This is a genomic window from Haloarcula sp. R1-2 (genome assembly GCF_011627385.1).
In the GTDB taxonomy this organism is placed as follows: Archaea; Halobacteriota; Halobacteria; order Halobacteriales; family Haloarculaceae; genus Haloarcula; species Haloarcula marismortui.
Genome location: NZ_JAANTG010000005.1, coordinates 57,672 through 173,014 on the forward strand (window position 1 = coordinate 57,672; position 115,343 = coordinate 173,014).

101 protein-coding genes, 1 tRNA gene and 11 pseudogenes (1 of these 113 only partly in view) are annotated in these 115,343 nt (G+C 55.7%); 53 read left to right on the top strand and 60 right to left on the bottom strand.

Annotated features, from left to right (window positions below; translation table 11 throughout):
- From G9C82_RS18140 to G9C82_RS18160, 5 genes are all read right to left on the bottom strand, one after another.
- Positions 1–322: the start of an ABC transporter ATP-binding protein gene (locus G9C82_RS18140; RefSeq protein ID WP_127014908.1), read on the bottom strand. 446 nt of this gene lie to the left of the window's left edge; only the first 322 of its 768 coding nucleotides appear in the window; the start codon lies at positions 320–322; its stop codon lies off the left edge, out of view.
- On the bottom strand, positions 319–1,143 hold the full coding sequence (locus G9C82_RS18145; RefSeq protein ID WP_127014909.1) for an ABC transporter permease: 825 nt from the start codon (positions 1,141–1,143) through the stop codon (positions 319–321). The genes G9C82_RS18140 and G9C82_RS18145 overlap by 4 nt, the downstream gene beginning before the upstream one ends.
- A gap of 1 nt (position 1,144) precedes the next feature.
- Entirely contained in the window at positions 1,145–2,191 is a 1,047-nt protein-coding gene (locus G9C82_RS18150) for an ABC transporter substrate-binding protein (RefSeq protein WP_127014910.1), read from the bottom strand.
- Positions 2,192–2,590: 399 nt separating this feature from the next.
- Complete coding sequence (locus G9C82_RS18155) at positions 2,591–2,890, bottom strand: hypothetical protein (RefSeq protein ID WP_127014911.1); 300 nt, start codon at positions 2,888–2,890, stop codon at positions 2,591–2,593.
- A gap of 430 nt (positions 2,891–3,320) precedes the next feature.
- The gene (locus tag G9C82_RS18160; protein ID WP_241693054.1) at positions 3,321–8,630 is read right to left on the bottom strand and encodes a S8 family serine peptidase; all 5,310 of its coding nucleotides are present in this window, start codon (positions 8,628–8,630) and stop codon (positions 3,321–3,323) included.
- A 927-nt stretch (positions 8,631–9,557) separates the two neighbouring features.
- Between G9C82_RS18160 and G9C82_RS18165 the strand changes: the two genes are divergently transcribed.
- On the top strand, positions 9,558–10,331 hold the full coding sequence (locus G9C82_RS18165; protein ID WP_164734787.1) for a CPBP family intramembrane glutamic endopeptidase: 774 nt from the start codon (positions 9,558–9,560) through the stop codon (positions 10,329–10,331).
- Between the two features lie 20 nt (positions 10,332–10,351).
- Here the strand turns inward: G9C82_RS18165 and G9C82_RS18170 are convergent, their stop codons facing one another.
- Together G9C82_RS18170 and G9C82_RS18175 are read right to left on the bottom strand one after the other, a co-directional pair.
- A complete protein-coding gene (locus tag G9C82_RS18170; protein ID WP_127014914.1) occupies positions 10,352–11,116 on the bottom strand; it encodes a hypothetical protein in 765 nt (254 codons plus the stop codon).
- Between the two features lie 208 nt (positions 11,117–11,324).
- Complete coding sequence (locus G9C82_RS18175; RefSeq protein ID WP_241244135.1) at positions 11,325–11,519, bottom strand: hypothetical protein; 195 nt, start codon at positions 11,517–11,519, stop codon at positions 11,325–11,327.
- Positions 11,520–12,103: 584 nt separating this feature from the next.
- On the opposite strand from G9C82_RS18175, the gene G9C82_RS18180 reads away from it, so the two are divergent.
- Positions 12,104–12,982: a hypothetical protein gene (locus G9C82_RS18180; RefSeq protein ID WP_127014916.1), complete on the top strand. Its 879-nt coding sequence runs from the start codon at positions 12,104–12,106 to the stop codon at positions 12,980–12,982.
- A gap of 1,334 nt (positions 12,983–14,316) precedes the next feature.
- Here G9C82_RS18180 and G9C82_RS18185 read toward each other — a convergent pair.
- Positions 14,317–14,613 (bottom strand): hypothetical protein, encoded by a 297-nt coding sequence (locus G9C82_RS18185; protein WP_127014918.1) that lies wholly within the window; start codon positions 14,611–14,613, stop codon positions 14,317–14,319.
- Between the two features lie 338 nt (positions 14,614–14,951).
- Between G9C82_RS18185 and G9C82_RS18190 the strand changes: the two genes are divergently transcribed.
- Both G9C82_RS18190 and G9C82_RS18195 read left to right on the top strand, forming a co-directional pair.
- Positions 14,952–15,596 (top strand): helix-turn-helix domain-containing protein, encoded by a 645-nt coding sequence (locus G9C82_RS18190; RefSeq protein WP_127014919.1) that lies wholly within the window; start codon positions 14,952–14,954, stop codon positions 15,594–15,596.
- A gap of 72 nt (positions 15,597–15,668) precedes the next feature.
- A complete protein-coding gene (locus tag G9C82_RS18195; RefSeq protein ID WP_127014920.1) occupies positions 15,669–16,628 on the top strand; it encodes a hypothetical protein in 960 nt (319 codons plus the stop codon).
- 172 nt (positions 16,629–16,800) lie between these two features.
- Here G9C82_RS18195 and G9C82_RS18200 read toward each other — a convergent pair whose 3' ends face one another.
- From G9C82_RS18200 to G9C82_RS18220, 5 genes are all read right to left on the bottom strand, one after another.
- A complete protein-coding gene (locus tag G9C82_RS18200) occupies positions 16,801–17,052 on the bottom strand; it encodes a hypothetical protein (RefSeq protein WP_127014921.1) in 252 nt (83 codons plus the stop codon).
- Positions 17,049–17,351 carry a hypothetical protein gene (locus tag G9C82_RS18205; protein ID WP_127014922.1) on the bottom strand — a complete coding sequence of 101 codons (303 nt, stop codon included), beginning with the start codon at positions 17,349–17,351 and terminating at the stop codon, positions 17,049–17,051. The genes G9C82_RS18200 and G9C82_RS18205 overlap by 4 nt, the downstream gene beginning before the upstream one ends.
- 45 nt (positions 17,352–17,396) lie before the next feature.
- On the bottom strand, positions 17,397–17,585 hold the full coding sequence (locus tag G9C82_RS18210) for a hypothetical protein (RefSeq protein WP_167072371.1): 189 nt from the start codon (positions 17,583–17,585) through the stop codon (positions 17,397–17,399).
- Between the two features lie 858 nt (positions 17,586–18,443).
- Positions 18,444–19,355 carry a hypothetical protein gene (locus tag G9C82_RS18215; protein ID WP_164734788.1) on the bottom strand — a complete coding sequence of 304 codons (912 nt, stop codon included), beginning with the start codon at positions 19,353–19,355 and terminating at the stop codon, positions 18,444–18,446.
- Between the two features lie 229 nt (positions 19,356–19,584).
- Positions 19,585–20,034, bottom strand: a complete 450-nt coding sequence (locus tag G9C82_RS18220; RefSeq protein WP_127014924.1) for a hypothetical protein — start codon at positions 20,032–20,034, stop codon at positions 19,585–19,587.
- Between the two features lie 481 nt (positions 20,035–20,515).
- On the opposite strand from G9C82_RS18220, the gene G9C82_RS18225 reads away from it, so the two are divergent.
- On the top strand, positions 20,516–20,740 hold the full coding sequence (locus tag G9C82_RS18225) for a hypothetical protein (RefSeq protein WP_127014925.1): 225 nt from the start codon (positions 20,516–20,518) through the stop codon (positions 20,738–20,740).
- Positions 20,741–20,914: 174 nt separating this feature from the next.
- On the opposite strand, the pseudogene G9C82_RS18230 reads toward G9C82_RS18225, so the two are convergent.
- Positions 20,915–21,425: pseudogene (locus G9C82_RS18230) on the bottom strand (radical SAM domain-containing protein).
- A 534-nt stretch (positions 21,426–21,959) separates the two neighbouring features.
- A tRNA-Lys gene (locus tag G9C82_RS18235) sits at positions 21,960–22,033 on the bottom strand.
- Between the two features lie 534 nt (positions 22,034–22,567).
- Between G9C82_RS18235 and G9C82_RS18245 the strand changes: the two genes are divergently transcribed.
- A complete protein-coding gene (locus G9C82_RS18245) occupies positions 22,568–24,127 on the top strand; it encodes an amidase (RefSeq protein WP_127014927.1) in 1,560 nt (519 codons plus the stop codon).
- Between the two features lie 284 nt (positions 24,128–24,411).
- Positions 24,412–24,618 (top strand): annotated as a pseudogene (locus G9C82_RS21100) (restriction endonuclease); the annotation flags it as partial.
- Between the two features lie 476 nt (positions 24,619–25,094).
- Here the strand turns inward: G9C82_RS21100 and G9C82_RS18255 are convergent.
- On the bottom strand, positions 25,095–25,346 hold the full coding sequence (locus tag G9C82_RS18255; RefSeq protein ID WP_127014928.1) for a hypothetical protein: 252 nt from the start codon (positions 25,344–25,346) through the stop codon (positions 25,095–25,097).
- Positions 25,343–25,606, bottom strand: a pseudogene (locus G9C82_RS20755) (hypothetical protein). Before G9C82_RS20755 ends, G9C82_RS18255 begins: the two are co-directional and overlap by 4 nt.
- 151 nt (positions 25,607–25,757) lie before the next feature.
- Here G9C82_RS20755 and G9C82_RS18265 point away from each other — a divergent pair.
- Positions 25,758–26,012: a hypothetical protein gene (locus G9C82_RS18265; RefSeq protein WP_241244137.1), complete on the top strand. Its 255-nt coding sequence runs from the start codon at positions 25,758–25,760 to the stop codon at positions 26,010–26,012.
- 741 nt (positions 26,013–26,753) lie between these two features.
- On the opposite strand, the gene G9C82_RS18270 is transcribed toward G9C82_RS18265, so the two are convergent.
- From G9C82_RS18270 to G9C82_RS21105, 3 genes are all read right to left on the bottom strand, one after another.
- Positions 26,754–27,005 (bottom strand): hypothetical protein, encoded by a 252-nt coding sequence (locus tag G9C82_RS18270; protein ID WP_127014930.1) that lies wholly within the window; start codon positions 27,003–27,005, stop codon positions 26,754–26,756.
- A complete protein-coding gene (locus G9C82_RS18275; protein ID WP_127014931.1) occupies positions 27,002–27,298 on the bottom strand; it encodes a hypothetical protein in 297 nt (98 codons plus the stop codon). Before G9C82_RS18275 ends, G9C82_RS18270 begins: the two co-directional genes overlap by 4 nt.
- A 353-nt stretch (positions 27,299–27,651) precedes the next feature.
- Positions 27,652–27,903, bottom strand: coding sequence for a MarR family transcriptional regulator (locus G9C82_RS21105; protein WP_394343589.1), 252 nt, complete (start codon positions 27,901–27,903; stop codon positions 27,652–27,654).
- Between the two features lie 207 nt (positions 27,904–28,110).
- Here G9C82_RS21105 and G9C82_RS18280 point away from each other — a divergent pair, with 207 nt between their 5' ends.
- From G9C82_RS18280 to G9C82_RS18300, 5 genes and pseudogenes are all read left to right on the top strand, one after another.
- A complete protein-coding gene (locus G9C82_RS18280; protein WP_127014932.1) occupies positions 28,111–28,788 on the top strand; it encodes a transcriptional regulator in 678 nt (225 codons plus the stop codon).
- Entirely contained in the window at positions 28,785–29,099 is a 315-nt protein-coding gene (locus tag G9C82_RS18285; protein WP_127014933.1) for a helix-turn-helix transcriptional regulator, read from the top strand. The genes G9C82_RS18280 and G9C82_RS18285 overlap by 4 nt, the downstream gene beginning before the upstream one ends.
- 1,168 nt (positions 29,100–30,267) lie before the next feature.
- Positions 30,268–30,554 (top strand): annotated as a pseudogene (locus G9C82_RS18290) (hypothetical protein).
- Complete coding sequence (locus G9C82_RS18295) at positions 30,554–30,766, top strand: hypothetical protein (RefSeq protein ID WP_127014934.1); 213 nt, start codon at positions 30,554–30,556, stop codon at positions 30,764–30,766. The pseudogene G9C82_RS18290 and the gene G9C82_RS18295 overlap by 1 nt, the downstream one beginning before the upstream one ends.
- Before the next feature lie 271 nt (positions 30,767–31,037).
- Complete coding sequence (locus G9C82_RS18300; RefSeq protein ID WP_011225016.1) at positions 31,038–31,907, top strand: hypothetical protein; 870 nt, start codon at positions 31,038–31,040, stop codon at positions 31,905–31,907.
- Between the two features lie 282 nt (positions 31,908–32,189).
- Here the strand turns inward: G9C82_RS18300 and G9C82_RS18305 are convergent, their stop codons facing one another.
- From G9C82_RS18305 to G9C82_RS18330, 6 genes are all read right to left on the bottom strand, one after another.
- Complete coding sequence (locus tag G9C82_RS18305) at positions 32,190–33,533, bottom strand: RICIN domain-containing protein (protein WP_241244138.1); 1,344 nt, start codon at positions 33,531–33,533, stop codon at positions 32,190–32,192.
- A 216-nt stretch (positions 33,534–33,749) separates the two neighbouring features.
- Positions 33,750–34,889, bottom strand: a complete 1,140-nt coding sequence (locus G9C82_RS18310) for an ABC transporter ATP-binding protein (RefSeq protein ID WP_011225018.1) — start codon at positions 34,887–34,889, stop codon at positions 33,750–33,752.
- 55 nt (positions 34,890–34,944) lie between these two features.
- Positions 34,945–35,859: a carbohydrate ABC transporter permease gene (locus G9C82_RS18315; RefSeq protein WP_011225019.1), complete on the bottom strand. Its 915-nt coding sequence runs from the start codon at positions 35,857–35,859 to the stop codon at positions 34,945–34,947.
- 1 nt (position 35,860) lies between these two features.
- Entirely contained in the window at positions 35,861–36,763 is a 903-nt protein-coding gene (locus G9C82_RS18320) for a carbohydrate ABC transporter permease (RefSeq protein WP_011225020.1), read from the bottom strand.
- 24 nt (positions 36,764–36,787) lie between these two features.
- The gene (locus tag G9C82_RS18325; protein WP_127014936.1) at positions 36,788–38,122 is read right to left on the bottom strand and encodes an extracellular solute-binding protein; all 1,335 of its coding nucleotides are present in this window, start codon (positions 38,120–38,122) and stop codon (positions 36,788–36,790) included.
- Positions 38,123–38,251: 129 nt separating this feature from the next.
- Complete coding sequence (locus G9C82_RS18330) at positions 38,252–39,049, bottom strand: inositol monophosphatase family protein (protein ID WP_050007811.1); 798 nt, start codon at positions 39,047–39,049, stop codon at positions 38,252–38,254.
- A 270-nt stretch (positions 39,050–39,319) separates the two neighbouring features.
- On the opposite strand from G9C82_RS18330, the gene G9C82_RS20960 reads away from it, so the two are divergent.
- Both G9C82_RS20960 and G9C82_RS18335 read left to right on the top strand, forming a co-directional pair.
- Entirely contained in the window at positions 39,320–39,451 is a 132-nt protein-coding gene (locus G9C82_RS20960; RefSeq protein WP_255359470.1) for a hypothetical protein, read from the top strand.
- A 1,628-nt stretch (positions 39,452–41,079) separates the two neighbouring features.
- Positions 41,080–42,228, top strand: a complete 1,149-nt coding sequence (locus G9C82_RS18335) for a Fic family protein (RefSeq protein ID WP_127015001.1) — start codon at positions 41,080–41,082, stop codon at positions 42,226–42,228.
- 136 nt (positions 42,229–42,364) lie between these two features.
- Here the strand turns inward: G9C82_RS18335 and G9C82_RS18340 are convergent, their stop codons facing one another.
- From G9C82_RS18340 to G9C82_RS18350, 3 genes are all read right to left on the bottom strand, one after another.
- A complete protein-coding gene (locus G9C82_RS18340; RefSeq protein ID WP_127014938.1) occupies positions 42,365–42,610 on the bottom strand; it encodes a hypothetical protein in 246 nt (81 codons plus the stop codon).
- A gap of 360 nt (positions 42,611–42,970) precedes the next feature.
- On the bottom strand, positions 42,971–43,771 hold the full coding sequence (locus tag G9C82_RS18345) for a hypothetical protein (RefSeq protein WP_241244140.1): 801 nt from the start codon (positions 43,769–43,771) through the stop codon (positions 42,971–42,973).
- A gap of 215 nt (positions 43,772–43,986) precedes the next feature.
- Positions 43,987–44,409 (bottom strand): halocyanin domain-containing protein, encoded by a 423-nt coding sequence (locus G9C82_RS18350; protein WP_240940568.1) that lies wholly within the window; start codon positions 44,407–44,409, stop codon positions 43,987–43,989.
- 439 nt (positions 44,410–44,848) lie between these two features.
- Between G9C82_RS18350 and G9C82_RS18355 the strand changes: the two genes are divergently transcribed.
- On the top strand, positions 44,849–46,762 hold the full coding sequence (locus G9C82_RS18355; protein WP_241244141.1) for a hypothetical protein: 1,914 nt from the start codon (positions 44,849–44,851) through the stop codon (positions 46,760–46,762).
- Here G9C82_RS18355 and G9C82_RS18360 read toward each other — a convergent pair.
- A complete protein-coding gene (locus G9C82_RS18360) occupies positions 46,756–48,276 on the bottom strand; it encodes an aldehyde dehydrogenase (protein WP_127014942.1) in 1,521 nt (506 codons plus the stop codon). The genes G9C82_RS18355 and G9C82_RS18360 overlap by 7 nt on opposite strands.
- Before the next feature lie 157 nt (positions 48,277–48,433).
- Positions 48,434–49,030, bottom strand: a complete 597-nt coding sequence (locus G9C82_RS18365; protein ID WP_004966832.1) for a hypothetical protein — start codon at positions 49,028–49,030, stop codon at positions 48,434–48,436.
- 312 nt (positions 49,031–49,342) lie between these two features.
- Here G9C82_RS18365 and G9C82_RS18370 point away from each other — a divergent pair, with 312 nt between their 5' ends.
- On the top strand, positions 49,343–50,875 hold the full coding sequence (locus tag G9C82_RS18370) for an aldehyde dehydrogenase (protein WP_127014943.1): 1,533 nt from the start codon (positions 49,343–49,345) through the stop codon (positions 50,873–50,875).
- 247 nt (positions 50,876–51,122) lie between these two features.
- Here the strand turns inward: G9C82_RS18370 and G9C82_RS18375 are convergent.
- The 6 genes and pseudogenes from G9C82_RS18375 to G9C82_RS18400 all read right to left on the bottom strand — a co-directional run.
- Positions 51,123–51,453 (bottom strand): annotated as a pseudogene (locus G9C82_RS18375) (ISH3 family transposase); the annotation flags it as partial.
- Between the two features lie 554 nt (positions 51,454–52,007).
- Positions 52,008–52,343, bottom strand: a complete 336-nt coding sequence (locus G9C82_RS18380; RefSeq protein WP_127014944.1) for a winged helix-turn-helix domain-containing protein — start codon at positions 52,341–52,343, stop codon at positions 52,008–52,010.
- Positions 52,343–52,993, bottom strand: coding sequence for a sensor domain-containing protein (locus G9C82_RS18385; protein ID WP_127014945.1), 651 nt, complete (start codon positions 52,991–52,993; stop codon positions 52,343–52,345). Before G9C82_RS18385 ends, G9C82_RS18380 begins: the two co-directional genes overlap by 1 nt.
- 86 nt (positions 52,994–53,079) lie before the next feature.
- Complete coding sequence (locus tag G9C82_RS18390; protein ID WP_004966836.1) at positions 53,080–53,358, bottom strand: hypothetical protein; 279 nt, start codon at positions 53,356–53,358, stop codon at positions 53,080–53,082.
- On the bottom strand, positions 53,355–53,657 hold the full coding sequence (locus G9C82_RS18395; RefSeq protein ID WP_347237909.1) for a hypothetical protein: 303 nt from the start codon (positions 53,655–53,657) through the stop codon (positions 53,355–53,357). Before G9C82_RS18395 ends, G9C82_RS18390 begins: the two co-directional genes overlap by 4 nt.
- 26 nt (positions 53,658–53,683) lie before the next feature.
- Entirely contained in the window at positions 53,684–54,034 is a 351-nt protein-coding gene (locus G9C82_RS18400) for an ArsR family transcriptional regulator (RefSeq protein WP_127014946.1), read from the bottom strand.
- 94 nt (positions 54,035–54,128) lie between these two features.
- Between G9C82_RS18400 and G9C82_RS18405 the strand changes: the two genes are divergently transcribed.
- From G9C82_RS18405 to G9C82_RS18415, 3 genes are all read left to right on the top strand, one after another.
- Positions 54,129–54,872, top strand: a complete 744-nt coding sequence (locus G9C82_RS18405; protein WP_127014947.1) for a sensor domain-containing protein — start codon at positions 54,129–54,131, stop codon at positions 54,870–54,872.
- A 748-nt stretch (positions 54,873–55,620) separates the two neighbouring features.
- On the top strand, positions 55,621–55,866 hold the full coding sequence (locus G9C82_RS18410; protein ID WP_004966840.1) for a UPF0175 family protein: 246 nt from the start codon (positions 55,621–55,623) through the stop codon (positions 55,864–55,866).
- Positions 55,856–56,347, top strand: coding sequence for a DUF3368 domain-containing protein (locus G9C82_RS18415; RefSeq protein ID WP_127014948.1), 492 nt, complete (start codon positions 55,856–55,858; stop codon positions 56,345–56,347). The genes G9C82_RS18410 and G9C82_RS18415 overlap by 11 nt, the downstream gene beginning before the upstream one ends.
- On the opposite strand, the gene G9C82_RS18420 is transcribed toward G9C82_RS18415, so the two are convergent.
- The 5 genes from G9C82_RS18420 to G9C82_RS18440 all read right to left on the bottom strand — a co-directional run bounded on the left by G9C82_RS18420 (position 56,348) and on the right by G9C82_RS18440 (position 60,320).
- Positions 56,348–57,367 (bottom strand): hypothetical protein, encoded by a 1,020-nt coding sequence (locus G9C82_RS18420; RefSeq protein WP_127014949.1) that lies wholly within the window; start codon positions 57,365–57,367, stop codon positions 56,348–56,350. It lies immediately after the preceding gene.
- 63 nt (positions 57,368–57,430) lie between these two features.
- Entirely contained in the window at positions 57,431–58,012 is a 582-nt protein-coding gene (locus tag G9C82_RS18425) for a hypothetical protein (protein ID WP_127014950.1), read from the bottom strand.
- Between the two features lie 266 nt (positions 58,013–58,278).
- Positions 58,279–58,773 carry a hypothetical protein gene (locus G9C82_RS18430; protein WP_127014951.1) on the bottom strand — a complete coding sequence of 165 codons (495 nt, stop codon included), beginning with the start codon at positions 58,771–58,773 and terminating at the stop codon, positions 58,279–58,281.
- An 11-nt stretch (positions 58,774–58,784) separates the two neighbouring features.
- Positions 58,785–58,988, bottom strand: a complete 204-nt coding sequence (locus tag G9C82_RS18435; protein WP_127014952.1) for a hypothetical protein — start codon at positions 58,986–58,988, stop codon at positions 58,785–58,787.
- A gap of 408 nt (positions 58,989–59,396) precedes the next feature.
- Positions 59,397–60,320 carry a glycosyltransferase family 2 protein gene (locus G9C82_RS18440; protein ID WP_127014953.1) on the bottom strand — a complete coding sequence of 308 codons (924 nt, stop codon included), beginning with the start codon at positions 60,318–60,320 and terminating at the stop codon, positions 59,397–59,399.
- Between the two features lie 42 nt (positions 60,321–60,362).
- On the opposite strand from G9C82_RS18440, the gene G9C82_RS18445 reads away from it, so the two are divergent.
- Positions 60,363–60,785, top strand: a complete 423-nt coding sequence (locus G9C82_RS18445) for a winged helix-turn-helix domain-containing protein (RefSeq protein ID WP_004966848.1) — start codon at positions 60,363–60,365, stop codon at positions 60,783–60,785.
- Position 60,786: 1 nt separating this feature from the next.
- Positions 60,787–61,098: a hypothetical protein gene (locus tag G9C82_RS18450; RefSeq protein WP_014030769.1), complete on the top strand. Its 312-nt coding sequence runs from the start codon at positions 60,787–60,789 to the stop codon at positions 61,096–61,098.
- Between the two features lie 124 nt (positions 61,099–61,222).
- Here the strand turns inward: G9C82_RS18450 and G9C82_RS18455 are convergent, their stop codons facing one another.
- Both G9C82_RS18455 and G9C82_RS18460 read right to left on the bottom strand, forming a co-directional pair.
- Positions 61,223–62,131, bottom strand: a complete 909-nt coding sequence (locus G9C82_RS18455) for a type II CAAX endopeptidase family protein (RefSeq protein ID WP_121304067.1) — start codon at positions 62,129–62,131, stop codon at positions 61,223–61,225.
- Between the two features lie 434 nt (positions 62,132–62,565).
- A pseudogene (locus G9C82_RS18460) lies at positions 62,566–62,658 on the bottom strand (IS1595 family transposase); the annotation flags it as partial.
- A 325-nt stretch (positions 62,659–62,983) separates the two neighbouring features.
- Here G9C82_RS18460 and G9C82_RS18465 point away from each other — a divergent pair.
- The 5 genes from G9C82_RS18465 to G9C82_RS18485 all read left to right on the top strand — a co-directional run bounded on the left by G9C82_RS18465 (position 62,984) and on the right by G9C82_RS18485 (position 69,381).
- Positions 62,984–63,724, top strand: a complete 741-nt coding sequence (locus G9C82_RS18465) for a hypothetical protein (protein ID WP_049939207.1) — start codon at positions 62,984–62,986, stop codon at positions 63,722–63,724.
- 44 nt (positions 63,725–63,768) lie between these two features.
- The gene (locus G9C82_RS18470; protein WP_127014954.1) at positions 63,769–65,562 is read left to right on the top strand and encodes a spermidine synthase; all 1,794 of its coding nucleotides are present in this window, start codon (positions 63,769–63,771) and stop codon (positions 65,560–65,562) included.
- On the top strand, positions 65,562–66,041 hold the full coding sequence (locus G9C82_RS18475; RefSeq protein ID WP_127014955.1) for a DUF2617 family protein: 480 nt from the start codon (positions 65,562–65,564) through the stop codon (positions 66,039–66,041). The genes G9C82_RS18470 and G9C82_RS18475 overlap by 1 nt, the downstream gene beginning before the upstream one ends.
- Before the next feature lie 15 nt (positions 66,042–66,056).
- The gene (locus G9C82_RS18480; RefSeq protein WP_127014956.1) at positions 66,057–66,998 is read left to right on the top strand and encodes a hypothetical protein; all 942 of its coding nucleotides are present in this window, start codon (positions 66,057–66,059) and stop codon (positions 66,996–66,998) included.
- Positions 66,999–67,074: 76 nt separating this feature from the next.
- The gene (locus tag G9C82_RS18485; protein WP_127014957.1) at positions 67,075–69,381 is read left to right on the top strand and encodes a pentapeptide repeat-containing protein; all 2,307 of its coding nucleotides are present in this window, start codon (positions 67,075–67,077) and stop codon (positions 69,379–69,381) included.
- Positions 69,382–69,645: 264 nt separating this feature from the next.
- Here G9C82_RS18485 and G9C82_RS18490 read toward each other — a convergent pair whose 3' ends face one another.
- Both G9C82_RS18490 and G9C82_RS18495 read right to left on the bottom strand, forming a co-directional pair.
- Positions 69,646–70,458: a hypothetical protein gene (locus G9C82_RS18490; protein ID WP_127014958.1), complete on the bottom strand. Its 813-nt coding sequence runs from the start codon at positions 70,456–70,458 to the stop codon at positions 69,646–69,648.
- 57 nt (positions 70,459–70,515) lie between these two features.
- Entirely contained in the window at positions 70,516–70,794 is a 279-nt protein-coding gene (locus tag G9C82_RS18495; RefSeq protein ID WP_127014959.1) for a hypothetical protein, read from the bottom strand.
- 1,008 nt (positions 70,795–71,802) lie between these two features.
- Between G9C82_RS18495 and G9C82_RS18500 the strand changes: the two genes are divergently transcribed.
- The 3 genes and pseudogenes from G9C82_RS18500 to G9C82_RS20760 form a co-directional block, all read left to right on the top strand.
- Positions 71,803–73,083 carry a Cdc6/Cdc18 family protein gene (locus G9C82_RS18500; RefSeq protein WP_127014960.1) on the top strand — a complete coding sequence of 427 codons (1,281 nt, stop codon included), beginning with the start codon at positions 71,803–71,805 and terminating at the stop codon, positions 73,081–73,083.
- 89 nt (positions 73,084–73,172) lie between these two features.
- Positions 73,173–73,349 carry a nitrate ABC transporter ATP-binding protein gene (locus G9C82_RS18505; RefSeq protein ID WP_127014961.1) on the top strand — a complete coding sequence of 59 codons (177 nt, stop codon included), beginning with the start codon at positions 73,173–73,175 and terminating at the stop codon, positions 73,347–73,349.
- A 222-nt stretch (positions 73,350–73,571) separates the two neighbouring features.
- Positions 73,572–73,871 (top strand): annotated as a pseudogene (locus G9C82_RS20760) (site-specific integrase); the annotation flags it as partial.
- A gap of 385 nt (positions 73,872–74,256) precedes the next feature.
- Here G9C82_RS20760 and G9C82_RS20765 read toward each other — a convergent pair.
- Positions 74,257–74,499: pseudogene (locus tag G9C82_RS20765) on the bottom strand (IS110 family transposase); the annotation flags it as partial.
- A gap of 674 nt (positions 74,500–75,173) precedes the next feature.
- Positions 75,174–75,968 (bottom strand): IclR family transcriptional regulator, encoded by a 795-nt coding sequence (locus G9C82_RS18520; protein ID WP_127014962.1) that lies wholly within the window; start codon positions 75,966–75,968, stop codon positions 75,174–75,176.
- A 391-nt stretch (positions 75,969–76,359) separates the two neighbouring features.
- Between G9C82_RS18520 and G9C82_RS18525 the strand changes: the two genes are divergently transcribed.
- The 14 genes and pseudogenes from G9C82_RS18525 (at position 76,360) to G9C82_RS18585 (ending at position 90,913) form a co-directional block, all read left to right on the top strand.
- Positions 76,360–78,078, top strand: coding sequence for an ABC transporter substrate-binding protein (locus tag G9C82_RS18525; RefSeq protein ID WP_174790043.1), 1,719 nt, complete (start codon positions 76,360–76,362; stop codon positions 78,076–78,078).
- A complete protein-coding gene (locus tag G9C82_RS18530) occupies positions 78,078–79,106 on the top strand; it encodes an ABC transporter permease (protein WP_127014963.1) in 1,029 nt (342 codons plus the stop codon). Before G9C82_RS18525 ends, G9C82_RS18530 begins: the two co-directional genes overlap by 1 nt.
- Complete coding sequence (locus G9C82_RS18535) at positions 79,103–80,014, top strand: ABC transporter permease (RefSeq protein ID WP_127014964.1); 912 nt, start codon at positions 79,103–79,105, stop codon at positions 80,012–80,014. The genes G9C82_RS18530 and G9C82_RS18535 overlap by 4 nt, the downstream gene beginning before the upstream one ends.
- The gene (locus tag G9C82_RS18540) at positions 80,011–81,117 is read left to right on the top strand and encodes an ABC transporter ATP-binding protein (protein ID WP_127014965.1); all 1,107 of its coding nucleotides are present in this window, start codon (positions 80,011–80,013) and stop codon (positions 81,115–81,117) included. The genes G9C82_RS18535 and G9C82_RS18540 overlap by 4 nt, the downstream gene beginning before the upstream one ends.
- On the top strand, positions 81,114–82,145 hold the full coding sequence (locus G9C82_RS18545; RefSeq protein WP_127014966.1) for an ABC transporter ATP-binding protein: 1,032 nt from the start codon (positions 81,114–81,116) through the stop codon (positions 82,143–82,145). Before G9C82_RS18540 ends, G9C82_RS18545 begins: the two co-directional genes overlap by 4 nt.
- Positions 82,135–83,544, top strand: coding sequence for a dihydroorotase family protein (locus G9C82_RS18550; RefSeq protein ID WP_127014967.1), 1,410 nt, complete (start codon positions 82,135–82,137; stop codon positions 83,542–83,544). Before G9C82_RS18545 ends, G9C82_RS18550 begins: the two co-directional genes overlap by 11 nt.
- Positions 83,517–84,827 carry a Zn-dependent hydrolase gene (locus tag G9C82_RS18555; protein WP_174790044.1) on the top strand — a complete coding sequence of 437 codons (1,311 nt, stop codon included), beginning with the start codon at positions 83,517–83,519 and terminating at the stop codon, positions 84,825–84,827. The genes G9C82_RS18550 and G9C82_RS18555 overlap by 28 nt, the downstream gene beginning before the upstream one ends.
- The gene (locus G9C82_RS18560) at positions 84,824–85,237 is read left to right on the top strand and encodes a DUF3830 family protein (RefSeq protein ID WP_127014968.1); all 414 of its coding nucleotides are present in this window, start codon (positions 84,824–84,826) and stop codon (positions 85,235–85,237) included. The genes G9C82_RS18555 and G9C82_RS18560 overlap by 4 nt, the downstream gene beginning before the upstream one ends.
- Positions 85,238–86,198: 961 nt before the next feature.
- The gene (locus tag G9C82_RS18565; RefSeq protein WP_127014969.1) at positions 86,199–87,068 is read left to right on the top strand and encodes a ParA family protein; all 870 of its coding nucleotides are present in this window, start codon (positions 86,199–86,201) and stop codon (positions 87,066–87,068) included.
- Positions 87,069–87,470, top strand: a complete 402-nt coding sequence (locus G9C82_RS18570; protein ID WP_127014970.1) for a hypothetical protein — start codon at positions 87,069–87,071, stop codon at positions 87,468–87,470.
- Between the two features lie 272 nt (positions 87,471–87,742).
- Positions 87,743–88,423, top strand: a complete 681-nt coding sequence (locus G9C82_RS18575; protein WP_127014971.1) for an IS6 family transposase — start codon at positions 87,743–87,745, stop codon at positions 88,421–88,423.
- A gap of 396 nt (positions 88,424–88,819) precedes the next feature.
- A pseudogene (locus tag G9C82_RS20770) lies at positions 88,820–89,124 on the top strand (IS5/IS1182 family transposase); the annotation flags it as partial.
- A gap of 2 nt (positions 89,125–89,126) precedes the next feature.
- Positions 89,127–89,684, top strand: a complete 558-nt coding sequence (locus G9C82_RS18580; protein ID WP_277601742.1) for an IucA/IucC family C-terminal-domain containing protein — start codon at positions 89,127–89,129, stop codon at positions 89,682–89,684.
- A gap of 38 nt (positions 89,685–89,722) precedes the next feature.
- Complete coding sequence (locus tag G9C82_RS18585) at positions 89,723–90,913, top strand: ABC transporter substrate-binding protein (protein ID WP_127014972.1); 1,191 nt, start codon at positions 89,723–89,725, stop codon at positions 90,911–90,913.
- Between the two features lie 20 nt (positions 90,914–90,933).
- Here G9C82_RS18585 and G9C82_RS18590 read toward each other — a convergent pair whose 3' ends face one another.
- Complete coding sequence (locus G9C82_RS18590; protein WP_241693055.1) at positions 90,934–91,833, bottom strand: NAD(P)/FAD-dependent oxidoreductase; 900 nt, start codon at positions 91,831–91,833, stop codon at positions 90,934–90,936.
- A 125-nt stretch (positions 91,834–91,958) separates the two neighbouring features.
- Here G9C82_RS18590 and G9C82_RS18595 point away from each other — a divergent pair, with 125 nt between their 5' ends.
- Both G9C82_RS18595 and G9C82_RS18600 read left to right on the top strand, forming a co-directional pair.
- Positions 91,959–92,639 (top strand): IS6 family transposase, encoded by a 681-nt coding sequence (locus G9C82_RS18595; protein WP_127014973.1) that lies wholly within the window; start codon positions 91,959–91,961, stop codon positions 92,637–92,639.
- Between the two features lie 99 nt (positions 92,640–92,738).
- A complete protein-coding gene (locus G9C82_RS18600) occupies positions 92,739–93,356 on the top strand; it encodes a hypothetical protein (protein WP_127014974.1) in 618 nt (205 codons plus the stop codon).
- Here the strand turns inward: G9C82_RS18600 and G9C82_RS18605 are convergent.
- Both G9C82_RS18605 and G9C82_RS18610 read right to left on the bottom strand, forming a co-directional pair.
- On the bottom strand, positions 93,331–98,922 hold the full coding sequence (locus G9C82_RS18605; RefSeq protein ID WP_127014975.1) for an Ig-like domain-containing protein: 5,592 nt from the start codon (positions 98,920–98,922) through the stop codon (positions 93,331–93,333). The two genes, G9C82_RS18600 and G9C82_RS18605, sit on opposite strands and share 26 nt — an antisense overlap.
- A gap of 203 nt (positions 98,923–99,125) precedes the next feature.
- A complete protein-coding gene (locus G9C82_RS18610; RefSeq protein WP_127014976.1) occupies positions 99,126–100,130 on the bottom strand; it encodes a Cdc6/Cdc18 family protein in 1,005 nt (334 codons plus the stop codon).
- Between the two features lie 318 nt (positions 100,131–100,448).
- Here G9C82_RS18610 and G9C82_RS18615 point away from each other — a divergent pair, with 318 nt between their 5' ends.
- On the top strand, positions 100,449–101,471 hold the full coding sequence (locus G9C82_RS18615) for a site-specific integrase (RefSeq protein WP_127014977.1): 1,023 nt from the start codon (positions 100,449–100,451) through the stop codon (positions 101,469–101,471).
- A gap of 84 nt (positions 101,472–101,555) precedes the next feature.
- On the opposite strand, the gene G9C82_RS18620 is transcribed toward G9C82_RS18615, so the two are convergent.
- Positions 101,556–102,380, bottom strand: coding sequence for a Dam family site-specific DNA-(adenine-N6)-methyltransferase (locus G9C82_RS18620; RefSeq protein WP_241244145.1), 825 nt, complete (start codon positions 102,378–102,380; stop codon positions 101,556–101,558).
- 1,022 nt (positions 102,381–103,402) lie between these two features.
- Here G9C82_RS18620 and G9C82_RS18625 point away from each other — a divergent pair.
- Positions 103,403–103,696, top strand: coding sequence for a hypothetical protein (locus G9C82_RS18625; protein WP_127014978.1), 294 nt, complete (start codon positions 103,403–103,405; stop codon positions 103,694–103,696).
- A gap of 327 nt (positions 103,697–104,023) precedes the next feature.
- On the opposite strand, the gene G9C82_RS18630 is transcribed toward G9C82_RS18625, so the two are convergent.
- The 3 genes from G9C82_RS18630 to xseA form a co-directional block, all read right to left on the bottom strand.
- Positions 104,024–104,302, bottom strand: coding sequence for a hypothetical protein (locus G9C82_RS18630; RefSeq protein ID WP_011225056.1), 279 nt, complete (start codon positions 104,300–104,302; stop codon positions 104,024–104,026).
- A 646-nt stretch (positions 104,303–104,948) separates the two neighbouring features.
- On the bottom strand, positions 104,949–105,125 hold the full coding sequence (gene xseB / locus G9C82_RS18635; protein WP_011225057.1) for an exodeoxyribonuclease VII small subunit: 177 nt from the start codon (positions 105,123–105,125) through the stop codon (positions 104,949–104,951).
- The gene (xseA, locus tag G9C82_RS18640) at positions 105,122–106,333 is read right to left on the bottom strand and encodes an exodeoxyribonuclease VII large subunit (RefSeq protein ID WP_004966502.1); all 1,212 of its coding nucleotides are present in this window, start codon (positions 106,331–106,333) and stop codon (positions 105,122–105,124) included. The genes xseB and xseA overlap by 4 nt, the downstream gene beginning before the upstream one ends.
- Positions 106,334–106,771: 438 nt before the next feature.
- Here xseA and G9C82_RS18645 point away from each other — a divergent pair, with 438 nt between their 5' ends.
- Positions 106,772–107,833, top strand: coding sequence for a hypothetical protein (locus tag G9C82_RS18645; RefSeq protein WP_127014979.1), 1,062 nt, complete (start codon positions 106,772–106,774; stop codon positions 107,831–107,833).
- A 259-nt stretch (positions 107,834–108,092) separates the two neighbouring features.
- Here the strand turns inward: G9C82_RS18645 and G9C82_RS18650 are convergent, their stop codons facing one another.
- From G9C82_RS18650 to G9C82_RS18665, 4 genes and pseudogenes are all read right to left on the bottom strand, one after another.
- Positions 108,093–108,536, bottom strand: a complete 444-nt coding sequence (locus G9C82_RS18650; RefSeq protein WP_127014980.1) for a universal stress protein — start codon at positions 108,534–108,536, stop codon at positions 108,093–108,095.
- 179 nt (positions 108,537–108,715) lie between these two features.
- Positions 108,716–109,111: pseudogene (locus tag G9C82_RS20775) on the bottom strand (MFS transporter); the annotation flags it as partial.
- 31 nt (positions 109,112–109,142) lie between these two features.
- Positions 109,143–110,759, bottom strand: coding sequence for an SLC13 family permease (locus G9C82_RS18660; protein ID WP_121304373.1), 1,617 nt, complete (start codon positions 110,757–110,759; stop codon positions 109,143–109,145).
- A 60-nt stretch (positions 110,760–110,819) separates the two neighbouring features.
- Positions 110,820–111,023, bottom strand: a complete 204-nt coding sequence (locus G9C82_RS18665; protein ID WP_011225062.1) for a hypothetical protein — start codon at positions 111,021–111,023, stop codon at positions 110,820–110,822.
- A 310-nt stretch (positions 111,024–111,333) separates the two neighbouring features.
- Between G9C82_RS18665 and G9C82_RS18670 the strand changes: the two genes are divergently transcribed.
- Together G9C82_RS18670 and G9C82_RS18675 are read left to right on the top strand one after the other, a co-directional pair.
- Positions 111,334–111,711, top strand: a complete 378-nt coding sequence (locus G9C82_RS18670; RefSeq protein WP_127015005.1) for a tautomerase — start codon at positions 111,334–111,336, stop codon at positions 111,709–111,711.
- Positions 111,712–111,885 carry a hypothetical protein gene (locus tag G9C82_RS18675; protein ID WP_164734789.1) on the top strand — a complete coding sequence of 58 codons (174 nt, stop codon included), beginning with the start codon at positions 111,712–111,714 and terminating at the stop codon, positions 111,883–111,885.
- Positions 111,886–111,906: 21 nt separating this feature from the next.
- Here G9C82_RS18675 and G9C82_RS18680 read toward each other — a convergent pair whose 3' ends face one another.
- Positions 111,907–112,095, bottom strand: a complete 189-nt coding sequence (locus G9C82_RS18680; RefSeq protein WP_241244147.1) for an SHOCT domain-containing protein — start codon at positions 112,093–112,095, stop codon at positions 111,907–111,909.
- Between the two features lie 95 nt (positions 112,096–112,190).
- On the opposite strand from G9C82_RS18680, the pseudogene G9C82_RS18685 reads away from it, so the two are divergent.
- A pseudogene (locus tag G9C82_RS18685) lies at positions 112,191–112,520 on the top strand (permease); the annotation flags it as partial.
- Positions 112,521–114,449: 1,929 nt separating this feature from the next.
- Positions 114,450–115,100: a metallophosphoesterase gene (locus G9C82_RS18690; RefSeq protein WP_004966513.1), complete on the top strand. Its 651-nt coding sequence runs from the start codon at positions 114,450–114,452 to the stop codon at positions 115,098–115,100.
- The last annotated feature ends 243 nt before the right edge of the window (positions 115,101–115,343 follow it).

A 115,343-nucleotide genomic window follows, 5' to 3' on the forward strand; every position in this document is an offset into this window, starting at 1 on the left:
CTACCAGTCCAAAGCCGATGTTCTCCTGGACGCTCAGCCACGGAAACAGGTGGTATGCCTGGAAAACCGTCCCCCGGCTCGGGTCAGGGCCTTCCACTGGGTCCCCCGCAACTGTGATGTCACCGCTTGTCGGTGATTCCAGCCCACTCACGAGTCTGAGTAGCGTCGTCTTTCCGCAGCCAGAGGGGCCAAGCACAGTGATAAACTCGCCGGGCGAGATGGTCAGAGATACGTCACGGAGCGCTATGGTGGTCCCGCTCTCGCCGTCGTACCGCTTGGAAACCCCAGAAACAGAGATTTCAGCGCCTGTATCGTCCCTCATGGTTGCCAGTCAAGGAGGTGGACGCGGACTCGCCTTACGGCCCAGTCGCTGAGTAGAAACACTGCGCTAATCGTCAACATATACGCGATGCTTCGCGCCATCGCAAGGTTGTTTGCGCTTGTGATAATCTCGTAGCCGACACCAGGCGCGCCGAACAGTTCGGCCGCAATTACCATCATCCAGCATTGACCGATGCTTGTACGGACACCAGTCAGAATCGCCGGTAATGCATCTGGGATGACCACCCGCCGCAGTAGCCGCCGGTCGCTGTCGATACCGAGTGTCGCAGCGACTTCCATCAGATCACGAGAAGCGTTTTCAACACCCTCGTAGGCGTTGTAGAACGTGATCCAGAACGCACCAATAAACACGATAAACGCCGCACCAGTGTGACCGAGACCAAGCCAGATGATGGCGAACACGATCCACGCCAGTGGCGGAATCGGGCGAAGCACCCGAACGACGGGAGTGAGGACGTCATCAATGAACTGACTCCAGCCCATACCGACGCCAAGCAGACCGCCAGCCACGACGCCGATAGTGACACCGGGAACGTAATGTAGCAGACTCTCGCCGAGGTGAATAAACAATTGACCACTCATCACTTCCGTCCACAGCGCCCCTATCACTTCGTCAGGTGTCGGCAACAGGTACGATGGTACTTCACGACCAACCAGCCACCAGACTCCAAGAAACCCGGCGGTTCCCGCAAAGCCACGCCATACCCGCGTGAGGTTCCACCGTCGGCCAAGTGCGCCCGTAGTTGTCGGCTCAGAATGGCTACGAGACGAACCCGTTACAGGGTCGAATTCAGTGGCCATCCTATTCGGCGATAGTGTCGTAGAGCGACTGTTCGAAGATTGTGTCGGTAGACACCCCACTATCTATCTGGCCAAGTTCTTCCATCTGCTTGACAAACAGCTGCGTACTCTCCGTGATACCTGCAGGGTCACTAATATAGTTCGATGCCTTCGAGTTGAGGGCTTTTCGGGCAATCTCTGTCGGGAGCTTGTCGCCCTTTGCCTTACTCACGGCCTCCGCCGCGACCGCTGGTTGTTTCTGGATAGTCTCGGTGGCGCGTGTGTGCTGGGCGACGACGGACTCCGCGAGGTCCGGGTTCTCGTTCCAGAGGCGGTCGTGCATAAACATGATGCCGCCTGGCTGACCGGACATGAACGAACCCGCCCAGGTGATACGCTCAAAGGGCGCGCCCCTCGCCTCGAGAGCCGTTGGAATGGGCTCCATGATGACAGTGCCATCAACGTTGCCAGAGAGCAGCGATCGCTTGACGGGGCTGCCACCAGCCATTGGTTCGACATCGACAAGATCTGGGGAAACGCCGAGTTCCTCCCGAAGCCAGTACTGGAGGAGAATAAACGCGACACTACCCTTTGGGAAGGTGCTAAACTTGAATTTTCGTCCTTTCTCCTCACGGAATTTTTGGAAAGCGTCGGCACCGTGTTCATCCCAGAGCGCAGCAAAGTCTTTGTGAGCGAATACGACAAACCCATTTTTGTGGTTAGCGGCTGTGACTTTTCCCGGGACACCCTTACTCTTCATTTTGATCGCAGGGGTAATGCCCATGAAGGCCAAGTCGACATCGCCGTCAGAGTACGCTGAAACAATGGTGAGGCCTTCGTTGGCGAAGTTTGTCGCTTCGATAGTAGGGGCTAGCTCCTCAAAATACCCTTCTTGATTCATAACGTGGTACTGGAGGAACGGGAACGGCGGCTTGAACGCAACGCTGAGCGTATCCATGGAGTTCCCGCCGAGTACTGAGGTACAACCGGAGAGGCCGGTAAGTGCACTTGCACCAACCGCCGAACCCGTCTTAGCCAAGAACTGGCGACGGCTCTTGAGGACAGTCATATCGGAACAATCCGAGCTTTTAGGTTGGCCTAAGTTAGGCATACCTAAAACAAGCAACGGGTAGTTAATATAATCTTTCGTTTCAACCGAACATAATTACCGAGACACAGGCGAACTACGTAGGACCTGAATGAACCGTCCCGGAATCAGATCAGCCGCTGTTCCGAGACAATAGCACAGCAAACCCCACAGCAATCACTGCCGCCACTAGCCCAAAGCCGGGGCCACTTCCGTCCGACGACTCAGGTACACTATCACCATCATCAGTCGATGCCGAAGTTGCCCCAGTTACCCCGGTTGTTGTCGAATTGCCTCTTGCAGGTGCTGTGGGCGTAGCCGTGGTTGCTGTTGTATCGTCAATCGTAGTCGTCGGGGTGGCTGTCACTGTAGTTTCAGTCGTCACATTTCGGTTTCCAACCTCCTGATCACTGTCACCGCTTCCATCGTTGTCTTCACTCCTGTCAGTATCTCCATCCCTGCCGTCGTCAGTGGGTGCAATACCACCACCACCGTTGTCCCCATCTTCACCAGTATCTCCATCCCCACCGCCGTCAGTGGGCGGGCTGTCATTACCATCGCCGTCGTCATCCTCACCGGTATCTCCATTCCCGCCGTCATTAGTGGGAGGACTATCACTACCACCGCTGCCGTTATTTCCACTGTCTCCCTCATCAGGAGGGCCTGGGTCAGTTGTTCCATTGTCAGAGCCAGCGCGCGCCGGCGCATTGAGGTCTATATTGGTTACGTTCCCGCTGGACCACTCTACGGTTTGATTGAGCTTCACATCGTTCACGTAGAACGTGACGGTCGCACCAGCATCGTCACGAGTGCCATTAATTACGAGCTTCTCCGCAGCCACACTGCTGCCGCCGAATGTTCCTGTAGACTCCGTGGTGAGATTACCCCGAAGCTCGCCATTGATCTTTGCCGTGATTTCAGTGCCTGCGGGAGCTGGCTCATCATCGATCGTCACGTTGCCGTAGTACGCAGCAGGCGTCGGTGGGGGGCTTGCACCTGCGGCCAGCGTCACGAACGCGGTACCACCGCTGCACACGACTAGTCCTATCGTGAACAGGGCTGCAACAAATCGAGTGTGTCGTATCATAGTTGTAAATTTAAGATGGGTGCGTTAGGACGCTGGCACAGTTGTTACTGAGCGTGGGGTTGAAACTTGGTCAGTTTTGTTTGCCTCAGCAGTATGAGTGTTGACCCCATCCCTTCGTATGCGCTCAACTGCATCGTCAGCCGCACTCGAAGTCAGATTTCGGTGGGATGGCGCTGTGTCAGCAACGATATTAGCTGCCGCCGCTTGGATGTTTGCCATAGACGCGGTACCATTTTGCGCTACCACCGCTACTGTCAACTTTCGGTAGATAGCTTGCGATAGCGTTGTTTGTAGCGTCGCATTGTCCATGGAGTCAGCGTTCGCTAACACGTTCGAGACTGATGCAGAGCCATTTAGACGCAGCGCCTCCCTACTGGTGCTATTAGACGCAGTGTTGTTTACCGGGTACAGCCCAACACCTTCGTACAGTTCTGTCGTCGACGGATTTGGACTAACATATGATGGAAGTGTGCTCTCATTCTCCACGAACACGAAGTAACCCTGATATGGACTTGCATCGGGCACAGTCCCACTTGAGCTGCTTTGGAATCGGTACGTCCCCTCAAAGCTGGTTGCTTGCCCCGGCTGGCTGTTCGGAGCCGACATCGGTGCAGTTGCCAGGTCTGGTTTAATTGTACCGGCGTCAAAAGCCAAGTCAATCCGATTGTACATCGGTGAACCGACGAAGTTCCAGCCTTCAACAAGGGCAGCCTGAGCCGGTGCATTCGGCGAGTTCGTTCCAACGTGGTGAGTGATCGTCATCCGGCCGTCACTCTCTGCGACCACTGCAAGACCCTGCAGCGGAGCAACCCGGTCATCTCCAGATAACATTTTCCAAGTCTGTGAGTTCGCGTCGAAGCCGTAGACTGCACCCTCAAATCCATCACCAAAGAGATCAGAAACGGTTTGCTCAGTCGGCCCCGGCACACTCACGCTGTATACCTCGCCTCCCGCCAGCGTGAGATCAATCCCAAAGCGCCGCGTCTCTGTCGTATTAACCGCTTCCGGTGGAGCCGTGAGGAACGGCTCGTAGACCACATCCCCGGTGACGAAGGACTCGTTGCCCGCTCGTTCTCCGTGGTAGTTCATTGTTGCTCGGAGTGTCGTGTTAAGTCCGGTTCCGAGCGAAGTGTTGGACTCTGAGAGATCGTTGTGATGGATTTCAACCGCTGGAACGTCTGCACGGTCAACCCAGACACCGTATTCTGCATCGATATCGTTACCAGCAATCTCACCTCCAGTGTTCGTTCCCTCGATGTAAACACCTTCAGAGAGGTTCCAGATGTCGTTATTCACTACCGTTGCATTTGTTACGAACGCCTCCAACTGGATGCCAACAGTGTTTGATGCCGACTCATCCATGTCGTGAATCTCGTTGTTACGGAATTGGACGTTGTCTGTCTCAAATGTCGTGAGACCAGCCCCGCTATCGGTGATTTCGTTGTGTTTGATGACCGTATCGCTGGAAGTGTAAACATCCACCCCGGAATCTTGTCCCGAGATAGTTGCGTTAGATACGTGTGCATTGTCTGCCTCACCGACAGTGATACCGATAGCGAGCAGACTTGCCCCGTTTGTGATGTTCACGTCACGGACAATCCCGTTATGCGCGGTCGATCCGGCACCACCGATAAGCACACCGTGGGCAGCACCGTTAACCGAGACATTTTGAATTGTTGCATTCATTCGCTCAACAGCGATACCATCAGGAGCAAACCCTTTGGCATTGACATCGAGTTGTTCGACAGTGACATTCGGCGCGTCAACGTGGACAACTGGATCGTAGAACCCAGCGATGTTCGCCTCAATAGTCGGTCGGGCCGCCGAATCGTGAGCCGTTAAGGTCATGCCAGGTGTCGTAATCTCAACCGGCTTCGTATACGTCCCTGGTGCAATTTCGACGGTTGTCCCCGGTGGGGCCAAGTCAATTGCTGCTTGAATCGTGTCCACATCTTCAGGGACAACGAGTGGCTTCTCATATGCCGCAGTCTGTCCGCTGAGTAGTTCGACAGTCTCGCTATGACCGTCAGCGGTAATGGAAAGTCCGACGCTGCCGACGATGTTCTTCGATGTATTAACTCTGATAGCTACTGTTTCAGTCTCGTTTGGTACGTTATGCCATTCGCCAAACGAGCGCTCGGTTCCATTGACATATAGTGAGAGGTCTGATTTTTCCAGCGTCGTTGATTCCGTTAGTGTGACATTCAAGCGGTCAAGATCATCGGCGGCGACCTCAACGCTGAATGAGCTACCTGGTGAGACGTGTGTTGGCTGTGTAGAAGCAAACCAAGCTGGTGGCTTGCTGTTGGCATACACGACAGCATTCCCCAGAATTTCGTTCGCATCATTGGTCAGGTGTGTATTCCGAACCGTAGACGTACGGCCAAGCGACGAGAGCAACACAGACTGTGTCGACTCATCGATAGCGATACCGGTGCCAGATGTGTCGCTACCATCACCTACCGTTGCAAGTGTCGTCCCCTGATAGCGGTCGAACCACGCGATATCGCCTCGAGATTGGTTATGAATCTGAACGCGCTCACCAGCAGTAGCCACGCCATCAAATAGTGGGTGGCCTGTCACCACTTCAAATACTGGCCGGTCATTCTGTGTCGACTGTCCAGTAACAACCGGATTCTGTGTCGCGTCCGAGAGCGCTGTGATTCCATTGCTTGCGGCACCCCACTGGTCAAGGTACACAACGCCGGTGTCAGGAGGATCAGTTGCCGTGGCAAACGCTTCGACATCGGTACCAGATCCGATCTGATTGACAACAAGGACATCGTAATTGTCTGCCTCTGCCATCGCCTCCTCGGGTGTGATAACAGATACGAAGTACTCGTCGGGGACGTTTGTGTCAACCGCTGCTTGAACTTGGTTAGCGTACTCCGAGCCAGTGCTGTCTACAACACCAACGTACACCGGATCAGGTACAACATTCGTTGGGCCGGTGGTCAGTGTCGTTGTGTCTCCAAGGCCGGAAAGCGTGTGCGAGAGTACGATCTGTCCGTCTGCGTTTGCTGCCGTCTCAACGCGAACTTGAACGGCCGTAGCGTCGGAATCGTTCAGCGCGATATCCTCGCCAAACGCGCGCTGCTGACCGTCAACGTATAGCGTCGCATTCTCAGTCGCGGTTCCGGTTCGCGTGATAGTAAGCGTCTCTGCGTGAGCCGTCTCATAGGAGACCGTCGCAACGTTACCGGATTTAATTTGACCGGTCTGGTTCGTTGTAACGCGTGCGTCTAGAGACGGCGATAACTCTACATTATCGGTTGCCATCATCCCACTGTCGACAGTGACCTCACTTGTCGCTGGCTCGTAGCCAAACTCAGAGGAAGTGATGTTGAACGTACCCGGGAGGGTCCGGACAAGGTAGCTCCCGTTAGTATCTGTCCGTGTCTCGGCACCGTTATCCAAGGTGACTGTGGCATCAGCAATTGGGGCTCCACTCGTGTCTGTGACAGTACCTGTGATGCCTTGCTCGGCGGCGACAGCAGTTGTCGCATCTAAAGCATCAACAATGCCGTGGCCATAGCGGATGTCCTTATCATCGGGCGCATTCGTTGGTTTTGTCGCGGATTTCCGTAGGGCTGTATCGATTTCCTCCGGTGAGAGATCGCCGCCAGAGGCGGACACCATGAGTGCAACGACGCCAGAGATGTGTGGCGTTGCCATTGAAGTTCCGGATTTCTCGCCGTACTCACCGCCAGGGAGCGTGCTATAGGTTCCGACACCTGGCGCCGCGATGTCTGGCGTGACAAAGCTTGCGGGCCAATCACCAGGCGCAGCGTCACCCCAATCACGCTGGGTCCGGACCACGTCACCTCCGGAGAACGGTGCGATGTCTCGATCTGGGCCCGAGGCCCCAACGGTAGTTGCATCGTAAATGTTTCCAGGAGACGGTGCCGTTTCGGGGCCATGATTGCCAGCTGCTACAACAACGGTAGTGCCAGCATCCTCAGCGTTCCGAATTGGCGGAATGAGTGTGCTGTAGAAGCCGTCAGCACCAAGACTCATACTGATGACATCGGCATCTTCCTCAACAGCCCACTGCATTCCAGCAATGATTTGTGCGAACGACCCCGTGCCCTCAGGGAGGACGAGTCCATGCATCATGGCCGCATCGGGCGCGACGCCGACGGCAGTGCCACTAGCGTCACCACCGCCAACGGTACCAGTAACGTGAGTTCCGTGGTCGCTGGTTGCATGCGGGGTTGAGTTTATTACGCGGTCACCGTTTGTGTCGAATTCGGCCCAGCCACCGGGATACGTGGCGTCATTTTGGTTCTCAGTACGAAGACTCAGGTCAGGATGATCGATGTCGGCGCCGGTGTCAAGTACAGCGACCTTCGCCCCAGCACCTCTTGTTCCGTGCTGGGCCCAGACCTCGGGGACATTGAGCTGGTCCAGCCCGTATGTCACGTCACCCGACGCTGAGCCCGCAGCGGTTGGCTGTTGTGCGGTGCTATTTGACTGTGCGTTTGTTGTGGAGAGTGCACGGACTTCGTAATTCTTGTGAACATCAGTGACGCCAGGTTGCCTGACAAGCGCGCTAGCGTTAGCTTTCGAGGTGTTGACCCGCATGAGCACCGCATTAGTGATCCAAAATCTATTGACGACTGTGACGCCGTCCGTCGATGCAGCGTAGTCGAGAACTGGCTGCTGGGTCTTGTTAGCGTGGGTGCGAAGTTCGTCGACAACTGCCTCTTTTGAGAGCGTGCCAGCTTCGGGGATTTCGAACTCCTCAACCCGAACGATTACCTCAGCGGTCGATGAGTTGTTGCTGGAGTTGCGTTCCCTGTTACGCTCGGTAACTCGACTGACTGTTGTCTCGTTTTCCGGTGATTCTGTTGTATTGTCCGAGGGCGGTGTTGTCTCGTTTTCTGGTGATTCTGTTGTATTGTCCGAGGGCGGCGTTGTCTCGTTTTCTGGTGGTTCTGTTGTATTATTTGAAGACGGTGTTGTCTCGTTTTCTGGTGGTTCTGTTGTATTGTCCGAGGGCGGTGTTGTCTCGTTTTCCGGTGATTCTGTTGTGTTATCTGAAGGCGGCGTTGTCTCGTTTTCCGGTGATTCCGTTGTGTTCTCCGAAGGAGAGGTCGTCCTATCGTCAGGTGGAGTGTTGGTCCTCTCTGCTGGCGGGGCAGAGGTATTGCCAGACTGTTCTGTCTCTGAAGAGTTGCTACCTGTAGAAAGAGTCTGTACAGTGGAAGTGGTCTGACTTGGCTCCTCGGATTCAGGAACCGCCAGTGCTGCAGCACCTGGGGCGGAAGCACTGGTGATCAGGAGGATCGTAAAAACAACAGCTATGATCTGACTATAAGTACGCTCCCCCATCATGTGTCGTTTCGAGTGTACTTAGCAGTGGGAGAGTGTACACAGGTATCAGAGGGCAGTATCTCTGTATCGTTTAGCCTTTTGAGTACTGTCGTACCCAGCAGAGTAACCGTTGAATATTGGGACATTAGCCCTTGATTCGCGCATTTATTTGCTTCCTGTTCGGTATGGAGGTTATTATTAGCTCTGCGCACACTTTTAGGCCAGCCTTAAAATATAAAAATGCAGCGAAGTTTTAGTCCAGCCTAAAATTATGATGTGAATACAAGTTTTTTGTGGTTTGGTGAATCGGCTGACTGCGTCGGCTTCAACCGTCAGAACTAGCTTTTCGCGCTGCTGGTGCTTACCGGCCTCGGACAGCCTCAATTCAGCCGGGGGTGCCGGGTATGGTCGGGTGTGCCACCCGGGCGATCACCGACAACGTGCGAGCAGGCAGTCGTTGAGCGAGGCTACGCGGTCACGGTTCGGGATCGGCGGCCGGCGGCACCCGTCGCAGCGACCGAACGGGTTCTGGCGTGGTGGGCGGACGCTCGGGAGAACGTACACGTGGGCACCGGCTCGTGCAGAGTGCGAGCGGCGGCGTAGGGTAGAGAATCTCAGTCAGTGATTTCGGCGGGGTGATTGAAAACGAGCGTATTGATTTCGCTCAGAGATTGAGCAGCGAAAAGCTGCTGCACACTATTCGTGAAGTTGACCTGAAAAATGGATCACCCCGGGTGTACACCCGTACACCGCCGTCAACATAAACAGATAGAATCGGGTGTATGGCCGTATAATGCCTGTAAACGGCCGACTGGCATTATACATCCTCTACTCATCGGATTGACCTGCGATGTCGACGACCCCATCACGACTCCGCTCCCAGTCCAGGCTACGCAGCACTGTCTCCGATCACTGTTGCAACCGGTTGACACTCAGCGGTGCCTCATGAGCGTCTTGACCGACTGGGGCGCTGATTGGAGCCCGCCGATCTCCACACGGCTCCGTGCCGGCGTGGCAGCCCTCGGAATTGCTGTCACTGCGTGGGTGACTGGTGTTGTTGGCATCGTGGTCGCCGGTACCGTGCTCCGCCTTGCTGGCGTCCTGACGGTCCCTGCCGTTTCGGCCCTCCGACTTCGCTCTATCCAGGTCGGCTTCGCAGTCTTCGCTGCTGCGTTTCTCGCCTGGCGTAGTGATATTGACCACTACTGCAAGCTTCGTCTTCCCACGCTGGAAGACGCCGCCTGGATCATCTTCATCCCACTTGTGTTCGCCGCACAGGGAGTCGTCCTCTCCCCAGTGCTGGCGGCTCTCGGGTTGCCACACCCTGACCCAGTGGCCGAAACTGGACATCTCGACCTTGCGGCCGAGCCGCTGCTCTGGCCAGCCGCATTCGTCGGAATGTTCGTCTTCGCCGCTCCGGCAGAGGAACTCGTTTACCGAGGCATCATCCAAGGAACGCTCCGCAAAGGCTTCGATTTGGCTGGAACTGTGGTTATCGGTGGACTCCTGTTTGGACTCATGCACGTCTTAGTTGGCCTAGTCACGCCGAATGTGGGTACGCTCGGGGCGCTACGCTGGGGAATGACCACCGCACTCCCTGGGATGGTGTGGGGCTATGCCTACGAACGGACCGAAAATCTGACCGTGACAGCGATTACTCACGCGATGACATGGACGGTCACTGTCCATGAGTTAGTCCTCAATCTGGTCCCACTCTAATCATAGACGCTACGGCAGGCTCAGAGCTCGTCCCAGATTGCCCTAAGTTTCGCGCCGGGCCGCCGGAGCGCCGTTGCGATGTTTCTGACGATAGCGGTCGGATCCTGACGGAACCGCCTAGTGGCTGGAATGATATCGTGTTTCAGCGCTTGTGCGCCCTTGATCAGGAAGACGCTCGCGGCCACTATGATGACGACCAGCCCGGAGAGGGCCATCGCAATGCCGACTTCCGCCCGAGTCGCTAGCAGATTCTGTTCGGTCACTGTGTCAGCAAACCAGCCCACCAGTAATGGAAGCGCAGCGACTGCAGCGGTCTTCAACAAGCTGTCGACGCGCTCGCCCCAGCGATTCCTCTGTTCAGCTTCGGCGGCCGCACGACCCTGCTGACGGTATGTTGCCGCCGAGACGAGCTCCACATTGTCGATACTCTCTCCCTCTAACTCTGACGACAACGCGCTCGCACGCTCGCTCGCACACTGGATGACTGCTTTGCGTTCGATACCGCGGAGTGCTCGTAGCCGCTCAGTAACGAGCCAAACGTCTGCAAGCGTGGCTATCATCTCCTCGTCGTCAAGATCATCGAAAGCGAGGTCGAACTGCCGGTCGGGGTAGTCAGCGAGAAGGTCAAAATCTGTCACACCGGCCCGTATTCGTTCGCGGATCTGCTGTTGGTCTCGCCGACGCTGGTGTTCGTCCTGCTCGGCAAACGCCGCACAGATCCGGGACCGCTGTGTCTTCGTCAGGAGCGAGGCGGGTTTGGCGACGGCGCTATCGTCATCGCTCACGGGTGGATTGGGGACGCCACATAGCTGTGTCACTGTTGGACTGGTATGCCGTCACGGGTGTGACCAGTCGTTCGGCCGGTGGGGCTGTCGGTGGGGTAGACACGACTAGCATCGTTGATTTGTGTCGTCTCGACAGGCAAAAACGACTGCGGGTCGCTCCGGACACGCCATCTTCTGATGAATAGTGTGTGTCGGATTCGCAATCCGATTAGTCACGCCATTCGTTAATGAATGTTGGGGCGATGACGCCAACGCCGATGAGCACGACGAAGTGAACCCATTGCTTATCAGTTACAGCTGTTGTGCCGTACACCGATACGAGGCCGAGTATGACGAAGACTGCTGTAATCTTGGTTTCTGTGCTGACCAAGCTCTTCGACTTTGTGGAGGGCTGTTCTGACACGTTCAATCGTTCAGCTGCATCGCACATATACTCTTTCTACAATTTCAGAGCCAGCAACTACCGCTGACCGAGCCCAGAGCAGGAAGCATAGCCGTCTACTGAGCAACTGCGAACGATTCCGTGACATGCTCAATTTCGTTACAATCATCAAAAATAGGAACCTGTCTTTAGCTTCGACTGTTCTGTCTCAGAGCACGCAGTAGTGAGAAAATTCAAACTCGTCTACGAACGATACGAAAATATGTCGAGAGATGAATCCAGTGCTCAGCCGAAACAACTAGCAAAAAAGTACGTTCTCTGGACCGCTGTCGCAGTTGTTGCAGGATATATTGTATTTTTTATTCTATAATAATTCTCTAATATAACAAGTGAGCGCTACATATTCTACATTTTATCCATTGTCATGCTCATATCTAGCGTGACGTCAGCATACTGTCTCCAAGTATCTGACCTCGCTTTCGTACGTTATAAGTAACTTATGCACCGTTTCTCATGTTGACAGCCTCGGTGGAGTCTGGAACGTATGCCGTCTATTGTAAAATTAGCATATGAATCCTCGTTCTGTCTTTTCGAGTGTTTTTGCGATGACTGAGGCCGCTAGGCTTGGCGAGGCAATCAGTAGCGGTCTCCTGTTATTCATGGTACTCATGGCACTCGCGTCGCCACTCGTGTACCGAGGATGGCAAACCCGAAAGGAGTACCAAGAGATAACTAGACTTCCTTCATTGTCTTCAGCCACGGTCAGTGATGGCGAACTGGCGAAACTATCTGGTCAAATAAAAGACACGGATCAAAAAATCACCTCGCCTGTTCAGTCCACGGAGTGTGAGTTGGCGTTTTGGAAGGTGACGACCCTCCGACGATACGACATTTTCAACCATATGTCCTACTGGTCTGTTGCAGGTATTGGAATCGATGCTGAAACACTCGTAATCGCGGGAGAGACCAAGAATGTCAGAATCAGCAACGTTAGCAGGGAAAAGAATCTGAGTGCTACAGACGAACTCAAACACTTGCTTGGATCTGGCGAGGAATCGATTCTCGATTCGATTGCTACGGAGCTTGAGTCTCCCGAGTTTGAAGACAGACGGACCCCGAGTGAGGGGTGGCCACAAAAATACGATGAACTCGGAGGTCGGATCGAACTTGAAGCGGAGACTGCCGATTCACCGGGGGTTTTCGGCTGGATCTTGAATGCTGTCCGGACGCCGGAAGGGACGGCCCAGTTTCAGGAAACGACGATGAGTGCTGGAGATACGGTAACCGTGGTCGGTAGGGTCGTAGATATTCAGAACGGGCGTGTGCGATTACAGGGCTCCGGGTCAGTTGACCCGATTATCACCAAATCCTCGCCATCGGAGTTGGAAGCAAAACACCGACGCGCATACCTGATACAATTGTACGCCATCCCCGTGTTCGTCACGGCGCTTTCCTCGCTGGCCGCGGTTGGCGTCTTTTTGTAATCCTGACGGGGGACTCTCCCTTCCCGGCGTAACCCAGGAATGAAACATGGTAGGAGGGCTCCAGTCGTTCTCCCTGTGGATTCTGCTTTGCTGCATATGCGCCCTCTATGCAACAGCGTCGTTTCGAACTCCCCACCGTCTGTCGGTACCAGCGTGACCGATACAGAGGATCAAGTCAGCACGGCAGCTTCTTTTTTCGTGTCGGAGACGGTGAACCGGCCGCTCAGTGAGCTTACGAACTGAACACTATTACCAGTTGGTCGGTGTCAGCTCAATCTAATTGTTCAAGAAATTGGATTTACCGGTGCGGGATTTTCATAGGTCGGTCTCACGCAATTGGGCCACTCATCGTCTATCATCATGAGGAATACCACGTGGGATTCCATTCCTTCAGAACTACTGTTACAGCCGTTGCACAGCCAATACTCACGAGGAGAACGATAATAGAGTTGCTCAACCGCTGTATACCAGTCATGCTGGTCCGATACCAAGCAAACACCGCGACAGTTATGCCGATAATTGTGATACTCACGATCTCATCTCTGCTCAAGTTGCGTATCAAGCTGGCAATGGAGGACATGCAGGGAAATTGCACAGTTCAGGGTGAATAAGCTATTGAACCCAATTAGTATCAACCAGTGATCAAAACATGATTCCCTTGGCCGGCTGTGAACAGTTTTATAACACGCTGCGTGTTGGTGCTCGTTCTGGACGGGCGTCGGCTGGAGCGTCAACCCAGCCAGCGCCAGCTCCTGGAGGACTTCAGGTGAGTCGCCGTCGGTCTCCCGAAGCGCGGCGTCGAGAAACAGCAAGTCCTGAGTCAATCGCTTGTGGTAGCCTGGTCAGTACTGGTGGCTTGGTCCAAGTCAGCAATCGCTCCAGCCATGCCGAGAAGCATGAGTCCGTACCCAGCAAGCCCCGCAGGAATCGATGCTTGGAGAAGTAGTGACCCAGTGAATGCTCCAAGGCCACCGATAATAGCTCCTCGTTTCCTTGTTGACCGAGTGGGACTCCCACGGGAAAGGGACAGCCACTGCTGCTTATGTGCTAACATCATTGACGTTACCGCCCCATAGAGTGGGAGAAGCGAAAGCATGATCAGGTGGTCCGCTGTGGCGAATGCTACTGCAAGCGCCGTCACTGCGAGTCCAACGCCTACTGAGATGATGTATCGGAGGGCAGGGCGCATGGATGAAATTACAGCTACCGGAAACAAGTACGATACGGAATCTGAATACAAGATTCCCAATCTTACCGAGCAGTTGTTTCATTCCCACCTGATGAATCAAGAACACACTTGGTCGGCAGCAGTGAGTGCGAATTAACCATCGCTCTTAGTTGATGAGGAGGTCGGGTGTGACAAACAAAATTACGAGCAGACTCACCAGCACGACAAGTGCTGTAAGCCGCAAGACCCCAGTTGCCCGTCGTCGAGGGTTCGGCAGGGACTCGGCAATGCCGGAGAGGGCCATCCCGGCGCTCAGAAACAGTCCAGCATAGAACGGTGCCGTCCCTTCGACAATAACGTAGTACACTTGCTGGCCGGCCAGCAGAAGTGCGCCACAGAGATAAACCACTGCAAGCCCTCTGGAGGGTTCGCCGAACACGGTTTCATCGATGATGGGGGGCATCAAGCGTGTCCTCTCCCGCGACGTTCAAGTGTTGCGGGCATTCGCTCTCGGTGCAACCACATCAACGGACTCAGTCGGCACTTCCTTCTGAATCGACCGCGCAGCTCGCCGAACACGCTTCCGTTCTTCCACAGTGCAGCTCACGCTTCAACACCTCGGACAAGATTGTCGACGAGCGACCCACCGACATTCGGACCAGTCTCCCAACCGCGCTCCAAGTGCGTGTATTCGCACCACTCCGAAAGCGTCTCGGAGTAGCATAGTTCGGCAAGAATTGGACTCAAATACCGCTTTGACTCTTCCCCAATCACATACTCCTACAAGCGAATCAGACAACAATGTCCTCATTATTACCCCTGAAACCCACCCCACAAACAGCTTCGGATCGTAGTTTGGAACCGAAGCTCGTTGACTTCGAAGATGAATCAGCGGAACAGATCATCTCAGCAGTTTCCTCAACAACTGCACGCCGCATTCTCAGCCAGATATACGCGGAACCAACGACAGCATCGGAGATCGCAACTGAACTCAATTCCTCGGTACAGAATATCAGCTATCATCTCGACCGACTCCAGGACGCAGACCTGGTGGCGGTCGTCGAGACGTGGTATTCCGAGCAGGGCCGCGAAATGGACGTGTACGCGCCGACCAATAGCGCGCTCGTTCTCTTCGCGGGGGCAGAACGAACAAGCCCGTCGCTCAAGACGGCGTTGAGTCGCGTCTTCGGCGCAGTGGGTCTCGTCGGAGCCGTCAGTGTACTCGCCCATATACGCCGGTCAGTACCGACACCAGTATCATCGCCCCGGGCTGGTGCGTCCCCTGTTCAGCAACCCGACCCAACCATGTGGGAGACGCTCGGAACGTTTGCGACCGGGCCTGGTGGAGTCGTGCTGGGAATTGGCATCCTCCTGATTCTGTTGTTCTTCGTTGCTTGGTACTGGGGGACGTATCGGCCAGCACGGAATCACGCCCACTCGGCGTGAGTGAGTAGCCGGGACTCAAAGACGTATTTGAATCTGGGATAGCGCGATACTTCCCCCTTCCAATGGTAGGGTATGAAACGGCGAACGTTTCTGGCAAGCACAGGAATTGGTCTCACAACCGCAGTCGCCGGTTGCACCACTCAAGCTGGATCGAGTGACTCACCGCCGACAGATTCCGAGACGCCAACCTCTGAGGACACGCAAACCAACACTGAACAACAGACCGAGCGTACACACGTCGCCGCCGATGGAACTGTCGAGCGAACCATCGGCGCTGAGTCGCTCGATGAGCGCGGTCTCAGAACTCCCCACCACGTCGCGTTCGGGAATCCGACGGCGGAGTCTCATCAGGGGACGGTGACGGTTTCGACGGCGGACGAAACCGTGTTCAAGGAATCGGTGGAACTCGAACCGAACGCGAGCATTGTGGCGTCGCTCACTGATCTCGACACGTACACCGCTCGTGTGTCCGTCCCCGAGTTTGATGCGACGGAAAAGATTACCGTCGAACCCAGCCAGTTCACCTGTAACGTGACCAAGACGACGATCAGCGTCCAGGACGACGGGACACTTGACTCGCTGGGTATTTCCACGCGGATGGCGTGCCAAGGCGTCGTGAGCGACCACGTTGCTGCTCGTGAATCTGCGTCGGAAACGCTCGGCGACGACCCGATTCCCACAGACACGGGGAAAGGCAGCCACACGCTCATGCTCCGGAACCCATCGGAGGAGACGTGGACGACGCGAATCCTCGTCGAGAAGGACTCGACAGCGCACTTCGACGGCGTCTACACGGTCGAACCTGAGGGCACTGTACTGATTACGCTCAGCGAGCCCGATACGTACTCCCTATCGGTAGGTGTGCTCGAAACCGAGACGACCGTCACCGAACAGGTCACGCCCGAAAACTTCGATTGTAACCGATCCCCGACGCGCGCGGAGGTCGACGATACGGGAGAACTCACGGCAAGCACCATTTCGACGCTCATAGCCTGTGACCTCGAGACAAACTCGACGAGCGAGTCCCCTTAATAGCGGAACGACTGTCGCTGCTGTTCTCATCCCAATTGAGAGTTCCAGTCGCATACTCACTGAGCGGATATTTCTGTTGAGCTCGTGACAAACGAACGCCGGGCAGCAACCAATCGCTTCTCGACTAACCAACAGTCGTGAGTTCTGAGCAGCTATTGTTGGTTAGCGGCTTTTACACCGTCGCCGCCACGTGCTGATACTCAGCTTGGGACGGCGTCGGCTGCAGCGTCAACCCGGCCAGCGCCAGCTCCCGCAGCACTTCAGGCGGCACACCCTCCGCGTCCCGAAGCACGGCATCGAGCGTCCATGCACCGTACTGGCTCGCGGTCGGCGCAAGCACGTCGACCGACTCGGTCGCCACCTCGTCTCGAATCGCTCTCGCAGCACGCCGAACACGTCGCCGTTCTTCCACGGTGCAGCTCATGCCTCAACACCTCGGACAAGATCGCCGACCAGCGACCCACCGACGTGCGGGCCGATGTCCCACCCACGCTCGCCCCAAGTATACTCGCACCAGTCGGAAAGCGTCTCGAAAGGCGTCTCGGCTAACACAACTTTCTCTGCCGCACCATCCGTCGCCACAACAGCCACGGCGAATTCATAGCTGTCCCAGTAGTGGGCGGCACCCTCGCCGTCAACGCCAAGGAAGAGCGGCCGACCTTGGGTGAGTAGTTCACGGGCGGGACAGTCACTACAGGACGCTCTGACTAGACAATTCGACAGAGATTGCGTCGCGAGGCTCTGCGCTCAGGACATCCCGTGTATGGCCTACTCTAGTTCGGTAGCGAATTTGGCCAGCGCTTGGATAAGATCAAGCGCTTGCTGTCGGGTTCGAACAACGAGTGCATAGCTGTCGTGACTCCGACAGCGAATTTCTCGCTGGCCGGACGGCTTTTCGATAAGTTGACTTTCTGCATCGGGACCGATGACAATATTGTCTTTGAGTTTCTGAGTCATTGGATTCTCTTCACAAGGAGTATTTCATCGACGATGCCACTCAGCGAGTCGACCACACTCAACAGACACGTCTCACCGAGCGGGGATCACCGAGAACCGCACAGACACACGCCACCAACTACAATCGTATAAAAGGTATGTTTTAATTAGCAGAATAGTATATCGGGCCGCTGTATAGTGATTATCACAGTAATAATAAGATACCGAACATTAGGTTTCGCCAGAATACGTCCGCTGAGAGAATACCAGTGGCTCTCTATAGGTTCTCGAAATCACATATAGAACCACCGGTTTAGCAGGTGCCCATAGCATGGAGTTAGGGGGACTATCACGGCTACTCACCCTTACCCATAATCCGCTAAACCGGTATGCTAATCAATTAGATTACCGTCGATTGCAATCCGATGCCAGATTCAAACCCGTCCTCCTCGGGGGCTTCTGAGGATACGTCCGTCTGCTGGGAGCTGGTTACGGAGAATACGCCGCGCCGGTGCTTTGCGTCATCTCCGAACTCAAGCGCTGCTGCTTTAGACAGGGTGTTACTCATGTTCCTCGACGATATTGACGTTGAATCTTGGAACCACGTCGATACATTCGCTGCAGTTGCCCGCGAATATTCCACACTGACTCCACGAGAGATTGCAGGAGTGACGGGCCTCGATATTGTGCAAGTGCTATCTGCTCGCAATCCTGGCAACCCACCCTGGACACTTTCGGATCCACGCAGTGACGGCAAAATCACACTTCGGAGTTGGCGGAGTTTTGCTGACGGGTAAAATATTCCTTCATTATCTCTTGCTCGAATCAATATATGCCACAGTTTCGCAAACTGGGAGATATACACCGATTACCAGTGGCCTACGTCTCGATAAGTCCGGAAACGCACTCTGAAATGAGGTCGAAGTACCAGTTTTTCCCGCGGTTTTTTGGCGGCTCAAGCTCAGAATCATAGAAGGGTTGTCCCTTGTCACCTAGAAACTGGGAAACACCCATCGACATCATGTTAAAGTGATATATTGGCACCACCGGCGGCTGTATTTTCTCTGACGTGCGAACCGGAATTACATCCTCTGCACTACTCACATCCGAACTGATGGTCTCCCAGACAAAATCACGGACAGTTGCTGTGCTTTCTGGCTTCTCAAGGGAGAAGAAGTCAAAGACGTACTCCATATGAGAAGAACCATCAGCTGCCGCAATAATCACATCTGGATCTATGTACTCGATCTCGCCCAATAAGAAGTTCTCCGCACAATGTTTCTTCCCACCTTCATTGAGGTCGGTTCTATTCTCAATCTCAGCAGCCACACCGTCTGGGACATCGACATTGTCGTCGACTGCTGAGTTTATATGGCTGCACTTGGCGACATTAGTGTAGTAAACTGACGGTGAGAGTTTCTCTAATTCCGTTATTAATTCGCCTAAAGCTGGAAGGTTGTCTATATTTTTGGGTTTCTCAATTGTGGGGTGACTATATTCCCCCTTCAACTGGTAATTTTCTATCTCTTCTTCTGTCCCCGGGTAATCCTTCCAGTACCGCTTCTGATTGTACCACTCGTCTGGATCATCAGTATCTCCAACCGAACTACTCCCTCCAGGATCTGCTGCAAGTATCATAATATCAGCGTCATGGTCTCCATGGCCAAACCATGGCCCCTTCACCTGGTGTTTATCCCGTCTCTCACACCCATGACACGGTGACCCTTCTTCTGGATTATTCCATTCTTCGAAAATGTCTGTAGGCGAGATGGCTTGAGTTTCCTGACTCATGAATGGTAATTCAAGATAGCTATAAAAAGTAGTATCGATAACTATCTGGTAAATACTTGAACAGCTAGCAAGAAACCTGTATCGATAATCTACAACTATATGCGACATCCCAAGGATAGAGAACGGAACTATACGGCGGTTTAGTCCGCTCTCTTAGGCTAACGTGCTTTTGTAATTTGGAAAATCACGTCGGTATCAATTGAAACAATCAAACGAGAGGTTGAGAGGGTCAATCCCCCGCCTTCCATCCTCTATGTTTCGAGATTTCAATATAATGCATGTTCTCACAATAATTTGCATCGTCAATCTTGGTTTTAGCGGGGCCCATTAGAGTACCTATAGTGATCATTAGCCACTCTGTCCCATCCGGAAGGGCGTGCAAGGAATCCCGCACTGTCTGCCAAGTCACCGGTCCTGAGTCATCATCGTAGAATTGCACTCGTAGATCCTTATGTTCAAACCGTAGCTCAACTTGATCTTCAGCAGTGACAACGGTAGCGGCTTCTGGTGCCGGTGAAAACCCTTCAAAGTCGCGCACCAACGCTAAGAGAATTCCCGCTAACTCTGGCTCTGAGAGGCCTGCCACTCCATTATTCAGCAGGACAGCTCCTGGGGAGGCAGGAAGTGTAACAGTTTCGACAGTGAACTCTCTCTCGGGGTGAGAATCATCGGAGAACACGCACCCTTTTAACTGAAGGAGGTATTTACCGATTTGGGTTTTAGCAACCGAATAGTCAGACGCACCGCAGTATGTCGAATTTTCGCATAACAGTTAGATTTGCATAACAAGTTTGCGAGAGATATCGTGGGCAACCGCTATAATAGTGATTATGTCTACAATAATTTCTACCGGTATAAAATCCAGCGGTTTTAGCACTCACGTTAGATTTCTTACTATTTTTGAGGATGCACCCTCCGCATTCTTTCCAACGGGCGGGAATAGTCATTGAAAGGCAACTTTTATATACCAGTTCTGCCAGAACCGCCAGCGATATACGCCAGTTTTCGATACATTCAGATGGATGTCCTGGCCTAATGAGAGAACCCGAGCGCCTGGTGGTAGCTTGGATGAGAATGTTGTGAACTGGAGGCTGATGTATGAACACGGATTTGCGTCAGCACCTGCTGATTCTGAAAGCGCACTTGGGATGGTGCTCCTGATGCTATTAAACAAGAATCGAACAGATGAGTGGGAGGACTGCCAGAAGTGCGCTGCCATCGCACGAGACTACTCTGATCTCAACGTCCCGGAGATCGCCGGCCTGCTCGGGATGTCGCCAATGGGGGTCCACCAAGCTGCAGACGCCGGCGAGCCGCCGTGGACACTGACCCATCCCGAAGAGAATCGTCAAGTCCGATTACGTCGGGAGTTCGAGGAGAGCTAACCAGCGAGGAAATCAGGATTATTGACGAACCCGTCGGAGAGTGTCTGGTCCACTGGAGTGTGGCTAACCAACACGAAGCCGTAATCGCTCCGGCTGTTGGTTAGCCGACCGCATACCAAGACAAACCGGCTCTCAAAGGATGGACTATGTTGTATTCCGACAACATACTGGTCATCAGATGAGATGCTCTATAGATTTGCCGTCCCGAGCTAACTCGGACTGCTCAGGCGAGGCGTCCGTAGCACGTGTGGAGAACGACTCCGGTGAGACGGCCTGTTGTATTGCCGTGAGCTTCGACCGAAGTTGGCCGCTCGTCGAGCGCACCAACTCATCGTCTGGCCAAGAGTGGACGTCGAGCCCGTCGAAGCGCGTTGCGACCTGCTGGACTGTATTCAACTGTTCGAGGGCGTACTCAACCCAGTACTGATGACTGTCCTGCACCTGCTGGAGTTCCTCGACAACGTCGTCGTAGCCGGCTTGCTCGGCGGCAGTGAGACACTGCTGGAAATTCGCGCCACGGGGATTGATTGGTTCGTGGAAGACCACAACCTCACCAAGCGCTCTGAAGTAGCTGAGTAGCTCGTGAAAGTCATCTTCGCCCATCGTCGGGTATGTGTGGTGACATCGAGACGAACACCGACACACCGGCCTGTTGGAGTTTGTCTAAGGCCTGCCAGCGCGTTATCGGTGGCGGGGCGTTCGGTTCCATCGCTCTGACGAGTGTCGCATCAAAGGAGGGAATCGACGGGCCGACGGTCTCAACAAGATCGAGCCGTTTTTACGGCAGTTCCACACTGACGCACTGGATGCGTGGGCACTAGAGAAGATGCCGTCGGTATACCGAGCGGACGTTCTGAACGAACACGAGTCACTACAGGCGTCTCTGAACGGAGTGTGGGGGTGGGTATGCTATATAGCAGTTCAATGGTGAATGCGGCTATGATGAGGAGCTACCATCGCTCGCCTGGTGCCCTGGTCTGGAGACGATCTCTTTGCACGCTTCACACAGTCGACCATATGTGTCGGTACAACTCCCCTCAAGAATGGGGACTTCCGTATCGCAGTTTGTACACTGGGTCATTTGTTGAGAGCCGGCTAGTGAAGTATGAGTAATATGCCTGTATTCGGCTTGTGTCTTGCGATTGTGCTGGGTTTGACTGCTGATGAACTGTGACAATTTGGTGAGCCGAAGCGGTTGTGATCGACGAACGGATGCGAGCGGGCTCGGAGGGATTCGAACCCTCTGTCTCGGGATTAAAAGTCCCACGCCTGTGCCTCATAGGCCCCGAGCCCGGAATATAGTATATGTGCTTGACCGGTATACATCTCACGCTGCCGAAACTGGACCCGATGGGAAATCGGCTTCTGGCATTGTGGTTGCCAACCGTTGACGGCATTGGTGACGGGCTGACAAATTATACGAAGACGGCCGAGTCGGCCGGCGAGTTGGCCACTGATGTTGTCTACGAGTTGTGCGGGCTGACCAACGCGGAAACTGAGAGTGGTGAGGATGTGGTTAAGAGGGTGAACGGTCTGCTGGACTGTGGTTATCTCACACAGAGCAATAACCCATTATATGTTAGTTAGATGACCACACATGGAGATAAGCCGGTCGTTGAAATATGAATTACGCCACGACTCGTGAGAAACATAGGTTTTCTTCTGGGCGTGTATAATCAATATATGTAGTCGAATATAATCAAAATTGCCCGATAACTCGAAAATAATGCCATCTAGGGAAAATATTTAATTATGTGCTCTGAGGAACAGCTGTGGTAATAGTGTCAGATACAATTTCCATCGTCGCAATTGAATCAGGAGAAGTGTATGCCAAGTAGTGACGACCAAACCATCCACCAGCCCTCGCAAGAACGGCTTGTAGAACTTGCTGCTGCTGCGGGGTTGAGTCTAAACGACCAGGAGGTTGAGGACTATCAACAGTTAGTTAACTCGACACTTGAAGCGGCTGAGCGCGTTGCTGAAGCCGACAATCCGCGGTTTGGCGTTCACGATATCAAGTACACTGACCGGTCACCGGGGTATCGACCAGATGCTGACGAAGACCCATACAATGCGTGGATCACGAAATTCACCGTTGAAGGAGCCGAAGACGGCCCACTTTCGGGTATGGAAATAGGACTCAAGGACAATATCGCGCTCGCTGGCTACGAAATGACGTGTGGTTCCTCAGTCCTTGAAGGGTATGTTCCACAGATCGATGCTACTGTGGCGACTCGACTACTGGACGCTGGAGCCACTCTCACAGGAAAGCTCAATATGGAGAGCTTCGCGTGGTCCGGGTCGAGTGATACTAGCGACTTTGGCACCGTTGAAACCCCACACGCTGAGGGGTACCTCACAGGAGGGTCATCCAGTGGCAGTGGGGCCGCACCGGCTGCAGGTGACTGTGATGCTGCTCTTGGTGGCGATCAGGGAGGCTCTATTCGGGTCCCAAGCGCTTGGTCTGGACTTGTCGGGCTTAAACCGACCACAGGTCTTGTGCCGTACACTGGGATCTTCCCGATTGATCGTGGGTACGACCACACTGGACCACAGGCCAAGACTGTCGAGGATGCTGCAGCGATTCTTGAGGCGATTGCTGGTGAAGATCTCCACGATGGGCTCAAAATGGACCCTCGCCAACCCCGTGGTGTTGAGGCAGATGATTACACCGGGGCACTCGATGAAGACCTTGAGGACATTTCCATTGGTGTCCTTGAGGAAGGGTTTGGTTGGGAAAGTTCAGATGAAGAAGTTGATACCGCTGTCCGGGATGCTATTGAGGTTCTTGAGGGACTCGGTGTGGAAACAGAGCCAGTGTCAGTTGAGACACACCGACTCACTGTTCCGATTTGGACCGTTGCAGCAACTCAGGGTGGGATCAGTCTCCTGAAAGACGAAGGCGTTGGGACGAACTACAAGGGTTGGTACTGGGATGATCTACTTGAAGCGTTCAGTAAGTTCCGTGAGGCGCGTGCCCATGAGTTCCCGCCAACGGTCAAGACGTCACTCCTTGCTGACGCTCATCTACAGGATGAGTACAGTATTGAACTATACGCGAAAGCAAAGAACCTTGCACTCGACGCTGAACGGAAATATAATGTCCATCTGGAAGAACACGACGCGCTAGTTCTTCCGACAACTCCAATGCTTCCGTATGAGCGGGATGACAGTCTAAATCGGGTTGAGCGGGTTAGCCGAACGCTTGGTAACTTGGCGAATACGGGTATGTTTGATCTGACGAACCATCCGGCACTAACCGTTCCATGCGCGAAGCCGGATGGACTGCCTGTTGGAATGATGCTCGTTGGTAGCCATCTTGATGAGAGGACCCTATTCAATATTGCCAGCTCGTTCGAAGCTGAAGTTGACTGGGAGCAGCGATAAGTCACGTCAGGCAAAGGATTCAATCGTCCAGTTCATCTCCGAGTAAAGCTAACCAACATTTCGTGAAATATCGGACCGCTGTTGGTTAGCCGTCGACATCTGTCCGATAGCGTCGACTTTTTACCACTGTTTCCCTCGTTTGATTGTCAGTTATTGCCGGAGGGCGGCCTGCTGGTTTCCCCTAGGTTCTTTAGCATACCTGCTACCGTCTAGAGTATTTACCTATGAGTCAGGCCACACTCGGGTCCCCCTACCGGAATTCTGACCTCTTTGAGGGCTACTATCTCGACGAACGGGTCGCCGCGCTTATCCGGACGTATGTGCCGGGCGCCGTCGACAAGGCCGTTGGCTTCGCTGGCTTCCGTGAAACGGCGACGAAGACGAACTCGCTGGTAGATCAGCTTTGGAAGCTGATGCTGCCCGCCGTTGACGACGTTCGCGATGGACTGGCGAGTTACATGGAGACGGTTGAGCGGGCAGACAGTACAGACAACTCACCGATCGCCTGGCACTATGCAACCACAGACCAAATTCCAGCAATAACTGCGATTAGAGCCAGCACTACCGTAGACCACACTATTCGGTCGTCAGGAATTGAATCAGACGGATTGGATGAGAGAACAGCTTCATACACTGCACCGAATACCATCCCAATTCCGCCAATTGATAGGAGCACTGGAGCGAGGGACACTTCCCCCGAAATGACACTGGTCAGACCCCTGAAACCGAGAATACCGCCGCAAACGGTCATCGAGCCGTGGTAAAGGAGGGCTTTTCGCATACTTATATACTAGTCAGGCCAGTACAAACATCTTTTTCCTCATAGTCGGTGTTCACTCCGCGCACTTACTGAGTGGGTAGTTTTCTAGTGAGATAGTGTAAAACAAACGCCGGACAGGAGCCAATCGGTTCTTGGCTAACCAACAATCGTGGGTAGTACTCTGCTATTATTGGTTAGCGCTTTTGGCTACACTGTCGCCGCCACGTGCTGATACTTGGCTTGCGACGGCGTCGGCTGCAACGTCAACCCGGCAAGCGCCAGCTCCCGCAACACCTCTGGCGGAATACCTTCAGAATCACGCAACACAGCATCAAGCGTCCATTCACCGTACTGACTCGCACTCGGCGCAAGCACATCAACCGACTCAGTAGCAACTTCGTCTCGAATCGCCCGCGCTGCACGCCGCACTCGCTTGCGTTCCTCGACGGTGCAGCTCACGCCTCAACACCTCGGACGAGATCGCCGACCAGTGAACCACCGACGTGTGGCCCAACATCCCAGCCACGCTCACTGCGAGTGTACTCGCACCACTCCGAGAGCGTTTCGAAGGGCGTCTCGGCGTCACCGTCCGCCGAAGCAACGGCTACAGCGAACTCGTGGCTATCTCAGTAGTGGGCTGCGCCGTCGCCGTCGACGCCAAGGAAGAGTGGTCGGCCTTAGGTGAGTAGTTCGCGTGCGGTACAATCAGTACAGGTCACACACCTACCACGCCCGGCGAACACTCCTCAGAAGCCTATCGGAAACGCCGTGCAAGATATAGAGGGTGAGTTCAGCAAGGCGAGGGTGACGAATAGCAGCCCAAGTTAGTGGGTCGTCATTTTATTATCGTCAGCTATGTTATGCGGCATTATGGAGCCCTCCGACAAACTCAATGAAGAGAACGTTCGTGCCATCGTACGTGACGAGCTTATTGGTACAAGTCGCACACTGATTGGAACGATATTCTGGACAATCCTCTCTGTATTTACTGTTCTCGTGGGTCTTCAGCTGTTCCAGCTTGCATTTTATACCTCGTCAGTTCTCGGCTTAGTCGGACTCCTTCTTGCGGGAGTGGTCGTTCTTGGAGCAAGTCTCTACCTCCTCTATCTCCTTCACTGGAAGTAGCAAGAATTGTTTGAGCCGAGCCTTCCACTCTTCGAATCATGGTTGCCTCGAAGTGACCGACTCGCGCGTTCTATTCAGCACTTAGCGGTGTACCAGACTCAAAATGAGTCAACCAGATAGCTGCTGAATTTAGAGATTGCACGCAGTACGACGATGGTAGCCATGCTATTCCTAATCTGCTGAATTACCGGGGTATCTGGGGTGTAGGTTGGATATACAAAAACACATATTACGATTGGAAATCACAAAGGCTGTTGAAAGTGCTCCGAATATTGACAAAAATACACCATTACCGACTCCCAATTTTAGGTGTATGCGGGACAATAATGACTATTGTACTCTCTAACCCGGACAATAGTCCGGCCACTGTTGGTCCACTCAGTGTAGATATGTTCTGGGTTTCTCTGGCTGTGAATGGGATACTGATACTGTCTGTACTCGTTCTCGGTGCGTATGATCCAGAAGAATATGGATTAGAACCTTAGAAACGCAAGAAGTAGCACTTCTGTACCACCGATTCGGATTCCTTTCAGTCCAGAGCGAGGTCATGTAAGACTCGCGCTTTCCATCTTGCACGGCTATCAGAACACCTCCCTGAGTTGGTAGAAACCTTGACGGTCAATTCGCACACTTACTGAGCGGGTATTTCTGGTGAGAAACAAACGCTGGTCAGAAATCAATCGGTTCTCGGCTAACCAACGGTATGGGTATTGGTCAGCTATTGTTGGTTAGCACTTTTGGCTACACCGTCGCCGCCACGTGCTGATACTCCGCCTGCGGTGGCGTCGGCTGCAGCGTCAACCCGGCCAACGCTAACTCCCTGAGCACTTCCGGCGGCACACCCTCACAGTCCCGAAGCACGGCATCAAGCGTCCACTCACCGTACTGGCTCGCGCTGGGCGCGAGCACATCAACCGACTCAGTCGGCACTTCCTCCTGAATCGCTCTCGCAGCACGCCGAACACGCTTCCGTTCTTCCACAGTGCAGCTCATGCCTCAACACCTCGCACAAGATCGCCGACCAGCGACCCACCGACGTGCGGGCCGATATCCCACCCGCGCTCGCCCCGAGTATACTCGCACCAGTCGGAAAGCGTCTCGAAGGGCGTTGCAGCTAACTCAACTTTCTCCGCCTCACCGTTCACCGAAACGATAGCCACAGCAAATTCATAGCTATCCCAGTAGTGGGCAGCACCCTCGCTGTCGACGCCCAGAAAGAGCGGGCGGCCCTGAGTAAGTAATTCGCGTGCGGTACGTTCTTGTGGATTGGATTGCGTAGTTGCCATTGGTTCTTGTGGGAACCACGCGCCTCGGTGTCCTACCACCGGGGCGATTTCGTACAAAATCGACCAGCGGCGCGTGTGTTCCGTATTAATTATCACGTGCCGATTAATCAAAAGTTTTTCGGCACAAAGAGACGAAATGGATCATACGATGGCACGAAGGGTGAGCGTAACTGATGAAGAAATTCTCGAACAATTCGAGATGGTTGATGCACCGGTTCGAACAGCGCCTGAGATGGCACAGGAGCTTCCAATTGGTCAGGATGGTCTACGCCGCCGTCTCAAAGAATTAGAAGGCGAGGGAAGAGTTGTTTCCAGACAGGTCGGTGCCCGCTCAGTAGTTTGGTGGAAGGCCTCTATCGAAGCTTCTGCCGCCCCTGAGTCGTAATCCACCAGACTTTGGCTCTGGAACCGACATCACGACTCATCACTAAACCTTGCTCTTCGAGATCGTCCAATCGGTTTCGCACGCCATCATCAGTGTAATCCATATGCTCAGAGAGTTCCGACGCAGTAACTATAGGGTCTGGAGAGACAGCTATAGCCTGTAGTATTTCATCGTCTTCAACTCGTTTCCGGCGACCCATTAGCTCTGTGTTCGAGACCATCTGAGAAAATATCACCGTTCATTCAGTTCCTCTATTGGTGCAAATTCTTCGGCACGTGCGGAACTAATAAGTCCTGTCGAGTCAATAGGGCGAGATAGGCGACGCCCACAGCAACCTCCGGCGTCCCATCGAACCCATGACCACCAGCAAGCCCACCCACGAAGAGTCGCATCGCTCGCCAACCATTCTCCTCGCCGGAGGGAGAGCATGACTGCCTGGCACACTTGCACCGCCCTCCAGCGGGACCTCCTGAAAGCGATTGCCGACCACGACCACTACGACCGCGCGGCTACCGCCGACGCCCTCCAGATCGCCGTCGAAACCCGACGCGAAGCCACGCTTGAGGACACCCACGTCACGGACGCCCTCGCCGAGCTCGAAGCCAACGACCTGGTCACCACCGACGAGACCTACGCCCTGACCGACCGCGGCCAGGACGCCATCACCCAGGCCGCCCGGTCGCTGGCTATCGTCACTGGCCACGATCTGGTCGCCACCGACGGCGGCACCACCATCCCCTCACACACGGCGGCGGCCACCCGCCTCGACACCGTCCTGCAGGCCGCCGAACCCGCCCTCGCTGATGAGGAACTCGAACTGCTGGACGCTGTCAGCACCTACCTCCGGAACACGGACGGCTTCGTCGTGCAGACCCACGCCGAGCCCGCAATCCGCAGCCACGCGCTCGACGTTATCGCCACCAGCGAAGACAGCCACGGCGCGTCTGCCGGCAACGTACTGGACACGCTCGCCCGCGAATATGGAGCCAAGCGGGCGCTGACGGCCCTGCTGGATCTACTGGTGCAGGGCGAGTGCTACCAGCCCGAGCCAGCGACGCTGCGGCGGGTCGACACCGACGCCGACGAGCCGGGAGGCGACCGATGACGACCTACCACTACCTGACGGGCTTCCAGCGCGATCTCCTGGAGGCCATCGCCGCCGTCGACGACGATCCGTATGGCCTCGCGCTCAAGGACTACCTCGACGAGCGCTACGTCGATCCGATCAACCACAGCCGTCTCTACCAGAATCTCGACCAGCTCGTTGACCAGAATCTCATCAACCGGGACGAGCTCGACGCTTGCACCAACGTGTATACGTTGACTGACGCTGGCAGACACAAGCTCCAGTGCCACGCCGAGACGCTCGCACAACTCTGCGAGCGGCCCTGTCTGACCAGAGGTGCCCAACAGTGATGGTACCTGTACACTCCCGTGGCTCTGATATCACGCGGCTTTTATACAGCTACCCGAAGGCGAGTGTGGGGTGGCAACGGGCACAGAATTTGCCACCCGTCTGTCAGAGGCACGGGCGGGTTCTGGACCCTGTTCACGGCATGGCCCAACTGAAACCATCCTGGGATCCAGCCTGTAGCGGGGATCAGAACCCGTGTCTACGCTATGCCCTCCTCCTAATTAATTTTAATTCGCCCCTGTCACGCAGTTTCAAGCCTCCAGCTGCCCGATTCGCTGCCCACTCAGACTCCGGTGGAGTCCATATTCAGAGACGTAATTCCGCATATCGGAACCAGACTACACACTGGCACCAGTCATCTCAGGAGAAGAATGGGGGACAGCCACGGGGAAATGGCGTATCACAGCCCATTCAGCGTCGCCTGAATCGGCGACGGGTTCTGGACCCAGACTACTTGATGAATCAGATGGGTCCTATGGGGATGCTGAGCGGGGACCAGAACCCAACTGAAGATAGCATGAGTCGGAATAAAATCGCTTGCGGTTTCCGTCGAATCGCAAGCAAGCGCTGGGATTTGTCTCATCCCCGTCGGCCCCGATGCCAGCAACCTCCAGTCTCACTGCCACGTAGACAAGTGACTCGTCAGGAGAGTGGGTCGTGGTATGAAAGTGGTGGGCTGCTGGGGGGTGTAAGAAGTGGCGTGCAACGCACCACCGGAAGTCGTCATCCACGACGACGGGTTCTGGCCTCGGGCAAATCGATGATTCGGGGTGGGTCCATGGGGGGATGGAATAGAGACCAGTACCCAACCGACCGCTATGATGTTGGTATCAAAAACAGTTGTGACTCAGACTCACAGTTTGTCCGCTCATGGAGTACGACACAGCCGCAAGCGTACCGGCGACAGAATGGTGGCCAGCCGGGGGACAGCCGTACTGAAGCTAGCGCTTCCACCACCATTCGAGATCAGCAACCCCGACATCGAGTTCCGGATCCGGACCAACTACTACCTCCGATTGGCCCCACTGACAGTCACTCCGGCCTCGGGAACTCATCCGATTCATTGGTAAGTATCGATAAAAGTCGTTTTGGCCGTCATTTATCCGGTACTGCGTTTCCGAGTGGGTATCAACGCCTCATCAATTGCTCACTCTACAGGGAGGTTGGCCGATGACTACCCACCCGACCGTCGGCGAGATCGTCGCCATTACGACCACCAATAGTAACCCGCTGTTGCTAGTCCGTACTGTCGGCGACGAGCACATCAACGGCGTGTTGCTGGCAGACCTCGCAACGGAAACGCTCCACCGGCTGCGGGCGTCCGAGTACGACACGCCCACACGCCGGCAGCTGGGTCAGGCCATCGGTCGGACTGACGAACCGTTCCGCTCCCAGATTGCGTGCTGGTTGAACGCGATAGCAGCCGTCCTGGGCCATTCGCAGGAGGGGATGACTGATGGCCCGCGCTGATCCATCACCGGAACCTGCCACCGAGACAGCGTCATCAGACACAGCCCAGTGGCGACTCCGCTACCACGTCGGTGATCTCACCCACTACACCGAATGGACGGCTGACTTCCCTACCATCGAGAACTACTATGACCAGTACCATCACGGGGACCACGCCCACGATGTCGCCATTGAGCGACGGGTGGTGGTCGAAACGTGACCCACCATAGCACCCACTCCGGACCCAGCCACGACTGTACCACTGCCACCAGCGGAGCGCGACCGGTGAACCCAGTGCCACGCCGGTCCGGGCGACGGCAGCACACACGCACTGCTCGTCGTCGGCGCGGTGCCACGACACAAATCCACTAGACGGAGCGGGGTTGCCACGAGCCAACCGCTCGCCTAGAGAGCGCCAGCTACGTCACCGGTAGCCCGTGCTGTGGTCAGCACTGCTCGGTTCGATTCCGAGCACGGGTCCTGTGGTCACAATGCCACGACAAACAAACCCCAACGACGACACAGCCACCGACCAAGCCCTCGCCGACCACCTCGACATGGATATCGGACAAGAGAATACGAACTTTGAGCAACTCCAGTCGCTCGTCAACGACCTCGACGGCGACGTGTCACCCCTCGTTTCGAGTGTTCTTGAGACGCTGGTCGCGACTATCGATGACCTCCACGAACGCGTCACCGAACTAGAGGCCGACCTCGAACGGACCCACGAGGTTGCCACCACGGCGGTCGGTGACGCCGCCACGAACGACCAGCGCCTTGACGACCTCGAAGCCCAGCAGGAGACCACCCGCGAGGTTGCCAAGAGTGCTATCGCCAAAGCCCAGCAACTCGAAGCCGACGCCGACCAGCAGGAAGACGCCGAGCAACTCCCCGAAGGTATCGAACCCAGCAGCTCGCCGCTGGATTTCTTCGCGAATTGCCGCCAATCGAAGGTCAAGACCATGTTCGTCGAGCGCTCGAACCGCCAGAACACCTACCGGGCGATCAGCATCGCCAAGCGCTGGCCGGAATTTGCCACGACACGAACCGACGGCAGCGGCGTGTTCATGACGAAAACCGACCTGCAGACAGCCCTCACCGCGGAACTCGGGAAGGAACCACATCGCCAGACGATCAAGCGCGTCTGGGAGACACTGGTCGACATCGGCGGCGACGACGTCGTCGAGAAAACTCGGCAGGTCGGACGGGACCAGACCCAAACCGAGATTCTCGCGATGGATATGAAGACTGCCGAAGGGTTACTCGAAAAACGCTACATCGGCCTCGATCTGTTGGAAAACAGTGACCACAAAGCCGCCACAGGTGGCGTCACACCCGTTGTGGTGGAATCATCGCCCTAACCCTGTGACACACATCGGATAGGACCAGAACCGACACTGAACCGACGCTACTGGACGCGGTGGTACGTGCCCTGCCGCCGTCGACGCCACTGTTTGCTAGCTGCAGCAACCGGGAGCGACCCCATTCGTACAGGAGTGTAGTGAGCGGTCGTAACACGAACGGAGCGACTACAGCGATTCCACTGGTCACAACAGGTGTGACAGGGCAATGAAAGGGCCCCGACTGGGGAGGTGTATACAACTGCCGATGAGGAGCCTGTGTAGAGACTGGGATAGCGACGCTCACCGACTATGGAGGGTCCACTGTTGATTTGGGTCCCCTTCCCAGTGCCACTGGTGGACGTTCGCGCCGGGTTGTTCGCCGTCAAGCACGCGACCGCTGTGTTTGTTGATGAACGCGTAGCGGTCGTCTCCGGCTGATACAGCGTACCACCGCTGGTTCGCATTCCCGGTCCAGGGCCACTGGATGATGTCGACCGCGTCGTCTGTTCCTTCGTTTTCTACATCGAGTACCTTGCCGCTGTGTACTGCGTCGAGTCGGTACGTGCCGTCGCCAGTCGGTTGGATGCTGAACCGCTGGTGGTCACTCTCAGTCCAGTCGGCCTCAACCACGCTCGCGCCGTCGCTGGTATCCCCATCCGTGATTTCGATGACGTTTCCCGTCTCTACCGAGTGGACCGAGTAGACACCTTCTGAAATCGGGGGCGTATCACTTGTCCCATCCAGCCCGGCGACACTCAGTCGGCGGCAGAGCGGGACGATATCGGACGTTTCGTAGTAGTCGACACGGATAAGGTTCGGATTCAGTTCCGGAGCGACGCTGACGACTTGCTCGTACAGGGGTAACATCGCGTTCGTCTGCTGTGCGCCGCTGTAGAGATCTGTTGGTGCGCGGATGATCCACTGTGTCTCGCCCAGCCGGTCCGTTTCAGTGTGGTCGTTCCTGACACCGTTTGCCAGCACATCCCCTGGTGTAGCTGTGTCTGGATAGGAACTCGCTACCCAGCCGGCCCACGGCGCGGTGAAATCAGGCAGTGAGACTGGGTCGTCGTGCTCTGTGAGCGTCCGATAAAAGATCGCTATCTTCGGTCCATCGAACTCGGAGAGTGTTGCATCAAGGAGGGCATCAGTGCCGCCCACCGCACCCAAGTCGAATGCGTACGCCCCGAACGTGTCGGTCAGGAGCGTCGACAGCGCTTCCCAGTCGTCTGCCTCGAACGCATCGTCGCTGAACGCACCGGAATCATAGAAATGCGAGAGCTTGAGTAAGATCAGTTCCGAGGCCCCGGCGTTGTCGACCGCTGAGAGGTACTGGGCAATCTTTGGGAACACCGTCTCATCGAGGGACTGGCCGGTTTCATCGGCGTGATGGCCGTAGAATACGGTTCCGTCGCCGTCGCCCTGTGACTCGACGCGAACGTCCAGAAACCGGATTCCGTCCGAGAGTTGCGTGTAGACATCTCTGGTCTGGCAGTCGTAGTACTCTGGCGAGTCCGGCTCATCGGTCACCATCGCAGCGTGATGGGTCCCGGGGAAGCTTAGTTCCCGAACCGGTGTTTCGGGGACGGCGTCCGTCTGCCACGTCTTCGTCTCGAACGAACTCTCTGCCGTTGTTGTGTGCGTCATCACTGTCCCTCCGAGTGCCGTACCACCGACCGCGAGGCCGGCCGGCTGTAGCACTGCGCGCCGGCTCGCCGGGTAGTTTCTGTCCGAGACCTGTTCGTCCGTCGTGTGACGCCTGTTCTGCGTGTTATTTACCATTTCATTGTCTGAAACCTTTTATTGGCCTGTGTAATACTGTCCGCAGTATGCCGAGTTCTACCGATGGTACGCCGCCACATCTTACGGCTGGCTACCGGTGGGAACGGCGGTATCTGTAGATAGCTCGGTCTGTCGAATCCGCGCTCCCGTTTCGACGTCGAACACGTAGGCACGTTCGCCGGAAACGCCCAGCCAGATGGTGTCACCCCGTGTAACGCTCACGTCAAACGGCGCTCGAACTGCAATCTCCCTGTCGTCGCCGTCGAACTGGACCGTGAGCAGTTGCTCGTCGCCCATCGGTTCCGTTACTGTGACCTCGGCTTTGGCTGCGCCGTCGATTGGTGACTGGTGAACCGAGAAGTACTGGGGCCGGACGCCGAGGACAAATGGGTCGGTGTCGTCAACAGCGGTGGGTAGTCTTTCGACGCTGAAAGAAAACGTAGCGTCGTTGGCAGCCACGACTCGCTGTGAGCCGGCCGCCTCACGGCGGACCCGCAGGAAATTCATGCTCGGGCTGCCGATGAAGCCGGCGACAAACTGGTTCGCGGGGTCGTGGTACACCTCGGCCGGCGTCCCGACCTGTTGGACGGTCCCATCGTTCATCACGATGAGCTTGTCGCCAAGCGTCATCGCCTCCTCTTGATCGTGGGTGACGTACAGGGTCGTAATGCCCAGCTCTCGCTGAAGCTTCTTGATTTCGTTTCGCATCTCGACTTTCAGCTTCGCGTCGAGGCTCGCCAGCGGTTCGTCCATCAGGAACACGCTCGGACGACGGATGATCGCCCGGCCGATTGCGACCCGCTGGCGTTGACCGCCGCTGAGTTCGTCTGTCTCGCGGTCAAGCAGTTCGCCGATGTCCAGCGTCTCTGCGACGTCTTCGACGCGCTCCCGCCGCGTCGCCCTGTCAATGCCCTCCACTTTGAGCGGATAGCCGATGTTCGCCGCGACGCCCATGTGCGGGTACAGGGCGAGTTCTTGGAACACCATCGCGATGTCGCGGTTTTTCGGATGCCTGTCAGTGATGTCTGTCCCGTCAATGCGGATTTCGCCCTCTGTGGGGTCGGTAAGCCCCGCGAGACAGCGCAGCGTCGTCGTCTTCCCACAGCCGCTCGGGCCGAGCAACACAGCGAACTCGCCGTCCTCGACGGTGATATCGATGTTTTTTGCACCAATCTCGTTTCCGTACCGTTTCGTCACGTCGTCGTAGCGTACGCGTACCATTAGTGTTCGCTCCGCCTGTCGCTAGTTATTGTCTGTACACGGTGCCGTGTCGTCGTCATCGGACCGCCCCCATCGTGAACCCACGGAGCAGTTTCTCCCGGACGAGGAACGCGAACAGCAAAACGGGGGCCATCGCAATCGTCCCCGCCACGGTCAGCAGCTCCCACTGAATCGCGTAGGCCGTCTTGAACGTCGCAAGTGCGACGGGGAGGGTCTGTGCCTCGGTGTTGCTCGTAAGAATGACCGCAAACAGCAACTCGTTCCAGGCGTTGATGACGGTGAAGATGGTCGCCGCGATCAGCCCCGGGCGCACCATCGGCAACACGATCTTGAAGAACGCGCCGAGTTCCGTGTGCCCGTCGAGAACGGCGGCTTCGACGATGCTGTCCGGGAGCTCGGCGAAAAAGCCCTTCAGCATCCAGACGACGAAGGGGATGTTGAACGCGGCGTAGGCGAGCACGAGGCCCAGCCGCGTGTTGAGCAGGTTCGCGGTATCGAAGATGACGTACAGCGGAATCACCGTCACGATGGGCGGCAGAAAGCGCGTCGTCAACACGAGGAAGGGCAGGTGGAATCGACCAAGGTCGTACGGGAACTCGTAGTTCACGAACCCGTAGGTCGCTGCGGTCCCGAGCAACACTGCGAGGGCGGTCGAGCCGACCGTCACGACAACGCTGTTGAACAGGAACTCGTAGAACGCCGGGCGCTGGGCGAACAGCTCAGGGTAGTTCCCGACCGTGAGCGCCGTCGAGACCAGCTTCGGCGGCGTTGCGAGCAGGTCACTTCGGGTCCGGAGCGATCCGGACACCATCCAGTACACCGGGAACAGCGTCCAGATGACGAACAGCAGGGCGATGCCGTTCGTCACGGTCGGGACGAGCCCGTAGCTGTCGAGCGTTTCGTGGATGCGCTCGACGCCAGCAAGCAGCGCCCTGCCGACGCCCCGTTTCGGTTTCGTGTCGGTCGCCATCTCAGAACTCCACCTCCGACACCGTCGCAAAGGCGTAGGTGATCGCCAGGGCGATGAGCAACAGGAGCAGCGCCATCGTCGACGCCCGGCCGTAGTTCCCGTAGCTGAACGCCTCCCGGTACATGGCCATGCTGATGACCTCCGTTGATTTTGCCGGGCCACCTCGGGTGAGGACGAACACCTTCGCAAACACACGCATCGTCCCGATGACCCGGAGGATGAGTACCAGGACGACGAGTTCCTTGATGTACGGCAGCGTCACGTCGACAAGTCGCCGCATCCGCCCGGCACCGTCCATCATTGCCGCTTCCTGGACGTGGTCAGGGACCGACTGCAGGCCAGCGAGGACGATAAGCGTCACCAGCGGTGTCATCTGCCAGACATCGGGGAGGACGAGCGCGTATAGCGCAATGGAGGGGTCGCTGAGCCACGGGACCGGACCGCTCGTCAGCGGGGCGACCAGCGAATCGAGGACGCCGCCGTTCTGGTACAGCAACTGCCACAGCAGCGCGACGACCGTCGGCGAGATGACGAGCGGAACGAGGCCGATAGTCTGGATCAGCCCCCGGAACCGCACCTTGCTGTTGAGGACGAAGGCGATGGCGATGCCAAGGCCGACCTCAAGCGAGACGGCGAAGAACATGAACTTCGCCGTGATCCACAGCGACTGCCAGAATGCGCCCGCCGTTAGTATCGCTACGTAGTTTTCGAGCGCAACGAACTGCCGCCCGCCCGTGTCGAACTGGTACAGTGACAGCACCAGCGCACGACCGACCGGATAGATGAAAAACGCCGCGAGAACGGCAAGCGCTGGAAGCGTCAAGATCCACCGGAGGTGATCCTCGACCCACAGCAGGACACGCTCGTAGCGGCCGCCGCCGACCGTCTCGGAGTAGTGTGACATGGCTATCGACTGTCCCGGTCCGGTTCAGTAGCCGTTCTCATCGAGAATCGATTCGATCTGTGACTCGGCCTCGGTCATTGCCTCTTCGACGGACATATTATCGACGAGCGCGGCGTTCAGCGGCTGCCCCTGTGCGGTCTCGATTTCGCTCCACAGCGGTGTCCGGGGCCGCGGTTTCGCGTTCTGGAGACTACCGTACAGGGCCTCGAACCACGGCTGGGCGTCCATGTTCTCCTCAAACGTGTCGTGTCGGAACGGCACGCCGCCGAGGTCGACGTACTGCTCTTGAGCCTGCTTCGAGACGAACGCCTGGAGCACGTCGCCAGCGGCGCTTTTTGTCTCCGCATCGGCGTAACTATTGATGCCAAGCAACCAGTTCCCCTGGACAGGGGCCGCCCGCTTTGTACCCTCTGGGATCGGCAGGAACGTGATGTTCTCGTACTCAGTCGCCTTGTCCTCGTTCAACAGGAGCGAGGTCCCGGAGGGCCACTGTGGGGCCGCAGCGATACTTCCGTCAGCCAGTCCCGAGAGCACCTGGCTGTTATCAAAGGAGGCGACCCCGTCTGGGCTGATAGAACCGAGATCGTTGAGGAAGAACGCGGCTGCCTCGATACCGCTGTCGTCGGCCCAGTCGTAGCCCCAGTTCTCGTCAAACATATTCCCAGCCATGCTCATGCCAACGCTGAAATACGAGGACATGATGGGGTTCCCGCTCTTGCCACGCATGGCGTACCCTTCCGCACCATCGACCTGCTCAGAGATTTTTTGTCCAGCGCGGTAGACATCTTCCCACGTCTCGGGCAGATCCTCGCCGACCTCCGAGTACAACCGCTCGTTAACGACGAAGATGTGTGAATTCCCCACCGCACACAGCGCTTTCAGTTCCGGTTCAGCGTCCTGTGCGTTCGGCGGGACTGCCTCACCGGGCGTCGGCCAGGTCCCGATGTCGAGGGTCTGCTGAATGATCTGGTCGGTCGGCAGCGAGTCGACGTGGTCCCGGACCGGCGCGAGATGCCGCGCGAACTGTGGCATCCACGGATCGTCCATGGCGACGATGTCGTAAGTCGCCTTCTCGCTTTGAAACATCGTCGAGAGTTTTTCAAAGAGGTTCGCGTTCGGGAGAATCGTTGTCTCCGTCGTCACGCCGACTTCCGATTCGACGTGGTTCTTCAGCAATCGCTTGATCAGCTCCCCGTCACCGCTGGACACAGCGAGTGTGATCGTCTGGGTCCCCGACCCACCGCTTGAATCGCCGATACACCCCGCGAATGCCGTCGCCCCCGCCGCACCTGCAGCGGTGATGAACCGTCGCCGCGTCTGTTGGGCCTCACCCTGCGATGTGGTGCTGTTCCGTGTCATCAGCTGAGAGAATTACAAGTATATAAAAAAGATCTTATAATATTATGCTATACGTCGCTATATATCTACAAACCGGGGTATTTAAACGAACGTGGCCGTGACGGCTACTAATTTTCGCCCCCTTTGCTCCTACTGGCCGTCCATCTTGGGGACAGTCCCGGCCGACACCAGCGCGACGAGATCCTGATGGATGGCCTCGTTTGAGGCCAGCACCATCTCGCTGTTCTTTCCGTCAAGAGCTTTGATTCGGGTCACCTCGCCGCCGGCCTCCTCAACGATTTTGACACCTGCCGCAGTGTCCCAGACGGAGAGTTGCCGCTCGAAGAACGCATCGAACTGCCCGGCGGCGACCATCGCTAGTTCGCCAGCCGCCGAGCCGAACCGCCTGACGCCCTGTGTCACATTGAGGATGGTGCGGAAGTGGTCGTATTCCTGTGCCTGCATCGACGCTGTGTCAAATCCTGTCACGATAAGCGCCTCGGACAATTCAGTCGTTGCCGACAGTGACAGCGGCTGGCCGTTGGCGTATGCACCGCCACCCTCGATGGCAGTGTACATCGTCTCTGAGGGGACATGATAGACAATTCCAACATCTGGTTCGCCTGCGCCCTCGAAGGCAATAGAGATGGAATAGTGGGGGATGCCATTGAGGAAGTTCGTCGTGCCATCAATCGGGTCGATGATCCAGCGCGGTTTTGTCGTGAACTCCGGGGCACTCTCTTCGGAAACGACAGTATGGTCGGGAAACTGCCCACTCAGCTCCGCTAGTATGGTCTCTTCGACCGTACGGTCTGCCTCAGTGACTATATCGCCGTTGTGTTTCACTTGAAACTGATCGGCGGCCGGTTTGACGGACTCAAGCGTCCGGCCAGCTTTCCGCGTGGCCCGGACAGCGGCCCACAGTTGCGGGTATGTTGCATCTCGCATACCCGGCTGTTCCGGGCAATACTAAATTGGATTGCTATGAACGCTATACAGACCTCGATACCGCTCCCTACAAGGGGTGTCTTTTTACGATATCAATGCGGGTGAGAAAGTCGCCGATGCCACGGGCCAATGGAGGTTGCGCCGTGCTCGCATATCAGGGAGCTACTCTGGCCGCAAATATCCCGGAATCCAAATCCACCTTCCAGCAGTTATCACAAGATGGAGTCTATCAGCTCGGGCGGCTGGAGGGCATCAGCGACATGAGAATGTTTGTATCGAGAAGGTACGTCATATCTGTTCGCGGGCATCCCGGACCTCGGCAACAGCATCCACATCAACATCAACGGCGACTGCAACAAGAGCGTCCCCAAGTCCGAGATCCTCATCATCAGTCGGATCTAAACGGGTAAACTCCCGAAAATCATCTGTTGTGAGACTTATATGTATCACTTATAGTGGCGGTTGAAAAATGCGCCGGTGACTTTGCCTGCCGATTGCCACCGGGTATTAGCTGTTCGGTGCTCATGTTCGGGGCACCACTTATCGGGGAGACGCAAACCCGCCTCTACGCCAGCCAGAGCACTGATGTCTTTGGCTCGGATAAGAAGAACTGATTCGGTGTTCTGGTCAGTGACGAACTCGGCGAGCGTGGCCAGCGGTATCGTTTTGTCGCCGTTGATGCTATCAACCGCACGTCGATTGTGGCGTGCATGGGACACCTCATGGGTGGACTCCAGAGACGTCCCGTTTCTCACGGGAGCCAGTTGCTACTGAACTCTAGAGGACTTTGCAACACGACCAACTTTTAGTGTTCTTGGACTGCCCCCGAATATATGGCTAAAGCCCTCTCTGAAACGCGTCCAGGGCGAGTGGTGGACGTTATTCTCGCCGCAGTCAGTCTATTAACTGTTCTAGACCACTTTAGCGTGGTTGAGGTTACTTCGACAAGCATCTACATATTCTTCTTTATTACTCCTCTTGGGTTTCTCCGTTTATATGTCGATTACCGATACAAGAAGCGGCCCACAAAATAAACAAACTTATTCTTCGCTTATATGACTGTGTAGACTACGCATTATCTCGCCTGAAATAGATTCGTATCATTCGGGGCGCAGCCGCTTCCTCAGTCCTCGTATCAATGCTTCTCCTTGACCAGACTCTCTTGGAGACCATCGTCTCAGCAGTTGCTATTGGGTTTGGAGGCGTATTGAGTCTGGAGTTATTTGAGTACACTCAGTCGCACAACCAATAACCGGTGCTGAATAGTAAGAGACTGATTGCGGTGACAGGTGCACTACCTGTACTGATCAGTAGCCGTGGATGAGCGGTAGCTGTGTATAGCCTATCATTCCCACTCAGGACTGCAGCAATAGCCAACCGACCGACACCGGGGCGAGCGTGGTACCCACATATCGATCCGCCCCGCCAGTTGGTATGAGCGAGTGGATCGTCGACGTTCGTGGGGGCGTCTGCCACCAGTGCGACAGCCAGTATCAGCGCCTCACACAGCACTGGTCGCGGAGCAAGCGTTTTCGTATCGTGATCTGAGTGATGCCCAGCACGAGGCGATTCAGGGCTGTCTGGTGGGTGACGGGGATTTCGACAATCCGAACGACGGTCCGCCGGCGCTGCGGATATCCTCAATGCGGCGGCCCCAACCCTCATAGGTTCGTGCCCAGCTCGGCTGGCTTGTCCGCGGGATTACTCGCGACACTACTGGACGCGGTGGCACTGCCCTGCCGCCGTCGACGCTGCTGTCTGCTGGCTGCAGCAACCGGGAGCGACCCTCTGTTGTCAGGAGTGTAGTGAGTGGTCGTAACACGAACGGAGCGACTACAACGATTCCAGTAGTCACAACAGGTGTGGCGCCAAGTCCAGTCACAAGACCTTCCTGTAGCTTGCATCCCCGATTTGGGTTAGCAACGGTGTCCGGTTTTCCGCATATATAGAGATATCGGATACTCACTGTGCTAACCAAAATACACCACCAGTGTTTTTGCCTTAGCCCGAATACGATGACTGCAAGCAAAATGGCGAGCAACAGTCTTCCAGATAAAGCACCTGGCGAGTATGTTCCCTTCGGACGCCGGCCATACTATCTCCCAGATCCGCTGCCACCGGCACATGACCTCGAATTCGACACCGACTTCCAGCAGTTGCTGCAGGACGCCATCTATCAACTCGGGCGGCTAGAAGGGATTGGCGACGAGACGGAAGCCAATCCGTTGCTGTACACGACAATGGTCCGTCGCGAAGCCGTCGAATCGGTCGTGCTTGAGGGTGCAGATATCGATATCGAGGACGTATTCCGGTCCCAGGAGCTCGCCGATAGCGGCACCACTCGGAAGGATGTCCAAGAAGCACTCAATTACGAGCGGACGATCACTAAAGGTGCGACTCGGCTCTCCGAGGGCGACCAGATCACACTTGGACTGTTACAGGACCTGCACGAGTTGCTGATGGCGGACGTGCGTGGTCACTGTGAATACCCTGGGGAGTTCCGTGCGAAGCCGATCAATCTCCCAGCAGCCTCATCGTTCCAGGAACCATTCGTCCCGCCAGCACCGGACCGGATTCCGGAGCTGATGACGAATCTAATTGAGTATTGTAACACGACCAGCGAGTACCACGACCTTGTTCAGCTTGGGCTCGTCCACTATCAGTTCGAGACGATTCACCCCTTCGAGGATGGGAACGGCCGCTTGGGACGTATTCTCATCACGTTACAGCTGATTCAGAACGGCTATCTCACACAACCGTATCTGTATCCGAGCGCGTATTTCAACCGCAACAAGATCGAGTATGCTGACCGGATGCGAACAGTCAGCGAAACGGGTGTCTGGGAGCCCTGGCTAGAGTTCTTCGTCGAGGGAATTCGCTCACAAGCTGCCGAGGCAGTCACACGAACGAACAATCTTCGGAATCTTCGTCGAGAGTACGAGCGAACGTATGGACATGAAAAAACAGCCGCCGACCGGTTGGCGATGCGCCTGTTCAAGCAGCCATACCTGACCACGAACGACGTTGCCGAGCTACTGGATGTGACCGCACAAACAGCACGGAACGCAATTCGAGAACTGGAGGCACAGGATGTCCTGACCGAAACAACGGGGAAAGAGCGGTATCAGGAGTTCAAGGCTGTCGATATCTTTGACATTCTCGACCAGCCCCTAGAGTGAGATCGGGGCCGAAACAAACTAACTTGATCTGTGCTGTGTGTTTCTCCAATATAACTGGTAGTCAAAACGCTCTCTCTGGACCGCCTCTCACCCGGCGGAGGCTCACAAAATACGGGCAAGTTCCCTTGCTGTCAGACTATGATTTCTCTATCGGTTCGACCCACTCGGGAGCGCAATCATGGGTCCCGCCGTAGATCGAGCGGTCGGGATACTGGTCGTCGTCAGCCTCGACAGCGACGATCACGTTGCCGCCGGAACACGAAATTTCTGTAACGGTTCCGACGACTGCATCCAGTGGGCCGTCTCCGTCGGTCCAGTCGGCTCGGACGTGGTCGCCGCGGTCGAAGTCATACTCCTCGAAGGAAGGTGCTGTCGTACTCATGATCTCCTCCGGCTCCGAGAGAGACACAAAATGGCTCGGATACCAGCCAGAGCGCTGATACTGCTTGCCGAGAGAAGAAGAACTGATGACTGAGTTGCGGGTCCGGAAACCCGATGGCTGGACGACCGTCTCGTTTCCCGACGCAGTTGCGACAATCTCGGTTGTCGGTGGGAAGGTCGACGGCCAACTTTGCCTGACCCTCACCGGCGAACGGGAGGGCGGTCCCGGCATCGTCGAAACCGTATTCTTGATGTCGCCCCGCAAGAGACCGGTTCCGCCATCCGTGGGACAGCGTCCTCTGGAGCAATCGTTCCGTCACTGCATGGTCGGGTGCATCAAACCTGCCGTCCCTGTGGACCGTCACCCGTCTTCCGTGGGCGTCGCCGTGACGACAAAGGGGTCAGCCTTCAAACCGGTCGCGTCCGGATTGAGTTCTAGCGACTCGGTCATGTGTATTGCCGTCTCCTCCATGAAGTCCAAACACTCGTCTGATACTTCCTCGTCCTCGGGGCTCACCTGAAGGGTAAATTTGGTTTCGAAGTACAGCGTCCGGCCGTCAACCTCATAGGGGAGATAGGTCCCCCAGAACGTTTTGCTTCGGGCAGTCTCTGTGAATAGAGACGCGGTGACCGCCTCCCCGTTGAACTCGGTCTGGGTCAGCTCTTCCCAAGTCTCGGAAAAGGTTGCTTGGTCCTGTGTCGTTCCGCGCCCGAATTGCTGGAGGTTGAGTTGGAGGAAAACCCCGTCCTGGCTGTCTGGTCCGAGCGTGACTATGAACAATCCCTGAGCGTTCTCGTCGAACCCCGGCGTCGCTTCCGACTGGTCGCCGAACACATCTGGGTAGTCACAGGTATACGCGAACGGGCGCTCGCCGGGCTCAAACCGCCGGTAGTCCGATCCGAGGTCTTGACAGACCCGGACACTGCTCCCGTCGCTCCCATCACTTCCGCCGCTACTGTCCGACCCGCCATTTCCGTTCCCGTTCCCACTTGCTCCGTCAGCGTTGTTGTCCGTCCCGCCGTTGCTCTCCCCGCCGTCGCCTGCTTGGTCGTCGCCGGAACACCCGGCGAGCCCCATCGTGACCGCCGTCCCGAGCGAGACAAGCACCCGTCGCCTGCCGTGTCGGTTCCGGCTGGCTCTGTTGTTGCTATCGTGTTCCATAATTGACGATACTGAAGGAGGGGGAATAAGCCTGTTCACCATCCGTTCTATGATCCCCCGTTTTGACAGGAAGCAACTCTACTCTAACAGAACACTGTTGTTTAGCCGGATATAAACCCACCATCGAATATATTCCGGCTGTTGCCACAGATAGTCGAGCGCAACAGACACTGGCAGGGAGACACAGCCGGTGCGCAGAAAGCAGATTTGTCCACTCATTCGACGACAATAGCGCCTTTCATACCGACGCCCTCATGCGGGACACAGACGTACAGCACCGTCTTGGCTTCGTCGAAGGTCTGTGTATACGTCGCGCCCTCCTGTGACTTTTGCTCACTCGCGAAATCGGTACCGTGCTGTGCGACGACGTTGTGAGTACTTCCTTGGCCCGTCCACTCCCAGGTGACCACCGTCCCGCTGTCGACGCGAATCGCTGCCGGACCAAAGCCGAAATACGCGCCGTTGGCCTCAATACCAACGTCGACCGTGACGGAGTCAGAACCAGTCTTGTCGACGATGCTGTCGTAGTTGTCCGTCTCCGAGAGGAACTCGTCGACAGATGGTGGCCCTTCGGTCTCCACAGACGTGTTAGCGGGTGTCGCTTCCGGAGACGGCGTGTCGTCACTCGATTCGTCCATATCTTGGGCCGTGGAATCGCCGCCACATCCGCCAACGGCACCGGCAACTGCGACCCCCGCAGTGCGCAGGAGTGTCCGCCTGCTGTATGAACTAGTCATTATCAACAGTATGCACAAGCGAGACCAGCTCAATATATGTTTGGGTGAGTGAATTATACAATGAGATTGCGACAGAATCTCGTATTAGTATATGCAACAGTGCTAGACAAATTCGAGACGTTTTCGCAGTTATTCTGGAGCTTTCACTCCCTCAGCGAAATCGAAAAGAACTCGAATATCCCGCAATCGCGTCTTGGTTACGATTTTGATAGCAGATAGTGGGATTTTTCGGCAATATCTCCGCAGGCGGAACAAGGAACGGTGAAGAGAAAGTCTAGATAGCGAATTTTAGTATCTCCCCAATATATAAGTGATGTCTGATATCATAATGTGTTACGTCATGTCATACGAAGACATCCGTGACAAAATCAGCGAAACGAGCAGGCGGAAGTTCATCGCTGCTCTGAGCATCACAGCGGGTGCATCACTGGCTGGCTGTAGTATGGGTGGCAGCGATGACGGTACGCCGACGTCAGAACCCAAAGCCGCACCAAGCCAGACTCCAGACGAACCAGCGGAACCGCTCGAGCCGCCCGAACCGGACGAACGAATCACGTCCGCGCGACGCATCGGACCCCGCGACGTGAGCGACTTCGGGTTCGAGGACCTGTGGGCCTACCGGAAGCGCCAGGCCGTCGAGGCACTGGTCTCCGACCCGCGTGTCAACGACGTCGCCAGCGACTGGGTCGCCTCCTTCGAAGCATACGACCCGCTGACGAACCGCCTCGACGCGGTTAGCATCCAAGGGACCACCGGGATGGCCGTCGATGGCAGTCCAGACGACACGCCGTTCGAGGTCACAGCAAAGAACCGACAGGTCGCCTACGGACTGGTCGACCGAGTGACCGACGAACTCGTCGGTTTGAAAATCAACGAACCGATCGACGTGACTTGGACGCGAGGCAACTGGAACGACACCCAGCGGGCACGCCACGAGAAGATGCTGGACAAAGAAGAGATCTGGCAACACCTCGAGGGCAAGGAGTGGTACCCGATGGTCAAGGCCGCAGAAATCATCACCAGCTACGGCGATTACGCCCACGGTGAAGCCTCCAACCTCGCGTACTTCGTGATGGACGGGGGTGAACTGAAGGTTGTCAGCGGCTTCATGGACGTGACTGGTGAGGAAGCCGAGTTGCTCGACGTACACATCGTCAACGACTTTGCCGAACACCCGGCCTACAGGATAGCCCAGAACACCGGGACCGTAGGCGAGTCTGTGCTGGGCGAGGTTCCGGAACCGCCGGTGATGCAACGGCCACAGATTACGGCTCCCAACGGCTACCACCGCATCGAAGAGCCACCGAACGAATTCGAACAGGACGGCTGGTCGATAACCTGGAGTGGTCCCCGGACGGTCGGGGCCGAAGTCAGCGCAGACTTCAACGGGAAGCCGGTCTTCTCGCTGACTGCCCCCTACAGCACGTCCACCTGCTACGACATGCCCAAGCGAAACGGCCGGAACACCCGCGAGTGGATGTTCCCCGACCACGAGCCGGTCATCAGCGGCGAACTCCTTTACTGGGATATTCACAGTCTCAGTCTCGGCGGTCCCGGAATCCTCGGAAAGACGGAATACCCATCGACACAGGGCCGTCCGGCGGGGTTCAACATCCGTACGCACTACCACACGGGTGCAGTCCAGAACGCGCGTGATTTCCACTCTGGACATCGTTTCGCACCGTACAACTACTACATCAACTACCAGTTCTACGAGGACGGCGTCTTCATGCCGGTGTTCCAACGGCACGGGCCCGGCTACGTCAACGAGTTCTACGAGTACCGCGAGCGCGAGAACGACGGCCCCGCGCAGTACTATTTGGAAAACTGGCTGACGAAGCCGACGCCGGGGACCACAGATGGTGTCGAGACGAAGATATTCGACGGCAACGAGTGGCAGACCCCCGAAACCGAGTTCTATTTCGGCAGTAACGATGTGAGCGAAGAGCATCTACTCCGGTTTACGAACCCTGATGGTCCGGAAACCATCGACATCCCGCTAGACAACCTGAAAGAAGTCGTTGTTGTCAGGCCAAAAGACGACGAAATAGGCGAGGTGATCCGAGCTAATCCGCAGAAGCCGATGCCGGAACTCAACTTCTACCACCCCGCACAGTATGTCGATGACGAACCGATTCAGGGCGAGGAAGTCTTCTTCTGGCTCCTGATGGAAGCTCCCACTGACGAAGTGCCACACGCTTCAGGGATTACGACCTACACGCAGATGGGCGAGTTCAACCTCAGCGGCTACTGACCATCGCCCAGGTCCATCGTTATGGATTTCGTCTGGGTATACTCCCGAAGCGTCTCCATCGCTCCTTCTCGACCGATTCCGGATTGCTTGTAGCCGCCGAAGGGCTGGCCTGCCGGCAGACGGTTGAACGTGTTGACCCAAATGTTGCCGGCCATGATGTCCTCGGCGATGCGGTGGGCGAAGGAGAGGTCGTCGGTCACCACACCGGCAGCAAGGCCGTAGTCCACGTTGTTCGCGCGTGCGACCATCTCGTCGTAACCGTCCCACTCAAGCATGATCTCGACGGGTCCGAAAATCTCCTGTGTCGCGACGGTGCTGTCGGCGCCGACGTCCGCGATGACAGTCGGTTCGACGAAACAGCCCTCAGCGAGGATTCCCTCCTCAACAGTGCCACCGCCCCGGAGGATGCTTGCGTCTGAGTCCCTGGCGAGGCCGATGTAGTGCAGCGTCTTTTCGACTTCTGCACGGCTGACCTGTGGGCCGATGTCGGTGGATTCCTCAAGCGGGTCGCCCATTTGGAGTTGGCCAACGGCGTCGAGAAACGCGTCGACGAACTCGTCTGCGATGCTCTCGTGGATGAACAGTCGTGTCCCGGCACTACAGCACTCGCCGCCGTTGAAAAACATCGCGTCAACAGCGATGTCCGCTGCCTCTGCCGGGTCTGCGTCCGGCGCAACGATGAGTGGACTCTTCCCGCCGAGTTCGAGCGTGATGTCACTAATCGTGTTCGCGGCGGCTTTCATCACGCCCTGTCCCACTTCCGTCGAGCCGGTGAAAGCCACCTTTGGAACGCGCTCATGAGAGACCAGCGGCGCACCTGTCTCGGGACCGAATCCGGTGACGACATTGACGACGCCGTCTGGTAACACGTCCGCAATCTCGCGCATGTACGTAAGCAGTGAAATCGGTGTCTGCTCGGCTGGTTTGAGGACGACCGTGTTGCCGGCGGCGAGTGCCGGCGCAAGTTTCCAGGTGGCAAGCAACAGCGGGAAGTTCCAGGGGACGACCTGTCCGACGACGCCGTAGGGTTCTCGTCGGGTCTGGATGTGTAACTCCTTGTGTGGGACGGTTTTTCCTTCGATATTTCGGGCGGCACCGGCGAAGTATCGGAAGTGGTCGACGGCGAGTTCGATGTCCTCGCGAGCCTCAGTAATTGGTTTCCCGTTGTCGAGTACCTCGATAAGCGCGAAGTCCTCGGCGCGTGCTTCGAGTCGGTCGGCCATTGTCAGGAGCAACTGCTGTCTCTCCGCCGGCGTGGTCTCTGACCAGCGTTGCTCGTATGCTTCCCAGGCGGCATCGACCGCTCTGTTGACTTCCTCTTTGGTCCCCTCGTAGACGCCCACCAGCGACTCACCCGTCGTCGGATCTATGGACTGAAACGTGTCGTCGCCACGTCCAGTAATCCACTCGCCATCGACGAAGTGTTTGAGTGGTCCCGACGGAAGTAGCGATTCAGCAAGCTCCGCGTGCCGGGCCTTGATTCGCAGTGTGTCGATCTCTGAATGAGATGTCATCCTAACCCTACTGACACACCTTGTTCACTGGTGTCTCTACGCACACTGCGTAAGCAACCGAAATAAGCGTTCACCTAAATCAAGGCGGAGGTGCCACGCTTGACCAGCGCCTGCCTTCCGACCCCGGCAGAAGCACAAGCGAATAGGGTGGGATAGTTTACTGATTTACCGAGACGCGGTCAGTCTCCTCATGCTCGCCAGTCTCCTGCTCTCCGTCCCCAAGATACTCCTCACCGCCCATATCTCGCAGCAGGTCGTTGAAGACAGCTGCTGCCGTCTCGAACTTATGGACCGTCGGGAATGCCGTTTTGTCTATCTGTGCGATGAAGTCGCCGTACTCCCTGACGAAGTCGTGACGCCACGCCTCACTCTGCTCTGGTGATGCGAATTGCGCGATGAACTGCCACTCGTGGTAGTCGTCCGCGCTGGCAAAGAACATCACGTGCGGGTCGTCGAGCAATCGTTTGTAGCAACGCTCCCAGTTCTCATCAAAATTCGAATAATGAAAGGCAACCTGAAAGATATAGTATTCGAAGATGTTCTGATTTGGGATTGCACGCATCGAGAACACATCCTCGTCGCGCATCTCGTTTAGGATCTCGTTCACGCGATTGTGAGAGAGTGAGATATCAAACTCTTCTTCCAAGATATCACGAAGTTTACTGGCAGGCTTCTCGGGATATTTCACTCTAGCCTTGAGAATAGCCACATCGCGGGGTGAGAGATCGAACTCGAAATCGTTCCCGTTGATCATTGTGTTCTGTTCGTTCCAGTTTGGGTTCGCAATCGCAATAAGTGTTCTCCAACTATGCTATGGCCGCAAATGTTGGAAATATAATACATATTCAGTCCTTGTTTCCCGCAGCCAGCGGTCCTCCATTGGCGGGATTCGGATATGCTATATCGACCAACGTACCACTCGTCGCCCCAGATAGCGTGATTATACAATTCACTGACCAGCATCGTAATATTACACTCTCATATATTGTGCTGTATAGTAATGAAGTATAATATAATATCAATTAATTATTTACTATCGCGTGACAAATATTGTTACTGGCCCAGTATGAGTACAGCCAGTGATGATTCCACAGAGACGGATAGTGCAATCAAACAACGCCATCGGGACGCCGCTGCAGATGCGATACCGGACAACCTCTCCCACTACATCGGTGGCGAGTTCGTCGCTGGCAATAGCCACAAGACAATCGAGACCCGAGATCCGACGACAGATGCGGTACTCGGTGAAGTGCCCGCGGGCAACGCTGCCGACATCGACGACGCAGTCAAGGCTGCACAGCAGGCCTTCGACGGGGGGTGGAAGGACGCCTCGCCGGGAGAGCGTCAGCGCGTCCTCTCAGAGATGGCCCACGCCGTCGAAGAGAACCAGAAGACTCTCGCCACGCTCGAAGTGCTGGATACTGGCAAGACGATCACCGAAGCGATGGGCGACATGGGACTGGTCATCGACCACCTCACATACTACGCTGCCGCCGCCCGCAACGTCAACGGGGAAACACGTCAGACGAACGACCTCTTCGACCGGGAGAAACAGGTCTTCACTGTCAAGGAACCCTACGGCGTCGTCGGCGCAATCGTACCGTGGAACTTCCCGCTGCTCATCGCCATCTGGAAGTGCGGTCCCGCTCTCGCCGCCGGCAACACGGTGGTTCTCAAACCCTCTGAAGAGACGCCGCTGTCCACTCTCAAACTGATGGAACTCGTCGACGACACCGTTCCAGACGGCGTCATCAACGTCGTCACCGGCTACGGTGAGGACGCCGGCGCCCCTCTCTCGACCCACGAGGACGTGCCCAAGATTTCCTTTACCGGTTCGACGGAAGTCGGCAAAGAAATTATCCGCAACTCCGCGGAGGACATCAAGAAGACGACGCTCGAACTCGGCGGAAAGAGTCCCGTCATCGTCTACCCTGACGCCGACCTCGAAGAGGCAGTCGAGGCGGCGATGATGGCCATCTTCTTCAATAAAGGCGAGTGCTGTGCTGCAGGCTCCCGATTGTTCGTTCACGAGGATATTGAAGAGCAGTTCCTCGAGACGTTCACCAATGCCGCGTCCGGCATGACCGTCGGTGACCCACTCCTCGAAGAGACGGACATGGGACCGAAAGTCTCCGACGAACAGGTCCAGCGAACGAACGAGTTCGTGGAGGCCGCCCGCGAGAGCGGTGCAACCATCCGAACCGGCGGCAGCGCACCCGACGACGAGTCGCTCGCCGGCGGTGCGTTCTACGAACCGACCGTTATCGACGATATCGACCACGACCATCCCTCGGTGCAGAAAGAAATCTTCGGTCCCGTCATGGAGACGTTCTCCTGGAGTGACGAGGACGACGTGGTCGAACTGGCCAACGACGTCGACTACGGCCTCGCCGCTGGCGTCATCTCCGGTGACGTGACTAAGGCCCTCCAGACAGCCCGGCGTCTCGAAGCCGGCGTCGTCTGGGTGAACCACTACAACGACGTGTCGGCGGGCCAGCCCTTCGGCGGCTACAAACAGTCCGGCACCGGTCGGGAGAACGCTGCTGAAGCTATCGACGAATTTACACAGACCAAAGCCATCAACGTTAATCTCGGATAGCGCTGACATCCGTCCGTGTCACACGCCTATAATATGGGTTTCGTTCGTTGGCCACGATGAACCAAACAATTATCAGCACCTCACAAAGCATCGCCAGTTAGCCTGGCCTGAGTCACTGGGTCTGTTGTGCTCAGTCGTCGATAGCCCTCGAGGAGTGTTGATCGAAGACACGAACTGTCGCTGTTGGCGGCGTTTAGCTGCCGACGCGACAGCGCTTCCACTCAGGCAGACGCTGCTCGGTCGGTGACTACCAGTGGCACCGATCGTCTGGGGACGATTTACGGGGACGGCCCGACGCACCGCGAGGGCCGTCCACGCTGCTCGGCAGATCATATTGCTGAACTCCTTGTCCGGCCACCGCCAGAGGCGATGCCTGCCTCGGCGGGGCGTCGCCACGTATTCGTGGTGAGGATACCGTTACCCGTTCTGTAACAGCAGACTCACCACAATGTACAGTAGCCTCACCGTCGTGTCTCGTGTCACTGTCGTCGCTATCGCTTGTTCAACAACCTATCGGTCGACGCGATGCCGAAGCGTTTGCTGTAGTGGTATCGAGCGTTGCGTTGAGTCTCGATGAACGACACCTGCCTTCTGATTCGGTCTTTGTTCCCCGCTGGCGGGACAGACCTTTGCACGTTCCACGACAGGAGTCTCACGATTGCACCGCTCCGATTGAGTCCGCTCCGGTCCCACACTGGTTGACCGCCGAAATCGCACACCGCAGGGGAACCTATTCAAAACCTAACCTCTTAGAAATTTCTCACTATTCTGCGGCCTATCGTGACCCTCTCTGCTGACTGACTCGGGCCATATATTCAGTGCGGATCGGACCACCTCACCAGAAGATGCCAGGAGTCAGCTGCTGAATACAGAGGACGGAGGATGAGTTTCCCAGAGGAGTCTGTCCGCTTCGGCACGGACGAGCGGAGCGGGCGATAGGTACCTTGGTTGCCTATTTGGCTGTGTGCGCTTTCCGATCTCCTCTGACTCCGAGGGGGACACAAAATCGCCCCTACGCCAGCCAGAGTGCTGATACTGCTTGCCGAGAGAAGAAGAACTAATGACCGAATTGCGGGTCCGGAAACCCGATAGCTGGACAATCGTCTCGTTTCCCGACGCATTTGTGACAGGACTACGAGGTGTGGACGATAATCCCGTCTGACTGGAGTTTAAGCGTAATTTGGTCGACTTGGAGTGTGAATACTTTCCGATGGTGACCGTCCGGGTCGTACCGCATCGCCGTGGTGACGACGGTAGCTGCCTTCAGCTCCTTGAGTCGACGGTACACCGTCGGTCGTGAGCAGTCACAGGCCGCGACGATATCACGCGCTGGCATGGGGCCACCTTGCAAGGCAGTCACGATCTGGCGGGTGTACTGGTCTTCCAGACACGACAGTAGTTCGTCGGCCGTCGGTCCGGCGTGCATTTCGTCGGAGCCCGACGATGATCGCGTGGTGGCACTTGTCATTAGGCCGCACGCTCCCGTCCGACGGAGAGGAATGCATCGGTCATGAGGCCGCCGGCCGCAGCAACCACGTTGATGACATTACACAGTATCCAGATTCCGGCGACACCGACGGTGGCAACACCGATTGCCTCTGGAAGGGTTGAGACGGCGTACTGTCCGAACTGGTAGTTTACTCCTGGATCGTCGTAGACGAAAGGGGCGGCCAACAGCGTGCCGACTAGCGCGGTGCCGGTGATAGTGACGACGAAAGCCGCTATCCCGTACACGAATTTCAGGAGGACTACCGCTACGCTCGTCCAAGTGGTCGGTTCAGTGGCAAAACGCCACACCGCCGCAAGATAGCCGTCATCGGAGTCAAGTGTCTCTCGTGGCGATGGAGGGGTTGCCACCTCTTGATCCAGCAGGACCGTTGCGAGGCGAGCTTCCAGTCCGGCTGCTCCCGTCGTGGCGACAAGCGTCACGAGCAAGACCGGAAGGCCCACGAGTGTGAATGCCAACCCGAGGCCGAGGGAGGACCCTGTGGTGAATGCAACAAAGTAAGCCACCCCCAGCGGGAACGCGAGCAGGAGGTAGAGCAGTCTCTTGTACGTCGCTGTACGAACCGGTGCGGTGACGAACTGTTGGAGCGTGTCACCTGCAGTCGTTTCCATCATCTGTCTCACGGGTAGACAGAGGTCCGGATAGGTGGTATATACACACTGATGGCTGTAGGTTTGACAGCTGTGGGAAAGATTTATTAACTAGAACTGAACGTCCGGTAGATGGCAAGCAGACCAATAGTGTGTGAGAGTGTCGCGCCCAGAAGGGCCTGTGCGTCAGTCAGCGGCAGTAGTGGGGTAACTACCTCGACGACGAGGAACGGAACAACAGCGATAGCCACGATACCGATTGCCAACCCACGCATCACCGGACTGTCGTTGCGTCGGTAGCCGCGGAAAGCCAACGACGCGACAATGATACCGAGCAGTGCAGTCCCGGCTGCACCAACCGTGGCGAGGGTATCTAGCACAGTCATCGGTCCCCCTGATAGATGACTGCGAGGATAACGAGCAGTCCCATTGCTTCGACCGCGGTGGTTGATAAAACGCGTACTGGAGTAGTCACAGTGATAATATTCCCTGCAGTGAGACGGAGGAGCATTGGCGCTGGAGCCAGCAGGAACATCCCGATGGCCAGTAGTAGAATGGGCCTAGAACGCGACTGGAGATATCCCTGCAGGAATCGATATGTAACGAGCACGGCGAGCACTGTCGCCACAAGAAAGGTAATCAGCGCCGCAATGCTGGTCACCGTTGCACCACCTTCCACAGTCACTTGCAGCGGTATGTGGTTATTGCAGATCATCCGGTAAATTCCTCGTATAGGCGCGTAAAGCGGTCGGAAGGCGGTTCACGGCGGTCGACATCAATCTCGACGCCCGAGTTGGTAAATTCGATTTCGACCCGCTCCAACCGGGCCGAATACGTCTTGTAGTGGTGGCCATCGGGGTCCAGCTCCTGATGAGCGATGAGGAGATTTCGATCTTGTAGCCGGTCCACGAGGCGATACACTGTCGAGTCATCGGCCCCACAGCAGTTGCTCAGCGCCTCAACCGACTGAGACTCCTCTCTTGTCTCGACCAAGATCGTCCGGACGTTCTCATCGTCAAGGAGCGTGAGGAGCTCCTCATCCGGCTCGACGGCCGGCTCCATCAAAATGTGGTTGTACCGCTTGAGGTATTAATTACGGTCCCACGTCTCAGATATTGCAGTCCTCCAATATCTTTAGACGGCGGCTTTCCAAAATATGCTTGTGCCAGCATCGTTGCCCTCCCTCCGATCTATCGTTGTCACGCCGTTGCAACCTCGGACCTACCTCCATCTCCTCTATCTCGGGTTGGCTTTTCCCTTCGGGATAGCGTACTTTGTCATCCTCGTTACGGGGTTTTCGATTGCAGTGCCGCTGACTGTCCTTATTATTGGCATACCGTTGTTCATCGTGACATTACTTATTGTTCGAGGACTGGGTGCCGTTGAGCGTTTGCTCGCCAATCTCTTACTCGATACCGACATCGCCACGCCACCGTATCCGTTCCGGGACGGTAGCGTCCTAGGCCGCCTGCGAGCGCTCATAGTGAACCGTCGAACGTGGACCGAGTGTGGCCATCTCCTCTTGAAATTCCCCATTGGTATCGGTGCCTTCGTGTTCCTCGTGACTGGACTGACAACGTCGGTTACGTTTCTCGCCACACCGGTGTTCTACGATGAACTCGGCTTGCGTGTCGGTATCTTTCCCGCTGACCCGGTCACGCTTGCGCCGTCACTGTCAATTCCGTGGGGCAACGTGCTAGTTGGTGCGGAGTTCGTAGTCACAGTCAGTGAGTGGGCTGTCGACTCGTTGGCTGACGCGCTCTTGTTCTCGGCCATCGGCGCCGTCCTGTTTCTGCTAACGCTGAATATCGTCAACCTCGTGGCGTGGCTATCTCGTCGGTATACACGCGCCCTTTTGGGAGATCCAGCCGCGGTGTTGGATTGGCTCTCGAGCCTCTAGACGGCACTTGGCTCTAGCTCAGTTGACTGCTCTGTTGCGTAGCGGCGTTAGTCAAAGTAGTCAGGTTTGAGTTGGGCCCTCAGGGGTTGTGCCGGTGGTCTAAAGATCGGTGTCACTTCAGCGTCGCTCAGAGGGCACTATTTAACACAGCCGACAGAATGCTTCCTGATCAGTGGGCATTCTATATTGACTACTGGTGAAACTGTGCTGGTTTTGTATGATAGGTTGGTATCTTCACGTACTCTTTCACTTTGCCGGGCATCAGCACTCACCTGTCTTCTTCATTGTCACCCCACCTCCGCACGGCGCTGAGCCCCCAGTTGCCCATAGTTAACACGCAGGTGTAGTGAACGGATAGTTCATCTCGATTGCAGCGAAAGGAATACGATTCGTATCGTTCTATGACATCCTCGGTCGTAACAAAAGTATAGCTGTCCGAGTGCGAAGCCAGCCAACTCTTCAACAATGCCGGAGACACAGAACGGCGGGTTACAGTATCATTTGCCATACAGTCTGGACTCCGCTCGAAGGCAGGCGCTGTCGTACTCATGATCTCCTCTGGCTCCGAGGGAGACACAAAACCTCAGCTGTTCACCGGTCGGTCATGGACGTCGAACACGAATCGTATCGTAGCCAAATTGCCCATCTACGAGAACAGACGTTTTCGACCGCACAGGTGAGACTACACGACGCGATATGCGAATAGCGCAGCCAAACACTCAATAATCGGGTTATCCAACAGACGAGTATGGCTACTATCGAAATTGACGAGGAGGTGTATGAGGCGCTCCAAATTCCTGAGGGAGAGCGGCCGCAGGCAATGAAACAAGAGTTGGCTGTCTCGCTTTACGCACGTGATGTCCTTTCGTTCGGGAAAGCGCGTGCATTGGCAGAACTGTCCCACCGAGAATTCCAGACATTACTCGGAGACCGCGAAATCCAACGCCATTACACCGACACTGAACTTGCTGAAGACCTCGACTATGCCGAATAACGAGCTTGTAGTCTCGGACACGTCACCGCTGCTGAATCTTGCACTTATCGACCAACTCACCCTTCTCAAATCGCAGTTTTCGAGCATCACCATTCCGCGTCAGGTGTGGGACGAACTCACTGATGGAGAGGCAGGTGTAGACGCGCTTCGCTCGTTGCATGACGATGAGTTCCTGACGATTACCGAGGTCGAACAGTCGCACCTCTTCACTGAAATCTTCCACGAGCTGGATCTCGGGGAAACAGCTGCTATTTGTCATGCCATCGAGCACGATGCTGACCTCATCCTTTTGGATGAAAAAGACGGTCGACAGGTCGCTCGGAGACACAACCTGACCGTAACGGGAGCCATCGGAATACTACTCCGCGGAGCCAATGCTGGAGACATTGAATTAAAACACGAACTTGACGCCCTTCGTGACGCTGGCTTCTGGATCTCTGATGAGCTTTACTCAAAAGTCCTCTCTGAAGCCACAGAATAGCTACCGTTCCCACGGGAAGAAGCCATGGCGCTCGCGATAGGCACTGATCTGGTCCTGAAACTCTTGTTCCTGGAAGTCTGGCTCGTCGCCGTGGATATCCTCCGGAGAGACGCCGTCGGGAAGATGCTCATAGCCCGTGACCTCCGCCGTGTCATCCTCTTGGTCGGGCTCGTGTCGGTGCTGTCCACACTCCCTGCAGGTCCAGATCAGCCGGTCAAGGTGTGAGTGACACTCGAAACCGTCCAGCCCGTGTGATTCGTGTCCCGTCACGGCGCCACACTGCCGACAGTGGAACCCGATCCCGATTATCTCCGGTTCGGCTCTTGCCTGATGGCGCTTCACAACGCCGGGAACAAGCCAGTACGTGCCGTCGTCCTCCCGGAACTCATCCGTGAGCTGCTGGAACTCCGAGCGGTCGGTGACCGGCGACCCGTCCTCGAGGTAGATCCGTGGCTGGACGTCGTCCCCATTCCCGCCCCAGTTGGTCTGCTCGTCGGTTGTCTCCAAGAGCGCCTGTCCGAGTTCCTCGTCGATCGTGGTTTCGTTCGGCAGGTCGGGCCAGCCCTTCGTGAGAGTGGCGGCTGGCTCGGTGCCGAAGGCTACTCGACACTTCACGGTTCCATGGGAGACGTCCTCGCCGCTTGCGATGCTGTCGGAAACGGAGAAGGCCGCAGCGCCGAGGGCTCGTGCATGGAAATCAGTGTTCGCTTCGACGAGTGCGAGTACTACCCGACCGAACGTCCACTCCCCAAGTGGACTACTACCTTGATCGTCGGAAGGAATCTCTGAGACGCCGGTTTGAGCGCAGAACGGACACTGGCGTTCATCCCGTGGGATATCCTGTCCGCAGGTTCTGCAGGTACGAGTCTCATCCTCTGTACGGTCGGGATAGCCGGTGGATTCGAGGACTCGTTCCCGTCCGTTCTCCCTCGTTTCAGGATCGGAACTCGCTGCGCCGCGGATATCCGCGGGGTCGTACTCAGGATTCCGGTCAGTCACACACTTGGTTGCGTTCGTCATGGTATTTAAACTCCAGCCCCGAGGGAAGCACAAACCGACAGAGACCAAGACAGGACGGGTTGACTACTCGCCGTCCGTGCTGTCTGTCACTTCTGCGATGAACGTGTCCGTTGATCTGTCCAGATCGTACTGGTTGATGAGTTCGAGGGCAGCCAGCGCTGCGCCTGTGTCTACGACGCCTGCGGCGAGCAACCGTTTGAGACGAAGGGTGCCTTTGTGGGCACGGTCGGAATCTGAACCTCGCATCTGGGAAAATTCCATGAGGAGTCGTCGCCACGCAGTCGCCGAGCCGGTCACCGTGAGATTCCAGTCCGGGGCTTCATATCTAGAGGACGACTGCCGGCGGCAGTGGCCTTCAAGTCTGTCGAGCAAGTCGTCGATGATCGTGCCCTTCTCAACGGTCCGTCCGTGTATGGCGTAGTCTGGGTCGACGAGATTGCGCCACTCGTCGTAGGAGTCGATATCGTACTCGACAGCTAGCTCGACCTCGACTGTTTCGAGACAATCGGCCTTTCCGGGTTCATTCACTCGTCGAAGTCGATCTGCGGTCCCCTCGGCGTGGACTGTAAGGTCTGGGAACTGCGCTTCGCTGGATGCTGATTGCTGTTCTCCGGTCTGATCGCTGTTGGTGGTCTTCGATGCCATGGGTACTGTCGGGACGCCCTCACTGGACCGCCCCGCACCCGACCGGGGGATCAAAAAATGAGTCTTGGTCTATAATATCAGCCACTGAATATAGTTTCTTCACCTGTGGAGACGAGTGAAACAGCCGCAAGGTAGACCTGCGAATTGACCGCCGAGAGTTCTACCAACTCAGAGAGATGTTCTGATAGCCGTGCAAGATACGACGCGCATATTCAGCATTACCGCCCTTCGCTCAAGCGATGTCCTCTCGAAATAAAAGGCGCCCTTCAGAATCCGCGCTCGGCAAACGCTTCCTGTGCCCGTTCGTATACTGTCACTCCACCGCTCGTGTAAAGTGACGGGAGGTTCACGCGGCGTTTACAGGTTGTTCCCCCGTCAGTGTACCTAATGACGAGTCGAGAACGTGTCAGTCCCTTCATGCCATCTGTTGTAGAGACCTGCTCAATAGTAGCAAGTCGAATTCGGTCTGGTGATCGGAACCCACATGCGTAATTCACCGCCCAGAGTACGAGGATCAACCCGCCAACGACGGCGATGTGGAGGAAGCTGCCACCGCGGACCGCGCTGACTACCCACCAGATGCCGATTGGAAACGCAAACAAATAGCCGACAAGGGCACTGCTGGACCACCACGTTCCGCGCTGCCAGTAGTCTCGGTAGAGTGACTTAATGTACCCCCAAAACGACTCCTCGAAGTACACGTAATCCTCGGTGAACCGTGCTGTGCCGCGTTTCGTCGGGAACGACTCTATGGAGCACACGCTTCACCCGACTACTCAGAAAGGTCCGCATAGAGTCGAGTAAACCCGCACTCCGGACAGAGGTATGCAGAAAGTGGGGCTTGATACCCGACACCGAGGCGGTCGAGGATACCGTCGTCTCTCTCAGTTTCGATGTAGAGGTCACCGACGCCTTCGGCAGTTACGTTTGTCTGCTCCATCAGGACATCACAATCCGGACAGGATCGTTCGCTCATGTCTCAGTATCGTGTTTCGCTCATCATACGCAAAAAGACCTAGCCGCTGTTTCATTGGCTGAAATGCTACTATCGGCATCTCCCTACGTTAAACACATGCTCTGGCTCTGTATGCAGCACTCGACTTCTATCAATCTTGAACTCTGGTTTGCTTGGATGGGTCTCACGGTTCTCGTCGGGTTTGTTGTCGCTGTACTGGCGGCTACCGGTGAATGATTGTTGCTGACTACAGCTTCCGGGTCCACGATGTTCCTGACAGAACCAGGGTAAATCGTTGCCATTGTGCTATACAGAGGGGGTATGGCGTATGTTCTAAGGCCAGCATACTACGGCTGATTAAACAGCCAGAGAGTCAAGCAGATTTGGCAGGCACGGATATCTGCGCAGATTAACGTGGCCCAAAGGACGCTACTCGTTCAGTACTTTAACATCAAACTTCGAGTGCCAACAGTACCGTCGCCCTCCCCAAACAAATGTGTCCCGGGCGAAAGCATACAGCCCCAAGGGGACAGCGGCTACAAGTGCTGGTACCGTTAGCAGTAGCGAGGCTCGTCGAACCCCGAAGCTAGCACTGACACCGGCTGTCAGTACCGTTAGTACCACCGAGAGGAGCGGGAAGAAGACACAACCGATGAGAACGGCGACCAACACACCAAATGAGAGTTTCGCTACCGTTGGATCATGCGTTGAGAAAATCTGGTTGAACCGGATATGTCGTTCAAGTGTCTGCCGGAGACTTCCACCCATTGGCACCCGGCGTACGCGTTGAACTGATGTCACACTAATGTGTTCCCCGAGGAGACCATCGTCGCTGATCGTCTGGCGGAGCTCCGAAAGGAACCTTTCCTCGTCAAGATCACTTCTGTCAAATATGACAGCCCCGCCCCAGGCGTGGTCACCCATGTATGTCCCGAGCGTGCCCCCAAGGACATAAACAGGCTCTAACAGGACTGCAAGCGGATCTTGACCGACGAACGCCGGCAACTCTGTTGTCGGGCCGTATTCGGCGTAGTCCTTGTGGAGGCGGTCAAGCCAGTCCGGGGGGTGATGAAAGTCATCGTCGGTCCAGACAAGACGGTCGTGATTGGCGGCTTCCATCCCAGCGGCAATAGCATTTGCTTTCCCGGAACACCCGACAGGGTCGCCAGCAGGGATGAACTGGACGTTCTCCGAGAGCGGTTTTCGGTCCACAACCGGGTCGTCCTTGCTATCGTGGATGATGAGGAGTTCGTCTTCGGGACCTAACTGTGCGGCGACGTCGTCGCAGGCGGCGGTCCAAGACACCGTCGGGAGGAGTACACTTGTTGGCGTGCGTGTCTGTCTGTTCGACATCCCTACTCGAAACGTGAGCGCGGATATGGATGGTAGTTTCTTATGACTTCTCTGACTGAAGCCAGACAGAAAGCCCAGAACGGCACAACCTATATTGACGAACCAAGAGATGGCCCGCTTACAGTGTCCGACGTGCGAGATCCTGAAGCACTCGCAGACCTGCTCGGTGACGAGTGTGCGCGCACGATTCTCGTCGAGGCGAAAAAGAAGCCTCGCTCGGCGGCAGAGCTCAGCGACTGCGCCGGGGTCTCGGAGCCGACAGTCTACCGCCGACTCGAACGGCTCCGAGAGTACGATCTTGTCACCGAAGATATCCAGCCAGTCACCGATGGGAAGAATTACAAACTCTATCGGACAGAACTCGATGGCATCGAACTCGATCTCAGCGAAGACGGCTTCGACATCACGGTCTCGCGTCGGGACCGGATGGTCGACCGCTTCACACAGTTCGTAGAGGGTAGCTGATATGCTCGCCATACTCCAACTCGATCTCGAAACGTTACGAACAGTCCGCCAGGTCAGCGAGATAGTTCCGATGATTCTTGGACTGGCAATCAGTTACCTTGCCTACACGGCGTACCGGCAAAACCGGAGCCGCCCGATGTTGTACATAGCGATCGGATTCATACTGGTGTTGTTCGTGCAGGCTCCGCTGGCCCTGATATTCATTCACATTCTGGAACTCCCCACCCCGCTACTCAATAGCCTCCTTCAGATTCCTGAGTTTGCCGGCCTGGGACTGATTCTCTACGGCTTGTGGACCCCGCGGCGGGACTGATACCGCCTGTCGAACATTGAACTTGACGATTGGGTCAGGGCGTCACACAAATTTTTGTAGTCAATTGCCGGTCATCGCCGGAGACGGGGTCAGGATGACCGGTAATTCGTTACAAAAGTCCGTATCAGTCGGACGGTTCAGTTCCGTGTCCATCGCTGGAGGGATTACCGGACACGGCTCCGTCAGTCGACCGGGAACCCGTCCAGCGCGGCTGGACGGCTTCGTTGTGTGAAAGCGTTTCAGGACCGTAGCGGACGACAAACAAGGTAGCGAGGACCCCGAACGTGCCGGTCAGAATCGCCGCGTATGGGACCGGCACTGCTGCCGCGCCGCCGACAGCCTGCCCGGGGACGTTCACCGCGGCGTTGAGCGTCCCGTGAAACAGTACGGCACCGAGAACAGATCCGTCCGACGCGTTGTAGTACCACGTGAGGATGACCGCAAAACAAACCACGCTGGCAGTGTACAGAACCGGTGAGTGGGGGTACACGTCGTAGACGAACATCGGGACGTGCCAGAGTGCCCAGACGCCACTGACGAGAACACTCGCGGTGAGCGCACTGAACCGCCTCTGGAGATGTGGGAGTGCGAATCCCCGCCACCCGAACTCCTCGTTTCCACCGGTGAACAGTGTCGCCAGCACCAGATTAAACAGGAAGAGCGGGGCCAGTTGCCCAAGGGAACTGCTGTCGGGAAGCCCCACGAGTGAGAAGACGACGACAGCGACTCCGAGGGCTCCGACCACCGGGACGGCGATTGCGAGTCCGTACCAGCGGAGTGGTCGTCGCCAATCGAAAATCGTCGCGAGCCAAGCGCGGACTGATTCACCACGGAGACGCGTCACGACCGCTCCCGCGGCGCCAGGGCCGAAGGCTCCGAGGACTATTCCCAACATCCCCAGTCCCGACCGTGCGGTAGTTATCGAAAACGTCGCAATCCACACCGTCCAAGAGAGTCCGATTGCCAGTGCGGAGAACACCACAACCGGATGTTCGTTGATGAGTCGTGCGAGCAGCGAGCGGTTCGATTCCATCACGCTCGGAGAAACGGCTGGAATACCTATCAGGGACGCCGGCCGGCTTCATTCGCTGAAGTTACCGTCCACTCTTATACTACCCGTCAGTTGAACATTGCCGAATCGGGATATCTGCTCCCAGGAACGCTTTGACGGTACAGAATCCCAATCTGCTCTAATAACAACTGGTAGTATATACTTAGGGTCCGGATAGATTGTGAGCGAAATCGCAGGACGGCAGAAATTAATTCCCACAATTACTCTTGACGGTCAGTATAGCTTGAACCCCACTTGCTCTCAGTGAGCAGTTCTACTAACGGACCGATTCATCCGAGTTAGCACGGAATCGATAGTGACGGTTCGCTGTACTTAATCTCTACGCTCATATGAAGCACGTTACTGGTGAGTCAGAGAACGGTTCGGACGATTTCTTTGAGAGCTTCTCGACCAGGTTAACGTAAGATTCGGCGGCGAATTCGGAAAGCTTTGAGATATGGCGTGAACTTATCTTTTGAGACGCCTCGGTGCGGCGAGAGCCACGCGTCGCACAGAGCCGCCTCGGGCGCTGTCTGTCGAAGGTGCTGCGCAACGTTTTCGTACTCCCAGCACTCTCTCGGACGAATCGTTCGAGTTTCTCTTATTTGATGTCTACCATGCTTGCGATTCCTGCGATAGATTTGTTGCTCCTAGGTCGGATGAGTCCGTGAAAGTACTGCGTCCCGCGACGCCACGTCGTCTCACAGTTTCGCCACGAGAGCCGACGGCTCGGGGATTCGTCTCTATTCACTAGTTTCATGCGCGGAAGAGTATCCTTACGTGAAACACGCTTTTGAACAAAAAACATTTTACATACACCCACAAAGGCCTGCTGTGGACCGACGTAGATTCCTCCATGGCGCAGCCCTCCTTCCGACAGCCGGTCTGGTCGGACTCTCTGGCTGTAGTAGCTCAGAGAGCCCGCCACCACGCCGGTCCCGAGTCCTCAGCACAGTTACAATCGATAGCGCCCAACTGCTGGCTGAGCTCGTTGACGACCCGTGGGTAGCCACCAGACGAGACGGCGTCCCAATCAATGGACAGAACGCGCAGTCACTCGACAGCAATGCCAAGGATTCACCGAGTGGACTGTCGGTCATCGGCTCGCTGAGTCCCGTTGGAACGGCCCAAGCACAGAAAGGCGGTGGTGGCGGTGGCCGCGGTGCTGTTGGTCGTGGCCGAGGCTCCTCCTATTCTGATGCGCCTCGTACTGGACGAGGCCGTGCCAAGTACCACGGTGGCGCCTACGTTGGGACGTGGTACGATGACCACGATGACGAGGTGCGCCGGGCCGAAACCGAAATCTCCGAGGTGGGCATTGCCCGCATCGGCCCAGTAAGCGACACCGACGAGGAGCTGCCTGCGCCAGGGCCAGTTTCGTGGGATGAGACGTGGCAAAATCCCGACGATACAGTTAGTATCGACGTCACGAACGCAGGCTGGTACCGAGTCGGCACGCACACTACCGCAGCCGACGGCACTAATCTCGGCTGGGAGGCCGTCGATGTCCTCGTCAAGGACGACAATGATACCTACAGCATAGCCCAGAAGTGGAAGGTCTCACCCCGAATTTGACCCGCAGCTCGCCCGTCCGCCGTTCGTCGCCCTGAGTCCCCCCAATGACACCACGACCGCACCATCCGCGCCACAGCGTCCCGCTGCTGCACGCGCTCACGTTTATCGTTGCGCTGTGTAGCTTTGCGTACGAACTCGTCTTTGCCGAGCTCTACACAGTTGTCTTCGGCGGGAGCGTCACTCAGTACGGCCTCACCATCGGATTGTTCTTTTCGTCGCTGGGGCTAGGATCGTTCCTCTCAGGCCGATTGGAGACAGACCCCGAGTCGAACTTCTTCCGTGTCGAAACGTACCTCGCCGTCGTTGCACCGCTTGGGTTCCTCCTCGTTATCCTGCTCGGAACGCTCAGATACCCCGCTGCATACGCGCCACTAGTCGGCGCGATTGCCCGGCTCCCGATTGTCACAATCGGGTTCCTCTCAGGGTTCGAGTTGCCGCTGTTGACCACACTATCGGAATCGGTTCGGGATACGGCGCGGCCCCCCTCCAGTATCGCCCGCGGGGTTCGGCGACTCACCAGCCATCTGAATCGGGCCTTTGGAGTGGTGTTGGGCGCCGCTTTTAGCATCAAGCGGCGAGAGGGCAAGCCGAGCGACCCAGCCGATGAAACAAGTGCCTATGCAGCAGTATTGGGCTTTGACTACCTTGGCGGGTTAGTCGGCTCACTTGTCTACGTGTTCTTCCTCTATCCGGCAATTGGACTCATACCGTCGGTGTTCGTCCTTGCGTTCCTGAACGGCGTCGCTGCGCTAATCTTCGCGAGCACGACGGCGAACACACACAGACCAACGCTTCGAAGCCGACTCCCACAGCCAGTAGGATCAACGGGGAAGGCGCTGTTCGCAGTCTGCCTGCTCGTCACAGCAAGCACGGGCGCCGCGGCTGTCAACGCGGGCCCGGTTGGCGAGGACGTCTCTGAGTACTACTTCGAACGAGAATTCGAGTTGGAGTACGCTCCGGGGGCGATGGACGTTGCTGTCACAGACACGTGGACGACGAGGTACCAACGCGTCACGGAGTACAACCGAACGTGGACCGGCAGCGGCGACAACCCGTACTTCGGTGCCACCACGGAACACTGTCTCAGATTGGATTCCGCTGTCCAACTCTGTGAGTCGTGGGCAGACAGCTATCATCAAGGGCTCGTCGACGTCCCGCTGTCGATGTTCGAAAATAGTACTGACACGAAGGTTCTCCTCATCGGTGGGGGCGATTGGGCGGCGATGGACCGACTGCAACGACACGGGGTTAGTGTCGACCACGTCGATATCGACGGCGAGTTCATGCAGCGGGCGAAGACCGATCCGTTCCTTGCGCAGTACCACGACGGAGCCTACCGATACCAAAATAAATCGACGCGCGTGCAAGACGCGTTCCAGTACCTCGAGCAGTCCGAGCAGCGCTATGACGTAATCTTGCTGGACATCCCTGGGGCGACCGACGACGACCAGCTCCCGCTATACTCTGTGGAGTTTTACAGTCAGCTGCGCCAGCATCTTACAGCAGACGGCGTGATCGCGACGTGGACGTATTCACGATACAGCTACGCCCAGCACAGAACCGCGTACTACAACACGGTTCACAAAGCCGGCCTGACGAGTGCAGCACCGTATTTCGCATGGGAAGATATTGACGCAGATGGCGAGACAGAGCGCGTCGAGCGGTTCACACTGCTCGCACCGGCACCGCGCGATTCGCTTTCGCCACATAACGGCACAGCATACATGAACCGCTATCAGCACCGCTACCAAGCGGTCGAGTGGGTAGACACGCCGAGATACGCCGGTGTCCGGCCGAATAGCGTGTTCCATCCAAACTACGATATCCTCATTAAATAATGGGCGACACAACACACCAGACCACGACTGAACTCTATCTGGCACATCCTGATGTGCCGCCGTCGTTCAACGCGATGGATGTAAAGCAAGCGCAGACGCTCCCCTTCTGTGGGGAGACAGCTACCTTCCGCGTCATCGGCAACTCACACGCCGTTACTGCCGACTCGCTCGGGTTCCATGAAATTTGCTCGTGCAAACCCATCTCCGAACAGGATGCCGAGGTAATTCCGCTCGAACAGGGCTGTATGGACTCACTTGCGAGTCCACACGGTGTGTCTAGTATGGCAATGACTTTCCCACTATCGGAATTTGACCCGGAAGCGGACTACGACCTTTGCTACGAGTTCGGGCCACGTGCCTATACGGCGATCACGACCGACGACAGAACGTTCGAGACGTACCACACCTACCCAGAGCACGACTTGCTGGTGGTTACCACCACAAGCATCGCGCAGTACTGGGCCCCGACTAGCATCTAACGGACCGATTCACACATGAGCGAGTACACAGGCGACGTAACTCTCAACGGCGGCATAGAGACACCGGTTCGGATGTCCGGACTGGAAGACATGTATGTACAGCCCGACTCGATTGACGGCGATCTCGACTTGCGGAACGTCGAGTACGTCTTCACCGGCGTGCCAATCACACCGGCTGCTGACGTGGCTGACCCGGTGACTGATATCACCGGTACGCTGGAGGATGGCTACACGGAACCGGATGGCGTCCATGGTGACCTCGCGGTTGGCACAGCCGAAGACGTGTTCATCGCCCACGGCGCTGTCGATGGGGCACTCTCGGCGCGTGGCCCCGAACAGGTCTTTGACGCCGGCACAAGCGATGCGCCGTCTCGTGACCCCGCAACCTACGACGTCACGGTAAGTGGCTGGCAACAACAGCGAGAGGTAACGGATCCCAACACTGGGGTCGTTCTCTCAGGCTGTCAGTCCACCGTTAACGTGACAGGCGCGACAGGCAGTGTCAGCTGCTATCTCATTGGGACGAACAACGAACTCATTGTTCGCGGCGATGCCGCTGTCGAGGTCCATATTGTCGGTCGGGACAATCGAGTCGACCTGGGTCCCTACATCGACGTCGACACGGCCGTCGAAACCGGGTTCGACAATACGATCGGTGTGCAGCCGTTTCCGGCCGACGATCTCATTGAGACGACCGAAGACGAAGCGTACAGTGCGGTCACGTTCGGCCGCGCGAAGGTGACTTATCAGTCGGTTGCCGAGGATGAGGACTGGTGTCGAGGGTGTGGTGAAGCCGCTGATGCGATCATCGAACGCCGACAAAAGGAGGCGTTCTTCATACTGGGGACGCCAATCATTACGTACGAAGAAGGGCGCGGCAGCTACGAGTGCGAACACTGCGCACACTCCGCCCCGGATACATCGCTCACTCCGGAGGAACGGCGTGAGATTTTTTGAACGACTATGCTCCAAATAAACAATCACGCTACTGAATAGCTACCCCAATGCCCAGTTCACTCTCCCCTAGCGACGTATGAGCTCAGTCCCCGACGCCGAGACATGTTCGTATCGCTTTGACCCGTCAAACGAGACAGACGCGTATATCGAGACAACATGGGAGTGCCCACACGAGTCTCACGCAGAGAGCGACAACTGCATCTTCCATATGTCGCGTGCCGAGCGCCGGTCACTCGATGTGACCGACGACGATATCGTGCAGACACTCCGTGAGAACCTCACCTCTCAAGACCCGCGAAGTAACGAGTACGTCGGGGCCGACCTTCCCACAATGTCGCTCACATATCAGCAAATCGACGGGGCGACAAACCATCTGCTCAACTTCCAACATGCCGATATTGCGGCACTAGACATCACCCACGGCCACATTGCGCAAGGAATCAATCTCCGGGAGGCCACCATTGGCAGTCTCAAACTCGACGATGCCATCCTATCGGGTATTCTTGAGGCGACAGCAGTCACGGTCACCGACGAATTCTCGGCGAATGAGACGACGTTCCACGAAGATGTCCGCTTTTCTCAGGCACACTTTCACGGTCGTGTCGACTGCGATGAGGCGATCTTCGATGAGGATACGAGCTTCCGAGACGCATCATTTACCGGGGAGACCTCATTTCGGAACATCACCGCACGTGGCTCCAGCCACGAGTTAGACGATCATATCTCCTTTGCTGGCGCTCACTTCGAGTCAGCCGCATTGTTCAATCGCGCAGCGGTTGAGTGTGCGACGTTTGCCGACACGCAATTCGACGATGATGCGACGTTTACCCACGCGATATTCGGCGATGACACCACATTCGCGACTACAGAGTTCCGCCGGTCAGCAACGTTCAATGAGGCCACGTTCAACGAAGACGCTACGTTTACCGACATTACTGTCGATGGACGTGCCAACTTCCGGGGAACCGAGTTCAATGGCGGCGCCCGTACCGTTGAAGATGATATCGCATTCGACAATGCGCATTTCCGTGGGGATGCTGATTTCAAGCTAGCCCGGTTCCGGTACGCTGATTTCAGCGAAACCACCTTCGATGGGCGGCTCAACCTCGACCGTGCGGAGTTCGAAGCCCGGGTCGACTGCCATGATATGCACGTGCTCGGCGACCTCTGTCTCGACCGGGCGGTGTTCAGCGATCCCGTACACGCCCACGACGCCACCTTCGAGGGCTCTGTTAGTGCCTTCGAAACGGAGTTTTACGGCGACGCGGATTTCGTGAACGCGACCTTTGGTGGGCCTGCGACCTTCGATGAAGTGCGGTTTCACGAGGACGTGAGCTTCAAGAGAGCGACGTTCAAGTCCGAAGCCAGCTTCGTGGGTGCGCTCTTCGAGGGGGAAGCAAAATCGCTCGAAGATAACGCTACATTCGAGGAGGCGGTCTTCGAGACCAACGCTACGTTTCGGGAGGCTACGTTCACGAACCTGTCTCTATGGGATACCAGGTTCGCGGTCGAGGTTGATTTCACCGGCGCGACCGTTACTGGTGAGGTGCATATCCGCCTCCACGCGCTTGACGATGATATCTATATGAATTTCGTCAGCGCGAGTATTAGTGGCGGCCAAATCGTCGAACCCGGCGATTCCAATATTCCATTCGACTTCACCGAGGCCACGGTCGGAAACGTCCAGTTGGGAAGCGAGAACGGGTCCGGTGAACTGCTTGATCAGTTTCGGTTCTGCCGTACTGACTTCGACCATTTCGACTTCTCGGATCACCACTCGTACTTAGAGCGGAACGACTGGGTTCTACACGAGTTCAGCGGGAACAACGCGACTGGCGATTTCAGCGTGGAAATGACTCCCGAGGTGATTGAAGAGACCTACCGGAAAGCAATGACGAGTGCCAACGACGTCGGCGATACGCCCGCGAGTCGCGAGTTCGAATACAAGCGGTTCCACTACAACCGGCGAAAAAATCTCAGTCTCATCAGAGACGAATACTCGCTGGACGCAACGACGAAGGCAAAGAAGGGGGCTAGTGTCGTCCTGAACCGTGTGATGCAGTTTACTTGTGGCTACGGGAATCGACTCCCGCGGATTGCTGCGCTTACGTTTCTTCTTCCACTCGTATACGGTATCTTGTATGTCTTCGGAGGCCCCTTGGAGACTGGGGCAGGCGTTGTCTGGAATGCCGAGGACCAGCTGGCAGTAATAGGAAACGGCATCTACTACTCATACATTTCCTTTTCTACCATCGGCTACGGCGGAATCGGTCCTATCGGGTGGGGAGCGAAGCTCCTCGCGGCGAGTCAGGGGATGCTCAATGGACTCCTGTTCACGCTGCTCACGTTTACCCTGTTCAAGCGGGTGCTTGGTGGGAGTTAGCCACGCCAGAAAGGTAGTTGAACGCGTCCACCGAGCACTGAAGCTACCGAAAACCGACCCCGCCAAGGTACAATCCGTTAATTGACACTGAACAACATATTTGATCCAGCACTGCCATCATCAAACCACTACTGCTCACGCGTGCATACACACCACCGCTTCCGGTGAAAAACCACCAGACTACAGTAGTATTTACACTCGAAACACGGTGTGGTGAACCTGGGATGTGACCATACTCAGCGCAGGAATGACCTACACTTCAACTCACTCTATCGGTTCGACCTCGAAGGTCAGCAGATGTGATCGAAGACGGGCGTAGGCCCCGTCCCCGTCAGTGGTGACGTAGTACCGGTTCAGCCGGGCCTCGCGAGGATTGCCGTCGTTCTCTTGCCACTCTTCCAGAGTAAACTCAAGCGCCTCCAACTCGCTGTCAGCGTCTTCAAAGACGGCCGCGACCGATGGCGTCCCGTGGTTGTCAGCGACGTATGCGACCTTGACAGCGTCGTGGTTGGCGTCAAGTCTCTGCCAGCCATCGAGTTTGTCTGGCGGGTCCTCGGCGAACTGCTCGATTTCGCGCTGGGTCAGTTCGGCTTCTGCGGCGTCGCGCCATGCTTGCTTGATGTCCTCGGCTTGGGACCGCTCGATCTCCTGAAGGACGTCGCTGTCAATACAGTCGGCGGCCCACGCAAGCACGGTCTTGGCCTTCTTGTGCTTCTGCTCGGGTTCGCCGTTTAGCTGCCCGAAGTTCATCTCTTGGGGAGACATCAAGAGAACATGAGAGCGCCAGTAGCCGGGGCTAGCATCGCATTCCTCGTCGGCATTGGGAGCCCACGACTCCATCGAGGTCCGGACTTCCTCGTGGTGTCCGAAGCCGGTTCGGACGCCGCCGGCACGCAGGATTCGCTCCGCAAGGTCGATGGTTCGCTCGCGCTCGTCAGCGGGCGCTTCATCGGGGCGGTCAACGTCGGCGTAGAATGGCAAGCCGACTTTGCTGATGATCGTCTGTTTGTAGTTTGGGATAAGCAGCGGTTCATCGACGAAGATCGGGTCGAACGGTGGTTCGGTTGTCGGCAACATACTGGAAAGCCTCCAGCCATGGAGGCGACACAAAATTGCGTTGGGGCGGAGTCCGATCTAGAGGTACTGGTCGGCGATGTCGCCGTGGTTCCCTTCCAGGGCTTCCCAGTCCGCCATCGCGTCGTACTCTGCGCGGATCTCACCGTCTGACTGCATATCGTCGACGAGGGCTTGGACTTGTTTGTCGATAGAAGCGTTCTGCAGGTCGCGCTCACGAGCGACAAACTGGATACCACAGAACGAGCGTCCGTCTGCTGCGAGCTGCCAGAGTAGGAGCTTTCGGTTTTGGTAGGTTGCGAGTTCGGTCAGTAATGCATCGTCTGGTGGGTTGGACATCGTGTGGAGCCTCCGGCTGTGAAGGCTGCACAAAACGAATATAGTGGGCAATAGCTCAATCGCCTACATGATGTATTAGAACAAACAGGAGGCCTGAGTTCAGTTAGATATACAGATATCTCACGTGGTACAGGGTAAGCGACCTGAATAATTTCAGCTGCGATGTTAGCTTTAATATGTCTCTTTTGATGAGAGTCTCCAGAGGAGATTTCCAACGCAAACACGCTACACAGGCGGCGTAATTCAACTCTGATAGTGCCCGTCTGCTGTATCGGTCGTGGAGAAGTGGGACCCCCCGGTTTTCACGAGAGTTAATATGGACCAGCTAACCGGAATTTTGTTCCCCACCCCCCACATTTCACGAGAGTTTAAGAATAGCAGCGCAGCTCCTAACTCATGAAATGTGGGGTGTAGTTGAGCAGAGCAAGTCATCAATTGTGTAGTAACTCAGAGAAAGCACGGAGTCTAGATAGTGAGTGGAGAGGGACTGATGATCTCTCAGGGAATCAAATACAGAGCAGCGCGACCGTAGATTCCTATGAATATAACCTACTAGCGATGGATATTGTTTGTTGACAACGATAACTGACCCATGGGAAGTTGGGGTCTCCTTGCTGCCTTGCTGAAGAGAAGAGACAGGTAGATATCTCCCCCTCCCCCCATATTTCATGAGAGTTGCTGTAGGGGAGGGGAAGGAAGAAATAATGTCTGACGCTTCTTGCTGAGTTTCCACTAGAGAATTAAACTGAACCTAATGTACTACGGATTCTATTCTAATCTATCTGTATTAAATCTTCTTCTCACTCAGAGTTTCATTTTGCCCTCTCTTTCCCTCCTCTCTAACGATACTCTCGTGAAATATGGGGGGCGGGGGTTGGTGCAAAACGTCCCAGCTCGTGTGAAAACCGACGCATATGTCTCATGAAGCAGTGGGGGCATCTCGTGAAACAAATGAGTCCCATGAAGCGGTGGTTTTATTTCACATAGATTGTATCTATCGGGTATACGATGGGACTCGAACCGTTCTCTCCTGACTCCACTATCTTCCGAGACGAATCGGTCCTACGGGACGGATATCAACCTGCCCGTCTTATTGAGCGCGACACAGAACTTGAGCAGTACCAGAGTGCGCTTAAACCTGTGATTAACGGTGCGCCGCCGAAAAACCTATTTTTATATGGCCAGACTGGAGTCGGGAAGACACTATCTTCGAGGATGGTCGTTGAACGACTGATCGAGGATCAGCAAAATATCGACGGTGTCGATGTTCAAGTAATTGAGTTAAATTGCAAATCGCTGAACAGCAGTTACCAGGTGGCTGCAAACCTCATTAATCAATTTCGTCCGCCAACCGAGCAAATCAAACCGACCGGGTATCCGAGCGGGATGATCTACAATATGTTGTTCGATGAGCTGGAAGCACTCGATGCAACACATTGCTTGATCGTACTTGACGAAATTGATGCTATTGGGAATGATGACGACATCCTGTATAAGCTTCCCCGGGCGAACGATAACGAGAACGTTGAAGATACACTGGTTGGGGTGATTGGCATCTCGAATGACTTCACGTTCCGCGATAACCTCTCAGCTCGTGTGAAGGACAGTCTCGCTGACGAAGAGATCCATTTTCCACCGTATGATGCGAACGAACTCGGGAACATCTTGAAACAGCGTGCTGGTGAGGCGTTTCACGATACTTCGGCTCAGCGACTTGATGATGGCAGTTATGAGTTACAGTCTGATATTTTGGAGGGCGATGTGATTCCGCTGTGTGCAGCGTTTGCCGCACAAGACTCTGGAAGTGCCCGACAGGCGCTGAAGCGATTGTATAAGGCTGGAGATCTGGCACGAGATGAGGAGTCCGACGTCATCACCGAAGCGCATGTGAGACAGGCAGACGAGATTGTTGAGCGCGATAAAGTGCGCGACGAATTAACCCGCCTGCCAACACAGAGTAAACTGACTCTCTACTCCCTGTTACTGTTGGAGCGGGAGGATGAAACGCCGTCCAAGCGTAACCGAATTTATGAGCCGTATGTAATGGCTGCAAAGCGTATCGATGCGGATGTACGGACTGACAGAACGATTCATGACCGGTTGTCACAGTTGACGCTGAAAGGATTCCTGGACGTAGATGAACAGAATAAGGGCCCCAAAGGGGGCTCATACTATGAGTACGAATTTTCGATTCGCGCGGATTTGGCACAGGAAGTACTTCAAGAGGACGAGCGGTTAGCGGAGTTGTTTGCTACAGACGAGACATCGACGACGTTAGACTCGTTCTGATTCTATCGTATTCCGGATTAACCAACAACAAGATCGGCTACAATTGGTTGTTGGCTAATACTCATTTTGAAACGAAGAATATCATAGGCATGGCCAACGGGATTGAGTTACTCGGTTTTCCGGAGTTGTCCATTGGCCTCGTAGATCCAGCCACAGTCAAGAAGCCGATCGACTGCGTATACAGCATCAGCGTGCTCTTCAATATTCTCGGACTCAGCCAGAAGGAACTCATGCGCTTCAGTCCTAGCGAGTTCGTCAGTACCTGAGGTATACGCTCTCTCGAGCGTCTGGTAGGCACTTTGAACCCAGTCTGGGAGCGGGGGTTGGCCTGTGTGTTTCATAGCTACAGTCCGTCAACTATCACTATCATTGAGAGCCTGCAACTTTACTTCCCCGGAGGGTTGGATATGCAATTCTGATTTCGAGGCTGAGATACTCTGAAGTACGCCGCCGCCTTCGGTGAAGCACGAAACGTTCGCACGAAGAGTGCCACCGGCGAGCATGGCGACGAGGACTGGATCGGGATCGTTCCCACTGACGACGACCCCGACCCGACCTTCGCCGTTCTCAACGAGCGGTTCTTCCGTGAGTAGGCCCGCCACCTCTCCAGCGATCGGGGACTCCAGCAGAACACGGTCCAGACCTACTACGCGTATATCTTGGCGTGGTGTGGCTGGTGTGTGAACGAGGGGTATCTCGAAGCATACTACGCCTAGCGGGCGACCGCAACCGCACCGCTTCCCGAAGACGTCGGCCGCAAGCCCGGCGATCAGCAGACCTGGACGTCATAATAGCGCCACACACTCACTCGTCACCTTGATGAGCAAGCACGTGAAGTCATCGAGTCAGTTCTACTCAACCAACAACCTGCTTCCGAAGAGCGATTATATTATTTAGAGCGTTTCGTCTATTAATTACTTGGCTTGTATTGACCGCTACCGGGTCAGAATGTATCAAATATTGAGGGTTTTACCTATGGAAACGCTGCTACCTAGACAAACCACCGTTTTCGACAAAATAGTTGCGCTGTCCTGGACTCTGCTGTTCTCCCGTCCGGCAGGCGGTCGATATCTTCAGGCGGTGCGGTCGCGGTCTGGCGATAGCTGTTGCTAACGCTGGCCCCGACCGGCCACTAAGGGCCGCCCGCCCGGCGGCCCTCGGTTCCCTCCTGTATGAACTCACATCAGGCGGGTTGTATACTTCGCCCCGGTCTAGCATGTGGTAGATCGACACCAGCATTTTCCGAGCGCAGGCGACGATTGCCTTCTGTGAGTTCTTCCGGCTAGCTAGCCGCTCATAGAAGCGGCTCAGGTCCTCATCGTTACAGGTGTGAACTGCTGTGTTTGTAGCCTGGACGAGCAACTACCGGACACGACCCGATCCACGTTTCGAAATACTCCCTTCGATCCGCGAGTCTAGAACGCGAACCTCTTCGACGATCTCCCCAGCCTCATCCATTACTGCCACCTGTGCGTACCGTTTGTGGACATCAATTCCGAGGTATATGGTTTGTTCACCCGGGACGCCAGTGCGTGAAGCAGAGATTCACCTATTCGGGCTTTCCCGGATGCCGGGGGGCCGCGGCATCCGGGCTGTAACGCCCATGACTCGGCTTCTTTCGCACACGGACCAGTCAACAGAACGTGCTCTGTGGCACAGAAATCCTCTCGGTCTCTTGCGCCCCATATCTTGTTTCACGCTCTCTTAGGGTAGCAGCGTTTCCATCAAGTCAACAGAGCCATTTGGGCCCAAATTATCCCAACTTGATAATCATGCTCAAAAGAAATCTCAGAAGGAGCTATATTTGAGAATTTTAACACTATAATCCGCTATTCTAGACTCAAGTTTGGAAAACCTCCTGTATTTATAACTATCTTTTTATTTATGTGGTTATAGAAGGGGTAACATATATCTAAATATAAATCTCTCTATCGAGGATTCGTTTATTACTAGCGTGTGTTTATAACAATTGTACGCCTGTTATCTACGTGTATCTGATTCCCGAACCGGGGTGACTCCGAAATGATTACGCAAGTCAGTTTAGTATTCGATACCACGTTCAAAATGCTCGAACGTTATCTTCGGAACAGTCATGAACGACTGCTCATATTGATATTGACTTCGATGACGTTTGCTGAGTTAACGACTTTTTCCGGGAGCGTTTCCTCGAAGCGTTCCTCTTGAAGGACACTTGTTGGTCCAGAGACACTCAGTGATCCGAGTACACCGCCGTCGGGTGTCCGGATCGGTGCCCCTATCGCCCGGAATCCTTCGATCTCTTCCTCATCATTATATGCATACCCGCGTTCGTGGATCGTTGTCAACTCTTCGAATAGCGCATCGGGGTCGGTTACGGTATTCGAAGTCCGCTCGGGTAGTCCATGACGGTCAATTATCTCATTGACGCGCTGTTTGGGGAGAAAGGCCAGTATCGCCTTCCCCGAAGCGGTATAGTGCAACCGATCTCGCTGTTGGGGTTTTGAGGTCTGGTACTCTCCGCTGACGCTCGTATCGCCTTTCACCTGATAGAGGTTGATAGCACGCCCGCTCTCTTCTGTGACGATGTGGACGTATTGACCTGTTTTATCGGCGAGCTCATCGACCTGTGGCTTTCCGTGGCGATACAGTGGATTCCGACTACGGACGTATTCGCCGAATGCGAACAGTCTGAGCGCGAGCTCGTATTTTCTGTCACGCTTCACGACGAGCCCGTTCTCTACCAGGGTCATCAAGTGGATGTGAGCGGTGCTTTTCGAAATATCGAGTTCAGTCGCGAGTTCTGTCACACCGGCCCCATCTAGCTCTTTGAGTGTCCTCATCACCTGTGAAGCCGTCGAGACGGTCTGCAACGTCCGCGGGCCGTCATCATCACCGGTTTGGGGCATATTTCGGGATTCACACCAGACGGTCTTATATGTTCGCATATGTTGAACATAAGCCCGGTAAATACATTGTATAGTGGGAATATCGACCAAAAGTCACGGCTTCTAGCACTCCTTCTCGGGTATAGTGGACAAAGTGGTACACAGTTGTGAGACACTCTGTTCGCACATATTGAACCGATGACTTCTTTCTTAGAAATTTAAGGATATAGTGTTCTGATTAAGGTCTACTCTTACCTATTGTCTCCTGAGCTAGTTATGACGTATGCATAGGAAGCCTTTTGAATAGGAGGTGGAATTAGCATACTGAAGCGAAAATGAAAGCGAATGTCCAGCATATCGAGCTAGTACTGTGTGATATGGGATCTGCAGACAACTCCAACGGAGTCCAGCGATGACCGAGACCAACGATCTCGATAGCGACGAAGCTCCCACGGGCGAAATAACTGCATCTAATTTCCGATCAGCGGGCTCACGCCGCCAGTTCCTCGCTGCACTCGGCTCAGCCGGTGCCGCCGGGCTGGCTGGCTGTGCGGGCGGATCCGGATCAGATTCGACCGCTGACGGCACGTCAGCCGGAGATGATGGATCACAGACGGGCAGTGGTGGCGACGGGTCGACGCTCACGGCGAACATCTCTCAGCGGCTCGGTACCATCGACCCTGCGAAGGGGACTGATTACGTGCAGGCGATGGCGCTTGTGAATCTGTACGACCCGCTTGTCTTCCCCAATAGCGACGGAGAGATTCAACCACACCTCGCGTCAGACTGGTCGGTTTCATCGGATAGCAAGACGTACACGTTCACTCTGCGGGACGACGTGACGTTCCATAGCGGTAATTCGCTGACCGCTGAAGACGTGAAATTCACGACGGAGCGGTTTCTCGACCTCAATCAGGGATACGCATCATTATTGAGCGATGTTCTCGACAAGGAGAACATCGTTGTCGAGGACGAGCGGACGATTTCGTTCGAACTCAGTCGCTCGTATGCGCCGTTCCTCCCCATCATGGTCCTCGTCTTCGTCGTGGACAAGGACACGGTCATGAACAATCTCGAAGACGGCGACTACGGCGAGCGTGGCGACTACGGGCAGTCGTACATCAATAACAACGACGCCGGGTCCGGTGCCTACCAGCTGGCTGATTTTTCCCGTGGCAACTCGATTACGTTCGCCAAATATGACGACTACTTCAAGCAGTTCCCGGACGGAGCATTCGACGCTGTCGAGGTTCGCATCATCACGGAGAACTCCACTGTACAGACCCTAATGAAAAACGGAGAGCTGGATATGACGGGGCAGTACCAGAACTCCCAGACCTACAATGCCATCAGCGAGATGGAAAACGCACGGGTCGAGAAAATCCCGACGTTTGGGCTGCTGTACAACAAAATTAACACGCAAAAGGCACCGACTGACGACCCAGCGGTTCGCGAGGCCATGGCTTGGGGATTCGATTACGGACAGGTCGTCAACGAGATCCGCCCAGATATGAAGAAGGCCCAGGGACCGCTGCCGCCCACGTGGGGCGCACACAAAGGCGACGTACTGCAGCCGTCCTACGACCCGGAGCGAGCGCGACAGGTTCTGGCCGACGCTGGCTACTCGGAGGGCGAACTCACCATCACGAATACGTTTACTTCCTCATACTCCTTCCAGGAGCGCATCGCGCTCCTGTTCAAAGACAACATGGCGGACATCGGCATCAATGTCGAGCTGAATCCCCAGACGTGGGGCACCATCACGGAGATGGCTACTTCAGTGGAGAACACGCCACACACGAGTCAGGTGTTCTACGTGCCGACGTATCCGTCACCGGATTCGATGTTCTACAATCAGTTCCACTCAGACGCGGCGAACACGTGGATGAGCATGGAACATCTTGACAACCCCGAAGTGGACGCCCTCATTGAGGAAGCGCGCCAGACGCCGGACCGACAGGCCCGCGTCGAAATCTACAACCAGCTCCAGAGCAAGCTTGCGAACCTGTACTGTGATATGCACCTGTACCACACCGTGAAGACAATCGGCTTCCAGAACGATGTCGAAGGACTCACGCTTCGGCCGGCACAGGGCTTCGAATACACGTTCCGAGACCTTCACCAAGTGTAATGCCACGGATAGGCCAGATACTGCGTCGACTCTCAGGGATGACCGTCAGCCTGCTCGGGCTGTCAGTCCTCATATTCGTCATCTCGCGGGTTCTGCCGGGGAACCCTGCCCGGATGGCACTCGGGGCGATGGCCAGCGACGAGCAAGTAGCGGAACTCGCTGCTGAAATGGGACTCAACAAGCCGCTCCCGCTCCAGTATGTTGAGTACATGCGCCGACTCTTTGTCGGCGATTTGGGACAGAGCCTCCAGACGAAAAACTCCGTTGCACATGATCTAGTGATGAAGTTCCCCGCGACGCTCGAACTCATCACGCTCGCGTTCACGTTCATGATGGTGTTCGGGATTCCACTTGGCATCATCGCCGCGAAACACCACGGCGGGATACTCGACAACGTAACCCGGTTTTTCGCGTTCTCGACGGTGAGCGTCCCGAGCTTCTTCGTCGGCATCGTCTTCCAGCTCGTGTTCGGGTACTTCCTCAACTGGTTCCCGATCACGGGACGACTCTCCTCGGCGTACAGTGGCGAGGTAGTCCGAACGACTGGCTTCATGCTTGTCGATACGCTCCTGTCGGGATCGATTGCAGCACACGTCGACGCGTGGACGCACATCCTGCTCCCGGCGCTTGCGCTATCGTTTAGCGGGATGGGGCAGATAATCCGTATCACGCGCTCGAGTATGATCGATGTCGAAGGCCAGGACTACATCGAGGCGATGGGCGGCTATGGGCTACCGACGTGGATGATTACGGATAAGTACACGCTGAAGAACGCGTTCGTTCCGACGCTGACTATCCTCGGTCTCCAGTATGCGTGGCTGCTCAGCGGCGCGTTCATTATCGAAATCGTCTACTCGTGGCCGGGCCTCGCGAAGTACGGCGTCCAGTCCGTCCTCACGTCTGACGTGAACGCCGTTGTTGGCGTGACGATGCTTGTCGGCGTCGCATTCGTCGTGGTGAACTTCGCCGTCGACATGCTCACGACCTACATCGATCCGCGAATCGGCCTCGCAGGTGACAGCGCATGAGTATCGACACTCTCTCATTCGATACATCGGGGCTCGACCGAATCGTCTCGCCGGCACGCCGCGAACTGTGGTACCGTTCGTATCGCCGGTTCGCAAACCAGCCGATGAGCGTTATCGGACTCGTAATCGTGGTCGCTATCGCACTCGCTGCCGTGTTCGCCCCGTATATCGCGCCGTATCCGGAGCAAGTGGGCTCGTTTACGGACTTCGCAAACGCCTATCAACCACCGTCCCTCGACCACCCCTTCGGGACTGATAGTGCAGGCCGTGATATCCTCACGCGCGTCATATTCGGCTACCGGATCGCGCTGCTACTGGTCGCAGTTGTGCTGGGCCTCGGTGTCCCGGTCGGCGTAATGCTGGGTCTTGTAGCCGGCTATGCAGGCGGGTGGGTCGATACGATCATTATGCGTATCACGGACACGTTCCTCGCGCTCCCACCGCTCGTCCTGGCACTTGCTATCGCGTCAGCCTTCGAGCCGACCCTGGAAGTCGCCATGTTCGCTATCGCGTCGCTGTGGTGGACGTGGTACGCACGATTGACCCGTGGACTGGCCGCGAGTCTGTCGTCCGAGGAGTACGTGCAAGCCGCAGAACTCGCAGGTGCGAGCACGACGCATATCCTCTTCCGGGAGCTACTGCCGAACTGCCTCTCGCCGCTATTGGTCAAGGCCACGCTTGATGCCGGCATCGTCGTCCTGACGGGCGCATCGCTGTCGTTCATCGGTCTCGGTGTCCAGCCGCCCAGACCGGGACTCGGGACGATGGTCGCAAACGGTACCCAGTATCTCCCCGCCGAGTGGTGGATCAGCATTTTCCCAGGCTTCGCCATCTTCCTCCTCGTGATGGGATTCAATATGCTCGGTGACGGCCTGCGCGACCTCTTTGATGTGGAGGTTGAGCAATGAGCGACGCCGCTCCCCTGCTCTCTGTCCGAGACCTCTCGGTCGGATTTGAGGGCTTCGATGGGTACGCCGACGTTGTGGACGGTGTCGACCTGACGGTCGAACACGGTGAAGTAGTTACCATCGCCGGCGAAACCGGTTGTGGTAAATCCGTGACGACCAAAGCCATCACCGGACTGCTTAACGAACCGCCGGCACGCGTCGACGGAACTGTCGAGTTCGACGGCCAGGACCTCCGTGAACTCCCGGATACCGAGCGACGGGCACTTAATGGTGACCGGATCAGCGTTATCTTCCAGAACCCGCTGTCGAGCCTCAATCCCGTCTTCACTATCGGAGAACAACTCACGGACACAGCGCAGTTCGGCGGTGAAGGGGATACTGGCATCCTGGGATACCTTCGACGACGCTACTCGTCGACGGACCGGTCCGCCGCCCGAGAGCGAGTGCTTGATCTTCTCGAAGAAGTCCGGATGCCTGATCCGGAATCCGTGATGGACAGCTACCCGTCGGAGCTCTCCGGCGGGATGCGACAACGTGCGATAATCGCCCAGGCACTGCTGAACGAACCCGACCTGCTCATCGCCGACGAGCCGGGGTCCGCGCTGGACGTGACCGTCCACGACGAGATTCTCTCGTTGCTCGAAGATCTCATCGCAAAGCGGGACATGAGTATCCTGATGATCACGCACAATTTGGGAGTCGCTCGACAGCTGAGTGACCGCGTCTACATCATGTACGGTGGCCGTATCGCTGAAACCGCACCGACGGCGGAGATATTCGATACGCCACATCACCCGTACACGCAGGGACTGATTGCGTCGATACCTCGGCTCTCTGGCGAGTCGATGGCGGGCGGCATCGGCGGGTCAGTCCCGGAATACACTGACCCACCGATGGGCTGTCGGTTCCATCCACGCTGTCCGTACGCCGATGACAGCTGTCGGTTCAGTGAACCGGCGGATGTCTCGTTTGGCGAGCAGGCCAGGTCCGCCTGTGTCCGCCACGCGGACGGCGACGGAGGGCCAGTACCGACGCTTCAGGAAACGAAACGGCGTCTGTCTGAGAACGAGCCGACGCTGGAGCGGGCGGAGGGTGACCGATGAGCGGACCGGTACTCGAAGTCGAAGATCTGAAAAAACACTTCGCAGCTGAGGGACTGTTCTCGTCTGACCCGCCAGCGAAGGCGGTCGACGGCGTCTCCTTCAGTATCGACGAGGGCGAGACCCTCGGCCTGATCGGGGAATCCGGAAGCGGGAAGTCGACGGTCGCAAAGACGATTATCGACATTCACGAGACGACTGACGGTCTCATCCGGTTCAACGGACAGGATATCACTAATCCGATTCGACAGCAACTGGCCGAGATGCGCTCGGAGATTCAGCTCGTCTTCCAGGACCCGACATCCTGCCTGAACCCGCGTCGGACGATTCGGAAGTCGCTGTTGGTCCCGCTGAAAGCTACTGGGGTTCCGCGGTCGGAGCGTGAACAGCGCGTTCGGCAGATGCTCGAACGGGTCGGGCTCAATGACGAGTACCTGTACAAGTACCCCCACGAACTGAGTGGTGGGCAGAAACAGCGGGTGAATATCGCCCGTGCGCTGGCCGTCGAGCCGTCCCTGCTATTACTCGACGAACCGACCAGTGCGCTTGACGTGAGTGTGCAAGCGAAAATCATCTCGCTGCTTGAGGACATCCAGACTGAATTCGACCTCACCTACCTCTTCATCACGCATGACCTCTCGCTCGTGCGGAACTTCGCGGACGAAACGGCCGTCATGTATCTCGGTGAGATACAGGAGCAGGGCCCGACCGACCGTATCTTCGAGAACCCTCGGCATCCCTATACACGGTCGCTTCTGTCGTCTATCCCGGTCACCTCTCAACAAGAGGAAGCGTACAAACCGGACAGCGAGTCGCTGGACGGCGAGGTACCCGGCGCGCGGAACATGCCGTCGGGATGTCGGCTCCACCCGCGGTGTCCGCACGCAACCGAAGACTGTGCCATGAGACATCCAGAGCAATACGACGTACAAGACCGTGACGTTCGGTGTATCGCATACGAAGACGGAGCGGAGGGGTTCGAACGACTCCGTGGTCGGCGACCGGTCGGGAGTGAGTCCGATGGCAGCTGACCTCCGTGTCGTTGGGGGGACGCTCGCCACGGCGCAGGGAACCGTTGACGCGGGGTTCGCTGTCGAGGACGGAGCCATTGTTGCCGTCGGCAACGAACGGCATCTCCCCGATGCGGATGACACGCTGGACGTGTCGGGAAAGATGGTGCTGCCGGGTGTCGTCGATCCGCATGTCCACATAAACGGCTTCAACTCTATCGACACCTACGAGACCGGGACGGCCGCGGCGGCCCGCGGCGGCGTCACCACGGTTATCAATTTCGCGTGGCAGACGTGGACCGGCGAGCGCGAACGCGACGCAGATGACTCAGTATGGGCCGACAGCGGGTCGCTCCTTGACGCCATTAACCGCCAGAAAGAGAGTGCGTCGGCGGCGTACGTCGACTACGGCCTGCATGCTACGGTGACCGCCGAGGACCGTTCTGTCTTCGAGGAGTTCGAAGCGGTCGTCGAAGCGGGTGTTCCGTCGTTCAAGTTCTTCACCGTCTACGATGTCGGGGTCTCCAACGGGTTCCTTAGACTCGCGTTCGACCGGCTTGCGGACCTTGATGCGGTTGCCGTCCTCCATACGGAAGACGACTCGGTCTGTCAGGCACTGACCGACGAACAGCGCTGCAGCGGACGCGGACAGCCAACAGACTATCCAGAGACACGCCCCGACTACGCGGAGGCGATGGCGTTGTCAGATGCAGTCACACTGGCGACTGAGACTGACTGCAAATACTACGGTATCCACACCACCTCGCGGGCGGCCGTAGACGAACTCGCGGCGGCGCGTGAGGACGGAACGCGGGTCCGCGGCGAAACGTGTCCGCACTTCACGACCCTCACCGAGGACGCCTACGCAGAACAGGGCACGATGGCGCTCCAGTCTCCTCCGCTCCGAACTGCGGACGACGTTGAGGCGATGTTTGAATCGCTCCGGGATGGCACGCTTGATGTCGTATCGACGGACCACGTCGCGTCAACGCGGACTGAAAAGACGGTCGAGAACTGGTGGGACTGTCCGTTCGGCGTAAACAGCCTCCAGACAGCCCTCCCGGTGTTTCACGACGAAGCGGTCAACCGCCGCGGGCTCCCATATTCGTTCCTCGTTCGGGTGCTATCGAGGAACCCCGCAGAGACGTTCGGCCTGCCACAGAAAGGGCGGCTCGCCGTCGGCGCGGACGCCGACTTCGTCGTGTTCGATCCGTCAGAGTCCTATGAGATTTCGGCCACAGACAACGCCTCTCTGGCGGACTACTCGATATACGAGGGGCGAGAGGTGACCGGCAAAGTCATCCAGACGTATCTCGGGGGACAACTCATCGCGGACGATGCCGGCGTCATCGGGCGACCCCGCGGTGAGTTCCTCGCCCGTGACTCCCCAACATGGGACCCACAGGGAGGGATGGCGTAGTGGACGCTGCAATCGACATCGATGCCGATTCGCTCCGAACGGACATCGAGCGTACCGGTGAGTTCGGCAGCGTCGAAACCGAAACCGGGCGTGGACGGACCGCACTTCCGGCAGACGAGGCTAACACGCGGGCAAGAGAGTATCTCACCGATCGGATGGAGGAACTCGGCCTCGACGTTCGAGTCGACGCTGTCGGCAACATCGCTGGTCGCTGGACGCCGCCGACGTGTGACTCGACGGTCGCGCCCGTCGTGGCGGGGAGCCACCTCGACTCCGTACCCAGAGGAGGTATCTTCGACGGTCCGCTCGGCGTCTACGCCGCGCTCGAAGCGGTCCGAGCCGTCCGGAACAGTGATGTCGTCGTCGATCGACCGCTTGAAGTCGTCTCTTTCACCGGTGAGGAGGGGACGCGGTTCGCTGACGGCGTTCTCGGCTCCTCCGTCGCTGCCGGAGACCTTTCGGTCGAGGACGCCTTGGAACTCTCTGACGGATGCGTCTCGCTCGAAACGGCACTTGAGGACGCCGGGTTTTGCGGGACAGGACGCCTCGATGCGAGCGAATGGCACGCCTGGGTCGAACTTCACATCGAACAGGGGGGGCACCTCGAAGAGACAGGGGTTCCTCTGGGTATCGTGACCGATATCACCGGTACCACGCGGGGACACGTCACTATTGACGGGAGCGCTGACCACTCAGGGACGACGAGCATGCAGGCTCGTCGTGACGCACTCGTCGCGGCGAGCGAACTTGTCATCGATATCGAGAAGACTGCGAACAAGATCGCCGCCACCGGGACGGGGACAGCGGTCGGAACGGTCGGCCGCCTCAACCCAAAACCGAACGCGGTCAACGTTGTTCCCGGGAGCGTGTCGATGCAGCTCGACCTTCGCTCTATCGAACAATTGGAAATTGCCCGTCAGGTCCGGGCTGTCGAGAACTCGCTCGACGAACTGGAACGCGAACGCGGTGTCGACACGTCACTCGACATCCCATATGACATCGCTCCGACCCGCCTCTCCGAGCGCGTCCGGGACGCCGTCGAAACAGCCGCATCCCGGCGTGGCGTCGAGACCTGCACACTCCATTCGGGGGCAGGCCACGACACGATGCAGGTCGCCAATGTGACTGATGCAGCGTTGCTGTTCGCCCCGTCCACGGGCGGCTATTCACACTCACCGAAAGAGTGGGCGGATTGGTCAGACTGTGCTGTGGCAACGCAAGTTCTCGCCGACAGTCTGGCACTACTAGCATCGAACACTGACCGACACGATACACACCAATGATCGAAATTCAGACCAACGGCACGACGTACACAGCCGAACTGCACGAAGAACGAGCCCCAGAAACCGTCGCAGCGTTCCGGGAGATGCTCCCGCTGCGCACGGAGTTGATGCACGTCCGCTGGAGCGGCATCGCGACGTGGATCAATATCGACGATGTTGACGTTCCGGAACTGCCTCGGGAAAACCACACGACATATCCATCGCGTGGCGATCTCCTGTTCTATCCAGGATATCGGAACGACGCGGAGATACTGCTTCCCTGTGGGCCCACCTGCTTCAAGAGCCAGGCCGGTGAGCTAGCGGGAAATCACTTCGCGACAGTCGACGCGAGCGCCGAGACGCTTCGTGAACTCGAGCAGACGACGCTACGCGATGGCATTCAGGCGGTCGAAATCAGAGAGAAAGAGTGATGACAGATATCGCCGTTCTCCAGCAGAAGTTCACGAGCTGGACCCAAGGCGTACGTGACAGGATTCATAACGCACTCCCGGAGAAAGACGTAGAATTCGCCTGAAGGGCCGCGCCTGCTCATCGAGACCGAGATCACGACGGGCTATCAAATTGATCCGGAAGCCGTCTGAGAATCCGCATTGCTGGAAATCTTCGTATACATATTCGCAGGGATGGACCTTCCCCCTCGGCATATGCTTGAATCGGAGGCTGTGGCGGTCACCAGCGCCTCTGTGGTCCTCGGTCACAACATCGCCGAACACGGTGACGGGAAGAATCACGGACCTAGTTGTCGGAGACTCGCCAGACTCTATTGTTTCCACTATGATCACGCTTGCTGCAGAAGCGGAAACACCTGCCTGCTTTTCGATCGTCTATCAGCGACATTAGAAACTCTGTGAGTTCTAGGAATGAGAGCCACGTACTGCCCGCTGGATGCGTAGTTTCTTCTCTGATTTCGAGATCCCCAATATCACACTCTCAGATATAGAATATCGTGGCCAGGACTGGGCACCTATCGTGAACATGAACTCAATCTCGATATAGCGACTGTCGTCGATGCTTTCCAGACGATTAATAGTGAGTTCGGGATCTATCAGAGTATCACCGAATACCTGTCTGACTCCGGTGAGGAGTTCGTCACGATGTGACGGCGATAACGAACAATCCACCATCTTCAAAGAATCGTATCTCGAATTGACGGTGCGACGTACTGACTCCTGATCTTCTCATACTTCGTCTCTATTGCCTAGTTGGCTGGTTGAATGAATTAATTGAACCAGCTGGTTGAAACAGTCAGTTGAACTGGCTAGTCGAAGCGTACAATTGAATCTATTGTATAAAGCAATTGGTTTAACCAATTAATTGAACAGACTGGTTAAATCAATAGATTATTTGAACTTGGGGCTACAACGGGTGCCTATGCTCTCATACAGTACCTACAGCGAAGCCGGTGGCGTCGGCAAGACGACGACGGCCGCGAATCTCGCTGTCGCACACGCACGCGCCGGTCTCAAGCCCTTGATCGTCCCACTGGACCCGCAAGAAGGCAACCTGTCGCGTCTGTTTGGTGTCGATGAGGACCGCTCGAAAGACGTCGACCATCTTGCTCGACATATGATTAACCGATCGAAAGGAGACTTTGAAGACCTCATCGTGACCGCCGAACACGGTGTGGACATTATTCCTGAGCACAACCAACTCGCCGATCTCGGCGATTGGCTCCGCCGCGAGCAGGATCAGGCCGCGGCTGTCGGGGATGCGTTCAATATCCACGCTGCACTTCTCAGTACTCTCGCTGACGCCGGCGTCCGTGATGAGTACGACGTACTGATTTGTGACCCCCCGGCGACGGAGGGCCCACATCTCCACAACGCTATTAACGCCACACGGTCGCTGGTTATTCCAATTGAACCGAGCGCCAAAGGCCAGGCCGCTGTTGAAGGCCTCGAACAACTTGTCGCTGGGCTCGAAGACACGCTGGAAATCGACGTGGGTGTGCTGGCTGCCGTTCCGATCGGCGTCAAGGGGACAAACGACCAGAAGCGCATCCTCAGCGAGATTCCTTACTCAACGCCAGAAACCTTCGGTGACCGAACCTCGCTGATGGAAGGCTCGTGGGCACAGCAGTGTTCAGCGTTTACCTACGTCCGCGACCACCGCAACCGTCGCCGTGACTACGAGCTCGAAACGCTGGCGCAGTATGACCGACTGGCTCGGTATCTCGAAGCGCAAGCCGGAGTTGAGGCTCCGAATCCCCCAGAACCTGGCGCTATCGAGGAGGTGGCCTAAATGGCGGGCATGAAAGAAGGGCCAGGCGAAGACCCCTTCGCCGAAGACACGACCGATGACCAGGTCGATTCAGCGCCGGACGCCGATCCCAAGACGGCTCTTGAGTCTGACTCTGAACCGGATCACGACACCACTGACACCATGAGCACAAACGACATTCCGTACGTAATCCGCCGTCAGACCGTCAAAGAAGACCGAGACAACGAACACGTTGCATTTCTTCGCGACGAGTACGCCGAACTGGAAGACCAAATCAGAGCTGACGTGGCCGATGAACTCGACATGCGGTCGAAGGATGTCTCGGTGACAGACCTCCGTGAAGCGTTCGTTGAACTCGCGGCAGAGAACCCAGATGCTGTGGCTGAAATACTGGAGAGTTGGGGCTACGAGCATCTGAAATAAACCGAACCGCCAGTTTTCGCCGTTCTGACCCTCTATAGAGCCAATTCCTGTCAGAAAGAATCTATGCCAGTAGTTGAGACTGGCCCTCTCAATGCATACGATATGAGATTCAGGGGAATCTCATCATGATAAACTGTTAATTCTGAATGCGTGTTGACTACTGAGAGATCTATCAGCGGGTTCATTCTGTTTTTGCAACTCTGAGCCAAATTTAACGGCACTGTCTAGTTGAGCGAGTTTGAGAAACGAGGAGGTCGTAGCGAGAAGTGTCCATGCAACTCGCAGACCTCCCCAGCGAAACGTTAGATGAGGACAGCCAAGACGTTTGGGAGAATGAGCGCACCCCGACACCGGTCCGGCGGTTTGGGGTGCGTCTCCATACTGCGGGGCTGTCGATTAGGGAGACGGTTGCTATCTTAGACCTGCTGGGTGTCGACCGCTCTCACGGAGCAGTCTGGAATTGGGAGCATACACTGTCCGAAGCACAGAGCGACCCGCTGACGGCGGAGCCGTCGCGGGTCGCGGTCGATGAGAAACAAATCGAGATCGACGGGGAGAAAAAGTGGGTGTATGCCGCTGTCGACACTGAATCAAAGTTACTTCTCGAAGTTGACGTGTTCAGCCGCCGCGGGACCGACCCCGCGGCGGCGTTCCTGCACCGACTCACTCAGAAACACGATGTTGCCGAGACAGAGTTTCTCGTCAATGCTGGCGGCTATCTGACTGCCCTCTCACGTCACGATTTGAGCGGTCGGCTTGACTACCGAATCCGGAACCACATCGAAAAGTGGTTCCAGACCGTGACCATGCGAATCGACCGCTTTCACTCCTTCTGGAGGGGCAGTCAATCCAGCGCGAAACAGTGGCTCAGACGCTTCAGACACCACTACAACCACGAACGACCGAACCAAGCACTCGACGGACGAACGCCAGCTGAGGTCATCCAGAACTAGACAGTGCCGGTGGATAGTTTTCCCCAGAAGTCATGGAACAAACTACCCTGTAAACTGCTCTACGACACCGTAATTAGGCACCTGTCTGTTTCGCCCGGCTGTCTGCCCCACGCTGCAAGGGAGTGACTGCTGGCGGGAGTGCAGTCGTGTCCATCTCGTCTCCAGCTGCGCGTGACCCAGACGTACGCGTCATCTCAGCCCTTGTGGACAGTAGTGTACTGATGCAGTTCAGATACTGCCTTGCTCACGATGTCTGAAGTAAGCGTCCCCTGATGCTGGTCGAAGTCGTGGTGCTTGATCGTTGTTGGGTACCCCGGCGAGATGAACGATTCTTTGTTCGAACCGCCTTGTTGCCAGGCCCAGTCTGGAACACGAATTGCACCAGAATGCTCTGTTAACGCGGACGACCTGTAGTCCGTCGCCGCTGACAACGGCATCCAAGACTGGTACACCGAGTACGAATTCGCCGCATATGATGTTGAGTACCTTGTTCACTACTGCGGCTATCAGCGAACGCAGCCGCAAACAACGCGCTCAACCGAGTAAGCGGCTACTCTCAGCGGTGGATGGTCGAAACATCATACCCAGCAATGAAGCGCTCGCTCGACGGTCGTGCGAGCGCTGGGCCGATATCTGTAGTTCCGTGAGTTCGTCTTGTGTTCGCCATCACCAACATAGAACCTCTGTGTAAGCCGCTGTGAACGTGACTCAGCATCTATTCAATACAGCAGTAATTCACCCTGTTATGTGGTCGTACTTCAAGCTGGGTGTCGGACTGGAAGCTCATCAGCAAAACACTGTAGTTCGACTGGGTGAGGGCGGCTGGCCAAAGGAAGGATTCTATCCCGACAACGGCGGATATTGCTTCCCCAGATCACGGTACGATCTGGTCGAGAGCTGGATTCCCGGCTTGGAAAATCGGGTAGAAACTGTTTGCTCCGACGGGATTATTGACCGTTGTCTGAGATACTATCTATTCATCAACAACGCATTCGGCGTCATTAACGCACTGGGTGTCGGCGGGGCCGCTGGTGAAACTACGCTGGTAAAGGTTCTCTGCGAAGGGATATCGTCTCTTGTGGAGGTCGAGCCCGCGACTTCTGACCTTCTCTCAGTATTACTCGACAGCGATCAAATACCGTGCAAGGGGAACCTGTTTACGAGGTTCGAGGGATATGACGAACTGGATTCGACCCTAGATGACGAGTTGGTCTACGTCGAGATAACGAATCCACCCGCTGCATCTTTTAGGCTGTCCTAAAGCGTCGAAATTAAGTAAGGTTAGGCTGGCCTAAAAGTATGGGCGATAATAACGGCTCCCAGAAAACGTCAACGCGGCGAGATATACTCAAGTACGGCGGAGTTGCTACAGGTAGCGGATTGCTGGCGGGTTGTACCGGTGTATTTGGATCTGACTCTCAATCCACTCCGGCCAATAATACAACGGAGAAATCAACTGAGACCGCTACTGAATCTACTAACTATTCGGTAACGATGGAACCGATGGGTGAGGTAGAGTTCGACTCGACTCCTGAGCAGTGGATTGCCTACGACGGTAGCTACGCTGATATGGGGGTCGCACTGGGCCAAGCCGACGGCATGACCGGTATCGGAGGTGCTGACCGATACTACACACATCTGTACAACGAAATATCAGGCGTAGAAATCGATACCGAACCTATCGAGAGTTATCCAGAGGTCCGGACAAAGGAAGAATTCTACGAACTTGACAACGATGTCCACCTATACGATCCGCAAATGCTCATTAATTGGTTCGACTGGGACGAGTCGGACATCGAGGAAATTACCACGAACGTTGCCCCGTTCGTGGGGAACTTGATCTTCCGTAGATCGGACGACTGGCACGACTACCGATACTACACGTTGTACGAAGCCTTCGAGAAAGTCGCACAGGTGTTCCAAGAACAAGAGCGCTATGCGGCGTTCAAAGAACTCCACGACGAGTTCATTGCGGACATACAGAGCCAACTCCCGACAGCCGAGGAGCGACCGAATGTCTTCCTTACGTACGGTGTCACGGAGGAACCAGATGAGTTTACACCGTACCGGCTCAACGACCAGGGGACGAGTAAGAAGCAGTGGCGTGACCTCGGTGTGAGCGACGCACTCGGCGGGACGGACATCGAGAATCAGAGCACTACGGGGAACATGGACCTCGACTACGAAGGGCTACTCGATTTGGACCCAGACGTGATTCTGTTCCGGAATTTCGCTGAGATGTCGGTCGAGGAGTTCCGAGACACCATCCTCGTATATATGGAAGATCATCCGGTCGGCAGCCAACTGACGGCCGTCAAGAACGGTCGCGTCTATCGTGGCGGATACCTCCATCAGGGACCGATCCACAACCTGTTTTTGACCGAACAGGCCGCGAAACAGATTTACCCCGACGTATTCGGGGACGTCACGGACGACACGGAACTGTTTGACCGGCAGCGCGTCGCAGACATCGTCAACGGGAATCTCTAGAGTCCTGTCACAAACTACCGTCACTCATTGTCCGGTCCAGACGATCGTTCCGCTTTGATCTCTTCGGCCCGTTCGAGTACCGCACCGTCGTCGATGTACTCTACGAGATGCCGGTGACCATCTCGACGCCGTTTGCGCTGTTCGGATGGTGAGATCGCTTGCTCCACCTTCCGCTCGACGTACTGTGACTGTAGCTCATCGAAGCGTGCCTCAGAGAGGTCGGCGTCTCCAACCCGTTCTGGGAACTCCTTCCGGACGTGTTCTTCCCAATCACCGTCGATGATAGACCCTTCAACGAACACCCAGTCAGTGTAGTGAGTTGCGAGATCCTCGGGCAAGCCCTCATCACGCCGCACGTCATGGATCAGTCCGAGCGCAGTCTCGCCTGCTTGTCCTGCGGCGACCACAGCTTGGTCCTCAGCCGTCCCAAGTCGACCAGCAAAATAGAGTCCATCTACCGATGTTCGACCGCAGCGTTTGTGCTCTTCCCAATTGATATCGACTTCCCCGTCGTCCCCCAGAAATTCTCCCTCGTCAAGTGTTTCGAGCCACTCTCGCCCGTACTTCGCCGCCGCGACGAGCGATTCAGTTGCATACTCGTCCCCCGTTTCAGTCTCAATACGAAAGCCGCCTTCTGTCTGGGTTGCTTCTACAGCCTTCTCACGCGTGATTTCACAACCAACTTGCTCGGCTTGTGCGTGCAAAAGTTTCTGGAATGTTGGCGTATCGATTCCGGCGGGGAAGCCAGGAAAGTTCTCCAGATGTGCGATCCGGCCCAGTGATGACCGACCACGATCTAGGATTAGTGTGGAGAGTCCGTATCGACTCGTAAAAACACCAACTGTAATCCCTCCGACTCCTCCGCCAACAATAACCACGTCGTATTCTCCAGTCACTACCTTTCGAGACTCCTTCAACATGATTAGATTAGGCTAGCCTAAAAGTAAAATTCTTCGATTTACTATTTATTATATGTCAAGAAGGTTTTCCGGGCACTGTCTAGTTGAGGGGTTGAGAAGTGAGCAGGCCGTAGCGAGAGGTGTTCATGACACTCGCAGACCTGCTCAACGAAACGTTAGACGAGGACAGTCAAGATGTTTGGGAGAACGAGCGCATTCCGACACCCGTCCGGCGATTTGGGGTGCGTCTCCACTCGGCGGGGCTGTCGATCAGGGAGACGGTCGCTATCTTAGACCTGCTGGGTGTCGATCGCTCTCACGGTGCGGTCTGGAACTGGGTTCATACGTTGTCTGAAGCCCAGAGCGACCCGCCGACGGCGTCGCCGTCGCGGGTCGCAGTCGATGAGAAACAAATCGAGGTTGACGGCGAAAAAAAGTGGCTCTACGCCGCTGTCGACACAGAGTCGAAATTATTGCTCGAAATCGACGTGTTCAGCCGCCGCGGGACTGACCCCGCGGCGGCGTTCCTGCATCGACTCATTGAGAAACACGATGTCGCCGATTCAGTGTTTCTCGTCGATGCTGGCGGCTATCTGACTGCCCTCTCACGCCACGATCTGAGCGGTCGGCTCGACTACCGAATCCGGAACCACATCGAAAAGTGGTTCCAGACTGTGACCATGCGAATCGACCGCTTTCACTCGTTTTGGCGGGGCAGTCAATCCAGCGCGAAACAGTGGTTACGGCGCTTCAGACACCACTACAACCACGAACGGCAAAACCAAGCACTCGACGGTAAAACGCCAGCTGAGGTCATTCAGAACTAGACAGTGCCTTTGAACCAGTGGTATCAATCTAATAATACTAATGTCTCATTTTTCATGAAGCCCAAAACTATTGTATCCCATCTGTGGAAAAGAGATAGTATGCAATTACGAATTGTTTTTTGTCTATTACTAGTATTGTCGTTGACAGGATGCAATTCACTTATCAATGGTTCGAACTCCGATATCGGCACAGAAACCGAATCCGTAAGTGATTCTCCTGACCTATATACTGAGAGCGACCCTGATACAGCAAGAGCCCTACCCTATGTTAATGGTTTATCTCGTTCGTTTTCACTTGAAACAGAGTCAGAGTATACTGCAGATGAGTATCCTGACACCTTAGAAGAAGATTTTGTGGAGTACGACATAACAAAGTATCACTCTCGGACATTCCTTCGGGATAGCGGAAATGAGAGTACTCCCCTTTATTTATTGACTGTCATCACGATACATGATACCGAAGCGGCTGCCAGTGCTTATTCAGAAGCACAAAGTACAGGAAATGGTACTACGGAACAGTCGACAGTCAGGACTGATCAACCAATCCGGGTTCAGATGTATGAACAATCAAATGGCCAAACTGTAATTCGTACTACTGGAACTATTAATTCAATAACAGTCAAAGTCACAGGGGTAGGAACAGAACCCGTAAACAGAGAGTATATTATTGATATTCTATCAAATATTATTTTTAGGGTACAGTCACAGGTTTCGTGATCCCAATAGTTGGATTGGTAGTTCCCGATGCAGGTTTCAACTGCGATGACTGTGGGTTAGTTGGCAGCTGAGAGGCGGGTTCAGCATCGATTTTGTGTTTCTTGTAAGCTTCACTGATATCTTGGATTTCATCTCGATTATACCGGACAGCGTAGTCATATCCGTTATCATATTTCGGACTACTGCTGTGGTACTCACGAGGACCAATTGTATAATGATCACTCGAAGGATCGACATCGTCGAAGTCATCCGCATCCAAGACTCTACTGTTAATTTGGCGGTTGCCTTTGCGAAGATCACTCAGCTGGTTGCGAATCTGTTCGGATTGCTTGTACTCGGAGGGTTGCTCTGCGCTCACCTCATAGATACGTTTGACCTCATACTCACCGTTCTCGGTGACACGAACGAGTACGTAATCAAAATCCCCGCTTCCCACACCTAGGCCTTGTCGAAGGTAAAGTCCTGGACTTTTACCACGTAAGTCGCTTACCACAGTCGCGCTCGGATGGAGTCCCTTGACCTGGCGAAGTGCTAGGGCCTCAGTAACGTCACCGACAATGTTCCCCGTATTAGTCCGACTCGTGAGACTAGCCCCTTCTCGCCACCGATCAAGTTGGCTGAACCCGTCTTCGATGATTACAGGGTTATAGTCAGTACGTATCGTATTAATGCCTGATTTCGAAATCCCGTGTTCATCTCTAAGACCTGTTGTCGCCGCCTTGATTGACTCTGATTTTAATGTTCCACCAGATCGAACTCTCTCAGCAATGTCTGAGACACGGCCATTGCCGTGATTCTTGATAACTTCGACTCGCGATGTCGCACGATCCATTGGCGCACCGTTCTTTGCCAGTTGTTGAACAACGCTATCACTAAGGCCATACCGTGTAGTCAAAACAGAACCGGGGTTCAAAGCAGGGTAGGCAGCATCAATGCGTTTGACGGCTTTTGATGGTACTTTTGTTGTCTTCGCAGCAAACTTCACTAGTGTAGACCGGCTAGCAGTCCAGTAGCGTGACACTCGCGAGATGATCTTCGAGGTTTTCGCTGCATCCCCGATTTCTGGCGCCAATCCGAGTAAGGTAATCCCAGCATCAGACCAATCGCGGTCATTTACTGCATCACCAGCGTCTCTAACATCACCAAAAACAGCAATTCCACTCGCGATCCAGCCCAATAGGAATCCCGGATTACTGTGCTTCCGCGGATTATCTTCGAACGCTATCCGACCACTAAAGAATCCAGTTTCAGCCTCTTCGAGGTCGATTGGGGGTTCACCGTACAGGACAACGCCAATATCGTTCTCGCCGGGTTCAATTTCCTTTTCAGTCCGTTTCAATACTTCTCCGTCACGCTTGACTGTGACAGTGGCGTCAATATGAGACTGATCTGACGGAATCGAATACTTCTCATCCATAACAAACCGCCCATCAGCGTTTGTAACTGCTTGCTGTCCGCGAATTTCCACTGTAGCATCATCGATAACCGGGCCGTCATCCCGATACACTTCTCCTTCGATTGTGGTAGACTCGCTGAATGAGAACTCAGTTGTGGTCCCACCTCTTGAGAGCACGATATCACGAGTTGTTGGAGCGAGTGAGCCCGGTTCGTTGACGTAGATACTTGCCTCGGGAAGCCTCCCGGGACTAGATTCATAGAGCCCAGTTATTGTCAATTTACCGTCATTTCCAGTGCGCATATCGTAGGTTCTGGCTCCGCTAACGGTTACTGCTCGGTCTAAAGGCTCCCCATCAGTACCAGTTGTGACGATTGTGAGATCGTAGCCTTCTGGCGGCTTCGAGGTGCTCTTAATTTCTATATCGTCACTAAATGTGTTTTTGCCGACAGTCGTTGCATCTCTCGTCTGCACCACAATTCGAGTCTCATAGGTCCCTGTTGTATCATCATCAGTGAACCAAGAGAGATACGCGGTATCAGTCTCTCCTGGAGGAAGTGTAACTATCGACCGGGCTTTATTTTTCCAGTCCCCTCCATCAGTTCTGGCTTGGTAACGCACGTAGTACCGCTCTTGATTGTCACCAGTGTTCTGAATGTCTGCTTGCGCTGAGATTGTATCGCCGATATCGTATACCCCGGTTACCTGAGATGTTGATCTAATTTCAATGTTATCAGATTCGGATTCACCTACTTGAATCGCATCTTCTAACATCTCTGACGACACAACTTTATTATCATTACTACTGTCAATCACCTCTACCTGGATATCGTAAACGCCTTTTTTAGCTATATTTGGAACGTACCATCCTTGTTCGACTCGATCAGTCGTACTTTTCTCAATAGCTTCCGGATGAGTGAACAGGTTGGGATAGCGGTTCCCATCCGGCCCAATACCAGTAATACGTATATCGAACTTGTGATCAATATAACCAGTATTGCTGATCCGTGCCACGACCGTAGTCGAACTATCAACCTTGGTTGTTTTTGATTCGACGCTGATATCATCAACTCTCGCATCAACGTTCGATGGCTTTTCAAAGGCGTCAGTGATTACACGCTCATCTGCCAAGTTTGTCAGCGACTGCCTGTCCGTTCCTCGCCAGACAGCCACCTTCACATCGTAGTCACCAGTAGGAGCTTCTGGTGGGACACGCCAGGAGAGTGATACTTCTTTTTGTTCATTTGAATTCAGAGTGATTTCTCTTCCTGTTAGTCCCAGAGTATCATACCAATCTCCATTAGGGCCACGCACGCTGTAGCCGACAAAAAAGTCGTTACTGGTTCGCCCCGTATTTTCAACTGTTACTGAGGTCTGGGCATCGTTGCCGGCCCCATAGGCACCCTCTGGTGGTTCCACAGTTCTAATTTCCGCACTGGCTGATTCAGTAACAGATACTGTCCACGTCACCTCGTCACTGTAGGTCTGCTCAGTATCGAACACGGCGGCAGTGATGTGATATGTTCCGGAGTCATCGAATGTCGTCTCCCACGTCGCGGTATCGTCCGATCCGGAGATATCACTCTCGGAGACGGCAGCGTCATCAATGTACCATTCTACTCCTGCAAGATTCCTGTCTGGATCTTCAGCACCAACTTGGAACTCAACAGAGTCACCAACCGTTACTGACTGATCGCCAGATGGCGATTCACGGTCAGCTGACGGCTGCTCGTTAGCTCCGGTAACCTCAAAAGAATCTGCATCTTGGCCGTAGTCATATCGGTCATCTTTAGCGCTACTGTGAAATACACCAGACCCTGCGCTCCACGTTCCTTCTTCAGCGTCGTCGGGAATTTCGCCGTTAAGAGTAATTGTCTCAGTCTCACCTGGAGAAAGATAAACGGTCGTAGCTTCGCCAGTTACCCAGCCACCGTCGGGACGCTGAACACTCGCATCTACGTAGAAGTTGTGTTCAGTGTTGCCTGTATTTTCGACAGTGATTTCAACCGGTACTCTATCCCCCGGTCTATAGGTGTCACTATCGGCTAGCGTTTGGGTGACACGTGCGCTAGTTTCGTCCGGTTGCTCAACCGTGACGTCCCATTCAACAGATTGGCTATCCGCATTCTCTGTATCGAGTACGACAGCTTCGACTGTATACGTTCCAGACTGGTCAAACTCGTGTGACCACGTTGCCGTGTCAACACTACCGTCTATACTCTGGGTCTGGATATAGTCGCCATTAATGTACCACTCCACGTCCTCAAGATTCCCGTCTGGGTCTTCGCCATCGACTTGGAACTCGACGGAATCACTGACCGTTACTGAGACATCACCAGACGGAGACTCTCGGTCTATCGTGGGCGCTTCATTTGCTCCCGTGACCTCGAAGGAATCTAAATCTTGACCGTAGTCATACCGGTCATCTTTAGCGCTACTGTGGAAGATACCCGAACCTGCACTCCACGTTCCTTCTTCAGCGTCGTCGGGTATTTCGCCGTAAAGAGTGACTGTCTCAGTCTCACCGGGAGAGAGATAGACGGTCGTAGCTTCGCCAGTAACCCAGCCACCGTCGGGACGCTGGACACTCGCATCTACGTAGAAATCATGCTCCGTGTTACCTGTATTTTCGACGGTGGTTTCAATCGGCACCCTATCCCCTGGACTGTAGTTTCCACTATCGGCTAGCGTTTGGGTGATACGTGCGTTTGTCTCGTCTGGCTGCTCAACCGTGACATCCCACCTGACAGACTGACTATCCGCATTCTCTGAATCGAATACAACTGCTTCGACCGTATACGTTCCAGACTGGTCAAACTCGTGTGACCACGTTGCCGTGTCAACACTACCGTCTATACTCTGGGTCTGGATATAGTCGCCATTAATGTACCACTCCACGTCCTCAAGATTCCCGTCTGGGTCTTCGCCATCGACTTGGAACTCGACGGAATCACTGACCGTTACTGAGACATCACCAGACGGTGACTCTCGGTCTATCGTGGGCGCTTCATTTGCCCCCGTGACCTCGAAGGAATCTAAATCTTGACCGTAGTCATACCGGTCATCTTTAGCGCTACTGTGGAAGATACCCGAACCTGCACTCCACGTTCCTTCTTCAGCGTAGTCGGGTATTTCGCCGTAAAGAGTGACTGTCTCAGTCTCACCGGGAGAGAGATAGACGGTCGTAGCTTCGCCAGTAACCCAGCCACCGTCGGGACGCTGAACACTCGAATCTACGTAGAAGTCGTGCGTCGTATCACCCGTGTTTTCGACGGTGACTTCAACTGGCACGGATTCACCCGGTTGATACGTGCCGCTTTCCGCATATGTACTAGTTACGTCCGCATCTGTTGATGGAGATTCAACGGTGAAAGAATCTAAGTCTTGACCGTAGTCATATCGGTCGTCTTTAGCGCTACTGTGGAATACGCCAGACCCTGCGCTCCACGTTCCTTCTTCAGCGTCGTCGGGAATTTCGCCGTTAAGAGTAATTGTCTCAGTCTCACCGGGAGAGAGATAGACGGTCGTAGCTTCGCCAGTTACCCAGCCACCGTCGGGACGTTGGACACTCGCATCTACATAGAAGTCGTGTGTCGTATCACCAGTATTCTCGACAGTGACGTCAACTGGCACTGAGTCCCCTGGTTGATACGTGCCACTTTCCGCATATGTGCTAGTTACGTCCGCATCTGTTGATGGAGATTCAACGGTGAAAGAATCTAAGTCTTGACCGTAATCATGTAGCTCATCTTTTGCACTCGTCTGGAAAACTCCGGAACCTGCACCATAACTTCCTTCAGTGGCATCATCAGGAATTTTGACGCCAAGTGTAAGTGAGATTGATTCCCCTGGAGAGAGGAGAACTGACCTCCCCTCACCCGTCACCCAGTTCCCATTCGGCCGCTGGAGACTTACGTCAACATAAAATTCTTCGCTCGTATCGCCCGTATTTTCTACAGTAAAATCAACAGGCACCGTTTCTCCAGGTGAATAGGCCCCACCTTCTGCCTCAGTGGCCGTAATTTGAGCTGAAGAAGTCTGTAAGGTGTTTGCTGTGTTTTGGGTACTAGGTGAATGATTATTCTGAAGTTCTACTACCCCCGCAACGGGGGTTGTCATCATCAAAAAAACCAATGCAATACTTAGGCCCGCCTCCCACACCCTCCTCATTAGATGTGTAATATAAATATGGTAATGAAAATTTTTTGGTTGGCACAATACACAATAAGTAACCACGTTCACTAAATAAATTATTCTCCTGTCCTGCAGAGGACTAATAAAAATCAGTGTGCTGTGTCTACTCTCTATATCTCTGTCTCTTACCCACAAAAAATGAGTAACTGGCCTGCCCCAGTAAGAAAGCAAACGTTCAATCAGGTTTGCGGGCTATACGATCGTCCTTTTGTATTTCCTGATGCGACGACGAGATTGTATTGTTTAAGCTTAGAAAGATAGTTCCTCATAGTTCGCCGCGTTTTTGCAGAGTCGACTTCAGTACAGTACTGTTCGTAGAGGTCGCCGCCACTGATTTTCCCACTGTCGGTGATGATATCGTAGAGAATCTGCTGGTGGTCGGTGAGCTTGTCTGTCGTCTTCTGTCGAATTTCCGAGTTCGCTTCCGGAACTGCTTCCCGAATTAGTTCAGCTGTGATTTGTTCATAACCTCGCTGGGAAGCCATCCTGGTCGCGTTGCGAAGGATACCGATAGCAGCACGAGCATCGCCAGCAGCGTGGTCCGCGATTAGTTCCATCTCGTTCTGTGCGAGTGCGTCTGGTCTGAGTCCCCACCGCGCCCGATCCTCGATAATCGACACCAACTCCGCCAAGTCGTAGTTGTTGAACCGAATGCGGGGGCAGTTCTGGAGACGGCTGTACAGACGCTCATCAAGCAAACTGAACGCGTCTTCCTCGCGGTTCGCAATGAGGATCATTGTGAGATGAGGAATCCGATGGAGATCGTAGAGGATTTTCTTATCCTGGAGCTGGTCGACCTCGTCGAGAATCACTACGTAGTGTGCGCCGTCGTACTCGCGTAGCCGCTCTAACAGTTCGTCTTTCGGGGTTGACTGACGGTGGATGTCCCACGTCTCGTTGATGCCGTCGAGAATCCGGTAGAGCGTCTTGAATCGGCTGTAATCCTCCCAGCAGTTCACGTACTGGTAGTTCAGGTCGACCACGTTCTCGCGGAGTTGCTTGACAGTGTACTTGGCTATGCATGTCTTCCCAGCTCCAGACGGCCCGTACAGGAACGATGGCTCCGGGCGTCCCTCGGTCATAATCGGACGCAGTGTGTCGGAGAGGTGGCTCACCTCGGCAGAGCGGTGTTTCACCTCCTGAGGAATGAACTCGGGTTGTAACACGCGAGCGTTGGTAATCATATGTAGTAATTCGGAAACCAATCGGATAAACGGAAGGGTGTAGTTTCCGAATCTTCCGAGAACCACTCTCAACGGTCATCTCAGTGGCTTCAGAACTAACCTATCAGAATCCTTCTGATTTGTAGAAATTCATCTACCGAAGCTCTGGCTCCTGGAGCGGCGGAAATTTATATAGCTACATAGACTTTATCAGACACAGGAAGCCCGAATATTCAGACACACAGTGCCTGAAACGCCGAAATTCTGGTTTTGCGATTGGGTTTGTATTACAATAGTAAGCACCACCAGTTTTAGGCGGGAGGCCGCTGTACGGGAAGCATGGATCGGCTTCCGCCTGCATACGACGCTACTCCCGGGAATGACGCCCTCGAAACAGCCATCGAGAAACGACTCGTCGATATCGACTCCGGGCGCTACCGAACAAACGTCGCGAGCGTGCTGCGGAAATTCGCCGCGTGGGCACGAGATCAACACGATATCACCAGCCCCGAGGAGATTGACGATGATCTCTGCCGGCAGTACGCTCGTGAGCTAGCCCGAGCCGATGATCGGGACGATATTTCACCTGAGACTGCCCGCCGCTACTTCGCCTACGTCCGCTCATTTCTCACGTGGGCTGTCTACGAGGGTCTGGTACCGACGAACCCGGCCAAGACCAACCACGCCGAAGGCCCGCTTCCGACCGACGAGACTGAAACCGACCAACAGTACTGGACGACACGCGACCGCGAAGCCATTTGCGCGACTGCCACCGCCCGCGTCGATGAAGCCGGCGAGAGCGACGACATTGACCGCACGGCGGCCTACCGCGACCAGGCACTCGTCTCCTTACTCGCCTACTCCGGAGCCCGCAGTGCGGAACTCGTCGCCGTCTCCGATGATGAAGAACGGAACGGCCTGCGGTGGCGGCACGTCAACCTCGATGCTGGCACGATGCAAGTGTTCGGCAAGAATCGCACCCGTGAGTCTGCACCCATCCTCGACGATGCACTTCGCCCGCTCCGGCGCTGGAAGCAACTCCGAGAGCCCGACGAGAACGAGGCCGTGTTCCCCAGGCTCGACAACGCGGCGAAAGCACTGGACCCGACGCCGTCGATCACAACGCAGTCAGCCCGGAACATACTGGCAGACCTCTGTGAGTGGTCTGAGTATGACTTCGAGGAGCCGCTGAAACCTCACGGGGCTCGCCGTGGCCTCGGTCGTGAACTCTATCGCGAAAACCCACAGCTGGCGCAGGACGTACTGCGGCACAAGTCCATCGAAACAACACACGAGGGCTATGCACAGGAGGCCGCGAAGCGTACCCGTGACGAAGCGAACAACATCATCAGCGGTAAGTAGAGTACACTGCCCGGATCTCGCGTTGGATTCTATTCTATCACCTATTGTACACAGTCATTGTTGGTAGCGTCAGTAGGGCTCAACTCAAGAATTATACTGGCCAAGAGACGTTTGGCCTTTTGTGGCCCGGTTCGCTGGTTCGACTGTTGTCGCGATTATTTCGTCCACTTCGCCGCGACTGTCACCATCGCTATTTATGGCCCGAGTCGCAGCCTCTTTGTCGACCTGGAGGCCAGCATCTTCGTACATTTCATACATCACACCGCTATTACTGACGATGACGTGTGCATCTTGTTCTGCGAGCGTTTGAACTACTTCTAAGAGCCGTTTCTGGTCGTCTTGGTCGAATCCGTCGGCACTGTAATTAGTGAAGTAGGCAGTCGAACTCATCGGCTTGTAGGGTGGGTCGAAATAAACTAAATCACCAGGCTCTGCGGCGTCAAGGATATATGTGAAGTCGTCATTGCGAATGTCCGTTCCTGTGAGCACTGTACTGGCTTTGTGAATCCGTTCGTGTTGAACCCAGTCGGGGTCAGTGAAATCGCCAATCGGAACGTTGTATCCACCACTGTTGTTCTCTCGATAGAGGCCGTTGTAGCACGTTCGATTCAAATACATGAGCAATGCCGCTTCGGTGAGTGGATCAAAGTTTTCACCGTACGGCCGCTTATTAAATCGCGCTCGCTGTTGGTAATAATAATTCTTGATTTCGCGACCGGTATGGCTGGTTTCAGAATAGTCGTTATCTGGGTTTACCTTGGATTCAGGGTCGTCAAACGATTCAAGTTTGTCAATAAGCTCCTCTGGGTTGTCCCGAACCTGTCGGTAGAAATTGATTAGTCTCGTATTAGTATCGTTGATAGTCCCGTCCTCAGGCTCAAGCTCAAAGAAGAGGGCTCCGCCGCTCAATGACAGCCGGCTCTATCAGAATCTCAGCACACTCACCGGGCAAAACCGCATCAACCGGGACGAGTTCGACGCTCGCACGAACGAGGTACGTTGACTGACGCCGTCAGACACGCTCACGGACCTACCTACGCCGACCAGACCCGTCGCTGGAGGTGACCACCAGTGACGGAGTGCTGTGACCAGAGTGGTGTCAAACAGGTGCTATGTTCCTTGCAAAAGGGGCATGTCGGGCGACGGTGGGCACCGACAGTCTCGCCCGACAACCGCAATTGTCAGAGACACGGACAGGTTCCGGATCCTGCATACCGCCTCTCCCACGTGAGGGTGGCGTAGGAGTCGGCCTGCAGCGGGGACCAGAACCTGTTTTGGTGGTATTCGCCGTCGATAATTAATTTTAACTATGGTTTGTTAGCTAGTATCAATCGCAGCCCTGCACACGAAGGTTGCCACACTGGGTCAGGTGAAACCCAGTCTCGACAGGCAGCGCTGGCATAGACAGAGACAATGTCTCCAGTTCCGTCAACAAAAAGCTGTAGCGGTTCTGGGTTCCGGTGGTCTCTTCATGATCGTGGCGGTGGCCACGACAATTGGCATTATCGAGCCACTGTGACGTAGCTATTTGACTAGTCCAGTTTTCACCAGTTTCTCCGAGAATGCAATCGAATCTCAGTATGCTGGATACACCCTCTGTATCTTGCGCGGTACTACTGGCAACCACCGAGTCGAACGCGGACGGCTCTGTTAGCCTGTTCCTCTGTACTGACCAGATCACATGAACTACTCACTCAGGGCCAACCGCCTTTTTTCGGCGTTGATGGTGCGACTGCAGCCGATAACTGGAACAGCTGCGAGTTCTCCGTGGCCGTTGTTTCGGCTGATGGTGACGCCGAGGAGGTTGTACTGAACCACGCTTTTCGAGACGCTCTCGGAGCCCCACTACTTGATTTAATTTATTTTGACGTAGTTATTACTACTGATACTTAGGCCGATGTTTTCATGTACGTATGTAACCGAATGTAGGTATGTCAGAGAGCGCTGCTACTCCATCGCTTTCCCAGAACTGGGAAACGCTTGCAGTTCATGACTGGGACGGCGACACTGAGCTCATCGTAGAGCTTGCAGAAGTTCTGGAGGAGTTGTCTACTGATGACGTACCAGTACTGGACGAGTACGTCGACGCTGAGTCGCTCTGCAACGGGCTTCAGGCAGTAGCGGGGCGACAGTTTACCGAGGTTCGTTTCTCTGTTGAGACGCATGAAGTCCGGATTCGTCAGAGCGGAGCAATAGAAGCTCAACGGCAACTACGTCCCGAATAGACAGGAACTGCGGTCGTCTGGTTTAATTACTTGCTCTCATCCGTCTTTAGCTAGGAAAGAACCGATGTGATTACGACGGCTTATTGCGGTTACTTTTTAAGGGGAACGAGGAGGCGGTATGCAACAAGATATCTCGAACCGCCTCGCGGTCGGCTTGGTTAGCCACAACCAACCGAACCACTCACTCCCCAGCGATCTTGGTCTCGTCGTCAGACACCCATACGCTGAAACGGTAGTTACACCTGCTTAGAGCGGTCAAAAGAACGGTCAGCGCCAGACAATCATTCCGTACCCCAATCAGGTCCAACTGGTGGAACCACTGCGTGCTTATTTGCCAGGGGCATTGTCCGCGGCCCCGTTCGCGGCCGAAGTCGCGTTCTCTGCGGCCGTATTCGCCCCGGCCTCACTGCCACCAGGTGTCATGCTGCTGATCACCTCACCGAGGCCACCGGACTCACCGCCGGCCGCGGAGCTAACCTCAGCCAGAATGTTCCCGACGAAGTCCGGAACCTGCGCGGGGAGGTCTGTCGGTGGGCCTGCCTGCATCCCCATCTGAGCCGTTTCGTTTGCGAACTGGACAATCGTCAGCGGATCTGCTTCGAACATTGCAACTCGACGTATCGGGCGGGAGGTGATAAGGGGGCCAAGCCATGAGGCCGATTTGGGGCCGGTTTTCGCCGAATTAACGCGATTAAATCAGGGATAAATCGCCTTGTCGTAGCTTCTCGCCTCGAGATAGATATTTGGGGTGACCATCGGGACTGGGTCGTGCAGGACGCGCCAGCAGCGACCTCGAAAGTCGATGTGTTGGCCCGTAGAAAGTACATTTGCGACGAGTGTGCCATCGGCAGTGTGTCCAAATACGCACCCACCGCTCAACGTGGGTGCTCAGCGAATATCTACAAACGCACCCAGGTATCTGGCAGGATGTGCATGAGCGCCTCCGGCGTGTGCCGGACGAGTCACCGGACTGCTGGCCCGGATTCGAAGCATTCTGTGAGGGCACATAGACTTCGTAAGCGTACCCGGACTCTTCCAGTACTCTGAAGACGCTAACCAACAGAGAATGAGAACTGTCCCGGCTGTTGGTTAGCTAATCTAAATCCGCTGTCTAGCCGTCCATTGGGTCTTAACTTTCTGAGATAAACGTTGACGGCGAGGGTGCAGCCATCGCAAGAGCCACCACAGAAATCGAAATACGGGACGTTCTGTGAGGAGAGCTACTATAGCTCAAAACAGTTTCAACCGGACTTCAGCGATCAATAACCTCGCCATCCCCAACAGCTAGCTCGGATTCCAACTCAGCAATCAGTTCCGTGCCCTCAGCATGGAGTTCGTTCGCTCGTTCCAGCGCGACGTCTCCGTTTTCGAGCTGTTCGATAATCTGTTCAAGTCGGTCGGTCTTGTCGGCGATTGTCTCGTCTTTCATAGTGGAAGCAGGATGTACAGGAGCAAGGCCACAACAAGCAAGCCCAGTGCTACCAAGATGAGCAGCAGCCGTCGACGCTGGCGGCGATGGGCAGCGACCTCTTGTTCACGTTTTCGCTGCTGGTCATACTGGGTCCGCGCTTGCTCTAGCCGGTTCGCAAGATCAGTCAGTTCATCTCGAACGTGGGTGTCGTATGTGCGGTCCAACTCAGCTTCGAACGCAGACAGATCCGACTCAACTGTTCGTCTGTAGGCCCGTGTGAGTCGGTCATCCATCGTTTCCAGCGTCGTCTCGGCAGTCTCTGTGTAGGCTGTGTTGAGACGTTCTTCGAGTGTTTCCAGTTCCGCGTCCAGCGTGGTCCGCTCTGGAACGATGTTGCCCACCTCGGTCGGTGTCATCACCCGCCTGTCGGCCACTTCATCGGCCAGTGTTCGGTCGTTCTCGTGGCCGACTCCAACCACGACTGGCGTCTCGGTTTTGTGGATGACACGGCAGAGCGGTGTTTCGTTGAACACCCGGAGATGCTTGTCAGAACCGCCGCCGCGAGTGAGAACGATAACGTCGACCCGCGGGTCGTCATCGAGTTCACTGATCGCACCCATGATCGACATCATTGCATCGTCGCCCTGAACACTCGTGTTCTGGATGACGATATCAACGTCAGGATATCGCTCGTGAATGCTGGTAATTGCATCCATTCGGGCATCGCTTGTTGCACTGGTGGCGATCCCGATTCGTTCTGGGAAGTCTGGAAGCGCCTGTTTGTGCTCCGGATCAAGCAACCCATCCGAGTCCAGCAGTTGCCGATTTTGCTCGTATATCCGCTGGTACGTGCCTTCACCGACCTCAACGATGTCTTCGACGATGACGGACACGTTTCCCCCGTCTTCGTAGTACGACAGTGAGCCTTTCACAGCCACCTGCATCCCATCCTCGATCGTAGCGTCGATAGCTGACCGCTTGTATCCGAAGAGTACGCAGTGAATCGTCGAGCCCTCATGGACCAGATCAAGATGGACATGGTCATTCGAGGACACGCCATAGTCAGAGACATCACCGACGACGTAATCGAAGGCAAGCTGGTCTGCACTCTCAACAACTGCGCCGATATCTTCATTCAGCGTATCAACGTAGGTAATTCGCTCCGTTTGGAGTGCTTCCTGAAGTGTCTCCAGCGATGTCTGCGTCAACTCCGGCCCCGAGCCCATTCGCCTCTTCTGTAGTGCAGTTGTGTACTTAAGCCATGGTGGTTCCGTCAGGTTACGTTCGTCATCTAACCGGGGTGATATAGGAAGTATAGCGTCAACGGACCAGCTCAGGCTGTCCTTGCAAGGGCATGGAACTGTCACGATGGCAGTCTGACGGCAGTGTGAGAAGCAATTTTGTGACCCCCGCTGGGTGAGGGGTTTCCAAGACCAGCCTCACGGTGGCAAGTAAACCCACGCCACTGGGTTTCTTCCGGCGACAAAGCACAGCACAATCGCCGCGCCAATCTGAGTACCGTGGCCAGCAGTCCAGTGTCAGATTTTGCTGACTCCAACGCAGGAGGTTGTTTTAGGTTGACAGCGCGGCGAACTCGTTGGAGGGGTGCGGTTCTATTCCAGCCGCGCACAGCTTAAAGTGTAAATGGAAATATATTTTTTAGTATGGTGGAAGATTCCGATCAGACACAGGAAGCAGGTCAGTCGCCAGACCATTCGACGGTCGCACTAAGTCGGCGAACACTGCTTCAGTCGACCCTTGCAGGAAGTGCGATATTAGGCGGAGTCGGTCTACCTATAGCAACTGCCAACGATGAGCAGTCCGACGCGAAGGGTACTGGAAATAGCACCGATAGCTTGGAGGGCTTTCCGCCAAGTGGAATCACTGAGTATGGACGAAGCGTTACCCTCGGAAACGGGCGAGTCCGAACCTTTACGAGTGAAACACCCTCAGGAGAGGCGAAGTATCACGGAATTGAGTTCGATCACGCCGCACTCGAAGGGCTTCCAGACGAGACGGATATAACTGAATCAGACAATCGGGCAGAGACTGATAAGTATCGGATTGGCGGACAGGCAGCAACGATCCACTTCAAACAGTCGCTCCAGTTCTTTGTGCCGTTCCCGGACGCGGCTAATACGCCATTTACTTTCTTGGGACTCAACTGGAATCCAGACGGCCATTTTGGTGGCAAAGGAGCGTGGGAGAAGCCCCATTTCGATATCCACTTCCACATGCTTGACCCGGCAACGGTGGACAACATTGCGGGTCCGCAGGTTCCACCGTACGATGCCAAAACATCGGACGGAATCGAGACTAACTTCGACTTCGCTCAACTTCCAGAGGGGTACATGCGACCACCGCCGCCCGTCGCTGATGAGCGGTATATTACAGACATGGGTGAACACGCAGCGCCGACAGACGCTCCTGAGCTCCCAAACGGTCCCGACGAGCAGGGTGATCCCACGAACTTTGACAACACACTCATTCAGGGATTCATCGGGGACAAAGAGGGGTCACAGCTGGCGTTCGTAGAACCGATGCTCACCCGAGAGTTCTTGAGCGGTTTCCAAGGCACCAAAACATACGATATCCCGCAACCGGGTGAATATCCACATGACCAGCAGCACCCACACGAGTACAGCGTCCGAGACGTTCCATCGACGGACAAAATCGCAGTTGTTATCGAGAGCTTCAAACAGGGTTCCAATCAAGCGAAGGAGTAGTCATCTCTGCACGGTCTCACTCATAGATGAAGCCACGAGGCCAGACTTCACCGGACTTCAGGAAACCGCTCCAATTTGCACCGTTCAACTCGGCGAAGCGGCTTGCAAGACAGTCCGCAGAATCCGGACTCACGCTGTGTCTCTGAAATAACGGCAGTTATTTCGGACGCGCCGGGATTGAACCGGCAGATTAGGTCTTCAAGGCACGCCGCCAAGTCCTCAGGTGGCATCGAAGCTGTGCGCCACAGTTTCACACCGGTCACTCTCGACGGACGAACACCACGGGACAGGGGGCCTGAAGGAGGACATCTTGCGTGGTGGAGCCGAAGACGGCTTTCCCCGTCGGTGAGCGGTTCGCTCCACCGACAATGATGAGATCTACGTCGGCAGCTAGGTCCATGATGCTGTTCGCGTGTGGCCCAGTTGCAGTGCGCAGTTCGTACTCGACTTCTGCGGAGTCGAGCTGTGAGACGATCGACTTGAAGAGCCCGTGTTGGGCCGCTATCTGTTCGGGCGACACTTCGGAGGCGGCGTCGAAACCCAGACTTGTTTTGCTAGTTTCGTATTCCTCATCAGTGAATATTTGGCCGACGATCACTCGGGCATCCGCCGGCTTCGCTATGTCGATCGCCGTCGATGCGAGTTGCTGCCCGTTACCCTCGTCACCGGGCCTGCCAGCGACCAGTACCGTTTCCAGTGCCATGTATCAATGATACACCGATCCAGCTGTAAACGTTCCGGTACTGGCACACAGGCGCTCCCCGTGGCGGACCCACATACTGGGGAATCATCCGAACCGATTTCGGGAACCCAGAGTTATCCGAGCCGCCCCGGATTCTATTGCCCACTATCCCGTTGGTGAGCGTCGGCGACGGCGACGCCAGCGAGGTTTTGCCGCCCGGACGGGACGTTTCCAAATATCGCCTTGTTCGTGCCCGGTATCGCCGTGCCATACAGCGCACCGAAGACGAAGACACTGCACAGCAACAGTCCGTACGTGTCCGCGACCGGGACGAGCAGCGCGCCCCCGGCGAGGCCGACGAGGCCCATCGAGAGGGTGCTGTGTTCGCCGTACCGGTCCGTGACCGCACCCAGTGGCAGTAAAAACACCGCGTAGCCGAGCGTCAGTACCGTCACCACGAGTCCGGCTTTCGTTCCGGTCAGCCCGAACTCGTCCCGGAGAAACGGCGTGGCTGCGAACACGGCGTAGTAACAGATGCTCGCGGCGAGTTGCCACAGGAAGACGAGGGATATCGTTCGGTGCTGATTCCTGTCCAGAGAGAGGGGTCGACACTCCAGTCTCGCTGTGTCACCAGAGGAGATGCGGCCAGACGAAGGTGAACAGCAGCCAGATGAGCCCCGTCAGCACTGCAGTCATGACGATGTTGAGGATAACGCCGGTTCGCAGCATGTGGCTCTGCTTGATGTATCCGCTCCCGTAGACGATGGCGTTCGGCGGCGTCGCCACGGGGAGCGCGAACGCGAAACTGGCCGCGATCGCCCCAGAGACCGAGAGGAAGATCGCCGTCTTGAAATCCGTCAGCCCGAGCGTGGCCGCGAAGACACTGCCCAGACCGATGAGTATCGGGACAAGAATGGTCGTCGTCGCAGTGTTTGAGGTCATCTCGGTCAGGAACACGACGACGAGCACGACCGCGGCGATGATGAGCACGACCGGCATCCCGGTGAGCCCGCCGAACACCGTGTTCGCTATCCACTCGGTCGTTCCGGTGTTCGCGAGCGCGTCGGCGAGCGAGATACCGCCGCCGAACAGCAGGAGCGTTCCCCAGTCGATGTCGACGAGTTCGTCCCACTCCATCGTGTCGGCCAGCACGAGCGCGGGGATGGCCATCACACCGACCATCACGTAGTAGAGGAGTCCCTGGTGGCCCTCAAGTCCGAAGATCGTCATCCCGCTGCCACCAAAGAGCGTGGTCAGCCACACGGCCGGCAGATACGGGGCCAGGAACGTGCCGAGGCCACCGAGCACCCAAAGCCCGGCCGTGGCCCCGAAGATAATCGCGACACGTCGCCCCCGCGGGTCGAGACTGTCCTCGTCGTCGAGGTACGCCTGTGCCTGTGCCTGTGCCTCGTCGACGTTGTTGATCTGGGGCGGGTACAGGACGTATGTAAGGAGATACCAGACGAGAGGGAGCGTGATGAAGACGACGGGCAGCCCGATGAGTAGCCAGTCGACGAATCCGATTTCGTACCCAAGGATAGCGTTGAGTTGCCCGACGAGCACGGCGTTCGGTGGAGTACCAATTATCGTCCCAACACCGCCGATACTGGCGGCATAGGCCGTCCCGAGCAACATCCCAATCTGCATGTTGGTAAACTCGTCCGCGGTGCCGATGCCACCGTCCGTGGCCGTTCCCGAAGCAGCCCCTTCTGGGGTAGACTCACCGACCGCCGCGACGCCCTCACTGCTGAGCACCTGAGAGAGGACACCGACCGCAATCGGTGTCATCATGGCTGCCGTCGCCGTGTTCGAGACCCACATCGACAGTCCCGCAGTGGATATCATGACAGCGCCGATGAGGCGACGGGGCGAACTGCCCATCCTCGCCATCGTGTACAGCGCGATACGCCGGTCGATGTCGTACTTCTGGAGGGCGTTTGCCAGCATGAACCCCGCCATGAACAGGAAGATGAGGTGGTCCGCGAACCCGACGAGCGCGGTGTCCATGTCGTCGTAGACCCCAGTAGCAGTGAGCAGCACCGGAATCGACAGCGCGGTCACCGCGAGTGGGAGCGTGCCCGTTACCCACAGCGCCCCGGCGAAAAACATCGTCGCGAGCGTGTACTGACCGGCCAGCGAGAGCCCCGCCGGCGTCGGTGCGGCTGCGATGAGCACCGTCCCGAGACACACAATCCCGAACTTGACCAGCCGTGTCTGTACCTCGCTCAGAGTGCGGTGTATCATTGATACACAGGGTACTCCCCAGCCACTGGTCTTAAATCTTGGGTGATGTATAATGACGTTTTAGAAGTTGGTGACTATCGCGTTGATCTGGTCCGGACTGAGGTCGACCGCATACAGGTCGAACAGGACCTGACGACGAGCGTCCGATAGGCCGCGAGTTCCGTTTTCAAGCATTGAGAGGTGTGCCTGCATGAGGTCGTCGACTTCTCGCTCGACGCCCCGTTGCTCGTATCCGGCCGCGACCCGGAGGAGTCGCCACGCCATCGGTGAAATATCGTCCACGTCGGCGTATTCGACAGTCTCGGAGTTGTCAGTCACCAAATTCAACACCACCGTGTTGCCCGTATTCCCTAGAACACTCACCGGACCTCGGCCGGGATTCGAGGCAGATGTGCAATGTGTTCAACCTGCCCTCAGTATGACCACCCACAATTTAAATGATGCTGGTTAGATGGACCATGGGATAGGCAGCCGAAACACGCCCTTCGACTGAGGGAGCTCGACAGTCATGCCACTGACTAGGGTGGTTGGCTGGACGGACAAAATAAAAGTCGCTTTCGGGATGACTGCCCCCATGCCACTGCTACAGTTTGACATCGCACGGACGCTATCGGATGCTGCGAAAACCTCGCTAGCCGAACGCGTAACAGAATTCTACACGACCGAAATGGCGACGACTGCTGGCCACGTCGCGGTCACAATCCGAGAGCGCGACCCGGCGGAGATGCATCTCGGACGGGCCGTCGATGGACCGCTGCTGTTCCTCGACGCTGAAATCCGTCGCGGGAGGTCCATCGACCGGAAACGCGCGTTCGCCCTCGCCACGATGGAGTACGCGGCGGAAGAACTCGATATCCCCGACGAAAACATGAAAGTCGTATTCACCGAACATCCCGGATCGGCGATGATGGGCGTCGACAGAGTCGGTGGCGAGTGGAACTCCGACGAGTGAGTGTGTCTCATCGACTTTTCGGAAGCGCCGCCAGAACATCTGTTCGTGACCGGCGTGCATCCCGCCGCGCTTGTGGCCACCGCCATGGTCGCCGTGACCGTCGTGACTGCTGTGCTCCTCGTGGTGGGTGTGGCCCTCGCCGTGACTGTGTTCACGGTGGCTCACGTCACCTGAGTCGTGCGAGTCGACCACCACTCATTCACCGCGTTGCAGTTTCCGGCGGCGCGCGTCGAATTCCTCCTCGTCGATTTCACCGTTGGCGTAGCGACGCCGCAGGACGGTCAGTGCGTCGTCGGTCGTGCCACCACCGGAGTCACGCTGGGTGAGAAACAGGTACCCGAGGCCGAGCGGGATACTAATCAGGACCACCGTCCAGAGCGTCATCCACAGGAACCCACCGCCTCCGCCCGTGGTGAACTGAGCGACGAGGAATACGAACGACGGCGGAATCGACTCGAAAGCGAATCGTAGACCCGACCATGCTGTCGACACTGGGTACAATGGTAACCGAGGCGCTTCGCATCGGCGTCGGCTTCCTCTGGACGGCGGCGTGGGCCATCATCATGGGGCTGGTCATCACCAGTCTCGTTCAGGTCTATGTCTCGAAAGAGCGGATGGCGACTGTCCTCGGTGATGGCGATATTGTGGGCCTCACGAAGGCGACGCTGTTTGGCGCAGCCAGTAGCGGCTGTAGCTTCGGTGCCGTCGCCATCGGAAAGGGTCTGTTCAAGAAAGGCGCTCACGTGGTGAACTTCCTCGCGCTCATGTTCGCCTCGACGAATCTTATCGTTGAACTCGGGTTGATGATTCGGTATCAGAAACCCATACTGACTGTTCCGTGGTATCTTCGGACTGCCACCCAACAAACCTCACTGAGGGTCACACCGACGCACCGGCGAGCATTATTCGAAGCTTCGATGCGATCAACCCATTAAACAGTATTTTATATCCACTCAATTGTTACCATCCCTGTACATATGTATAGGTTTGCGAGGAACCTATGCAGCCTGCGAGGGCTTGCACGTGTGGTGGTTGTGGTGATGCTAGTCACAGCGAGCGGATGTAGTGCAATCGGGAGTTTATCCAGTGAGAATGAAGAGCTCCCATCAGAGGATGAGGCAACAGACCGCTACGCGTCGGTAAATGCCGTCAACGCAACAGTAACCACAGTCCAAACCCGGAACAACAAAACAGCCACAATCGTCACTCAAAAGCGGGAACGAGTTGGTTCGTTTGCGTATTTTGAACGAGTGATGTCGGTTAATAGAGCAGAGGAAATGAGACAACCACGGGTTGGTGAAGGTGGATTTATTATTGCGAACGGATCAACGCTTGTTTCCTATGATCCAGAGTCGAATGAGCTTCATCGAATGTCATTCCAGACCGATAATAGCTCTACAGAGGCGACGTATCCAGAACTCCTCGCCGCTGCGAAGAATAACCGCCCTGTCCCTCAGCCAACGGCGACACCGGGCATTTCACCCCTGCCAGTAGTGCCACAAAAAAGCGAGTCTGGAGAAAACAGTTCGTCTGCGTATCGTGGCGGGAATGTGACAGTCCTATACAATGGGACAGAAACGATTGACGGGCGAGAAGCCTATCGGCTAGAGCTATCTCCGGCCAGTAAAGATATGTCGCTGCGGTCACAGACGCTGTGGCTAGATACTGAGTCCTTATTTCCAATCAAACGACAGACAGAGTTCGTTGCCTATGGTGATGACTATGAGTATATAGTCACATATCGGAATGTAACGTTCAATCCGACATTCGAACCTGGAACGTTCCAACTTGAACCACAAGAGATTCCGGACGACGCACAACAAATTCAATTTAATAACTACGAGTCGCGAGCAGCGCTGGCCGACGCTGCCTCACTCCCAGTACCAGACCCGAACATGCCAGCAGAATTCGAGTTAGAAGTTGCTTCACACCGCACATCTGATCCCGAAGTGGCGACACTCAGGTATGAGGCCACTGGCAATGACACCCAGTACAGGATTTGGATTCTCAACGGGACACAGAATACGACTACGGGAGTGCCCGTGCAAGTGGGTGAGTTCGAGGCAAGGCAAACGCGTACAAACAGGACGGTACGCATTAGTTGGTCGGTGGATGGGACCACCTATTACGTGAGTAGGTCCCCAGCCGACACAGCCAATAATAGCACGCTACGGCGTGTTGCACGCTCGGTTGCTAGAACTACGTGACAGATATCTGAGTAGATATGTCGCTATCTCAGTCTTTGCAGCCACTCATAGGTCACGGTCAGCCGTTTAATTAGAGCGCCACACAGTCGTAGCTGAACGAGGTGGGTCCTGTGTTAAAAATGTTCCAGACAGGTTATCTAGATGCAGGCGTGGCACTTTCGACTGTGGTCAGATGACCAGACATCTGCTCGATTCACAAAACCGACTTCAAGATGTGTCTTGTTGAGTTGAAAAAGTCAGATGGCAGCGACAGAGCGGTTGGCCAATTGCTCAGATACGTTGGTTGGACCCGTGAGCACCTTGACAGCCTAGAGAATGCCAGTGAGGCTGCTAACAAAGGGCAATTGACCGTCAGTGAACCAACTAAGAAACTGGAATAGGCATTATCACCTCGCTCTAGACCACACACACATCGCCAGTACAATGTTGATGTGAAGCTCAGAACACCAGACTTAGCTATCGACCAATGATCACACGCCGATGGCTGGCCCGTAGGTTAATTACGGTCCACATGTCAAATTTAGGAATACGATGACCGAGGCGACGCGCATCGGGTTGCTCTCCGATATTCATGCCAACGCTGTTGCATTGAGGGCGGTCCTTGACGATATGGAACCTGTCGATGCACTCCTCTGTGCCGGTGACATCGTCGGCTACGGGCCATCGCCTCAGGCGTGTCTAAGCATGGTCAGGGACCGAAATATCCCGACCGTCGTGGGAAACCACGATCGCAATGTCGTCAGGGGGATGACTTGGGAGTCTGGCGACGAATATGCCCGCCGAGTTCTCTCTGCAGACGATATCGAGTGGTTAGGGGATCTTCCCCGCGAACTCCGACTGTTCGACGAGCGGCTCAAAATCGTGCATGACCATCCTGACGAGCAAGACCGATACACAGAGCCGGCTGACTTTTCGCCAACACTCCTTGAGGATGAAGATGTTCTCGTTTTGGGCCACACGCACATCCAACACGCCGAGACATTCGATGACGGACTCGTGATCAACCCCGGCAGTGTCGGCCAGCCTCGTGACGGCGATCCAGATGCTGCATATGGAGTCGTCGATTTATCCGACCTGTCTGTCGATCTCTGTCGGGTTCCATACGACATCGAACGCGTCCAACAGCGTATCGAAGGGACTCCGATTTCTGGCCGGAATGGAGAGCGACTGGTGTTCGATTAGAGGGGGAAGGAACCGAACGCCCCGCCACCGATGACTTACTGGCAAGCACTGATACGCTCCAGCAGACCGGTGTGTCGGTATTCGTCTCAATGTCACCCAGATACCCAACGATGGACGGGAACGACTTTAGCCCGGGACGGCGAGTCCGTCGAACATCTCATCTAACGACCAGCACATCGGCAGAACATACACCACGGCCCACGCTCAACCGACTAGTTTGTGAACTATATGCAGTTAGCTAGC

Excerpts from the sequence above, each read along its gene's own strand:
- G9C82_RS18245 (WP_127014927.1), top strand. The coding sequence starts at position 22,568 with ATGCCAAGTAGTGACGACCAAACCATCCACCAGCCCTCGCAAGAACGG.
- G9C82_RS18215 (WP_164734788.1), bottom strand. The coding sequence starts at position 19,355 with ATGAGTCAGGAAACTCAAGCCATCTCGCCTACAGACATTTTCGAAGAA.
- xseB (WP_011225057.1), bottom strand. The coding sequence starts at position 105,125 with ATGAAAGACGAGACAATCGCCGACAAGACCGACCGACTTGAACAGATT.
- G9C82_RS18455 (WP_121304067.1), bottom strand. The coding sequence starts at position 62,131 with ATGGAATCGAACCGCTCGCTGCTCGCACGACTCATCAACGAACATCCG.
- G9C82_RS18410 (WP_004966840.1), top strand. The coding sequence starts at position 55,621 with ATGGCTACTATCGAAATTGACGAGGAGGTGTATGAGGCGCTCCAAATT.
- G9C82_RS18605 (WP_127014975.1), bottom strand. The coding sequence starts at position 98,922 with ATGAGGAGGGTGTGGGAGGCGGGCCTAAGTATTGCATTGGTTTTTTTG.
- G9C82_RS18555 (WP_174790044.1), top strand. The coding sequence starts at position 83,517 with ATGGGACCCACAGGGAGGGATGGCGTAGTGGACGCTGCAATCGACATC.
- G9C82_RS18305 (WP_241244138.1), bottom strand. The coding sequence starts at position 33,533 with ATGACGCACACAACAACGGCAGAGAGTTCGTTCGAGACGAAGACGTGG.
- G9C82_RS18295 (WP_127014934.1), top strand. The coding sequence starts at position 30,554 with ATGGCCCGCGCTGATCCATCACCGGAACCTGCCACCGAGACAGCGTCA.
- G9C82_RS18425 (WP_127014950.1), bottom strand. The coding sequence starts at position 58,012 with ATGGCATCGAAGACCACCAACAGCGATCAGACCGGAGAACAGCAATCA.
- G9C82_RS18335 (WP_127015001.1), top strand. The coding sequence starts at position 41,080 with ATGGCGAGCAACAGTCTTCCAGATAAAGCACCTGGCGAGTATGTTCCC.
- G9C82_RS18475 (WP_127014955.1), top strand. The coding sequence starts at position 65,562 with ATGGGCGACACAACACACCAGACCACGACTGAACTCTATCTGGCACAT.
- G9C82_RS18435 (WP_127014952.1), bottom strand. The coding sequence starts at position 58,988 with ATGAGCGAACGATCCTGTCCGGATTGTGATGTCCTGATGGAGCAGACA.
- G9C82_RS18680 (WP_241244147.1), bottom strand. The coding sequence starts at position 112,095 with ATGACGCTCTGGACGGTGGTCCTGATTAGTATCCCGCTCGGCCTCGGG.
- G9C82_RS18145 (WP_127014909.1), bottom strand. The coding sequence starts at position 1,143 with ATGGCCACTGAATTCGACCCTGTAACGGGTTCGTCTCGTAGCCATTCT.
- G9C82_RS18275 (WP_127014931.1), bottom strand. The coding sequence starts at position 27,298 with ATGGCAACTACGCAATCCAATCCACAAGAACGTACCGCACGCGAATTA.
- G9C82_RS18310 (WP_011225018.1), bottom strand. The coding sequence starts at position 34,889 with ATGGTACGCGTACGCTACGACGACGTGACGAAACGGTACGGAAACGAG.
- G9C82_RS18600 (WP_127014974.1), top strand. The coding sequence starts at position 92,739 with ATGCAATTACGAATTGTTTTTTGTCTATTACTAGTATTGTCGTTGACA.
- G9C82_RS18630 (WP_011225056.1), bottom strand. The coding sequence starts at position 104,302 with ATGTTCGAAGCAGATCCGCTGACGATTGTCCAGTTCGCAAACGAAACG.
- G9C82_RS18490 (WP_127014958.1), bottom strand. The coding sequence starts at position 70,458 with ATGTTGCCGACAACCGAACCACCGTTCGACCCGATCTTCGTCGATGAA.
- G9C82_RS18480 (WP_127014956.1), top strand. The coding sequence starts at position 66,057 with ATGAGCGAGTACACAGGCGACGTAACTCTCAACGGCGGCATAGAGACA.
- G9C82_RS18280 (WP_127014932.1), top strand. The coding sequence starts at position 28,111 with ATGACTGCCTGGCACACTTGCACCGCCCTCCAGCGGGACCTCCTGAAA.
- G9C82_RS18190 (WP_127014919.1), top strand. The coding sequence starts at position 14,952 with ATGTCCTCATTATTACCCCTGAAACCCACCCCACAAACAGCTTCGGAT.
- G9C82_RS18185 (WP_127014918.1), bottom strand. The coding sequence starts at position 14,613 with ATGCCCCCCATCATCGATGAAACCGTGTTCGGCGAACCCTCCAGAGGG.
- G9C82_RS18225 (WP_127014925.1), top strand. The coding sequence starts at position 20,516 with ATGCTATTAAACAAGAATCGAACAGATGAGTGGGAGGACTGCCAGAAG.
- G9C82_RS18360 (WP_127014942.1), bottom strand. The coding sequence starts at position 48,276 with ATGACATCTCATTCAGAGATCGACACACTGCGAATCAAGGCCCGGCAC.
- G9C82_RS18300 (WP_011225016.1), top strand. The coding sequence starts at position 31,038 with ATGCCACGACAAACAAACCCCAACGACGACACAGCCACCGACCAAGCC.
- G9C82_RS18570 (WP_127014970.1), top strand. The coding sequence starts at position 87,069 with ATGGCGGGCATGAAAGAAGGGCCAGGCGAAGACCCCTTCGCCGAAGAC.
- G9C82_RS18155 (WP_127014911.1), bottom strand. The coding sequence starts at position 2,890 with ATGGAACAACTGACCCAGGCCCTCCTGATGAGGGAGACAGTGGAAATA.
- G9C82_RS18210 (WP_167072371.1), bottom strand. The coding sequence starts at position 17,585 with ATGACTCAGAAACTCAAAGACAATATTGTCATCGGTCCCGATGCAGAA.
- G9C82_RS18165 (WP_164734787.1), top strand. The coding sequence starts at position 9,558 with ATGAGCGTCTTGACCGACTGGGGCGCTGATTGGAGCCCGCCGATCTCC.
- G9C82_RS18385 (WP_127014945.1), bottom strand. The coding sequence starts at position 52,993 with ATGGAAACGACTGCAGGTGACACGCTCCAACAGTTCGTCACCGCACCG.
- G9C82_RS18330 (WP_050007811.1), bottom strand. The coding sequence starts at position 39,049 with ATGCGAGATGCAACATACCCGCAACTGTGGGCCGCTGTCCGGGCCACG.
- G9C82_RS18470 (WP_127014954.1), top strand. The coding sequence starts at position 63,769 with ATGACACCACGACCGCACCATCCGCGCCACAGCGTCCCGCTGCTGCAC.
- G9C82_RS18445 (WP_004966848.1), top strand. The coding sequence starts at position 60,363 with ATGACTTCTCTGACTGAAGCCAGACAGAAAGCCCAGAACGGCACAACC.
- G9C82_RS18535 (WP_127014964.1), top strand. The coding sequence starts at position 79,103 with ATGAGTATCGACACTCTCTCATTCGATACATCGGGGCTCGACCGAATC.
- G9C82_RS18195 (WP_127014920.1), top strand. The coding sequence starts at position 15,669 with ATGAAACGGCGAACGTTTCTGGCAAGCACAGGAATTGGTCTCACAACC.
- G9C82_RS18325 (WP_127014936.1), bottom strand. The coding sequence starts at position 38,122 with ATGACACGGAACAGCACCACATCGCAGGGTGAGGCCCAACAGACGCGG.
- G9C82_RS18525 (WP_174790043.1), top strand. The coding sequence starts at position 76,360 with ATGACCGAGACCAACGATCTCGATAGCGACGAAGCTCCCACGGGCGAA.
- G9C82_RS18560 (WP_127014968.1), top strand. The coding sequence starts at position 84,824 with ATGATCGAAATTCAGACCAACGGCACGACGTACACAGCCGAACTGCAC.
- G9C82_RS18545 (WP_127014966.1), top strand. The coding sequence starts at position 81,114 with ATGAGCGGACCGGTACTCGAAGTCGAAGATCTGAAAAAACACTTCGCA.
- G9C82_RS18200 (WP_127014921.1), bottom strand. The coding sequence starts at position 17,052 with ATGAGCTGCACCGTGGAAGAACGGCGACGTGTTCGGCGTGCTGCGAGA.
- G9C82_RS18415 (WP_127014948.1), top strand. The coding sequence starts at position 55,856 with ATGCCGAATAACGAGCTTGTAGTCTCGGACACGTCACCGCTGCTGAAT.
- G9C82_RS18420 (WP_127014949.1), bottom strand. The coding sequence starts at position 57,367 with ATGACGAACGCAACCAAGTGTGTGACTGACCGGAATCCTGAGTACGAC.
- G9C82_RS18550 (WP_127014967.1), top strand. The coding sequence starts at position 82,135 with ATGGCAGCTGACCTCCGTGTCGTTGGGGGGACGCTCGCCACGGCGCAG.
- G9C82_RS18505 (WP_127014961.1), top strand. The coding sequence starts at position 73,173 with ATGGCCAACGGGATTGAGTTACTCGGTTTTCCGGAGTTGTCCATTGGC.
- G9C82_RS18285 (WP_127014933.1), top strand. The coding sequence starts at position 28,785 with ATGACGACCTACCACTACCTGACGGGCTTCCAGCGCGATCTCCTGGAG.
- G9C82_RS18365 (WP_004966832.1), bottom strand. The coding sequence starts at position 49,030 with ATGATCAACGGGAACGATTTCGAGTTCGATCTCTCACCCCGCGATGTG.
- G9C82_RS18355 (WP_241244141.1), top strand. The coding sequence starts at position 44,849 with ATGTCATACGAAGACATCCGTGACAAAATCAGCGAAACGAGCAGGCGG.
- G9C82_RS18625 (WP_127014978.1), top strand. The coding sequence starts at position 103,403 with ATGTCAGAGAGCGCTGCTACTCCATCGCTTTCCCAGAACTGGGAAACG.
- G9C82_RS18650 (WP_127014980.1), bottom strand. The coding sequence starts at position 108,536 with ATGGCACTGGAAACGGTACTGGTCGCTGGCAGGCCCGGTGACGAGGGT.
- G9C82_RS18380 (WP_127014944.1), bottom strand. The coding sequence starts at position 52,343 with ATGACAAGTGCCACCACGCGATCATCGTCGGGCTCCGACGAAATGCAC.
- G9C82_RS18150 (WP_127014910.1), bottom strand. The coding sequence starts at position 2,191 with ATGACTGTCCTCAAGAGCCGTCGCCAGTTCTTGGCTAAGACGGGTTCG.
- G9C82_RS21105 (WP_394343589.1), bottom strand. The coding sequence starts at position 27,903 with ATGGTCTCGAACACAGAGCTAATGGGTCGCCGGAAACGAGTTGAAGAC.
- G9C82_RS18595 (WP_127014973.1), top strand. The coding sequence starts at position 91,959 with ATGACACTCGCAGACCTGCTCAACGAAACGTTAGACGAGGACAGTCAA.
- G9C82_RS18670 (WP_127015005.1), top strand. The coding sequence starts at position 111,334 with ATGCCACTGCTACAGTTTGACATCGCACGGACGCTATCGGATGCTGCG.
- G9C82_RS18660 (WP_121304373.1), bottom strand. The coding sequence starts at position 110,759 with ATGATACACCGCACTCTGAGCGAGGTACAGACACGGCTGGTCAAGTTC.
- G9C82_RS18530 (WP_127014963.1), top strand. The coding sequence starts at position 78,078 with ATGCCACGGATAGGCCAGATACTGCGTCGACTCTCAGGGATGACCGTC.
- G9C82_RS18495 (WP_127014959.1), bottom strand. The coding sequence starts at position 70,794 with ATGTCCAACCCACCAGACGATGCATTACTGACCGAACTCGCAACCTAC.
- G9C82_RS18565 (WP_127014969.1), top strand. The coding sequence starts at position 86,199 with ATGCTCTCATACAGTACCTACAGCGAAGCCGGTGGCGTCGGCAAGACG.
- G9C82_RS18270 (WP_127014930.1), bottom strand. The coding sequence starts at position 27,005 with ATGAGCTGCACTGTGGAAGAACGGAAGCGTGTTCGGCGTGCTGCGAGA.
- G9C82_RS18265 (WP_241244137.1), top strand. The coding sequence starts at position 25,758 with ATGGAGCCCTCCGACAAACTCAATGAAGAGAACGTTCGTGCCATCGTA.
- G9C82_RS18370 (WP_127014943.1), top strand. The coding sequence starts at position 49,343 with ATGAGTACAGCCAGTGATGATTCCACAGAGACGGATAGTGCAATCAAA.
- G9C82_RS18615 (WP_127014977.1), top strand. The coding sequence starts at position 100,449 with ATGGATCGGCTTCCGCCTGCATACGACGCTACTCCCGGGAATGACGCC.
- G9C82_RS18645 (WP_127014979.1), top strand. The coding sequence starts at position 106,772 with ATGGTGGAAGATTCCGATCAGACACAGGAAGCAGGTCAGTCGCCAGAC.
- G9C82_RS18485 (WP_127014957.1), top strand. The coding sequence starts at position 67,075 with ATGAGCTCAGTCCCCGACGCCGAGACATGTTCGTATCGCTTTGACCCG.
- G9C82_RS18345 (WP_241244140.1), bottom strand. The coding sequence starts at position 43,771 with ATGGAACACGATAGCAACAACAGAGCCAGCCGGAACCGACACGGCAGG.
- G9C82_RS18315 (WP_011225019.1), bottom strand. The coding sequence starts at position 35,859 with ATGGCGACCGACACGAAACCGAAACGGGGCGTCGGCAGGGCGCTGCTT.
- G9C82_RS18405 (WP_127014947.1), top strand. The coding sequence starts at position 54,129 with ATGCTTGTGCCAGCATCGTTGCCCTCCCTCCGATCTATCGTTGTCACG.
- xseA (WP_004966502.1), bottom strand. The coding sequence starts at position 106,333 with ATGGGCTCGGGGCCGGAGTTGACGCAGACATCGCTGGAGACACTTCAG.
- G9C82_RS18590 (WP_241693055.1), bottom strand. The coding sequence starts at position 91,833 with ATGTTGAAGGAGTCTCGAAAGGTAGTGACTGGAGAATACGACGTGGTT.
- G9C82_RS18690 (WP_004966513.1), top strand. The coding sequence starts at position 114,450 with ATGACCGAGGCGACGCGCATCGGGTTGCTCTCCGATATTCATGCCAAC.
- G9C82_RS18340 (WP_127014938.1), bottom strand. The coding sequence starts at position 42,610 with ATGAGTACGACAGCACCTTCCTTCGAGGAGTATGACTTCGACCGCGGC.
- G9C82_RS18500 (WP_127014960.1), top strand. The coding sequence starts at position 71,803 with ATGGGACTCGAACCGTTCTCTCCTGACTCCACTATCTTCCGAGACGAA.
- G9C82_RS18520 (WP_127014962.1), bottom strand. The coding sequence starts at position 75,968 with ATGCCCCAAACCGGTGATGATGACGGCCCGCGGACGTTGCAGACCGTC.
- G9C82_RS18390 (WP_004966836.1), bottom strand. The coding sequence starts at position 53,358 with ATGACTGTGCTAGATACCCTCGCCACGGTTGGTGCAGCCGGGACTGCA.
- G9C82_RS18400 (WP_127014946.1), bottom strand. The coding sequence starts at position 54,034 with ATGGAGCCGGCCGTCGAGCCGGATGAGGAGCTCCTCACGCTCCTTGAC.
- G9C82_RS18585 (WP_127014972.1), top strand. The coding sequence starts at position 89,723 with ATGGGCGATAATAACGGCTCCCAGAAAACGTCAACGCGGCGAGATATA.
- G9C82_RS18610 (WP_127014976.1), bottom strand. The coding sequence starts at position 100,130 with ATGATTACCAACGCTCGCGTGTTACAACCCGAGTTCATTCCTCAGGAG.
- G9C82_RS18350 (WP_240940568.1), bottom strand. The coding sequence starts at position 44,409 with ATGGACGAATCGAGTGACGACACGCCGTCTCCGGAAGCGACACCCGCT.
- G9C82_RS18665 (WP_011225062.1), bottom strand. The coding sequence starts at position 111,023 with ATGGCGTGGCGACTCCTCCGGGTCGCGGCCGGATACGAGCAACGGGGC.
- G9C82_RS18450 (WP_014030769.1), top strand. The coding sequence starts at position 60,787 with ATGCTCGCCATACTCCAACTCGATCTCGAAACGTTACGAACAGTCCGC.
- G9C82_RS18320 (WP_011225020.1), bottom strand. The coding sequence starts at position 36,763 with ATGTCACACTACTCCGAGACGGTCGGCGGCGGCCGCTACGAGCGTGTC.
- G9C82_RS18575 (WP_127014971.1), top strand. The coding sequence starts at position 87,743 with ATGCAACTCGCAGACCTCCCCAGCGAAACGTTAGATGAGGACAGCCAA.
- G9C82_RS18180 (WP_127014916.1), top strand. The coding sequence starts at position 12,104 with ATGACTGAGGCCGCTAGGCTTGGCGAGGCAATCAGTAGCGGTCTCCTG.
- G9C82_RS18540 (WP_127014965.1), top strand. The coding sequence starts at position 80,011 with ATGAGCGACGCCGCTCCCCTGCTCTCTGTCCGAGACCTCTCGGTCGGA.
- G9C82_RS18440 (WP_127014953.1), bottom strand. The coding sequence starts at position 60,320 with ATGTCGAACAGACAGACACGCACGCCAACAAGTGTACTCCTCCCGACG.
- G9C82_RS18160 (WP_241693054.1), bottom strand. The coding sequence starts at position 8,630 with ATGGGGGAGCGTACTTATAGTCAGATCATAGCTGTTGTTTTTACGATC.